Annotated in this window: 103 protein-coding genes, 4 tRNA genes, 1 pseudogene and 1 riboswitch; of the genes and pseudogenes, 64 read left to right on the top strand and 44 right to left on the bottom strand. The window is 70.7% G+C overall.

Annotated elements, in window-relative coordinates; translation table 11 throughout:
• The 4 genes and pseudogenes from ACXJKD_RS20230 to ACXJKD_RS20215 form a co-directional block, all read left to right on the top strand.
• The coding region (locus tag ACXJKD_RS20230) for a protoporphyrinogen/coproporphyrinogen oxidase (RefSeq protein ID WP_457256821.1) at positions 1 to 889 on the top strand (889 nt) is incomplete at its 5' end.
• A 4-nt stretch (positions 890 to 893) separates the two neighbouring features.
• On the top strand, positions 894 to 1,607 hold the full coding sequence (hemQ, locus tag ACXJKD_RS20225; protein WP_457256819.1) for a hydrogen peroxide-dependent heme synthase: 714 nt from the start codon (positions 894 to 896) through the stop codon (positions 1,605 to 1,607).
• Positions 1,608 to 1,810: 203 nt separating this feature from the next.
• Positions 1,811 to 1,948: pseudogene (locus ACXJKD_RS20220) on the top strand (type IV toxin-antitoxin system AbiEi family antitoxin domain-containing protein); the annotation flags it as partial.
• Between the two features lie 48 nt (positions 1,949 to 1,996).
• On the top strand, positions 1,997 to 2,896 hold the full coding sequence (locus ACXJKD_RS20215) for a hypothetical protein (protein ID WP_457256833.1): 900 nt from the start codon (positions 1,997 to 1,999) through the stop codon (positions 2,894 to 2,896).
• A 36-nt stretch (positions 2,897 to 2,932) separates the two neighbouring features.
• Here ACXJKD_RS20215 and msrB read toward each other — a convergent pair whose 3' ends face one another.
• Positions 2,933 to 3,352, bottom strand: a complete 420-nt coding sequence (gene msrB, locus ACXJKD_RS20210; RefSeq protein WP_457256831.1) for a peptide-methionine (R)-S-oxide reductase MsrB — start codon at positions 3,350 to 3,352, stop codon at positions 2,933 to 2,935.
• 155 nt (positions 3,353 to 3,507) lie between these two features.
• On the opposite strand from msrB, the gene ACXJKD_RS20205 reads away from it, so the two are divergent.
• Positions 3,508 to 5,688, top strand: coding sequence for an ATP-dependent DNA ligase (locus ACXJKD_RS20205; RefSeq protein WP_457256817.1), 2,181 nt, complete (start codon positions 3,508 to 3,510; stop codon positions 5,686 to 5,688).
• Entirely contained in the window at positions 5,688 to 6,857 is a 1,170-nt protein-coding gene (locus tag ACXJKD_RS20200; RefSeq protein WP_457256816.1) for an alpha/beta hydrolase family protein, read from the top strand. The genes ACXJKD_RS20205 and ACXJKD_RS20200 overlap by 1 nt, the downstream gene beginning before the upstream one ends.
• 13 nt (positions 6,858 to 6,870) lie before the next feature.
• Here ACXJKD_RS20200 and ACXJKD_RS20195 read toward each other — a convergent pair whose 3' ends face one another.
• Positions 6,871 to 7,587, bottom strand: coding sequence for a dihydrofolate reductase family protein (locus ACXJKD_RS20195; protein WP_457256815.1), 717 nt, complete (start codon positions 7,585 to 7,587; stop codon positions 6,871 to 6,873).
• Between the two features lie 50 nt (positions 7,588 to 7,637).
• Between ACXJKD_RS20195 and zapE the strand changes: the two genes are divergently transcribed.
• The 3 genes from zapE to ACXJKD_RS20180 all read left to right on the top strand — a co-directional run bounded on the left by zapE (position 7,638) and on the right by ACXJKD_RS20180 (position 10,129).
• Entirely contained in the window at positions 7,638 to 8,642 is a 1,005-nt protein-coding gene (zapE, locus tag ACXJKD_RS20190; RefSeq protein WP_457256814.1) for a cell division protein ZapE, read from the top strand.
• Positions 8,643 to 8,692: 50 nt separating this feature from the next.
• The gene (locus tag ACXJKD_RS20185; RefSeq protein WP_457256812.1) at positions 8,693 to 9,655 is read left to right on the top strand and encodes a polyphosphate kinase 2 family protein; all 963 of its coding nucleotides are present in this window, start codon (positions 8,693 to 8,695) and stop codon (positions 9,653 to 9,655) included.
• A 93-nt stretch (positions 9,656 to 9,748) separates the two neighbouring features.
• Positions 9,749 to 10,129: a VOC family protein gene (locus ACXJKD_RS20180; protein WP_457256810.1), complete on the top strand. Its 381-nt coding sequence runs from the start codon at positions 9,749 to 9,751 to the stop codon at positions 10,127 to 10,129.
• Between the two features lie 63 nt (positions 10,130 to 10,192).
• Here ACXJKD_RS20180 and ACXJKD_RS20175 read toward each other — a convergent pair whose 3' ends face one another.
• Complete coding sequence (locus ACXJKD_RS20175; protein WP_457256808.1) at positions 10,193 to 11,839, bottom strand: acyl-CoA dehydrogenase family protein; 1,647 nt, start codon at positions 11,837 to 11,839, stop codon at positions 10,193 to 10,195.
• Between the two features lie 32 nt (positions 11,840 to 11,871).
• On the opposite strand from ACXJKD_RS20175, the gene ACXJKD_RS20170 reads away from it, so the two are divergent.
• The 7 genes from ACXJKD_RS20170 (at position 11,872) to ACXJKD_RS20140 (ending at position 16,639) form a co-directional block, all read left to right on the top strand.
• Positions 11,872 to 13,041 (top strand): YihY/virulence factor BrkB family protein, encoded by a 1,170-nt coding sequence (locus ACXJKD_RS20170; RefSeq protein WP_457256807.1) that lies wholly within the window; start codon positions 11,872 to 11,874, stop codon positions 13,039 to 13,041.
• A 32-nt stretch (positions 13,042 to 13,073) separates the two neighbouring features.
• A tRNA-Gly gene (locus tag ACXJKD_RS20165) sits at positions 13,074 to 13,146 on the top strand.
• Between the two features lie 22 nt (positions 13,147 to 13,168).
• Positions 13,169 to 13,239, top strand: a tRNA-Cys gene (locus ACXJKD_RS20160).
• Positions 13,240 to 13,270: 31 nt separating this feature from the next.
• Positions 13,271 to 13,345 (top strand) — tRNA-Val (locus ACXJKD_RS20155).
• A 300-nt stretch (positions 13,346 to 13,645) separates the two neighbouring features.
• A complete protein-coding gene (locus tag ACXJKD_RS20150; RefSeq protein ID WP_457256805.1) occupies positions 13,646 to 13,786 on the top strand; it encodes a hypothetical protein in 141 nt (46 codons plus the stop codon).
• Between the two features lie 503 nt (positions 13,787 to 14,289).
• Complete coding sequence (locus ACXJKD_RS20145; protein WP_457256803.1) at positions 14,290 to 16,095, top strand: sensor histidine kinase; 1,806 nt, start codon at positions 14,290 to 14,292, stop codon at positions 16,093 to 16,095.
• Positions 16,096 to 16,195: 100 nt separating this feature from the next.
• Entirely contained in the window at positions 16,196 to 16,639 is a 444-nt protein-coding gene (locus tag ACXJKD_RS20140) for a hemerythrin domain-containing protein (RefSeq protein ID WP_457256801.1), read from the top strand.
• 67 nt (positions 16,640 to 16,706) lie between these two features.
• Here the strand turns inward: ACXJKD_RS20140 and narI are convergent, their stop codons facing one another.
• The 8 genes from narI to ACXJKD_RS20100 all read right to left on the bottom strand — a co-directional run bounded on the left by narI (position 16,707) and on the right by ACXJKD_RS20100 (position 28,608).
• On the bottom strand, positions 16,707 to 17,435 hold the full coding sequence (narI, locus tag ACXJKD_RS20135; RefSeq protein ID WP_457256799.1) for a respiratory nitrate reductase subunit gamma: 729 nt from the start codon (positions 17,433 to 17,435) through the stop codon (positions 16,707 to 16,709).
• Complete coding sequence (narJ, locus tag ACXJKD_RS20130; protein WP_457256797.1) at positions 17,432 to 18,151, bottom strand: nitrate reductase molybdenum cofactor assembly chaperone; 720 nt, start codon at positions 18,149 to 18,151, stop codon at positions 17,432 to 17,434. Before narJ ends, narI begins: the two co-directional genes overlap by 4 nt.
• Positions 18,148 to 19,797: a nitrate reductase subunit beta gene (gene narH / locus ACXJKD_RS20125; protein WP_457256795.1), complete on the bottom strand. Its 1,650-nt coding sequence runs from the start codon at positions 19,795 to 19,797 to the stop codon at positions 18,148 to 18,150. The genes narJ and narH overlap by 4 nt, the downstream gene beginning before the upstream one ends.
• Positions 19,797 to 23,513, bottom strand: coding sequence for a nitrate reductase subunit alpha (locus ACXJKD_RS20120; RefSeq protein WP_457256829.1), 3,717 nt, complete (start codon positions 23,511 to 23,513; stop codon positions 19,797 to 19,799). Before ACXJKD_RS20120 ends, narH begins: the two co-directional genes overlap by 1 nt.
• Positions 23,514 to 23,548: 35 nt before the next feature.
• Positions 23,549 to 24,772, bottom strand: a complete 1,224-nt coding sequence (locus ACXJKD_RS20115) for an MFS transporter (protein WP_457256793.1) — start codon at positions 24,770 to 24,772, stop codon at positions 23,549 to 23,551.
• A 242-nt stretch (positions 24,773 to 25,014) separates the two neighbouring features.
• Entirely contained in the window at positions 25,015 to 26,325 is a 1,311-nt protein-coding gene (locus ACXJKD_RS20110; protein ID WP_457256791.1) for a glycoside hydrolase family 130 protein, read from the bottom strand.
• 59 nt (positions 26,326 to 26,384) lie between these two features.
• Complete coding sequence (locus tag ACXJKD_RS20105) at positions 26,385 to 27,446, bottom strand: glycosyltransferase (protein WP_457256789.1); 1,062 nt, start codon at positions 27,444 to 27,446, stop codon at positions 26,385 to 26,387.
• Between the two features lie 4 nt (positions 27,447 to 27,450).
• A complete protein-coding gene (locus tag ACXJKD_RS20100; protein WP_457256787.1) occupies positions 27,451 to 28,608 on the bottom strand; it encodes a glycosyltransferase in 1,158 nt (385 codons plus the stop codon).
• 353 nt (positions 28,609 to 28,961) lie between these two features.
• Here ACXJKD_RS20100 and ACXJKD_RS20095 point away from each other — a divergent pair, with 353 nt between their 5' ends.
• The gene (locus ACXJKD_RS20095; protein ID WP_457256785.1) at positions 28,962 to 29,993 is read left to right on the top strand and encodes a glycosyltransferase family 4 protein; all 1,032 of its coding nucleotides are present in this window, start codon (positions 28,962 to 28,964) and stop codon (positions 29,991 to 29,993) included.
• Positions 29,994 to 30,068: 75 nt separating this feature from the next.
• Here ACXJKD_RS20095 and ACXJKD_RS20090 read toward each other — a convergent pair whose 3' ends face one another.
• From ACXJKD_RS20090 to ACXJKD_RS20080, 3 genes are read right to left on the bottom strand one after another with little or no spacing between them, the layout of a single operon-like run.
• A complete protein-coding gene (locus ACXJKD_RS20090) occupies positions 30,069 to 30,719 on the bottom strand; it encodes a response regulator transcription factor (RefSeq protein WP_457256783.1) in 651 nt (216 codons plus the stop codon).
• The gene (locus tag ACXJKD_RS20085; protein WP_457256781.1) at positions 30,716 to 32,530 is read right to left on the bottom strand and encodes a sensor histidine kinase; all 1,815 of its coding nucleotides are present in this window, start codon (positions 32,528 to 32,530) and stop codon (positions 30,716 to 30,718) included. The genes ACXJKD_RS20090 and ACXJKD_RS20085 overlap by 4 nt, the downstream gene beginning before the upstream one ends.
• Positions 32,527 to 32,880 (bottom strand): response regulator, encoded by a 354-nt coding sequence (locus tag ACXJKD_RS20080; RefSeq protein WP_457256779.1) that lies wholly within the window; start codon positions 32,878 to 32,880, stop codon positions 32,527 to 32,529. The genes ACXJKD_RS20085 and ACXJKD_RS20080 overlap by 4 nt, the downstream gene beginning before the upstream one ends.
• Before the next feature lie 145 nt (positions 32,881 to 33,025).
• Here ACXJKD_RS20080 and ACXJKD_RS20075 point away from each other — a divergent pair, with 145 nt between their 5' ends.
• Positions 33,026 to 34,102 carry a parallel beta-helix domain-containing protein gene (locus ACXJKD_RS20075; RefSeq protein ID WP_457256777.1) on the top strand — a complete coding sequence of 359 codons (1,077 nt, stop codon included), beginning with the start codon at positions 33,026 to 33,028 and terminating at the stop codon, positions 34,100 to 34,102.
• Positions 34,103 to 34,171: 69 nt separating this feature from the next.
• On the opposite strand, the gene ACXJKD_RS20070 is transcribed toward ACXJKD_RS20075, so the two are convergent.
• Positions 34,172 to 34,897, bottom strand: a complete 726-nt coding sequence (locus ACXJKD_RS20070; RefSeq protein ID WP_457256776.1) for a CHAD domain-containing protein — start codon at positions 34,895 to 34,897, stop codon at positions 34,172 to 34,174.
• A gap of 270 nt (positions 34,898 to 35,167) precedes the next feature.
• Here ACXJKD_RS20070 and ACXJKD_RS20065 point away from each other — a divergent pair, with 270 nt between their 5' ends.
• Positions 35,168 to 35,368, top strand: a complete 201-nt coding sequence (locus ACXJKD_RS20065; RefSeq protein ID WP_457256774.1) for a three-helix bundle dimerization domain-containing protein — start codon at positions 35,168 to 35,170, stop codon at positions 35,366 to 35,368.
• 33 nt (positions 35,369 to 35,401) lie between these two features.
• On the opposite strand, the gene ACXJKD_RS20060 is transcribed toward ACXJKD_RS20065, so the two are convergent.
• Positions 35,402 to 36,100, bottom strand: coding sequence for a spermidine synthase (locus ACXJKD_RS20060; protein ID WP_457256772.1), 699 nt, complete (start codon positions 36,098 to 36,100; stop codon positions 35,402 to 35,404).
• 127 nt (positions 36,101 to 36,227) lie between these two features.
• Between ACXJKD_RS20060 and ACXJKD_RS20055 the strand changes: the two genes are divergently transcribed.
• Positions 36,228 to 36,833 (top strand): GNAT family N-acetyltransferase, encoded by a 606-nt coding sequence (locus ACXJKD_RS20055; protein WP_457256771.1) that lies wholly within the window; start codon positions 36,228 to 36,230, stop codon positions 36,831 to 36,833.
• 14 nt (positions 36,834 to 36,847) lie between these two features.
• Here the strand turns inward: ACXJKD_RS20055 and ACXJKD_RS20050 are convergent, their stop codons facing one another.
• The gene (locus tag ACXJKD_RS20050; RefSeq protein WP_457256769.1) at positions 36,848 to 37,336 is read right to left on the bottom strand and encodes a MarR family winged helix-turn-helix transcriptional regulator; all 489 of its coding nucleotides are present in this window, start codon (positions 37,334 to 37,336) and stop codon (positions 36,848 to 36,850) included.
• A 110-nt stretch (positions 37,337 to 37,446) separates the two neighbouring features.
• Between ACXJKD_RS20050 and ACXJKD_RS20045 the strand changes: the two genes are divergently transcribed.
• Complete coding sequence (locus ACXJKD_RS20045; protein WP_457256767.1) at positions 37,447 to 38,025, top strand: NADPH-dependent F420 reductase; 579 nt, start codon at positions 37,447 to 37,449, stop codon at positions 38,023 to 38,025.
• Positions 38,026 to 38,120: 95 nt separating this feature from the next.
• Here the strand turns inward: ACXJKD_RS20045 and helR are convergent, their stop codons facing one another.
• Complete coding sequence (gene helR / locus ACXJKD_RS20040) at positions 38,121 to 40,319, bottom strand: RNA polymerase recycling motor ATPase HelR (RefSeq protein ID WP_457256827.1); 2,199 nt, start codon at positions 40,317 to 40,319, stop codon at positions 38,121 to 38,123.
• 127 nt (positions 40,320 to 40,446) lie between these two features.
• Positions 40,447 to 41,094 (bottom strand): hemerythrin domain-containing protein, encoded by a 648-nt coding sequence (locus ACXJKD_RS20035; protein WP_457256766.1) that lies wholly within the window; start codon positions 41,092 to 41,094, stop codon positions 40,447 to 40,449.
• A gap of 142 nt (positions 41,095 to 41,236) precedes the next feature.
• On the opposite strand from ACXJKD_RS20035, the gene ACXJKD_RS20030 reads away from it, so the two are divergent.
• Together ACXJKD_RS20030 and ACXJKD_RS20025 are read left to right on the top strand one after the other, a co-directional pair.
• Positions 41,237 to 41,797, top strand: a complete 561-nt coding sequence (locus tag ACXJKD_RS20030) for a 1-acyl-sn-glycerol-3-phosphate acyltransferase (protein WP_457256764.1) — start codon at positions 41,237 to 41,239, stop codon at positions 41,795 to 41,797.
• A 46-nt stretch (positions 41,798 to 41,843) separates the two neighbouring features.
• Complete coding sequence (locus ACXJKD_RS20025; protein ID WP_457256763.1) at positions 41,844 to 42,233, top strand: DUF2237 family protein; 390 nt, start codon at positions 41,844 to 41,846, stop codon at positions 42,231 to 42,233.
• A gap of 6 nt (positions 42,234 to 42,239) precedes the next feature.
• On the opposite strand, the gene ACXJKD_RS20020 is transcribed toward ACXJKD_RS20025, so the two are convergent.
• On the bottom strand, positions 42,240 to 42,635 hold the full coding sequence (locus tag ACXJKD_RS20020; protein WP_457256762.1) for a DUF1801 domain-containing protein: 396 nt from the start codon (positions 42,633 to 42,635) through the stop codon (positions 42,240 to 42,242).
• Between the two features lie 55 nt (positions 42,636 to 42,690).
• Positions 42,691 to 44,784, bottom strand: a complete 2,094-nt coding sequence (locus ACXJKD_RS20015; protein ID WP_457256760.1) for an ATP-binding protein — start codon at positions 44,782 to 44,784, stop codon at positions 42,691 to 42,693.
• A 232-nt stretch (positions 44,785 to 45,016) separates the two neighbouring features.
• On the opposite strand from ACXJKD_RS20015, the gene ACXJKD_RS20010 reads away from it, so the two are divergent.
• The 8 genes from ACXJKD_RS20010 (at position 45,017) to ACXJKD_RS19975 (ending at position 53,089) form a co-directional block, all read left to right on the top strand.
• Entirely contained in the window at positions 45,017 to 45,538 is a 522-nt protein-coding gene (locus tag ACXJKD_RS20010) for a SigE family RNA polymerase sigma factor (RefSeq protein WP_457256758.1), read from the top strand.
• Entirely contained in the window at positions 45,535 to 46,824 is a 1,290-nt protein-coding gene (locus ACXJKD_RS20005; RefSeq protein WP_457256756.1) for a hypothetical protein, read from the top strand. Before ACXJKD_RS20010 ends, ACXJKD_RS20005 begins: the two co-directional genes overlap by 4 nt.
• Positions 46,825 to 46,894: 70 nt before the next feature.
• Positions 46,895 to 47,434 carry a (2Fe-2S)-binding protein gene (locus ACXJKD_RS20000; RefSeq protein WP_457256754.1) on the top strand — a complete coding sequence of 180 codons (540 nt, stop codon included), beginning with the start codon at positions 46,895 to 46,897 and terminating at the stop codon, positions 47,432 to 47,434.
• Entirely contained in the window at positions 47,431 to 48,426 is a 996-nt protein-coding gene (locus ACXJKD_RS19995) for an FAD binding domain-containing protein (protein ID WP_457256752.1), read from the top strand. Before ACXJKD_RS20000 ends, ACXJKD_RS19995 begins: the two co-directional genes overlap by 4 nt.
• Entirely contained in the window at positions 48,423 to 50,687 is a 2,265-nt protein-coding gene (locus tag ACXJKD_RS19990) for a xanthine dehydrogenase family protein molybdopterin-binding subunit (RefSeq protein WP_457256750.1), read from the top strand. The genes ACXJKD_RS19995 and ACXJKD_RS19990 overlap by 4 nt, the downstream gene beginning before the upstream one ends.
• Positions 50,688 to 50,756: 69 nt before the next feature.
• Entirely contained in the window at positions 50,757 to 51,548 is a 792-nt protein-coding gene (locus tag ACXJKD_RS19985) for an ABC transporter ATP-binding protein (RefSeq protein WP_457256748.1), read from the top strand.
• The gene (locus ACXJKD_RS19980) at positions 51,545 to 52,306 is read left to right on the top strand and encodes an ABC transporter permease (protein WP_457256746.1); all 762 of its coding nucleotides are present in this window, start codon (positions 51,545 to 51,547) and stop codon (positions 52,304 to 52,306) included. The genes ACXJKD_RS19985 and ACXJKD_RS19980 overlap by 4 nt, the downstream gene beginning before the upstream one ends.
• Before the next feature lie 18 nt (positions 52,307 to 52,324).
• A complete protein-coding gene (locus ACXJKD_RS19975; protein WP_457256745.1) occupies positions 52,325 to 53,089 on the top strand; it encodes a MerR family transcriptional regulator in 765 nt (254 codons plus the stop codon).
• 46 nt (positions 53,090 to 53,135) lie between these two features.
• Here the strand turns inward: ACXJKD_RS19975 and ACXJKD_RS19970 are convergent, their stop codons facing one another.
• The 3 genes from ACXJKD_RS19970 to ACXJKD_RS19960 are packed head-to-tail and all read right to left on the bottom strand — an operon-like array spanning position 53,136 to position 54,725.
• Entirely contained in the window at positions 53,136 to 53,774 is a 639-nt protein-coding gene (locus tag ACXJKD_RS19970) for a dihydrofolate reductase family protein (protein ID WP_457256743.1), read from the bottom strand.
• Between the two features lie 11 nt (positions 53,775 to 53,785).
• A complete protein-coding gene (locus ACXJKD_RS19965; RefSeq protein ID WP_457256742.1) occupies positions 53,786 to 54,154 on the bottom strand; it encodes a TraR/DksA family transcriptional regulator in 369 nt (122 codons plus the stop codon).
• On the bottom strand, positions 54,147 to 54,725 hold the full coding sequence (locus ACXJKD_RS19960; RefSeq protein ID WP_457256825.1) for a dihydrofolate reductase family protein: 579 nt from the start codon (positions 54,723 to 54,725) through the stop codon (positions 54,147 to 54,149). Before ACXJKD_RS19960 ends, ACXJKD_RS19965 begins: the two co-directional genes overlap by 8 nt.
• A 158-nt stretch (positions 54,726 to 54,883) precedes the next feature.
• Here ACXJKD_RS19960 and ACXJKD_RS19955 point away from each other — a divergent pair, with 158 nt between their 5' ends.
• A complete protein-coding gene (locus ACXJKD_RS19955) occupies positions 54,884 to 55,999 on the top strand; it encodes a DNA glycosylase AlkZ-like family protein (RefSeq protein WP_457256740.1) in 1,116 nt (371 codons plus the stop codon).
• On the opposite strand, the gene ACXJKD_RS19950 is transcribed toward ACXJKD_RS19955, so the two are convergent.
• Genes ACXJKD_RS19950 through ACXJKD_RS19940 form a run of 3 tightly spaced genes read right to left on the bottom strand, consistent with a single transcriptional unit; the run spans position 55,989 to position 58,091 of the window.
• Positions 55,989 to 56,396 carry a nuclear transport factor 2 family protein gene (locus ACXJKD_RS19950; RefSeq protein WP_457256738.1) on the bottom strand — a complete coding sequence of 136 codons (408 nt, stop codon included), beginning with the start codon at positions 56,394 to 56,396 and terminating at the stop codon, positions 55,989 to 55,991. The genes ACXJKD_RS19955 and ACXJKD_RS19950 overlap by 11 nt on opposite strands.
• A gap of 4 nt (positions 56,397 to 56,400) precedes the next feature.
• Positions 56,401 to 56,859 (bottom strand): methyltransferase family protein, encoded by a 459-nt coding sequence (locus tag ACXJKD_RS19945; protein ID WP_457256736.1) that lies wholly within the window; start codon positions 56,857 to 56,859, stop codon positions 56,401 to 56,403.
• Between the two features lie 50 nt (positions 56,860 to 56,909).
• A complete protein-coding gene (locus ACXJKD_RS19940) occupies positions 56,910 to 58,091 on the bottom strand; it encodes a DUF4185 domain-containing protein (RefSeq protein ID WP_457256735.1) in 1,182 nt (393 codons plus the stop codon).
• Positions 58,092 to 58,158: 67 nt separating this feature from the next.
• Positions 58,159 to 58,410: riboswitch (cobalamin riboswitch) on the top strand.
• Between the two features lie 136 nt (positions 58,411 to 58,546).
• On the opposite strand from ACXJKD_RS19940, the gene ACXJKD_RS19935 reads away from it, so the two are divergent.
• Together ACXJKD_RS19935 and ACXJKD_RS19930 are read left to right on the top strand one after the other, a co-directional pair.
• Positions 58,547 to 61,006 (top strand): ribonucleoside-diphosphate reductase subunit alpha, encoded by a 2,460-nt coding sequence (locus ACXJKD_RS19935; RefSeq protein ID WP_457256733.1) that lies wholly within the window; start codon positions 58,547 to 58,549, stop codon positions 61,004 to 61,006.
• Positions 61,003 to 61,950, top strand: a complete 948-nt coding sequence (locus ACXJKD_RS19930; RefSeq protein ID WP_457256732.1) for a ribonucleotide-diphosphate reductase subunit beta — start codon at positions 61,003 to 61,005, stop codon at positions 61,948 to 61,950. The genes ACXJKD_RS19935 and ACXJKD_RS19930 overlap by 4 nt, the downstream gene beginning before the upstream one ends.
• A 34-nt stretch (positions 61,951 to 61,984) precedes the next feature.
• Here ACXJKD_RS19930 and ACXJKD_RS19925 read toward each other — a convergent pair whose 3' ends face one another.
• Both ACXJKD_RS19925 and ACXJKD_RS19920 read right to left on the bottom strand, forming a co-directional pair.
• Positions 61,985 to 62,968: a magnesium transporter CorA family protein gene (locus tag ACXJKD_RS19925; protein ID WP_457256823.1), complete on the bottom strand. Its 984-nt coding sequence runs from the start codon at positions 62,966 to 62,968 to the stop codon at positions 61,985 to 61,987.
• 38 nt (positions 62,969 to 63,006) lie between these two features.
• The gene (locus ACXJKD_RS19920) at positions 63,007 to 63,432 is read right to left on the bottom strand and encodes an OsmC family protein (protein WP_457256731.1); all 426 of its coding nucleotides are present in this window, start codon (positions 63,430 to 63,432) and stop codon (positions 63,007 to 63,009) included.
• 168 nt (positions 63,433 to 63,600) lie between these two features.
• Between ACXJKD_RS19920 and ACXJKD_RS19915 the strand changes: the two genes are divergently transcribed.
• The 4 genes from ACXJKD_RS19915 to ACXJKD_RS19900 all read left to right on the top strand — a co-directional run bounded on the left by ACXJKD_RS19915 (position 63,601) and on the right by ACXJKD_RS19900 (position 67,697).
• Positions 63,601 to 64,215, top strand: coding sequence for a CBS domain-containing protein (locus tag ACXJKD_RS19915; protein ID WP_457256730.1), 615 nt, complete (start codon positions 63,601 to 63,603; stop codon positions 64,213 to 64,215).
• A 53-nt stretch (positions 64,216 to 64,268) separates the two neighbouring features.
• Positions 64,269 to 65,927, top strand: coding sequence for a GAF domain-containing protein (locus tag ACXJKD_RS19910; RefSeq protein ID WP_457256728.1), 1,659 nt, complete (start codon positions 64,269 to 64,271; stop codon positions 65,925 to 65,927).
• Between the two features lie 64 nt (positions 65,928 to 65,991).
• Positions 65,992 to 66,942: a universal stress protein gene (locus tag ACXJKD_RS19905; protein WP_457256726.1), complete on the top strand. Its 951-nt coding sequence runs from the start codon at positions 65,992 to 65,994 to the stop codon at positions 66,940 to 66,942.
• Positions 66,943 to 67,046: 104 nt separating this feature from the next.
• The gene (locus ACXJKD_RS19900) at positions 67,047 to 67,697 is read left to right on the top strand and encodes a response regulator (protein ID WP_457256724.1); all 651 of its coding nucleotides are present in this window, start codon (positions 67,047 to 67,049) and stop codon (positions 67,695 to 67,697) included.
• On the opposite strand, the gene ACXJKD_RS19895 is transcribed toward ACXJKD_RS19900, so the two are convergent.
• Positions 67,675 to 68,100 carry a pyridoxamine 5'-phosphate oxidase family protein gene (locus tag ACXJKD_RS19895; protein WP_457256722.1) on the bottom strand — a complete coding sequence of 142 codons (426 nt, stop codon included), beginning with the start codon at positions 68,098 to 68,100 and terminating at the stop codon, positions 67,675 to 67,677. The two genes, ACXJKD_RS19900 and ACXJKD_RS19895, sit on opposite strands and share 23 nt — an antisense overlap.
• Positions 68,100 to 68,969: a universal stress protein gene (locus ACXJKD_RS19890; protein ID WP_457256721.1), complete on the bottom strand. Its 870-nt coding sequence runs from the start codon at positions 68,967 to 68,969 to the stop codon at positions 68,100 to 68,102. The genes ACXJKD_RS19895 and ACXJKD_RS19890 overlap by 1 nt, the downstream gene beginning before the upstream one ends.
• 125 nt (positions 68,970 to 69,094) lie before the next feature.
• Between ACXJKD_RS19890 and ACXJKD_RS19885 the strand changes: the two genes are divergently transcribed.
• Positions 69,095 to 69,586 (top strand): pyridoxamine 5'-phosphate oxidase family protein, encoded by a 492-nt coding sequence (locus ACXJKD_RS19885; protein ID WP_457256720.1) that lies wholly within the window; start codon positions 69,095 to 69,097, stop codon positions 69,584 to 69,586.
• An 85-nt stretch (positions 69,587 to 69,671) separates the two neighbouring features.
• Complete coding sequence (locus ACXJKD_RS19880) at positions 69,672 to 70,262, top strand: hypothetical protein (RefSeq protein ID WP_457256719.1); 591 nt, start codon at positions 69,672 to 69,674, stop codon at positions 70,260 to 70,262.
• Between the two features lie 64 nt (positions 70,263 to 70,326).
• On the opposite strand, the gene ACXJKD_RS19875 is transcribed toward ACXJKD_RS19880, so the two are convergent.
• From ACXJKD_RS19875 to ACXJKD_RS19865, 3 genes are all read right to left on the bottom strand, one after another.
• On the bottom strand, positions 70,327 to 71,094 hold the full coding sequence (locus tag ACXJKD_RS19875; RefSeq protein ID WP_457256717.1) for an SDR family NAD(P)-dependent oxidoreductase: 768 nt from the start codon (positions 71,092 to 71,094) through the stop codon (positions 70,327 to 70,329).
• A gap of 79 nt (positions 71,095 to 71,173) precedes the next feature.
• A complete protein-coding gene (locus tag ACXJKD_RS19870) occupies positions 71,174 to 71,791 on the bottom strand; it encodes an FMN reductase (RefSeq protein ID WP_457256715.1) in 618 nt (205 codons plus the stop codon).
• Positions 71,788 to 72,894 carry a CE1758 family FMN-dependent luciferase-like monooxygenase gene (locus ACXJKD_RS19865; protein WP_457256714.1) on the bottom strand — a complete coding sequence of 369 codons (1,107 nt, stop codon included), beginning with the start codon at positions 72,892 to 72,894 and terminating at the stop codon, positions 71,788 to 71,790. Before ACXJKD_RS19865 ends, ACXJKD_RS19870 begins: the two co-directional genes overlap by 4 nt.
• Positions 72,895 to 72,984: 90 nt before the next feature.
• Here ACXJKD_RS19865 and ACXJKD_RS19860 point away from each other — a divergent pair, with 90 nt between their 5' ends.
• Positions 72,985 to 73,716, top strand: coding sequence for an SAM-dependent methyltransferase (locus ACXJKD_RS19860; RefSeq protein WP_457256713.1), 732 nt, complete (start codon positions 72,985 to 72,987; stop codon positions 73,714 to 73,716).
• Positions 73,717 to 73,732: 16 nt separating this feature from the next.
• Here the strand turns inward: ACXJKD_RS19860 and ACXJKD_RS19855 are convergent, their stop codons facing one another.
• Complete coding sequence (locus ACXJKD_RS19855) at positions 73,733 to 74,923, bottom strand: CapA family protein (protein WP_457256711.1); 1,191 nt, start codon at positions 74,921 to 74,923, stop codon at positions 73,733 to 73,735.
• A gap of 35 nt (positions 74,924 to 74,958) precedes the next feature.
• Between ACXJKD_RS19855 and ACXJKD_RS19850 the strand changes: the two genes are divergently transcribed.
• The 4 genes from ACXJKD_RS19850 to ACXJKD_RS19835 all read left to right on the top strand — a co-directional run bounded on the left by ACXJKD_RS19850 (position 74,959) and on the right by ACXJKD_RS19835 (position 77,453).
• Positions 74,959 to 75,984, top strand: a complete 1,026-nt coding sequence (locus tag ACXJKD_RS19850; protein WP_457256709.1) for a chorismate-binding protein — start codon at positions 74,959 to 74,961, stop codon at positions 75,982 to 75,984.
• The gene (locus ACXJKD_RS19845; protein ID WP_457256707.1) at positions 75,981 to 76,826 is read left to right on the top strand and encodes an aminotransferase class IV; all 846 of its coding nucleotides are present in this window, start codon (positions 75,981 to 75,983) and stop codon (positions 76,824 to 76,826) included. The genes ACXJKD_RS19850 and ACXJKD_RS19845 overlap by 4 nt, the downstream gene beginning before the upstream one ends.
• Positions 76,823 to 77,278 (top strand): TIGR02611 family protein, encoded by a 456-nt coding sequence (locus ACXJKD_RS19840; protein ID WP_457256706.1) that lies wholly within the window; start codon positions 76,823 to 76,825, stop codon positions 77,276 to 77,278. Before ACXJKD_RS19845 ends, ACXJKD_RS19840 begins: the two co-directional genes overlap by 4 nt.
• Before the next feature lie 98 nt (positions 77,279 to 77,376).
• Positions 77,377 to 77,453 (top strand) — tRNA-Val (locus ACXJKD_RS19835).
• 82 nt (positions 77,454 to 77,535) lie between these two features.
• Here the strand turns inward: ACXJKD_RS19835 and ACXJKD_RS19830 are convergent.
• Together ACXJKD_RS19830 and ACXJKD_RS19825 are read right to left on the bottom strand one after the other, a co-directional pair.
• Positions 77,536 to 77,844 carry a hypothetical protein gene (locus ACXJKD_RS19830; protein WP_457256705.1) on the bottom strand — a complete coding sequence of 103 codons (309 nt, stop codon included), beginning with the start codon at positions 77,842 to 77,844 and terminating at the stop codon, positions 77,536 to 77,538.
• Positions 77,845 to 77,859: 15 nt separating this feature from the next.
• Positions 77,860 to 78,024, bottom strand: a complete 165-nt coding sequence (locus ACXJKD_RS19825; protein ID WP_457256703.1) for a hypothetical protein — start codon at positions 78,022 to 78,024, stop codon at positions 77,860 to 77,862.
• A gap of 420 nt (positions 78,025 to 78,444) precedes the next feature.
• Between ACXJKD_RS19825 and ACXJKD_RS19820 the strand changes: the two genes are divergently transcribed.
• The 6 genes from ACXJKD_RS19820 (at position 78,445) to ACXJKD_RS19795 (ending at position 82,829) form a co-directional block, all read left to right on the top strand.
• Entirely contained in the window at positions 78,445 to 78,612 is a 168-nt protein-coding gene (locus tag ACXJKD_RS19820; protein WP_457256701.1) for a Flp family type IVb pilin, read from the top strand.
• A gap of 33 nt (positions 78,613 to 78,645) precedes the next feature.
• Entirely contained in the window at positions 78,646 to 79,398 is a 753-nt protein-coding gene (locus tag ACXJKD_RS19815; protein ID WP_457256700.1) for a dienelactone hydrolase family protein, read from the top strand.
• 1 nt (position 79,399) lies between these two features.
• A complete protein-coding gene (locus ACXJKD_RS19810) occupies positions 79,400 to 79,660 on the top strand; it encodes a DUF6295 family protein (protein ID WP_457256699.1) in 261 nt (86 codons plus the stop codon).
• Between the two features lie 2 nt (positions 79,661 to 79,662).
• Complete coding sequence (locus tag ACXJKD_RS19805) at positions 79,663 to 80,025, top strand: hypothetical protein (protein ID WP_457256698.1); 363 nt, start codon at positions 79,663 to 79,665, stop codon at positions 80,023 to 80,025.
• 105 nt (positions 80,026 to 80,130) lie between these two features.
• Positions 80,131 to 81,513 carry an FAD-binding oxidoreductase gene (locus ACXJKD_RS19800; protein WP_457256697.1) on the top strand — a complete coding sequence of 461 codons (1,383 nt, stop codon included), beginning with the start codon at positions 80,131 to 80,133 and terminating at the stop codon, positions 81,511 to 81,513.
• The gene (locus ACXJKD_RS19795) at positions 81,510 to 82,829 is read left to right on the top strand and encodes a class I SAM-dependent methyltransferase (protein ID WP_457256695.1); all 1,320 of its coding nucleotides are present in this window, start codon (positions 81,510 to 81,512) and stop codon (positions 82,827 to 82,829) included. The genes ACXJKD_RS19800 and ACXJKD_RS19795 overlap by 4 nt, the downstream gene beginning before the upstream one ends.
• Positions 82,830 to 82,984: 155 nt before the next feature.
• Here the strand turns inward: ACXJKD_RS19795 and ACXJKD_RS19790 are convergent, their stop codons facing one another.
• Together ACXJKD_RS19790 and ACXJKD_RS19785 are read right to left on the bottom strand one after the other, a co-directional pair.
• Positions 82,985 to 84,901 carry an acyl-CoA dehydrogenase family protein gene (locus ACXJKD_RS19790; protein ID WP_457256694.1) on the bottom strand — a complete coding sequence of 639 codons (1,917 nt, stop codon included), beginning with the start codon at positions 84,899 to 84,901 and terminating at the stop codon, positions 82,985 to 82,987.
• A 54-nt stretch (positions 84,902 to 84,955) separates the two neighbouring features.
• A complete protein-coding gene (locus tag ACXJKD_RS19785; RefSeq protein ID WP_457256692.1) occupies positions 84,956 to 85,630 on the bottom strand; it encodes a TetR family transcriptional regulator in 675 nt (224 codons plus the stop codon).
• Positions 85,631 to 85,719: 89 nt separating this feature from the next.
• Between ACXJKD_RS19785 and ACXJKD_RS19780 the strand changes: the two genes are divergently transcribed.
• The 4 genes from ACXJKD_RS19780 to ACXJKD_RS19765 are packed head-to-tail and all read left to right on the top strand — an operon-like array spanning position 85,720 to position 90,517.
• On the top strand, positions 85,720 to 87,063 hold the full coding sequence (locus ACXJKD_RS19780) for an acetyl-CoA C-acetyltransferase (protein WP_457256690.1): 1,344 nt from the start codon (positions 85,720 to 85,722) through the stop codon (positions 87,061 to 87,063).
• Complete coding sequence (locus tag ACXJKD_RS19775; RefSeq protein WP_457256688.1) at positions 87,063 to 88,406, top strand: 3-oxoacyl-ACP reductase; 1,344 nt, start codon at positions 87,063 to 87,065, stop codon at positions 88,404 to 88,406. Before ACXJKD_RS19780 ends, ACXJKD_RS19775 begins: the two co-directional genes overlap by 1 nt.
• A 1-nt stretch (position 88,407) precedes the next feature.
• Positions 88,408 to 89,265 carry a MaoC family dehydratase gene (locus tag ACXJKD_RS19770; protein WP_457256687.1) on the top strand — a complete coding sequence of 286 codons (858 nt, stop codon included), beginning with the start codon at positions 88,408 to 88,410 and terminating at the stop codon, positions 89,263 to 89,265.
• A 31-nt stretch (positions 89,266 to 89,296) separates the two neighbouring features.
• Complete coding sequence (locus ACXJKD_RS19765) at positions 89,297 to 90,517, top strand: FUSC family protein (RefSeq protein WP_457256685.1); 1,221 nt, start codon at positions 89,297 to 89,299, stop codon at positions 90,515 to 90,517.
• 19 nt (positions 90,518 to 90,536) lie between these two features.
• On the opposite strand, the gene ACXJKD_RS19760 is transcribed toward ACXJKD_RS19765, so the two are convergent.
• Together ACXJKD_RS19760 and ACXJKD_RS19755 are read right to left on the bottom strand one after the other, a co-directional pair.
• On the bottom strand, positions 90,537 to 91,043 hold the full coding sequence (locus tag ACXJKD_RS19760) for a GNAT family N-acetyltransferase (protein ID WP_457256683.1): 507 nt from the start codon (positions 91,041 to 91,043) through the stop codon (positions 90,537 to 90,539).
• Positions 91,044 to 91,045: 2 nt separating this feature from the next.
• Positions 91,046 to 91,702: an NAD(P)H-binding protein gene (locus ACXJKD_RS19755; protein ID WP_457256682.1), complete on the bottom strand. Its 657-nt coding sequence runs from the start codon at positions 91,700 to 91,702 to the stop codon at positions 91,046 to 91,048.
• 72 nt (positions 91,703 to 91,774) lie between these two features.
• Here ACXJKD_RS19755 and ACXJKD_RS19750 point away from each other — a divergent pair, with 72 nt between their 5' ends.
• Entirely contained in the window at positions 91,775 to 92,476 is a 702-nt protein-coding gene (locus tag ACXJKD_RS19750) for a GOLPH3/VPS74 family protein (RefSeq protein ID WP_457256681.1), read from the top strand.
• Between the two features lie 125 nt (positions 92,477 to 92,601).
• Complete coding sequence (gene thrS, locus ACXJKD_RS19745; protein ID WP_457256680.1) at positions 92,602 to 94,587, top strand: threonine--tRNA ligase; 1,986 nt, start codon at positions 92,602 to 92,604, stop codon at positions 94,585 to 94,587.
• Here thrS and ACXJKD_RS19740 read toward each other — a convergent pair.
• Entirely contained in the window at positions 94,578 to 95,066 is a 489-nt protein-coding gene (locus tag ACXJKD_RS19740) for an N-acetyltransferase family protein (RefSeq protein WP_457256679.1), read from the bottom strand. The two genes, thrS and ACXJKD_RS19740, sit on opposite strands and share 10 nt — an antisense overlap.
• An 18-nt stretch (positions 95,067 to 95,084) precedes the next feature.
• Between ACXJKD_RS19740 and ACXJKD_RS19735 the strand changes: the two genes are divergently transcribed.
• The gene (locus ACXJKD_RS19735; protein WP_457256677.1) at positions 95,085 to 95,654 is read left to right on the top strand and encodes an HIT family protein; all 570 of its coding nucleotides are present in this window, start codon (positions 95,085 to 95,087) and stop codon (positions 95,652 to 95,654) included.
• On the opposite strand, the gene ACXJKD_RS19730 is transcribed toward ACXJKD_RS19735, so the two are convergent.
• Together ACXJKD_RS19730 and ACXJKD_RS19725 are read right to left on the bottom strand one after the other, a co-directional pair.
• Positions 95,551 to 96,435: a hypothetical protein gene (locus ACXJKD_RS19730; RefSeq protein ID WP_457256675.1), complete on the bottom strand. Its 885-nt coding sequence runs from the start codon at positions 96,433 to 96,435 to the stop codon at positions 95,551 to 95,553. The two genes, ACXJKD_RS19735 and ACXJKD_RS19730, sit on opposite strands and share 104 nt — an antisense overlap.
• Entirely contained in the window at positions 96,432 to 96,920 is a 489-nt protein-coding gene (locus ACXJKD_RS19725; protein ID WP_457256673.1) for a hypothetical protein, read from the bottom strand. The genes ACXJKD_RS19730 and ACXJKD_RS19725 overlap by 4 nt, the downstream gene beginning before the upstream one ends.
• Positions 96,921 to 96,956: 36 nt before the next feature.
• On the opposite strand from ACXJKD_RS19725, the gene ACXJKD_RS19720 reads away from it, so the two are divergent.
• From ACXJKD_RS19720 to ACXJKD_RS19695, 6 genes are all read left to right on the top strand, one after another.
• Complete coding sequence (locus ACXJKD_RS19720; RefSeq protein ID WP_457256672.1) at positions 96,957 to 97,385, top strand: thiol-disulfide oxidoreductase DCC family protein; 429 nt, start codon at positions 96,957 to 96,959, stop codon at positions 97,383 to 97,385.
• A gap of 7 nt (positions 97,386 to 97,392) precedes the next feature.
• A complete protein-coding gene (gene pgsA, locus ACXJKD_RS19715) occupies positions 97,393 to 98,007 on the top strand; it encodes a phosphatidylinositol phosphate synthase (protein WP_457256671.1) in 615 nt (204 codons plus the stop codon).
• A gap of 13 nt (positions 98,008 to 98,020) precedes the next feature.
• Entirely contained in the window at positions 98,021 to 98,983 is a 963-nt protein-coding gene (locus ACXJKD_RS19710) for a phosphatidylinositol mannoside acyltransferase (protein ID WP_457256670.1), read from the top strand.
• Positions 98,980 to 100,167, top strand: a complete 1,188-nt coding sequence (locus ACXJKD_RS19705) for a glycosyltransferase family 4 protein (protein ID WP_457256668.1) — start codon at positions 98,980 to 98,982, stop codon at positions 100,165 to 100,167. Before ACXJKD_RS19710 ends, ACXJKD_RS19705 begins: the two co-directional genes overlap by 4 nt.
• Complete coding sequence (locus tag ACXJKD_RS19700; protein WP_457256666.1) at positions 100,167 to 100,754, top strand: hypothetical protein; 588 nt, start codon at positions 100,167 to 100,169, stop codon at positions 100,752 to 100,754. Before ACXJKD_RS19705 ends, ACXJKD_RS19700 begins: the two co-directional genes overlap by 1 nt.
• A gap of 288 nt (positions 100,755 to 101,042) precedes the next feature.
• Positions 101,043 to 101,680: pyridoxal 5'-phosphate synthase lyase subunit PdxS (locus tag ACXJKD_RS19695; protein WP_457256664.1), on the top strand; the 638-nt coding region annotated here is incomplete at its 3' end.

Here is a 101,680-nt window from a genome sequence, read left to right as displayed (position 1 = left end):
TGCCGCGGGGGCGGGTGCCGCGGGGGCGGGTGCCGCGGGGGCGGGTGCCGCGGCCGGGGCGACGGTTGACGCGGCTGAGCCGACGCCCGTCTTCGCCGGCCTGGCCGGCGGGGTGGGGCGGTTGGCCGAGGTGCTGACCGAGTCCCTGCGGGGACGAGGAGTGACGATCCGCAGTGAGACCATCGTGCGCGAGCTGCACCGTGAGCCGGTCGCGGCGGGGGGCGGGTGGACCGTCGTCGTCGGTCCGCAGCCCCGACCCGAGCGGCTGCACGCCGACGCCGTGGTCCTGGCGACTCCGGCCGCCCCGACGAGCAGGCTGCTCGCCCCCCACCTGCCGCAGGCGTCCAGGGCGTTGCGGGAGATCGACTACGCGTCGATGGCGATCATCACGTTGGCCGTGGGCGCCGACGGTCCGCACACCGTGCCCCTTCCGGGCTCGGGGTTCCTCGTCCCTGCAGTGGAGGGGCGCACGATCAAGGCGAGCACGTTCTCGTCGACCAAGTGGGCGTGGACCGCCGACGCTGCGGGTGACCTGTCTTTCCTGCGCGCGTCGGTGGGCCGCTATGGCGAGACCACGGACCTCCAGCGACCCGATGACGAGCTGGTCGCGATCGCGGTGGCGGAGGTCAGTGAAGCCCTCGGGCACCAGCTGCCCCGCATCGTCGACACGCACGTCCAGCGATGGGGCGGGGCCCTGCCGCAGTACGCGGTCGGTCATCTCGACCGGGTCGCCAGGATCCGCGCCGACACCGCGACCGCACCGGGGCTGGAGCTGGCCGGCGCGGCATACGGTGGCGTCGGGATCCCGGCGTGCATCGCCAGCGGTCGCGCGGCGGCGCAGGCGGTGGCCACCCACCTGCGGGCGCGGTCGGCGGGCACGGGAGGATAGGGGCATGAGCGAGCCGCACCCCTCCAACCCCAACGCCGCCCGGATCCGCGAGATCAACGAGTCGATCCGCTATGCGATGTGGTCGGTGTTCGCGGTCAACGGTCCCTTGGGTGACGACCGTGAGGTGATGGCCAAGGAGGTCGAGGACCTCTTCGCGTCGCTGGCGGACGAGGGTGTCGTGACCCGTGGCGTCTACGACATCGGGGGTCTGCGCGCCGACGCCGACTTCATGGTGTGGTGGCACGCCGAGCGGATCGAGGACGTGCAGCGGGCCTACCGCGCCCTGCTGCGCACCGACTTCGGCCACCTGCTCGAGCCGACCTGGTCAGCGGCCGCGCTGCACCGGCCGGCGGAGTTCAACAAGAGCCACATCCCCGCGTTCCTCGCCGACGAGGCGCCGAAGGACTTCATCTGCGTCTACCCGTTCGTGCGGTCCTACGAGTGGTACCTACTGCCGGACGCCGAGCGCCGCGACATGCTCCGCGAGCACGGCCAGCAGGCGCGCGACTTCCCCGACGTGCGCGCCAACACCATCGCGTCGTTCGCGCTCAACGACTACGAGTGGATCCTGGCCTTCGAGGCGGACGAGCTGCACCGCATCGTCGACCTGATGCGCGAGCTGCGGGCGTCGCGGGCTCGGATGCACGTCCGCGAGGAGCTGCCCTTCCACACCGGCCGACGCGTCGAGGTCGGCGAGCTCATGGCGTCGCTGCGCTGAGCGAGGGTCCCCCTTTATCGGGTCTAGGGCCTTGGTTGCGCTTCACCCGAGGAGGGTTCTCGGGTGAACAGCAACGTTCTCGGTCAAGGTCGGCGCCGCTGAGGGATCCGCCTGTCCACTGGTGCTCACGGTCGCGGCGTCCTGTCCACAGGTCGTTGGACTGACGATTGCCCGTGTGACGGCTGCGTCCGACGGTGGCGCCCATGGACACCCACCTCCTCGACCTCGCCATAGCTCAGTCAGGGCTGCTCAGCACCGCACAGGCTCACGCCGCCGGGTTGGACCGATGGGGGTTGCGTCGTCTCGTCCACCACCGTGAGCTGCTGAGCGTGACCCGCGGGGTGTATGCCGTGCGGACCGAGTCCGAGGGCGAGCTCAGCAGGGAGGCGATGCACCTGCGCTTGGGACGCGCCATGGCGTTGCTCTATCGCGACTGCAGGCTCGCCGGTCACACCGCGCTTGTCGCGCTGGGCCTCCCCGCGTGGGGCGCCGACCTCTCGCGGGCGCAGCTGGAGCGGCCAGTACAAGCGGAGGTGCTGACCCAGGATGCGGTGATCCGACCGGTGTTCGAGCTGCGGCGCCAGACGGCCGACGACGAGTCCATCGAAGAGGTGCCGAGGGACGAGGTGGTGATGGCCGAGGTGGTGATGGCCGAGGGAAAGGGTGCAGGGTTGCGGCCCACGCGCGGTGAGGGCCCCGAGCCGGAGGACCTCACGACCGCGATGGACGTCGAGCATCCTGCGACCGTGTCGCCGGCGATTGCGCTCATCCAGCACACTCTGCAGAACGGCGCGGCCGCAGGTGTCGTTGCCGTCGACGCCGCGCTCCGCCAAGCGATGGTCGGCACCGAGGAGCTGGAGCTGCTGGCTGATCGCGTCCGAGGGTGGCCACGATCCAGCCGCGTGCGCACCGTGCTTACCCATGCCGACGGGAGGTCAGAGTCCGTGGGTGAGTCCAGACTGCGGTTCGGTCTGGCGATGCTGGGCATCGAGCTGATCCCGCAGGTCCGCATCACGAATGAGCACGGGGCGATCGTCGCCCGAGTCGACTTCCTGGTCGCCGGGACGAACGTCGTGGTCGAGTTCGACGGCTTGGTGAAGTATCGCGACGGCGGTTCACAGGCCCTGGTGGCGGAGAAGCGGCGGGAGGATGAGCTGCGTCGCCTGGGCCATGGGGTCGTGCGCGTCATCTGGTCGGAGCTCGACCGCCCGGGATTGATCGCGGCGCGGATTCGGGCGGCCGCCTCCCCAGGGAAGGTTGCGCTTCACCCGAGAACGGACGTCGGGTGAAGCGCAACAAAGCCCCTAAACCCGATAAAGGGGAGGTCAGGCCTTTGGGCGCATCGTCAGGCTGATGCTGTTGATGCAGTAGCGCTGGTCGGTCGGGGTGCCGTAGCCCTCGCCCTCGAAGACGTGCCCGAGGTGGCTGCCGCAGTTGGCGCACCGGACCTCGACGCGCTTCATGCCCATCGTGACGTCCTCGATGTACTCCACCGACTCACCGGCGAGCGGCGAGTAGAAGGACGGCCAACCGCAGTGGCTGTCGAACTTGGTGTCCGAGGTGAACAGCTCCGCGCCACAGGCGCGACAGGCGTAGACGCCCTCGGTCTTGGTGTCGGTGTACTCGCCGACGTAGGGGCGCTCGGTGCCGGCTTGGCGGAGCACCTGGTACTCGGCCGGGCTGAGCTCGGCGCGCCACTCCTCGTCGGTCTTGGACACGGCGTACGTGCGGTCGGTCTGCTCCATGCTCACGCTGCGACTCCTTCGCGGGACGGTGACGGTGTTTCGTCGGCGGTATTTCGTCAAGAGGTGCTTCACGACCATCTCAACGCAATCGGCGTCCATTCTGGTCCCGACCATCCTGACGGCCCGGTGACGGGCGCCCCGGCTAGGCTCGCGCCATGGCGGCCAAAGCAACCGAGCTGGAAGTCCCGGGGGGTCCTGAGGGGTCGCGGCTGGTCCGCGTCTCCAGCCCTGACCGGCTGATCTGGCCCGACGACGGGATCACCAAGCTCGACCTCGCGCAGTACGCGGTCGAGGTGTCGGACCCCTTCATGGGCGCGCTGGGCAACCGCCCGGTGACGCTCCAGCGGTTCCCCGAGGGCATCACCGGCGAGGAGTTCTGGACCAAGAACCCGCCCAAGGGGATGCCCGACTTCATCAACCCGGTCATGTGCACCTACCCCTCCGGTCGCAAGCACCTCCAGGTGGTGGTCGACGAGCCGGCCGCCGTCGTGTGGGCGATGCAGATGAACACCGTGACCTTCCACCCCTGGCCGGTGCGGACCAGCAACGTCGACAACCCCGACGAGCTGCGGATCGACCTCGACCCCCAACCCGGGCGCGACTTCAAGGACTCGGTCGAGGCGGCCCTGGTCCTGCGCGAGCTGTTGACCGAGCTCGGGCTCACGGGGTGGGCGAAGACCTCCGGCAACCGCGGGGTGCACGTCTTCGTCCGCGTCGCGCCCACGCACGAGTTCCTCGACGTGCGGCACGGGGTCATCGGCATCGCGCGCGAGCTCGAGCGTCGGCTGCCCGACCTCGTCACGACCTCCTGGTGGAAGGAGGAGCGGGGCGAGCGCGTCTTCGTCGACTTCAACCAGGCGTGCCGTGACCGCACCATCGCGTCCGCCTACAGCCCGCGCCCGCTGCCCGGGGCCCCGGTGAGTTTGCCGGTCAGCTGGGACGCGCTGCCGGGCGTCAGCCCCGGCGACTTCACCGTGCGGACCGTCCCCGGCATCGTGGCGGCCTACGGCGATGCCTGGGCCGGGATGGACGACGCGGTGGGGGATGTGGCCGCGGCGATCGCGTTGTGGGACAAGGACATCGAGGAGCGGGGACTCGGCGAGCTGAACTTCCCCCCGGACTACCCGAAGATGCCGGGGGAGCCGCCCCGCGTGCAGCCGAGCAAGCGTCGCAAGGACAAGTCCGACGAGGACTACATGCCGCCCAAGGCCGAGCGCGACGCCGACCTGCGCACGGTGTGGGGTCCGGTGGTGCCACCGGTGGCCCCGATGCTGGCTAAGCCCGTCAAGGGGATCCCGACCGGTGACTACCTGTTCGAGCCCAAGTGGGATGGCTTCAGGTCGATCATCTTCCGGTCCGGTGACCAGGTCGAGATCGGCAGCCGCAACGAGAAGCCGATGACGCGCTACTTCCCCGAGGTGGTGGAGGCGGTGCTGGCCAACTTCCCGGAGAAGTGTGTGGTGGACGGCGAGATCGTCCTGATCGGCGACACCGGTGACCGACTCGACTTCGACGCACTGCAGCAACGGATCCACCCAGCCGCCAGCCGGGTGAAGAGGCTGGCAGCGGAGACGCCGGCGAGCTTCGTCGCGTTCGACCTGCTGGCGATCGGCGACGAGGACCTCACCGAGCGCCCGTTCGCGGAGCGGCGCGCGCGCCTGGCGGAGGCCTTCGCGGAGGTCCAGCCGCCCATCCACCTGACCCGTGCCACCGACGACCCGTCGGTCGCGCAGGAGTGGTTCGAGCAGTTCGAGGGAGCCGGGCTCGACGGCGTCATCGCCAAGCCGCTCGACATCGCCTACGTCCCGGACAAGCGGCTGATGCTCAAGATCAAGCACGAACGCACCGCCGACTGCGTCGTGGCCGGCTATCGCACCCACAAGAGCGGCGACGACGCGATCGGCTCCCTACTGCTGGGTCTGCACACCGACGACGGCTCGCTGCAGAGTGTCGGCGTCATCGGGGCCTTCCCGATGGCCCGGCGCAAGGAGCTGTTCGAGGAGCTCCAGCCCCTGGTCACCGACTTCGACCACCACCCGTGGGCGTGGGCCGCCCAGGAGATGGGCAGCCGCACCCCGACCACCGGGGCGACCTCGCGGTGGAACGCCGGCAAGGACCTGTCCTTCACCCCGCTGCGGCCGGAGCGGGTGGTCGAGGTGAAGTACGACCACATGGAGGGCATCCGGTTCCGCCACACGGCTCAGTTCGTGCGCTGGCGTGCGGACCGGACGCCGGAGTCCTGCACCTACGACCAGCTCGAGGAGCCGGTCAGCTTCGACCTCGCCGACGTGCTGGGCGAGACCGCCACCCAGAAGCACGGGTCGGGGGAGAAGTAGTGGCGGCCTCGTCCACCCCCGCCCGGAAGGCAGCCATCGCCGGAGCGGTCACGGCGGGCTCGCTGGCCGCAGCGGGCGCGCTCAGCACCCTGGGCGCGGCGTCCTACTTCGCCCGCCGGGTGCTGACGCCCGACCGCCAGCGCCCGGACGACACCCAGATCCTCGCGGTCGAGGGCGACTCGGTGACCTTGGGCGTCAGCCCCGACACGCTCTCGCCAGGGCGCTACGGACTCTGGCTCGACGGCGACCGCGGTCATGCGCGGGTGGGTGAGGTGCTGGAGGTCCATGAGGGTTCCGGCCGCGTGCGCCGTGAGCTCCTGGGGGTCGACTTCGGGCAGCTCACCAGCGGGTTCGGCCGTTGGAACCAGTACTACTTCGCGAGCCCTCCCGACCGTTCGCTCGGGTTGCGCACGGAGTACGTCGACGTGGACACCGAGCTCGGCACCATGCCGGCCTGGGTCGTGCCCGCGCCGGCCCAGTCGGACCGCTGGGCGATCCTCGTCCACGGTCGTGGCGCCCGGCGTCAGGAGGGCCTGCGCGCGGTGCGCCCCCTGCACGACGCGGGCATCAACGTCATCATCCCCAGCTACCGCAACGACCTCGGTGCCCGCAGTGGCCCCGACGGCCGCTACAACCTCGGTCTCTCCGAGTGGCGTGACATACAGGACGCGGGGCTGCTCGCGGTGCAGCGAGGGGCGCGGGAGCTGGTGCTGGTGGGCTGGTCGATGGGTGGCGCCATCGTGCTGCAGACCCTCGGACGGTCATGGCTCGCCGAGCACGTCACCCACGTGATCCTCGACGCCCCGGTCATCGACTGGGGAGACGTGATCGCGCACCACGCGCGAGCCAACGGCATACCCGCTCCCATCGGTGGGCTGAGCCGCGCGCTCATGGGGCGGCGCTCGGCGCGGCGGCTCGTGGGCGTGCACGACCCGGTGGACGTGGCGAAGACCAACTGGGTGTCGCGCGCGGGCGAGCTGCAGCACCGCGTCCTGCTGATCCACTCGGTCGATGACGAGTTCGTCCCGGTCGGACCGTCGCTCGCCCTCGCCGGGGCGCGGCCCGACCTCGTGACGATGGAACGGTGGGACCGCGCCAGGCACACCAAGGAGTGGAACGTCGACCCCGAGCGCTGGGAGGCGTCCGTGTCGGAGTTCGTCAGCTCGTGACCCAGCGCGCCTGTCAGCGGTTGACGAACCAGCGGCTGAGGATGGTGCCGTCCTCCTCGAGGAGGAGCGTCGGCGACGCAGGCAGGTTGAGGTTCGGACCGCGCGCGATGGTGGGGTGCTCGCCCCCGACGAGGATCGGCGACCACGTGAGGTCGAGCTCGTCGACCACCCCCGCGGCCAGCATGCTGTTGAGCAGGCTCGGGCCACCCTCGCAGAGGATCTGGCGGAAACCCTTGTCCTCCAACATGTTGCGCATCTTCAGGAAGTCCACCTGGTCCTGGCCGCAGGTCAGGACGAACTCCTCGCCTAGGGCCTCCCGTGAGGCTTCCAGCACGGCGGGGTCGGCGCCCTCCCGGGTGATCAGGTAGACCGAGCCGAACGGGCCGTCGACCACGCTCGGCGGCACCTTGCCCTGGTGGCTGACCACCATGAGCACGGGCGCCCTCGGGTCATCGGCCCGCAGGGACGGGTAGCCCTCGGCCCGCACGGTGCCCGCGCCGACGACCACGACGTCGGTGAGTCGGCGCAGCAGGTCGAACACGACGTGGTCGGCCGGCGTGTTGATGCTCCCCGAACGGTCGTCGGCCCCGTTGGCGGCACCGTCGAGGCTGGCCACGAAGTTGGCCCGGAGCCATCGGCGGGCCGGCGCGACGTAGAGGTCCGCGAGGGTGGCGGCGTCGACGTTCACGCCGGGGGCATGGGTGCTGGACGAGTCGAGCAGCAGGCGCATGTCCCACAGTGTTGCATTTATCCCCTGACTCCCGTCACTAGGCTGCGCTCGTGCCTGGCTCGCTCGTGGACCGATTCCCGCAGCTCGACCGTGGACGGCTGGTGCGCGAGCTCGTGCCGCCGCCCCGCTTCGACGCCGAGCGCTTCACGACCTACCGACCCGATCCGGTGGAGCCCTCCCAGGCCGCGGCGGTCACGCGGCTGGAGGGGTATGCCGCGGGGCTGGGACAGCGCTCAGGCGGCGGGTGGTTCGGGCGTCGCAAGGCTGCCGCCGACGACGGGCGCGGGATCTACCTCGACGGCGGGTTCGGGGTGGGCAAGACCCACCTGCTCGCGTCGCTGTGGCACGAGGCCCAGGGCGACAAGGCCTTCGGGACCTTCGTGGAGTACACCAACCTCGTGGGCGCCCTCGGCTTCCAGCCCACCGTCGAGGCGTTGAGCGGGCACCAGCTGGTCTGCATCGACGAGTTCGAGCTCGACGACCCCGGCGACACGGTGCTGATGGCCACGCTGCTGTCCCGACTGGCCGGCGCCGGGGTCTCGCTGGCCGCCACCTCGAACACGCTGCCCGATGCGTTGGGCCAGGGGCGGTTCGCAGCGGAGGACTTCCTACGCGAGATCCAGTCGCTCTCGGCCCGGTTCGAGGTGCTCACGGTGGACGGGCCCGACTACCGACACCGCGACACCGTGGACAGCCCGCCGCCGTCGTCCGAGGACGAGGTGCGCGAGGGCGTCGACGGCGAGGGCGGCGTGCTCGATCACTTCGTCGATGTGACGCGACACCTCGCCCACGTGCACCCGAGCCGCTACCGCGCACTGCTCGACGGGGTCACCGCTGTCGGCTGGACCCACGTGCGGCCGGTCACCGACCAGGCCGTGGCCTTGCGCCTGGTCGTCCTGGCCGACCGTCTCTACGACGCTGACCTCCCGTTGTACGCCAGCGGTCTCCCGCTCAACGAGGTCTTCTCCGCCGAGATGTTGGCGGGCGGCTACCGCAAGAAGTACTACCGAGCGATCAGTCGACTGACCGCACTGGCACGCCACCCAGAGTACTGAGTCGCCCGACATCCCTCGCGCGGCACGACCGGCACTGACAGGATGCGGGAATGAGCAAGGGCAAGAAGGACAAGGGCGCGAAGGACAGCGGCAAGAACCTCAAGAAGGCCAAGGGGGACAAGAAGTCCAAGGTCGCCGGGCTCGACGCGACGGTGGCCTCGGACAAGGGTGTTCCGGCACCCTCGAGCTTCGCCGACGCGCTGAGGGTGGGCGAGGGCTTCATCCTCGCCGACCTCGATCCGCGCTCGACCCCGGGGTTCGACGGCGACAAGGCGGCCGGCGAGGAGGCCCTGGCCGCCCGGGCCGGCGAGATCAGCCAGTTCCAGGAACGGTTGTATGCCGAGTCCAAGGGGTCGGTGCAGCGTTCCCTGCTGCTCGTGGTGCAGGGCATGGACACCTCGGGCAAGGGCGGCATCATGCGCCACGTCGTGGGACAGATGGACCCCCAGGGCGTGAAGTACACGGCCTTCAAGGCTCCCTCGCGTGAGGAGCGCGCGCACCCCTTCCTCTGGCGGATCCGCAACGCCCTGCCGGCTCCCGGACAGGTCGGGGTCTTCGACCGGTCGCAGTACGAGGACGTCCTCATCGTGCGGGTCCACGAGCTGGTGCCGCGCGCGACCTGGTCTCGCCGCTACGCGCAGATCAACGACTTCGAGGCCAAGGCGGCCGCCGCCGGCACGACCATCGTCAAGGTGATGCTCAACATCTCCTCCGACGAGCAGAAGGCGCGGCTCACCGAACGGCTCGACCGTGAGGACAAGCACTGGAAGTACAACCCGGGCGACGTGGACGAGCGGCTGCACTGGCCGGAGTACCAGGCGGCCTACCAGGCAGTCTTCGAGAAGACGTCCACCGCAGCAGCGCCCTGGTTCGTCGTGCCGGCCGACCGAAAGTGGTACGCCCGCCTCGCCGTCCAGAACCTCGTCCTCGAGCACCTGGCCCAGATGGACCCGCAGTGGCCCCCAGCGGACTTCGACGTCGAAGCCGAGAAGGAGCGACTCGCCAAGTCGTGACTGGGTCGCGATGAGTTCGGCACGCTCTGCCGGTCGGTACTCGTAGGGGACCGACGTGGGTCGGCCCTGACCACCTCCACGGAAGGAGCAACGATGCTCAGCGAGTCCAAGGCCTTCAGCGGTTTCTCGGTGCCCGACACCGAGGCCGCCCGCGCGTTCTACGCCGACAAGCTCGGGCTGGAGGTGACCGAGGACCACGGCATCCTGCAGATCCAGCTGGGCGGCGGCCACCACGCCATCGCCTACCCCAAGCCCGACCACGTGCCGGCCGGCTTCACGATCCTCAACTTCCCGGTCGCTGACATCGAGGCGACCGTCGACGACCTGACCTCGCGTGGTGTCGTGTTCGAGAAGTACGAGGGCACCCAGATGGAGACCGATGCCAAGGGCATCTTCCGCAAGGGCGGCCCGCTCATCGCCTGGTTCACCGACCCGGCGGGGAACGTGTTGTCCGTGATCGAGGGCCAGGGCTGATCGAGGACCAGGGCTGATCGAGGACCAGGGCTGATCAGCCGCTGCCCCGCCCCCGACCCGCTCCTACGCGCTGAACGCCCGGTCGACGATCACCCGAGCGTGGGTGGCCGACAGACCGGCGTCGAGGGTGCCGAACGTCACGCCGTGCTGCCCACCGAGACGGCTGGCGACGAACGCGTCCGCGACCTCGGTCGGAGCGTGCCGGGCGAGCAGCGAGGCCTGCAGCGTCACCGCAAGCTGCTCCACGACGTGCCGCGCGCCGGCTTGCGCGCCCGGCTCCGCGGCATACCGGACGACGTCGTCGACCCGCGCGATCGCGGCGTCGAGGACGGAGCTGTGCCCGTGCGCCAGCGCGAGCTCCTTGCGGAACGCCTCGACCGACACTGGTTCGCGCGTGATGGCACGCAGGACGTCGAGCGCGTTGACGTTGCCCGAGCCTTCCCAGATCGAGTTGAGGGGGGCCTCGCGGTAGAGCCGGGCCAGGCCGTTCTCCTCGACGTAACCGTTGCCGCCCAAGCACTCCAGCGCCTCGGCAACCATGGGCGAAGTGCGCTTGCAGACCCAGTACTTGCCCACGGCGACGCCCAGCCGCGAGAGCGCGGTGTCACCCTCGTCGACGGCGTGGGCGAGGCGCAGGGCCAGCGTGGTCGCGGCCTCGACCTCGAGCGCCAGGTCGGCGAGGACGTTCGCCATGAGGGGCTGGTCGACGAGCAGCGCACCGAAGGCCGACCGGTGGCGGGCGTGGTGGACCGCACGCACCAGCGCCGCGCGCATCGTGGACGCCGAGCCGAGGATGCAGTCGAGGCGGGTGGCCGCCACCATGTCGAGGATCGTGCGGATGCCTCGGCTCTCGTCGCCGACCCGCACGCCCCAGGTGCCGTCGAGCTCGACCTCCGACGAGGCGTTGGAGCGGTTGCCCAGCTTGTCCTTGAGGCGTTGCAGCGCAAAGGGATTGCGTGTGCCGTCGTCGAGCGCGCGCGGCACGAGGAAGCAGCCCATGCCGGCCTCCGTCTGGGCGAGCACGAGGAACCCGTCGCTCATCGGCGCAGAGCAGAACCACTTGTGACCCGTCAGGCGGTAGGTGTCGCCGCCCTCGACCGGACCGCCCGCTGTGGCGACCGCCCGGGTGGTGTTGGCGCGCACGTCCGAGCCGCCCTGCTTCTCGGTCATCCCCATCCCCACGAGGGCCCCACGCTTCCGGTCGAGCGGTCGCAGCCCGAAGTCGTAGCTGCGCGAGGCGATCTGGGGCAGCCAGCGCTGCTGGAGCGCGGGGTTGGCAGCGAGAGCCGGCGCGGCGGCATACGTCATGGAGATGGGGCAGAGGTGACCCTGTTCGTTCTCCGACCAGGCGATGAAGCCGGCGGCTCGGCGCACGTGCGCCCCGCTGCCCGTCGGCCGGGTCCACGGCTCGGCGGTGAGGCCGGCGCCGACAGCGACGGTCATCAGCTCGTGCCACGCGGGGTGGAAGTCCACCTCGTCGAGGCGTTCCCCGGTGGGGGAGTGGGTGCGCAGGACCGGCTCGTTCTCGTTGGCCTGCACCGCCCATTCGCGCGCCTCGGCACTCCCCGCGCGGGCGCCCAGGGCGCATACCTCGTCGTATGCCGCCTGGCTGGCCCAGCGTCGCAGGCCCTCCTCGAGGGCGGGCTGGGAGGTGACGGTGTTGGCGTCGGGGAGCGGGGGTACCTGGTTGGTCACGGCGTGGGTGGGCACGGGGGCACACTATGCCGGGATACCGTGACGGGGTGACTCCCAAGGCTCGGGTACGGCGCGCACTGCTCCGCGTGCCCGGCGCCATGCCCGCGGCGAGGCTCACGGTGGAGACGATCCGGGTCTGCTTGCGCTACCGGGTGACCGGCCTGGCGTCGGAAGCCGGGTTCTTCATGCTGCTGTCGCTGCCACCCCTCGTGCTGGGGTTGTTCGGTGGCGTGGGGTATGTCGGCGGGTGGCTCGGCAACGACATCGTCAAGGACCTGATCAAGGGGATCCAGGACTTCTCGTCGGAGTTCCTGGTGGCAAACGTCGTCGACCAGATCATCCTGCCGACCGCGAACGACGTGCTGCAGAACGGCCGTGGCGACCTCATCTCGCTGGGCTTCCTGCTGTCGATCTGGTCGGGGTCGCGCGCCCTCAACGTCTTCGTCGACACCATCTCGATCATGTACGGGCAGTCGGGGGAGCGGGGGATCGTGCGCACCCGCGCGCTGTCCCTGACGTTGTACTTCCTGTCCCTGCTCGTCGGCATCATCGTGATCCCGCTGGTCGTCATCGGCCCGTCGTGGCTCGGTGACCTGCTGCCCGAGGAGGTGCACTTCCTCACCTACCTCTACTGGCCGGTCGTGAGCGTCCTGGCCGTGGCGAGCATCGCGACGCTGTTCCACATCTCCACGCCCAGGCGGTCGCCGTGGCTGCGCGACGTGCCGGGGGCGGTGCTGACGCTCGTGATCTGGGTGCTGGCGTCGTTCATCCTCCGGGGGACGCTGACGGCGTCCGTGAGTGGGGGCACGTCGATCTACGGTCCGCTGTCGACCCCGATCGTCCTGCTGATCTTCCTCTACGCCCTGGCCATCGCGGTCCTCATCGGGGCGGCCCTCAACGCGGCCATCCGCGCCATGTGGCCGGTCGAGGACCGGCTCTCCCTGCGGGCCAAGGGCGTCGAGTGGGTCAAGGGCTGGGCGAAGCGGCGCAAGGCTTCCACCCGACCGGTCAACGGCCCTGAGGCGTCGGCCGAGGCTGCCGCTGCGGGCGCAGCGCAGGCCGACGAGGAGCTGTCGACGTCGGTGAAGGCGCTGCGCGACGAGGCGCGAAAGCCGCTGACCCCCATGCCGCGGACGCCTGGAACCGACACCGACGACACCCAATTTGGAGACGACGCCGATGATCGGATAATGTCTGCACGCACGCGCAGCGGGTGAAACACCCCGTTCAACACCAATAGCGCGTGAATGCGGATGTAGCTCAGTTGGTAGAGCGCAACCTTGCCAAGGTTGAGGTCGCCGGTTCGAGCCCGGTCATCCGCTCGGAGGGTTTGACCGCCTTCACGGTGGAGTGGCCGAGAGGCGAGGCAGCGGCCTGCAAAGCCGCGTACACGGGTTCAAATCCCGTCTCCACCTCGACACGTACGAACCCGAAAAGCACCACCCGGGGCGATTGGCGCAGTGGTAGCGCGCTTCCTTGACACGGAAGAGGTCACTGGTTCAAACCCAGTATCGCCCACCAGCACGAAACGGCCCCTGACCTGCGGATGCGCAGACCAGGGGCCTTCGCCTTTGTAGGCACGTGGCCTTCAGCGAGTTCCTCCACGCCCGGATCACGAGGCAGGAGATCCGCTGCCGGACTCTGCTCGAGACCGCGGAGTTGTCGCCCGCGGCGTGTGGGGCCGCCCTCGGCGTGGGTGTCAGTCATGGGTCGTCCGTTCGGTTGTTCTATCCGCGGTTGAGCGAATGGATGCCGTGTGACGGGGTAGGACACAGTTCGAGTCCAGCCAGGACGAGCCTTTCCGACCGAGGAGTTGCCCGGATGGCCCAGCGAGCCCGTCACGCACAGGAACCCACCAAGCGCACCTACCGGACTACCCCCATCTGGCAAGACCTCGCGCTGCTCACCCTCGTCGTGGTTGTGGGGGTCGGCCTGTTCCTCACCTGGACCAAGTTCAGGTGAGCCGCAGGGCGTGACCCCCGCCCTCCCTTCGTCGTTATCCGTAGCATCGGTGTACTCAGTCCTTGGTGGGAAGGGCGTGTGGCATGTGGCGGCGATTCCTCGAACGATTCGTGCCCCTCATGGAAGATGGCCCGTCGGTGCTCGACCGACTGGATGGTGCCGGCGGTCCTCTCGTCAGGGCGCTCCTGGAGGGCGCGGCCGACAGCCAACCTCAGCCACCGAGTCGCGTGGTTGCCGGCGCGGAGGAGTCCTCCCCCCATCAACCCCGCGGGCGGTAGGGCGATTCGTCGGTTCGCCCAGCGGCCAGGAACCCGGCCCCGCAGTCGCTGATGGCGTCGCCCAGCTCCCGGTACCCACGGTTGTAGGCGTGCCGTTGCCCGGATCAAGGCCGTGGCCAAACGAGAGCATGACCTGGAGCAGGGCATGTCGAAGCAGGTGGTGGGCCCGGCTGCAGGTAACCTGTTGCCGAGTTCGGGGGCCATAGCAATGAGTGAGGGTGAGCGATGGTTTTGACCTCCGCAGGCGTGCAGGCGCTGCGGGGACTGTCAGAGCTGATGAACCGCGCGAGCGGGCAGGAGCGTCTGCAGGACCTGCTCGACCTGATCGTCGAGGGCGCAGCGGACGTCGTCGGCTTCCGCGTCGCTGCGATCAGTCTGCTGCGACCGGACGACGAGCTCGAGGTCGTCGCGGTGGCCGGTGACCCCGGCGCCCATGAGGAGCTGATGGGGCGACGGACCCCGCGCGCCCTGGTCGAGGCCGAGTTCGAGATCGCCGAGCGGTGGGGCACGCTGCGGTTCGTCCCAGCGGACCGACTGCCGCAGACGGCGCAACGCGGATGGGTGGCGGAGGGATGGGCGGACGGCGCGACCGGTGACCCGGATGCCTGGCACCCGCTGGACACGCTGTTGGCTCCTTTCTACGACGTCACCGGCACCTGGCTCGGCATCATCTCGGTGGACCTTCCGATCAGCGGCAAGCGGCCCGACGAGGTGCAGCAGGGTCTGCTGGAGGTGTTTGCGAACCAGGCTGGCATCGCGATCAACGGGGCGCAACAACGGCTCGCGCTCACCGAACGGGCCCGCCTCGCGGCCGCGGTGCACACGGTCGCCCGCATCTCCCAGGAGTTTCTCGACCCTGCTCGCGCCGTCGAAGCGGTCGTCGGACCGGTGTTGGATGGCCTGGACGGCTCCGCGATCTGGGTCAGGGTCTTCTCCGACCGGAGCTCAACGAGTGCCGAGGACTTCGTCGTGCACGCGGGCCTGGGGGCGCCGAATGCCCCCGCTGAGGTCATCAACCTGGTGCGGCGCGTCGCGCAGCACTGTTGGCGAGAGCGGACGGCCGGGATGATCCGCGCCGGGGCCAGCGAGCCGCAGGGACTGTTGAGCGAGGCGGAAATCGGCACCATGCTCACGTTCACCGCCCCCTTCGGTGGCGGCTCGTTGATGCTCGCGCCGATCGGCTCAGGCACCCAGTGCCTCGGCCACCTCGTCATCGCCCGCTCGGCCGACGAGGCACTCTGGAGCGATGCGGAGGCAGCGGCGGCCCTGGAGATGGGCCGTGACATCGGGAGGGCCGTCGTCAACGGGCGCCTGCTCGACCTCGAACGACGGCTGGTCGAGCAGCTGCGCCGCAGCGACCGCGCCAAGACCTCCTTGTTCGCGACGGTGGCCCACGAGCTCAAGAACCCGCTCGCGTCCATCGTCGGACACGTGGAGCTGCTTCAGGACGACCCACAAGAAGACGCCGGCTGGTCCCTGGGCGTCATCGAGCGCAACACCCACCGGCTCCAGGCGCTGGTTGACGACCTGCTCACCTTGTCGAAGGTCAGCGACCCGGACCGGCCACTGGTCAGCAGCCGGCTGGACCTCGCGCACCTGACGCAGGACGCGATGGACATGTTCCGGCCAACCGCCGAACAACGGGGGATCAGCCTGACCAGTGACCTGGTCGAGGGGGAAGCGGTGGTGCTCGGCAACGCCGAGGAGCTCGGCCGGGTCCTGGACAACCTGGTGAGCAACGCCGTGAAGTTCAGTCCAGACCACGGGGCGGTGCGGCTCAGCGCACGGCGCGACCATGAATCCCTCGTCCTGCTCTGCGCCGACGAGGGAATGGGCATCTCCGACGAAGACCAGCAGTCGCTGTTCACCGAGTTCTTCCGCGGCACCAACCCCGCGGCCCTGCAAGTCCCCGGCACCGGCCTGGGGCTGAGCATCGTCACCCGGATCGTGGCGCGCCACGGCGGCTCGATCACCGTGGAGTCGGAGCTCGGCAGGGGCACGACCTTCCGCGTTGGCCTTCCGGCCGCCTGAAGGTCCACGCGCGGCCCACGACACGACGTGGCCTAGGGTCGGGGAACGGGTCGAGCCGGAGAGAGACGGAGCCATGTGCCACTACTGCGGGTGTCGAGAGATGCCCCTGCTCAGGGACTACATCGCCGAGCACGAGCGCGCGACCAACCTCGGGGGTGACGCGGTGCGGGCCATCGACCGTGGTGAGCTGGCCGGGGCCAGCGTGCTGTTGGGTGCCATGGCGGCTGAGCTGCGCTCCCACTGGCAAGGCGAGGAGAACGGCCTGTTCGCCGTCATGGGGCGCGACCCCCTGGCGGCGGAGCACATCGGGCCGCTGGTGCAGGAACACAGGGAGCTGGCGGGCTTGCTCGCCACCGCGGACCTGGGCGACCCTGCCGACCAGGAGCGGATCCGGGCCGCCGTGTCGGAGCTGCACGAGCACATCGCGAAGGAGGAGGACGGCCTGTTCCCGGCCTCGCTCATCGCTCTGGGCGGCGACGAGTGGGACGCGTCGATGGTGGCCTGGCAGGAGGCCCACCCCGGCGAGACGATGATCAGCGGCTGAGGGGCTGGAGCACCTCGACCGCGGTCTCACCTGGCGCCGACTGCCGCCGTTCACGACCTCAGGGCGGTCAGCTGATGCGGTCCCAGCCACGCCGTGGCCGGTGGCTGCCGAGCTGGGCGTCGTCGCGGCTGCGGTAGACGATGTAGGGGCGGGTCAGGTACCCGACGGGCGCGCTGAACACGTGGACCAGCCTGGTGAAGGGCCACAGCGCAAACAGCCCGAAGGCCACGAGTGCGTGCAGCTGGAATCCCAGTGGTGCGGCGGCCATCAAGGCGGCATCGGGGTGGAACGCGAGGAAGGAGCGGTACCAGACGGATACGCCTTCGCGGTAGTTGTACTCGCCGCCGATCGTCAGGATCGACCCGGCGATGGTGTTCCACATGCCCAACACGATCACCACGGCGAGGAAGGCGTACATCACCTTGTCCATCCGGGTGGTCGCGGAGAAGACCGGACCTACAGTCCGTCGCCGGTAGATGAGGATCGCCATGCCGACCACCGCCATGACCCCCGCCAGGAGGCCGCCGGTGACCGCCACCACGTGGTACGCGTGCTCACTGACGCCGGCCCAGTCCGTCCACGACTGCGGCACCAGCAGGCCGATGATGTGGCCGCCGACGACCCCGAGCATCCCGAAGTGGAAGAGGGGACTGCCGATCCTCAGCAGGCGGTTCTCGTAGAGCTGGGACGAGCGGGTGGTCCACCCGAACTTGTCGTACCGGTACCGCCACAGGTGGCCGACCACGAAGATGGTCAGGCAAAGGTAGGGAAAGATGACGAAGAGGAACTCGTTCATGCGCGGCCTCCCGGGAACGACGGCATGGGCAGCGAGATGGCGTGTGCCGCGCCGTTCGGCGCGCGGTTGGCAGCGCCGGGGCTGAACTGCGGGTTGGCGAACGGCGCGAGGCCGACCTCCTCCTCGGGTGGGCCCTCGGCAGCCAGGCGCCGGACGGCGTCGCGCTCGTCACCCCGCAGTGGCGGCAGGGTGGCGGTCACCGCGTCGACCAGGTTCCCCCACGGTGAGGCCAGGTCGCGCAGCGAGAGTCGCAGCAGCTCGAGTCCCGCGCGATGGTCGAGCATGAGGTCGCGCCCGAGGGCCTGGTCGGCGGTGGCGGCGAACTCGAGGACGACACAGAGGTGGTCGGGCAGCTCCGCGTCATCGAGCTCGAACCCGGCGCGGAGGTAGGTCTGCTTGAAGCGCAGGAGGGCCATGCCACGCTTGCGGGTGTCGCCGTGGGCGAAGTAGGTCAGGAACAGGTTGCAGCGGCGACGGGTGTCGAAGGTCTCGACGTAGTCGGCCTGGAGCTCGGGCATGGGGGTGCCCTCGAGATGGTCGAGGAAGGCCCGGATGGAGCTCCCGATCCCGTCGGGCAGCCCTTGGGACGCCGATCTGAGGAAGTCGGCCCGGGCGAGGAGGTCCTCGTCGGGGTAGTCGAGGAGCAGCGAGACGGACTGCCACACGATGGTGAGCTGCTCGCTGGGCAGGCTCGACCCGGGTCGGCGACTGCTCATGAGTCGGGGCCTGCCGGAGGGAACATCCCTGGGGGCGAGCCCTTGCCGTCCCAGTTGAGCAGGTTGACCCGGCCCTTCTTGTTGCTGGGACCGCTCAGCGAGTCCGAGGTCTGACGGTCCTGCAGCATCTGGAAGTTCTCGACCGCGATCGGTGCCGGGGTGCCGGAGCCCTCGCCGAAGAGGTCCTGTTGCCCACCGCCGTACTCCGAGACCGAGCACTCCGTGGAGAGCTCCTCCAAGGAGTGGGCCTGCTCGGCGTGTGCGGGGGGAATCACGTATCTCTCGTCGTACTTCGCGATCGCGAGGAGGCGGTACATGTCGTACATCTCCTCCTCGCGCATCCCGACCGCGGCCGGTATCGAGGAGTCCGGGTCACGGCCCATGTTGATGTCGCGCATGTAGCAGCGCATCGCGGCGAGCTTCTTGAGCACGGCGTCGACGGGGGCGACGTCGCCGGCCGTGAACAGCTCGGCGAGGTACTCGATCGGTATCCGCAGGGCGTCGATTGCCGCGAAGAGGTTGCCCTTGTCCTCGGCGTCCTCACCGGTCTCGGCGACGACGTCGACCACGGGAGACAGCGGCGGGATGTACCAGACCATGGGCATGGTGCGGTACTCCGGGTGGAGCGGAAGCGCGACCTTGAACGTGTTGATCAAGGCGTAGATCGGCGAGCGCTGGGCGGCGTCGACCCAGTCACGGGCGATGCCGGCCTGCTCCGCCTGGCGGATCACCTCTGGGTCGAACGGGTCGAGGAAGACATCCCGCTGCGCCTCGTAGAGGCCTTGGTCGTCGGTGGTCGAGGCCGCTGCGAGGACCTTGTCGGCGTCATAGAGCATCAGCCCGATGTAGCGCAGTCGACCCACGCAGGTCTCAGCGCACACGGTCGGGAGGCCGACCTCGATGCGCGGGAAGCAGAACGTGCACTTCTCGGCCTTGCCGGTGCGGTGGTTGAAGTAGATCTTCTTGTAGGGGCAGCCCGAGACGCACTTGCGCCAGCCGCGGCACTTGTCCTGGTCGACCAGGACGATGCCGTCCTCCTCGCGCTTGTAGATCGCGCCGCTGGGGCACGATGCTGCGCAGGAGGGGTTGAGGCAGTGCTCGCAGATTCGGGGCAGGTAGAACATGAAGGTCTGCTCGAACTCGAACTTCACCTTGTCGGCGATCTTCTTGAGCATCGGATCGCGGTGCGCCGTGGCGGTGGAGCCGCCGAGGTCGTCGTCCCAGTTGGCCGACCACTCGATCTTCATGTTCTTGCCGCTGATCAGGGACTTGGGCCGCGCCACCGGCGTGTGCTCCTGGGCCGGCGCGTCGGTGAGGGTGGAGTAGTCGTAGGTCCACGGCTCGTAGTACTCGCCGATCGAGGGCAGCTTGGGGTTGGAGAAGATCGTCATCAGGTTCTTCAGGCGTCCACCCGCCTTGAGCTTCATGCGGCCGCGCTTGGTGAGCTCCCAGCCGCCCTTCCACTGCTCCTGGTCCTCGTAGGTGCGCGGGTAGCCGAGCCCCGGCCGGGTCTCGACGTTGTTGAACCAGATGTACTCGGTGCCCGAGCGGTTGGTCCAGGCCTGCTTGCAGGTCACCGAACAGGTGTGGCACCCGATGCACTTGTCGAGGTTCATGACCATCGCCATCTGAGCCATGACCTTCATCAGTACGTCACGTCCTGGCTGCGCTTGCGGATGATGGTGACCTCGTCACGTTGGTTGCCGGTGGGGCCGAGATAGTTGAACGCGAAGGTCAGCTGGGCGTACCCACCGATCAGGTGGGAAGGCTTCACGAGCAGTCGCGTCAGTGAGTTGTGTATGCCGCCCCGCTTGCCCGAGGTCTCGGCGAGCGGTACGTCGATCAACCGGTCCTGGGCGTGGTACATGTACACGGTCCCCTCCGGCATGCGGTGCGACACGATGGCCCTGGCCACCACGACGCCATTGCGGTTGACGGCCTCGATCCAGTCGTTGTCCGAGATGCCGACCTTGGCCGCGTCCCGGTCACTCATCCAGATGTTCTGGCCGCCGCGCGACAGCGAGAGCATGAAGAGGTTGTCCTGGTACTCGGAGTGGATCGACCACTTGTTGTGCGGAGTCAGGTAGCGCACGGTCAACCCTTCGACCTGACCTGACGAACCGTCGGACACGGTGCCGAGGGCCGGCTCAGCGAAGAGCGCGGCCATGTTGAGCGGCGGCCGGTAGACGGGCAGGCCTTCGCCCAGCTCGGTCATCCAGTCGTGGTCGAGGTAGAAGTGCATCCGCCCGGTCAGGGTGTGCCACGGCTTCTTGCGCTCCACGTTGATGGTGAAGGGGGAGTAGCGCCGTCCGCCGGTCTCTGAGCCCGACCACTCGGGTGAGGTGATCACCGGCACCGGCGGCCCCTGGGTGTCGGCGAAGGTGATCTGCTTGCCCTCGTGCTCCTCGGCCAGGTCGGCCAGCTTGACTCCGGTCCGCTTCTCGAGGGTCTTGAAACCCTGGGTGGCGAGGTGGCCGTTGGTGGTCCCGGACATCGCGAGGATCGCTTCGCAGACGTTGACGTCCTTCTTCAGCGAGGGCCGACCGTCGGCCACACCGCCGCGCACGGCGCCGTTCTTGGCCCGGAGGTAGTCGACCTGCGCGCCCAGCTCGAAGGTGACGCCCTTGGTGGTCGCACCGAGGGTGTCGACCAGCGGCCCAAGTGCGTTCATCTTCGCGGCCACGGCTCCGTAGTCGCGCTCGACCTCGACGAGCTTGGGCATGGTGACCCCCGGCACCGGCTCGCACTCGCCCTTCTTCCAGTCGCGGACCACGCCGTGCGGGTTGGCCAGCGCGTCAGGCGTGTCATGAGTCAGGGGCACCGCGACGACGTCCTTGCGCACCCCGAGGTGGGCGGCGGCCAGCTCGCTGAACCGCTCAGCGATCGTCTGCCAGGCGTCCCAGTCCGTGCGGGTCTGCCACGGTGGCGCGATGGCGGGGTTGAAGGAGTGCACGAAGGGGTGCATGTCGGTGGTGTTGAGGTCGTGCTTCTCGTACCAGGTCGCGGCGGGAAGGACGACGTCCGAGAAGATGGTGGTGCTGGTCTGACGGAAGTCGATCGTCATCAACAGGTCGAGCTTTCCCTCCGGAGCCTTCTCGCGCCACCGGACGTCGACGGGGCGTTGACCCTCGGGTGTCTCGGTGGCCCGCACCGAGGAGTCGGTGCCGAGAAGATGCTTCAGGAAGTACTCGTTGCCCTTGCCGGACGAGCCGAGCAGGTTGGCCCGCCAGATCGACAGGATCCTCGGGTAGTTGCCCGGTGCGTCCGGATCCTCGCCGGCGAAGTCCAGCTCGCCGGACTTGAGCTGCTCGACGACGTACTCGGCCACGGACTTTCCCGCCGCCGCAGCATCGTCGCTGAGGTCGAGGGGGTTGCGGTCGAAGGTCGGGTACGACGGCATCCAGCCCATCCGGGCGCTCTGGGCGATCACGTCGGCAGTGGACTTGCCCGCCAGCTGGCCCTTGCCCGTGGTCGCCGAGAGGGTGTCGGCGCCGAACTGGTCATAGCGGAACTGGTTGGTGTGCAGGTACCAGTACGCCGTCTGGATCATGTTGCGCGGCGGGCGGTTCCAGTCGAGGGCGTTGGCGATCTGGGTGTAGCCGGTGATCGGGCGGACCTTCTCCTGGCCGACGTAGTGTGCCCAGCCGCCGCCGTTGACACCCTGGCAGCCCGTGAGGTTGGTGAGCGTGAGGAAGGCACGGTAGATGGTGTCGGAGTGGAACCAGTGGTTGGTGCCGGCGCCCATGACGATCATCGACCGACCCTTGGACTCCTCGGCGTTCTGGGCGAACTCGCGACCGATGCGAGCGGCAGTCGCGGCAGGCACTCCGGTGATCGCCTCCTGCCACGCGGGGGTGTAGGGGGAGTTCGCGTCCTCATAGCCCTTGCTGCCCCCGCCCGGCCAGTCCCCGGGGAGGGGCTCGCCGTGGAACGACCGGCCGACGCCGTACTGCGCGAGCAGGAGGTCGAAGACCGTCGTGACCAGGTGGCCACCCACGCGACGTACGGGTACGCCTCGGGGCAGGTCGGCGGCGGCGCCGTCGGGGGTGTCGAAGCGCGGCATACGGACGACGACGGACTCCGTCGCGGTGTCCAGGAGAGACAGGACCGGGTCGGTGTCGGCGAGGTCGAGGTTCCACTTGCCCACCCCTGCCTCGCCGTAGCGGTGACCCAGGGATCCGTTGGGGACCACAGCCTCCCCGGAGCCGGCGTCGATGAGGACGGTCTTGAAGGCGGCGTTCTCGACGTCGGCGTGGTCCGGCAGGTCGGCGGCGGTGAGGAACTTTCCGGCGGTGAACTCACCGTCCGCCGCCTCCTCGAGACGGACCAGGTGGGGGAGGTCGGTGTACGTCTTCACGTACTCGGTGAAGTAGGGCGTCTGTCGGTCGACGAAGAACTCCTTCAGCACGACATGGCCCATCGCCATCGCGAGTGCAGCGTCCGTACCCGGCTTGGCGGCCAGCCACTCGTCGGCGAACTTCACGTTGTCGGCGTAGTCCGGCGCGACCGCGATGACCTTCTGGCCGCGATAGCGGGCCTCGGTCATCCAGTGGGCATCCGGCGTGCGGGTGACGGGGAGGTTGGAGCCCCACATGATGAGGTACCCCGCGTTCCACCAGTCACCCGACTCGGGGACGTCGGTCTGGTCGCCGAAGACCTGCGGGGAAGCCACGGGGAGGTCGGCGTACCAGTCGTAGAAGCTCAGCATCGAGCCGCCGATGAGGTTCACGAACCTGGCCCCGGAGGCGTGGGAGACCATGGACATCGCGGGGATGGGGGAGAACCCCGCGACGCGGTCGGGTCCGTACTTCTTGATCGTGTGGACGTGCGCCGCGGCGACGATCTCGCTGGCCTCGTCCCAGGTGGCCCGGACCAGCCCGCCCTTGCCGCGGGCCGACTTGTAGGCCTTGGCCCGTAAGGGATTCTCGACGATGTGCTCCCAGGCCCTGACCGGATCTCCATCGTGCTGGGCCTTCGCCTCACGGAACATCTGGAGCAGGACACCCCGCACGTAGGGGTAGCGCACGCGCGTGGGGGAGTAGGTGTACCAGGAGAAGGCTGCACCGCGGGGGCAGCCGCGGGGCTCGTACTCAGGGGAGTCCGGGCCGACGGAGGGGTAGTCGGTCTGCTGGGTCTCCCACGTGATGATCCCGTCCTTGACGTACACCTTCCACGAGCAGGAGCCGGTGCAGTTCACGCCGTGGGTCGAGCGCACGACCTTGTCGTGGCTCCAGCGGTCGCGGTAGAAGTCGTCGGCCTCGCGCCCGCCGACCTTCGAGATGGTGCGCAGGTCGTCGGACACGGTCCCTCTGGTGAAGAACCTCCGGGTGCGGACGAGGGCCTCGGTGAGGGTGCCGTCCATCCCGATGTCGGCCGTGGGCTTGTCGGGCGACGGAGTCAATGGGCTTCCTGTCCTTGGGCGGCGGTGTGTCGCACGACGGTGACGGTGAGGAACAGGGCCAGCGCCGCGGTCACGCAGAGCATCCACAGCCCGATGGCGTAGGAGTCGGTACGGCCGTAGACGTAACCCATGATCAGGGGTGGGACGAACCCGCCCAGCCCTCCGGCGGCGCCAACGAGGCCGGTCACGCCGCCAACTCGTGAGGGCTCGGTGACCTTGGCGATGAGGGCGAAGGTTGCGCCGCTTCCTGAGCCGAGCGCTGCGGCCATGGCGAGGAAGGCGATGGTGCCGATGCCGTGCAGCGGCGGTGTGCCTGCAGAGATTCCAGCACACACGACGACGATGCCGAAGCCGGTGGCAAGCACCGGGATGGCGCCCAGCTTGTCGGCGAGCCAGCCCCCGACCGGTCGCATGACGACGGCGACGAGGACGAAGCCGGCCATGCGGTTGGCCGCGCTCTCCGGGCTGAGGTGGTGAGCGGTCTTGAGGTAGGCCGGGAGGTAGACCGAGAACGCGACGTAACCACCGAAGGCGACCGCGTAGAGGAGGCAGGCCTGCCACGTGATCGCGAGCCGCGCGTTGGCGGAGATTCGCGACGTCAAGGAGGTGGAGGGGACGACCCGGCCGGGTGCGTCCCGCAGCATCACCCACGCCGCCGCGGCATACGCAGCGAGGACCACGGCGGTGATGAGGAAGGGCGACTTGGCACCCAGGTTGGTGCTGAGCTTGACGGTGGTCAGGGCGCTGATGGCGGTGCCGCCCATGCCGGCCCCGAAGATCCCGATCGCCAGGCCGCGCTTCTCCGGCGGGAACCAGGCGTTCACGAAGGGCACCCCGACGGCGAAGGCGGTGCCGGCGACGCCGAGGAAGAACCCACCGACGAGGAGCAGGGCGTAGGAGTCGAGGGCGACGAACGCGATGAAGAGGATCGGGACGATCGTCACGATGGAGACGATCGGAAACATCACCCGGCCGCCGTACCTGTCGGTCAGCCCACCCACGACGATGCGGCCCAGGGAACCGACGACGACGGGTACGGCCACGAGGAGTGCGACGTCGGACTCACTCAGGGCGCCGAGGGTCCCCGTGGTCCGGAAGAGCGGTCCGAGCGGGCTGATCAGCGCCCAGGCCCAGAAGTTCACGGCAAACCCGATGGTCGCCAGGGTCAGCATCAACCACGGGGATCGAGTGGCCTCGCGCGTCGAGGGCTCCGAGGTCACGGCAATCGTCTCTGCCCGTCGGTGGGGGGCGTCCAATGGTGCACTCACGTCTGGGCCATCCTGGGTCTTCGGGCAGCCACCGGTGGTGGTGGCGCGGGCTGGTCAGAGTCCATCGGGGTCCTCGGCGGATGGGCAGGGTCAAAGGTCCCTGGCCCTGTCAAGGCTGCAGATGCCAGGGCCAGGACCAGCCAGAGCCAGTCAGAACCCGAGCCAGCCAGAACCAGAGCCAGCCAGAACCAGAGCTAGCTCGCGGCCCAGCTCAGACGGTCGAGGAGGACCTGGAGGTCCACGAACGCGAAGCGCACCGTGGAGTCGCTACAGCCATACGGCACCACGAGCTGGTCCTGGTGGACGAGGGCTCCACACGAGTACACGACATTCGGCACGTAGCCGTCGCGCTCGTCGGCATCGGGGGTGAGGAAGGGCCGCTCCAGCGCCCCGAGCACGACCGTCGGGTGGTCGAGGTCCAGCAGCAGGGCGCCGATGCCGTAGGTACGCATCGGGCCGACGCCGTGCGTGAGCACGAGCCAGCCGGAGGCCGTCTCGATCGGGGAGCCGCACTGCCCGAGCTGCACGATCTCCCACGGGCGTTCCGGACTGACCAGGGTGGTGGGTGCGCCCCACGTGATCGCGTCGTCCGAGCTGGTGACACCCAGGGACTCACGATCCCAGCGGGTCAGGGCCAGGTAGCGTCCTCCCACCATCCGTGGGAACAGCGCCATGCCCTTGTCGCGGGCCGCAGGCCCCCGCTGCGGACGGCTGCGGAACGTCAGCCAGTCCTGCGTCGTGAGCAGCCGCGGCGCCACGTTCGCCCCGTCGTACGCGGTGTACGTCGCGTGGTAGGTCACCGTGCCGCCGTCGACGAAGGCGACGAACCTGGCGTCCTCCACGCCGTGGCTTTCCGCCGCCACGGTGGGGAAGACCACCCGGGCGGACAGCGGGCGGGTGGGGTCGAAGGACAACGTGTATGCCGCGGACTCACCTTCGGGAGACGGTTCGCCTTCCAGGTCGGGCCCGGAGCCTGCGCGATCGGTGTCCGCACGCCGGTCGCTGGACATCGTGGTGGGCGTGATGCACCCGGTCGTGGGATGCGGGTCCGGCTCGTCCAGTCGCACCTCGAGGGGTGCTGCCCCGAGGACACCGGAGCGGAGCTCGATGCTCGAAATGTGCCCCTCGCCCACGGCCCGCAGGCTCATGACGAAGCGCAGCTCCCCGGGCGGGAGACCTTCCTGGTCGGGGTGGGGAACGAGCGAAGGGTTGAACAGCGCGGCTGCCTCCAGCGCATACTCCTGGGTGAAGTAGGCCCCCACGAGCTGCTGACGCTCGTCCGACAGGTCGTCTGCGCTGGGGATGCGATGAGCCACCAGGGCGAAGTGCTCGCGAAACGTCGCTGACAGGTCGTGGTGGCGCGAGTCGAACGCCAACCGGGTCTCCACGAGGACCTCGTGCGTCCGGGCATCGTCCAGCGCGAGAATCCTCGCGATCACGGCGTCAGCCCTCGACACGCCGTTGCCGAGGAGCTCTTGGCCGGGCAGGAAGAGTCGGGCCAGCACCCGGCGTGGGTCGGGCCGCAGGGTCAGGGGGGCTCGATGGACCCAGGGGGCGTCGGTGGTCACAACCCGGCGACGCCGACGCGCTGTGCCTGTTGCATCGTCGAGATCAGCGCGATGGTCGACTCAGCGCCTTGGTTCTCGTTGCGCCCGAACTCGTGGAGACCGTCACACCCCCCGCCGCTCAGCGGGTCGCGCAGGCTGGTGCCGGCGTCATTGGCCCCGTCGAACCAGTCCGCACACAGCTGCACCGCAGCCTGCCACCGGGGATCGGCGGTGACGTCGAACGCCCTGGAGCAGGCATCCGCGAGCGCGGCCACCTCGATGGGCTGCTGGTCGAAGGCGGGGCGCGGCTCGCCCAGGGCCCACCCGTGGGCCGGTGTCGGGGAGAGGTGACCCGCCGACGTCTCCGTCTCGAGCAGCCAGGCCAGCATGCCCAGTCCGTCGGTGAGCCACTTCCAGACCCCGAGCAACGACCCAGCTGCGATGAGCGTCTCCGCCAGGACCGCGTTGGCATAGCGCAGACGCGGTTCGGGCCAGCGCCACCCGGGCACGATCGTCGGGGCGATCCCCATTCCGGGCGTCGGTCCCGCAATGAGCCGGGCGGCATCCCCCAGCAGGGTGCGGGCCGGGACGTGCAGCGGGCTGATGGTGAGCACTTCGGCGGCGCCGAGTGCCGCGAACGCCATGGAGCGATGCCACGGCGAACGCAGCTGTGCGCCAGCGGTGAAGGCGCCCAAGGCCTGCCAGTCGGCGAGCCCGGGAGCCCGGGCCACTGCGGTGCCCAGGGCCCAGAGGGCGCGGCCCCAGCAGTCCTCGACGCTGGGTTCGTCAGTCCAGTCACCCAGGACGGTGCGACGGTTGCGGAATCCTCCGTCGGGCCCTTGGGCGTCAAGCACGAAGTGCAGGTATGTCGTGGCGAGCCGCGTGAGCTCAGGGGACGGGTGCGCCTCGCGGGCAACCACCACCAGCCCGCGAGCCACGTCGTCCACGCAGTAGCCGTGGTCGCGCCGGGGACGGGTGTGGTCGGCGTGCTCGAACAGGCCGATGCGGTCCGTGAGGTGGAAGAGGTGACGGAAGGAGACCGGTGCGACGACGGAGGGGTGCGCGGCTGCGAGGGTCACGACGTCACACCGCTGCCAGGGCGGAGTTCGCGAGGGCGTGGCTCGCGAGGGTGCGGTACTGCTGGGCGACAGCGGGCCAGAGCATCTCCGGAGCGATGCGGATCGCCTCGGCCGACATGGAGGCAGCCAGCTCGGGGTCGGTCAGCACTCTCCGCACCCCGTCGGCGATGGCCCTGGGGTCCTGCCGGGCGACGAGGAGTCCCGCTCCGCTGCCCAGGGCCTCGACCGCGTGCGGGAACCCGGTGGACACCACGGGTTTGCCGGCCGTGACGGCCTCGGCGAGGACGCCAGAGGTGACCTGCTCCGTGGAGTCGTAGGGCAGCAGCACGACGTCCGCCTCGGCCACGAGCCTCTGGAGCGAGACCGGGTCCAGGTAGCGGGCGTCGAACTCCACCAGGTCCGTCACGCCGAAGCGCCGGGCCCTGTCAGTGAGCCGGTCCCGGTATCTCTCACCATCGTGTTCGAGCACCTTGGGGTGGGTCTGTCCGACGATGCGGTAGACGGGGTGCAGGTCGCGCAGCTGGGCCATCGCCTCGATGCCCCACTCGATGCCCTTGCCATCGCCCAGCAACCCCCACGTGAGGACGACCGGACGACGGGACGGAGAGGCATCAGTGGTCGGCGCCGCGCCCGGGGCTTCGGCCACCGAGCGCGCAGCCAGGTAGCCCGGGTGGGCTCCGTGGGGGACGACGCAGATCGTGTCCGCGTCGATCTCGTAGTGCTTCACGAGCCGCTCCCGGGCGGCTTTGGTCATGGTGACCACGACGGCGCTCCGGGACGCCAGCTCCCGCACGATGAGGCGCTGGCGGTGCGAAGGCTCGGTGAGGACGGTGTGGACGACCAGGACCACGGGCACGCGCAGCCCGGCCACCGCGTCGAGCACGTCGAGCCCGTCCCGCCCTCCGTAGATGCCGTACTCGTGCTGGACGATCGCGACGTCGAACTGGTTGAGCGCGGCGGTAGCCGCCACCTCACCCCCGGCACTCCCGCGCACCCACTGGTGCACCACGTCGTGGGGGAAGGCCTCCCCGACCGCGTCGACCAGCTGAACCACCCCGATGGTGTCCGGTGAGCGCAGGGAGTCCGCCAGGGACCGGCTGAAGGAGGCCAGGCCGCACTGGGTCGGCGGGTAGGTGCTGAGAATGCCGTAAGAGACGGACATGGCGCGGTGCCTTCCTGTAGACCCCGCGTCGGCTGTCGTCGCGGAGCACAGCCACCCGAAGGGCTGGATCTGCACGCACGATGCGTTGGGGGCCGTCGCGGAGTGGACACGCGCAGGCCGGTCACGGCCGGAGATCTCCGTGATGCGCCTCGTCTCCAGGGCGAGGCGTCGAGGTCCCTACGGTAACACCGCACCCCTGGGTCGAGGGCCGCCTGCTCGCTGGCCGGAACGCGACCCGGACCAGCGGGGCTAGGGTGAGCCACCTGACGCCCCGTCACGCCAGCCGCGATGCAGACCCGACCGCGAAGCCCGACACCTGCCGCGCCAGCCGCCGCCAGCCTGTTGGAGGACCGATGAGGATCGGCGTCATCGCCTCGATCGCCCACCGGCTGCCGCCGCTCGGGTACGGGCCGTGGGAGCAGATCGCCTCGACCCTCACGGAAGGTTTCGTCGAGCACGGTCACGAGGTGACGCTCTTCGCGACCGCCGACTCGGCGACCAGCGCCCACCTGCACGCGACCGCCCCGCACGGCTACGAGGAGGCTCCGGGCCTGGACGCCAAGGTCTGGGAAGGGCTGCACAACGCGGCAGCCTTCGAACGCGCGGGCGAGTTCGACGTGCTGGCGAACCACTTCGACTTCATGCCGCTGACCTACAGCCGGCTGGTCCGGACCCCCGTCGTCACCACGATCCACGGATTCTCGTCGCCGCGGATCGTTCCGGCGTACCGCGCGTATGACGACATCGCGCACTACGTGGCGATCAGCGACTCGGACCGGGACCCGACCCTTGACTACGCAGCCACCATCCACCACGGCATCGGCACGGACGCCTTCACCTTCGTCTCGGCGCCGGGCACGTACCTGCTGTTCCTGGGGCGGATCCACCCCGACAAGGGGACCCACAGAGCCATCGAGGTCGCCCGGCGCACGGGCCTCGACCTCGTGATCGCGGGCATCGTCCAGGACGAGGACTACTTCGCCAGGGAGGTGCTGCCGCACGTCGACGGACGTCACGTCCACTATGTCGGCCCAGTCGGACCCGCCGAGCGAGACCGTCTCCTCGGCGGTGCCCTGGCGCTGCTGCACCTGATCAGCTTCGCCGAGCCCTTCGGCCTCTCCGTGGTCGAGTCCCTCGCCACTGGAACCCCTGTCATCGCCACGTCCATCGGCTCGATGCCGGAGCTGCTGGAGCACGCGAGCACCGGCTTCCTCGTCACGGACGTGGACGAGGCGGTAGCCGCGGTGGCGCGGGTGGGCGAGCTCGATCGAGGGGCCTGTCGGAACGCCGCCGTGGAGCGCTTTGACTCCCGGCGGATGGTCCAGGACTACCTGCACCTGTTCCACGAGGTCGTCGCGAAGGGTCCGCGCACCCCACCCCGGTGATGCCGCGTCGGGCCCGTCGCAGGGTTCACCGGGGCGCCGCGGCCGGTCGGGGAGCGGGTCAGCAGGGGGAGGGCGTCAGCCCGCCGCACGGTGGGCCGTCAGGTAGGTGACCACGGCCTGGACGCGGCGGTTGTCGGCCGCGCCCCCGGGGAGGTCGAGCTTGGTGAAGAGGTGCCGGACGTGCGTGCCCACGGTGTGGATGCTGAGGGTCAGCCGATCGGCGATCCCCTTGTCGGACAACCCTTCTGCCATGAGTCGCAGCACCTCGAGCTCGCGGTCCGTGAGTCCGAGCCTGTCTGCGGAGCTGCGGACGAGGGACTCGGCCACGGCAGGGTCGACGACCGTGCCACCGGCTGCCACCCGGACCATCGCGTCCTCGAGCACGTCGGCGCGCAGGATCGTCTCCTTGAGCAGGTAGCCGACTCGGTGGGGCGCACGCTCGAGCAGCCACGCGGCATACCCTCCGACGACGTACTGGGACAGGACGAGGACGGCGACGGTCGGGTGGCTGTGCCGCAGCTCGGCTGCGAGCCGCAGCCCTTCGTCGGTGAACGTCGGTGGCATCTTGATGTCGACGACGACGACGTCCGGCCCATGGGCTCGCACCAGGGAGGGCACTCGCGCCGGCCCCTCGACGGCCTCGACGACGTCGTGCCCCCGAGCCCGCAGCAACGCGGAGATGCCCTCCCGCACGAGGAGGCTGTCGTCGGCGACGATGACCTTCACCGAGCCTCCCCACTGCCAGGTGTGGTCGTATGCCGCGTGGCGCAGGGGATCCCGAACGTCAGGGTGGTGCCGCCCCCGCGTGGGCTGTCGATGGTGAGCGTGCCGTCCACGGAGGCGAGCCGGTCGCGGATGCCCGTCAGTCCCTGCCCTCGTGGGTCGGCTCCGCCGACCCCGTCGTCCACGACCGTGACGACGAGGACGGCGTCGCGCTGCTCCACCGTGACCGCGACCCGCGTCGCGCTGGCGTGCTTCACCGCGTTGGTCACGGCCTCCGCCGTCGAGAAGTACGCGGCGGCTTCGACCGCAGGGGGCTGGCGCCGCGGGGTGCCGTGCGGTGCGCCGACGGTGACCAGCGCTCCGATGCGCCCAGCCAGGGCGTCGAGGGCAGGCATCAGCCCGAGGTCCGTGAGGACCGCCGGGTGGATCCCCGCCGCGAGTGCCCGCAGCTCCGCGAGCGCGCCGGTCACCTCGTCCTTGGCGTTCTCGAGCACCTCACGATCACCTGGCTGGGTCTCGAGGAGGGTCAGCGCGAGTCCGATCGCCAGCAGCCTCTGCTGGGCGCCGTCATGGAGGTCCCGCTCGAGGCGGGCCCTGGCGTCGTCGGCGGCCTCGACGATGCGGGAGCGGGACTCGCGCACCTCGAGCAGCTGGGACCGGACCTCGGCCTGGAGGCGGGCGTTCTCGAGGAGCAACCGCGTCGCGGACCCGGCCGCGGTGAGGAGTGCCGGCTCGTCCGCCAGGGATCGGTCGTGGGTGATGAGGGCCAGGGGCGCGTCGGCAGCACCGACCACGGTGACCTCTGTCGTGGGCCCCCGTGCCGGCGTCGCCACCACGCCTCCGCGGGGGTCGACATACCCATCGCCCACGGGGAAGGCGATCCGCAGCCCGGGGTCCCGGACGGCCGTGCCGAGAGCTCGCTCGAGGTCCGTGTCCGGGGACGATGCCGAGGACACGACGAAGTCGCCGATCCGCTTGTAGGACAGGCGTTCCCGAAGGAGCCCGACGAGGAAGCTCAGCGGCACACCCAGCAGGGCCACGACCTGCATGGCGGTCAGGGTGGTGGGTGACAGCCCCCAGGGGGACCGGCCCTGCAGACCCGCCACGACGACGAGGACGGCGTAGAACACGGCGGCCACGAGGATCGCCGCGTAGGGCAGCCGCAGGAGCCGGCGCTGCCGCTCACCCGCGCGGCGGTACTGCCGGACCACCTGCCAGAGGAAGACCAGCAGGAGGATCAGCCACAGCGCGCTGATCACGGCCGCCAAGGGTCTGGCCACCGATCGCGACAGACCGAGGTGGAGCAGTGGTTCGGCGCACCCCTGGCACAGCGGCCGGGTGTGACCGATCACGGTGAGCACGGACTCGGTCGCGCCAAGTGCGTAGGCGGCACGGACGAGCTGTCGGGCGATCCGGTCGTCGAGCCTGCCCGTCGGATAGGTCAGGAGGAGATGACCGGCCACCGGGGCCTGGAGCGGCACCAGGAAGACGGTGACCGTGTCGATGAGTCGGGTGTGGGGCGCCTGGCTGAGCAGCCCGAAGCTGCCGGCGAAGTTGGCCGACAGGACGAGGGCGAGGGTGAGGATCCGGACCGCTATCCGGGAGCGACCCAGCCAGATGGCCACGGCCCCCACCACGATCCAGCTCAGCGCGAACACCGTCTCCCGCGCCACCGCGCTGGGGGCCGCTCGATGGGCAGTCGCCACGGTGGCCCACAGGCTCAGCGCCAGGCAGGTGACGGCAGCCGCGAGGAGCCAGAGCTGTCGCACCCGCGAGGGCCCGGTCAGCCCGGCTGCGGGTGCGGCCGCGCTCATCCGGCCAGGTCTCTCAGGTGCGGCACCGTCAGCTCGTCCTTCTGGAGGAACCCGAGGACGCGGGCACCGGAGAGCAGCGGTGCGAGGTCCGCGCGCAGCCGGCTCGAGATGAGGATCACCCGCGGTGGCGGGGCCAGGTCGGCGAGCTGGCCAGCGACGACCACACCGTTGGTGTCCGGCAGCAACACGTCGAGGAGCACGAGGTCGGGGCTGAGCAGTCTGGCCGCCGCGAGGGCCTCTGCGCCGGTGCCGGCCTCGCCCACGACGTCGTAGCCACCACTCTCGAGCAGTCGCCTGGCCATCCGGCGAAACCCCGGATGGTCGTCGACGAGCAAGACCCGTTGAGCCATAGCTGATCGTGACACCGCCTGGGCCCCGTTGCCGAGCGATCGCCCGGAAGATCAGCAGTTTCCGTGACGCCCCGAGATGTGGAGCGACCTGACCGTGGAGTGTCAGCTCGTCCCGGCCCCCGGGCCCACCCAGAGAGGTCACGTCATGAACAACACGCCACGGAGGGCGGTCCCCGCCCTCGCCATCGTCCTGGCCGCGCTCGGAGGCTGGTCCGGAGTCGCGCCGTCAGCCTCGGCCAGCACCCCCGGGCGCGACATCGTCGTCACGTCGACCATCCAGGCCGCGGTCGACTCGGCCCTCCCAGGGGACCGGGTCCTCGTGCCGCGCGGGACCTATCGCGAGACCGTCAACGTCACAACACCCGGCCTCACCATCGCCGGTCCCACCGACGCGATCCTCGACGGCAGCGGACTCGGCGCGCGGATCGGCATCCGAGTGCGCTCGACGGACGGCTCCCGCATCGACGGGTTCACCCTCAACGGCCTGACGGTCCGTGGCTACGACTTCACCGGCGTTCAGCTCAGCGGGGTCGACGACTTCCGGCTCACCGGCACGACCTATGTCGACAACCCCCTCTACGGTCCCTTCCCGGTGCGGTGCTCACGCGGTCGCGTCGACCACAACCAGGTCACCGGGTCGGTCGACTCGGGGATCTACGTCGGCCAGTGCACCGATGTGGTGATCGACCACAACGTCGCGCACACCAACACGGTGGGCATCGAGGTGGAGCTGTCGACTCGGGTCGTCGTCGAGGACAACGTCGCCACCGGCAACTCCGTCGGCTTCTTCGTGCAGATCTCCCCGGGGCGGCCGGTCAAGGTCACTCGTGACGTCGTCCTGCGTCGCAACGTCGCCTCGTCCAACGACCTGCCCAACCTCGCCGACGGGTTCATCGGCCTGCTCCCCAGCGGGATCGGGATCCTCAACGCTGCCGGCGACGACGTCCGGGTCGAGGGCAACGTCGTGTCGGGCAACCACAGCGCGGGGATCGGCGTCATCTCCCTGCCCGCCGCGATCGCCGCGCTAGATCCCGCACTCGACCCGACCCCGACGGGCGGCGTCGTGAAGGGCAACATCACCCAGGGCAACGGTCGTTCGCCCGAGCCTGAGCTGGCGCCGCTCCCGGGTGCCGACATCGTCTGGGACGGGACGGGGACGACGTGCTTCGACGTCGCACGGGCTGCTCGCACGTTCCCGCTCGCGCTGCCCGGTTGCGCATGAAGATCCGCGGTGCGCGAGGGACCAGTCCGACTCGATCCAGCTGAGCCGTTCGAGTCGGCACGGCGTCCGTCAGGTGAACAGGCGCCTGGCGAGACGCTTTGCCTCCCCCGCGGTCTCGCGGGCGCGTCGTTGCTCGCGCTCGTGGAGCAGGCCGAAGGTGAAGCTGCTCTCGCCCGGTGCCTTGTCTGCCGTGTCGGCCAGACGTCGCAGGAGCTGGGCGCTCACGGTGCTGTCCTGAAGCTCGCCGAGGAGGTCCTGGAGCCGTCGGTAGCGGTCCACGGTCCTCAGCGCCGCCTTTCCCCTGACGGGTGACACCACCTCGGCGGCATACCGGGCCCGCTTGGCTGCCTTGCGGGCGCGGTGCATGTCCTCCACCTCGCCCGAGCGTCGAGCGCGCGCCAGTCGCGTGGCGACGGTGCGGTCAGCGTCCAGGACCATGCCGTCGAGGGTCGAGTCGGCCCGAGTGGCCTTCGCGGTCCAGGGCGGCGCGACCTGCCATCGCCCGAGGTGGCCGACCATTGCGCGATGGCGCTCACCGGCCAGCGCCTCCACCACGGCCGACCAGTGCTGTAGCCGGTCGCGGCCGAGCTCGACGTCGATCCGGGTGCGCACCGGACCGATCACCAGCTCCTCGTCGAGGTCGGCCACCAACGCGTCGAGTCGGTCCTGCAGGACCTGTAGATCGCGCACCGGGCCCATGATGCTGGCCCACCAGCGCAGCTCGTGGTCCAGGTGTTCGCTTGCAGGAGTGTCGAACAACGCTGCGTGAGCGACGAGTCGCGACCCTCCCGCCATGGACGACCGACTCGTCGCCCTCCCGGAGTCTGCCGTCCGCCTCCAGCAGGACGGTGAACTGTGCTGCCAGATAGGGCCCGACCAGTGACGCGGCGGTGCCCGGATCGGTCGGCTGGGGACTCATCGGGTGGGCTGCCTTTCGCAGGCTGACGTTGCTGAGAGGATCCCACGCGCGGTCTGCCTACAGGCGGCTGGTGCCGTCGCAGGCGGCCGCTGCCCAGCATCCGATGACCTCTTGCCGCGCGTTTGGGTGAGGTTCACACTGTCCGGATGGACACCCACGATGAGGTCGCCGCGCTCGGTGAGGTGCAGGAACGGCTGTCCGACCGGTTCCCCGACCTCGACCCGCAGGTCGTCGAGGCCGCCGTGCGCGTCGCGCACTCTCAGCTCACCGGGCCGATCCGGGACTTCGTCCCAGTCCTCGTCGAGCACATCGCCCGCGACCGGCTCGGCTCGATGGTGAGCCACTAGCCGCTAGCCACTAGCCACTAGCCGCCGGCGTCGTCAGCGCCGCGGTCGGACTGCCAGGTAGACCGTGTTGGTGGACTCGCCACCGGTCAGCGGGTTGGGGAACGGGACCACGTGGGCGTCGGCGTGGTCAAAGGCCGCACCCATCCGCCGCACGACCTCGGGTTCGGGCGGTTCGTCCGACCAGAGGGCGAAGGCGCCGTGGTCGGTGAGCAGGGCGGCGACCCGCGCGAAGCCCTCGACCGTGTAGAGGTCGCCGTGGTCGTCGCGCAGCAGCCAGTCGGGTGCATGGTCGATGTCCAGCAGGACGGCGTCATAGGTGCGGTCGGCGCGGCCGGTGCGCACGAGGTCGAAGAAGTCATCCAGCACCAGCCGTACGCGCGGGTCGGCGGCCATCCCCGCCGTGTCGGGCAGGAGGTCGCGCTGGTGCCACGAGATGACCTGCTCGAGCGCTTCGACGACGGTCAGCTCGGTCACCCGGTCGTCCTCGAGCGCGGCCAGCGCGGTGTAGCCGAGGCCGAGGCCACCGACCAGCACCGTGAGCGACGCACCGGTCACCGCGGCGAGGCCGATGCGCGACAGCTCCTGCTCACCGGTGGTGAACTGGCTCGACATGAGGAAGTCGTCACCCAGCTTGACCTCGTGCACGTCCCGCTCGGTGATGCGGTCCCACCGCCGGCGGAGGCTGATGGCTCCCCAAGGGGTGTCGGCCCAGTCGAGCTCCTCGATCCTCACCTCCCGAGACTAGTCCCGCTCGAGTCGGCCGGGTCGCCGTCCCAGACGCGGGTGCCCGGCCGGCCCCCCGTTGACGGTGGTGCGCTGACAGCAGGGCGTTGTCGGCGGCTGGTGGGATGCTGCCGGCATGGCTGGACAGGAGACCACCGCCACGGCTGGTTCGTTCACGACGCGGCTGCTCACCGAGGAGACCTGGCCGGACTTCGCCGCGCTCGTCGAGGCGAACAACGGGGTCTGGGGCGGCTGCTGGTGCATGGGCTTCCACCCCGAGGGGGTGGGGGCGGGGAAGACGGTCGCGGGCAACCGGGCCGCCAAGCAGGCCCACGTCCGTGCGGGCACCGTCCACCAGGTGCTCGCCTACGACGGCGATGCCTGCGTGGGGTGGTGCCAGTTCGGTCCGCCCGTCGAGCTCCCGAACATCAAGAATCCCAAGGCCTACGAGAAGGAGCTCACCCGCGGGCCCGACTGGCGGATCGGCTGCATCTTCACCGGGAGCCGACACCGGGGTCAAGGCGTGGCCCGGGCAGCGGTGACCGGGGTCATCGACGCCATCCGCGACGCCGGTGGGGGGATCGGCGAGGCCTATCCCGAGCAGGTCGAGGCCAGGCCGGCCCAGCGCGGGGCCTACTTCCACACAGGTCCCGAGACCCTGTTCGAGGAATTCGGGTTCGAGCGCGACCGCCAGATCGCCAAGTGGCGCTGGGTGATGCGGCTCGAGGTCGACAGCCGCTGACCCGTCGCGCGGGCTCAGGTGGTCGTGTCGTAGAGCGGGGCCAGCGCCCGGTCGGCGTCGAGCGTCGGCAGGAGGGCGTCGCAGATCTCGCGGAGCTGGGTCACCTGCGCCGAGGTCAGGGGGTCCAGCACGTGGCGTCGGACGGCCTCCACGTGCCCGGGTGCAGCCGCCACGACGGCGTCCCAGCCGGCCGAGGTGAGGCGGGCGTTGGTGGCGCGGCCGTCCTGGGGGCACGGGAACCGCTCGACCAGCCCGCGGTCCTCGAGCCTGCGCACGACGTGGGAGAGCCGGGGGAGGGTGGCATTGGTGCGCGCTGCGAGGGCAGTCATCCGCAGCGTGTGCTCAGGCGACTCGGAGAGCATCGCGAGCACGTAGTAGTCGAAGTGCGTGAGCTGCGAGTCTCGGCGCAGCTGTGCGTCGAGCGCACTGGGCAGGAGCTCCACCACGGCGATCAGGCGCAGCCACGCCGCGCGCTCGTCCGCGTCCAGCCATCTCGGTTCCATGAGACAAGTCTAGCGAATACTTGAAGGAACAACTAAATCGTGTATGGTGTTACTTGAACCAACAACTAAACCGGATGCGACACCCGTCGCCCAGAACCCAGGAGCACCTCATGGCACACCTCTCCATCATCGGCACCGGCAGCATGGGCCAGGCCATCGCGGCCGTCGCAGGCCGCGGCGGACACACCGTCCAGCTGCTCGGCCAGGGCGACGCGGCGACGCAGGTCACGGGCGAGATCGTGGTCCTCGCCGTCCCGTACCCGGCCATCAACACCGTCCTCGCCGAGCGCGGCGAGAGCCTGGCCGGCAAGGTCGTCGTGGACATCACCAACCCGCTGAACTTCGAGACCTTCGACTCGCTCACCGTCGCGTCCGACGGCTCTGCGACGGCTGAGATCGCCGAGGCCCTCCCGCAGTCCCGCGTGCTGAAGGCGTTCAACACCAACTTCGCCGGCACGCTCGCCGCGGGCAACGTCGGCCCGCTCGGCACCACGGTCCTCATCGCCGGCGACGACGCCGACGCCAAGAGCGACCTGGCCGGTGTCATCACCTCCGGTGGCCTCGAGGCCATCGACGCGGGCTCCCTCTCGCGGGCGCGCGAGCTCGAGGCGATCGGCTTCCTGCAGATCACCCTCGCCGCCGGCGAGAAGGTCACCTGGACGGGTGGCTTCGGCGTCGTCGCCGCCTGACCGGAGGCGCTGACCCGACCGACCGCGTATGCCGCGTCCGCCCCGGAGAGGGGCGGGCGCGGCGTACGTGTTCCGGGACGCTGCTGCGTCGGTGGTCAGCCGGTGAGGAGCACCAGCTGCTGGGTGGCGCGGGTCATCGCGACGTAGCGGTCGACCGCGCCCTCGATCCCGTCGCCGAAGGCCTCGGGGCGGACGAGCACCACGAGGTCGAACTCCAGGCCCTTGGCGAGCTCGGGGGTGAGCGACCGGACCCGGCCGCTCGCCTCGAAGCTCGGGTCGCCGATGACGCAGGCGACCCCTTCGGGGTGGGCCGCGAGCCACGTGTCGAGCACCGACCGGAGGTCTGCGGTCGAGCCGTGGACGACGGGAACCCCGTTGCTGCGGATGGACGTCGGCACGTTGGCGTCGGGGAGCGCGGCACGGATCACGGGTTCGGCCTCGGCCATGACCTCCTCCGGGGTGCGGTAGTTGATGCTGAGCGAGGACAGGCTGCTGCGGTCCAGCCCCACCCGCTCGAGCCGCTCCTGCCACGACTCGGTGAACCCATGCCGCGCCTGCGCCCGGTCACCCACGATCGTGAAGCTGCGCGACGGGCACCGGGCCAACAGCATCTGCCACTCGGCATCGGTCAGCTCCTGTGCCTCGTCGACGACGATGTGCGCGAACGGCCCGGCGAGCAGGTCCTGGTCGTCGACCTGGAGTGCACCCTCGTCGACCCAGCGGTCCTTGAGGTCCTGCCCCTTGAGCATCGACATGACCTTCATCTCGGAGTCGTCGGTCGCGATGAGGTGCTCCACCACCTGGGCCATCTGCTCGCGCTCGGCCGCGACCGCTGCCTCGTGCCGGCGCCGACGGCGAGACGCCTCAGGATCGCCGAGCCGCGCCCGCGCGGCGTCGAGCAGGGGCAGGTCCGACACCGTCCAGGCCGTGGCGTCGTTGCGCTGCAACGACTTCACCTCCTCCGGGCTCAGCCAGGGGCCGCACATCCGCAGGTAGGCCGGCACCGACCAGAGGTCCCCGACGAGGTCGGTCGCCTCGACGAAGGGCCACGCGCGGTTGAGCGCATCCTGCAGCTCGCGGTCCTGCTGGAGCGACCGGCGCAGGAGCTGGCTGGGGACGTCCTTGTCGTGCTGGTCGACGATGATCGCCACCAGCTCCTCCCAGACCTGCTCGCGCGCCTCGTTGTGCGGGGTCCCGGGGTCTGGGGCAGCGAACGCCGTCGCCCAGTCATCGGGGGTGAGCCGCACGTCGTCCCAGGGCGTCGTGACCGTCATCGCCACGCTCGGTGGTTCCTCGTAGAACCGCACGGCCTGGTCGACGGCGCGCACGAGGTCGGCGGAGGACTTGAGGCGGGCCACCTCGGGGTCCGTCTCAGCCTTCGCGGTGGCGCCCTCCGGCAGGAGGTCGCGCACGGTGCAGGTCTGGACGCCCTCCTCGCCCAGGCTGGGCAGCACGTCCGAGACATAGGCCAGGTAGGGCTGGTGCGGGCCGACGAAGAGCACCCCACCGCGGCGGTGACCCAGCCTCGGGTCCGCATAGAGCAGGTATGCCGCGCGGTGCAGTGCCACCACCGTCTTGCCCGTACCGGGCCCACCGTCCACCACGAGGGCACCGCGGGAGCTCGCCCGGATGATGGAGTCCTGGTCGGCCTGGATCGTGCCGAGGACATCGCGCATCCGCGCCGAGCGGTTGCTGCCCAGGCTGGCGATGAACGCCGACTGGTCGTCGAGGGCCGCGGCGTGACCCGTGAAGCCGTCTGCGGTGAAGACCTCGTCCCAGTAGTCGTTCACGCGGCCGCGGGACCAGCGGTAGCGGCGCCGGAAGGTCAAGCCCATCGGGTTCGCGTGGGTCGCTGCGAAGAAGGGCTCGGCCGCGGGGGAACGCCAGTCGACCAACAGCTGGCGGCCGGTGCGGTCGGTGAGCCCGAGCCGGCCGACGTAGACCGGCTCGCCTCCGTCGGTGGCAGCCGGGTCCTCGGGCACCATGTGCCCGAGGCACAGGTCGAGGCCGAAGCGGTGCAGGGCGCGCAGCCGCGCGGTCAGCCGGTGCACCTCGAGGTCGCGTTCCAGCACCTCCTGCCCGGCCCTCGCCGGTGCCGTGCGCTCGGCGTCCAGGCGCTCGGTCAGCTCGGCGATGGTCTCGTCGAGGCTCTGCTGGATGGCCCGGAAGTGCTCGTCGTCGCGGGCGATGAGACCTCGGTCTGCCTTCGCCGACAGGCGGTCCGGCAGGTCGAACGCACCTGACCCGTTCGCCTCGGAACCCCGAACCCCCACGTCGCTGTCGACCTCGTGCATGCGGTGGCTGCCCCCTTCATTCGTCCTGGTCACGAGGGACGATTCTGAGGCAGGAGTGGGGCCTTGCCGCAAGGCTCCCTGTGCGCTATACGTTGGAGAGGGAGGAAGGGTGGACTTCCCGCAGCACCTATCGGCGCGGAGGGGTCGCCGACCAGATGGGTGCGATCTCCTTGCGGTAGCCACGCCCGAAGATCCCGCCGATGACCGACAGGACCGGTGCCGGCACGCTTGCAGTGACGCCTGCCCGCTCCTGGGGTGACGCGCCGTCGAGGACCCACGAGAAGAACCGTCCGCCGCGGGCCAGGCCGGTCTTCCCGAACGCCCTCCCCATGGCCTTGATCTCGGGGGTGTCCTTCTTGGCCTGGTAGACCGGCTCCAGCTCGGCCTCCTCGTGGTCGAGGTGCCTCACGGTCACCATGCGCAGGGTCTCGAAGCAGGCCTTCGCCGCCGCGGCCTGCGCGGCGCCCGGGTCACGCAGCAGGCCGGCCATGGCGACGCGGGTCTCGGCGAGCGCGGCAGCCATGGTCTCGTGCTCGGCGTCCATGGCGTCGAGCAGCTCGGTGCTCACTCCCACCGCGTGCAGAGCGGGCCAGGCGATCTCGTGCTCACCCTCGTGGTGATAGGTGAGCTGGTCGTCGAAGTTCGCCCAGGCCGTGGCCAGCTGTGCTGCCCTGGCGCGGTCGCCGGGCTGGAACGTCTCGAGCGCGGCGATGAAGCGGTCGAGGTCGCGCCGGAAGGCGCCGTGGATGGCCTTGTTCATGCTCATCTCTCCCATGGCAGGACTGTAGGGCCGCGGACCCGATCCGGGAACCGCCATCAGGGGCCGGGTAGCCTTCACCCACCGATCCGTACGTCCTGCGCGGCCGGCACTGTGCGCCACCGCCCCGGGAGGGCAGTGGCCCCACCGAGAGGCACTGATGAGGAGTCGACTCGCCAGCCTCGTGCTGCGGGCCAGCCGCTGGACTGCCGTCGGGGAGGTGCCCCGGACCGGCGTCCTCGTTGGCGCGCCGCACACCTCGAACTGGGACTTCGTGATGATGCTGCTCATCATGTGGCGCGGTGGCGTGACGCCCCGGGTGCTGATCAAGAAGGAGCTGTTCAAGGGTCCGCTGCGTTGGCTGCTGCCACGGCTCGGTGGCCTCCCACTCGACCGGGACAACCCCGGTGCCGTGGTGCGCGAGCTCGTGCGGGAGGCGCGCAGCGGTGAGCCCTTCCTGCTGATCCTCGCGGCGGAGGGCACCCGCAAGAAGGGCGAGTACTGGAAGTCCGGCTTCTGGCGCATCGCGCGGACCGCCAAGCTCCCGATCGCCCTGGCCTTCATCGACGGGCCTACTCGCACAGCCGGATTCGGTCCGACCATCACCGCCACGGCTGACGTCGTGGCCGACATGGACAAGGTCCGCGAGTTCTACCGCGACAAGCGCGGGATCCACCCCGAGCTGCGCACGGAGCCGCGTCTGCGCGAAGAGTCGCGCTAGGGCAGACTGCCCTGAGGCAGCCCTCGACGAGGCCGGAGGAGACATCGTGGCGGAGCGCAACGTCCTGGGTGGCGAGCTGGAGGAGTGCGGCACGAGCCCGCTGACCGGCTTCTACCGCGACGGCTGCTGCACCTCCGGCCCGGAGGACCTGGGCAGCCACACGATCTGTGCCGTGGTCACGAGCGAGTTCCTCGAGCACCAGCGCGGCATCGGCAACGACCTCTCGACCCCGATGCCGGAGTACGGCTTCCCCGGCCTCGTGCCGGGCGACCGCTGGTGCGTCACCGCGCTGAACTGGGCCCGCGCCCACCGCGACGGGGCCGCAGCGCACGTCGTGCTCGCGGCCACCAACGAGGCGGTCCTGCGGGTCGTTCCTCTCCAGGCGCTCCAACAGCACGCCGTGGACGTGCCGCCGGACCTCAGCTCACTGACCTGAGCAGGCTCAGCCGTCCTTGATCCGGCGCCAGCCGCCGGCCCGGTTGTTGGCCACGATCTGGCGCAGGAACTCCAGGAGTGCCGGCTCGTCGACGGGGTCGCCCTCCCAGAACGCGATCGTCCGGGCTGTCGTGTTGTCGTGCCCGCCGGTCACGAGACCGTGTGGGTCGGGCACGATCGCGCCGTCGTAGACAAACAGGTTGACGTGGTCCTTCGTGGCCAGCAGCGCACACACGTTGCCGTCCAACACGAAGTAGGGCTGCACCCGGCGCTTGACGACCTCGCGCACCCCGGGATCCGCGGCGTGGACGAGGTCGCGCAAGCGCTGGCACAGCTCGCGCTGCCAGTGCGGCAGCGGGTCGAGGTAGGCGTCGACGCCCGGGTCCCGCTGGTAGGTGTCCATGGGAGGTAGACCGGCGCGCGGGCGGCGACTCATCGGCATACCCGGCTGCCTGTGGTCAGCGCAGCGGTGCGCTCGGGGCGAAGGCCGGGGCGAGCGGGAAGAGCACGGTGAAGGTGGAGCCCTGCCCCAGCAGGGACTCCACCTCGATCGAGCCCTCGTGCCCCTCGACGATCGCCTGCACGATGGACAGCCCGAGACCGGTGCCCTGCACCGCGCGCTCGGTCGCGTCGGTCGACCTGAAGAAGCGGCGGAAGACCTGTCGCTGGTCCTCCTCGGAGATCCCGTAGCCGCTGTCGCTCACCACCAGTCGAGCCTTGCCGACGCCCCTGGCGTCCCGCACCGTGTCGAGGGTCAGCGTCACGATGCCGCCGTCGGGCGTGAACTTCACCGCGTTGGACAACAGGTTCAGGACGACCCGCTCGATGGCGGTGTCGTCGCCGTCCACGGTGACCGGTCGGGTCACGATCTCGTGGCGGAGGTGGAGTGAGCGCCGCTGGGTGAGGGGGCCGGTGGCCTCCCAGGCATGGTCGACGATGGCTGCGAGGTCGCAGGGTCGACGGGCCAGGTTGAGCTGGCCGGACTCGATCCGTGAGTTGAGCAGCAGGTCCTCGATCAGGCCCAACAGCCGTCGCCCGTTGCGGTCGATCCGGGACACCAGGTCGAGCTGCTTGGTCGTCATCTCGCCGACCGCCCCGTCCTCGAGCATCTCCGTGTAGCCGAGCACACTGGCCAGCGGGGTTCGGAACTCGTGGCTGACCGAGGAGAGGAAGTCGGTCTTGGTCTGGTCGAGGGCGGTGAGCTCCTCGACAGCGTTTCGCTCGCGTTGCAGCGCCAGCTGGACCGCTTCCGAGGCGACCCGGCGCTCGGTGACGTCCTCGGCGACGCCGATGTAGCCGATCACCGAGCCATCCTGGTCGACGATGGGGCTGATCGTGAGGTCGACCACGATCCGTTTCTGGTCACGGGTCACCCAGGTCCAGTCGCGCGTCTCGGTGCGGCCGGCCTGGTCGAGCCCGTGGACCAGCACCTGCGGGCCCGGTGCCAGGCCGAGCTCCGCCGCCCGGGCCGCCACCTCCGCCGGCTCGTGCAGCTCCACCCAGTTGAGCGAGCCGACGACGTCCTCGGACTGGTAGCCCAGCAGGTTGCTGGCACCGCGGTTGAAGAGGGTGATGGTGCCTGAGCCGTCGGTGCCGATGATCGCGGTGGCCGCTGCCGAGTTGAGGACCGTCTGCGTGAAGGTCGCCTCGCTGAACAGGTCGGCCAAGGCGTCGCGGCGCTGGGTCGAGGCCACGGCCAGCGCCAGACCCGTCACCGCCGCGGTCACGAGGAAGGCCTGGGTCAGCGCCCCGACCGTCTCAGGGGCCACCGCACCGGACTTCCCGGCAACGGCGAACGGCCCATAGCCCGAACTGGTGAGCAGGACGACGATCACCCCGAGCACGGCCAGCTGGGTCGCGAGGGCTCGTAGGTCCAACCGCGTCGCGCCCCAGACGAGGACGGGCAGGGGGAGGAATGCCAGGGGGAGTCCGTTGGTCGAGGCGAAGACCCACAGGGTGACCGCGAGCAGGACGATGCCTTGGAGGGCGTCCTCCAGGCGCCACGGGATCGTGGCCTTCGTGGAGACGGCGACCCCCAACGGCGCGAGGGTGAGCACAGCGGCCGCGTGGGAGGCGGTCACGGCGTAGGCGGTCGGGAAGAACGTGCGGTCGAGGGTGTAGGTGACGGTGAGGCCGGCCAGCACCCCGAAGACGACGGCTCCCGCGAGCGTGGCGAGCAGGAGCCGGCCGAGGTCCTCCAGGGAGGCCAGTCGCGGGCGGTGGCTGCCGCGCGTCATGGCCCACCAGACCACCGCGGCCTCCGCGGTGTTGGCGAACCCGAAACAGGTCGCCGCGAGCGGGGGCCTCCCGCCGTAGAGGTTCGCCAGGCCACTGGTCACCACCATCCCGACGAGCACGATGGCGGCTCGTCGGCGATTGGGTCCGGTGGCGAGCAGGAATGCGACCGCCAGCCCCGCAGCCGGCCACCAGACGGCCACCGACGACCCGGGTGGGGCGAACCTGACGGCCGTTGCGCCGAGGACGAAGACGCCGAGCAGCACGATGGCCGCGGCGACGTCCCACCGGCGCAGGACCGTCAGGAGGCGGGTCACCGCACTCCACCCGACCCGCGCCCGACCGCCTGCCCCGCCGCTGGCGGCAGGGGAGGGCGATCATCCGGGCAGGTGGGCATGGGTCATTCTTGCGCAGCAGGCACGGCGAGGTGGGGGACATCCGGTGTGACGCCCCGCGGGGAAACTCGCCCGGGGGTTCCACCCGGACCTCCCACATCGTCCGTCCTAGAGGGTGTGGAGTGGAGTGTGGGCGACAGGGAGGGGGGCGGGCGTGGAGCCGCGTGAGGACTTCGAGGCGTTCGCCCGAGCCCGCTGGGTGCCACTGCTGCGCACCGCGACCCTGCTGACCGGCGACGCGCACGCAGCCGAGGACCTCGTCCAGGAGACGCTGGCGCGCGCGGCCCAACGGTGGTCAGTCGTCTCGTCAGCGGGCTCACCGGAGGCCTACGTCCGCCGCATCCTCTACACCCGCTCGGTCGACGCCTGGAGGTGGCGCCGGCACCAGCCCGACCCGGTCGAGGTGACCGAACGGCTCGGCTCCCGGAGCCGAGACCACGAGGTCGACGCCGACGCGCGACTCACCCTGGCCGACGCGCTCGCCCGGCTCACCCCCAAGCAGCGGGCCGTCCTCGTGCTCCGGTTCTACGAGGACCGCACCGAGGTGGAGGCCGCCGAGGCGCTCGGCTGCTCGGTCAACACGGTCAAGTCCCAGACGAGGCACGCCCTCGCGCGCCTCCGGGCCCTCGCCCCGGAGCTCGCACCCACCTTTGGCAGGACGGAGGTCCGTCGATGACCAGCTCACCACTCGGGTCGGCGCTGGACGGCCTGGTCAAGGACGTCCGGCCGTCCGCGGGACCACCCGTCGAGGCGCTGTGGGCACAGGGTGCGCGGCGTCGGGCCCGCACGCGGCTCGGAGGTGGCGCGGCCGCGCTGCTGGCGCTCGCCCTCGTGGCCTTCGTCAGCTGGCCGAGCCTCTCCCAGCCCGCGCCGCCGACCACCCCGCAGCCGGCCCAGACCGTCGCACCCGACACCTACCCGTCGGTGCTCGCGCACCCCTACTTCGCCGCCGACGCCCTCACCGCCCACCGGGCCATGACCGTGGCGGTCCTCGACGGCAGCACGGTGTACACGATCGACTCCAAGGGGACGGCGTGGAAGCTGCCGGGGTCGTGGAACCAGCGCTCGTATGCCGCGTTGTCACCGAACGGGCGCTGGCTCGTCGACGGTCGGCGCGTCTACGACCTCGTGAAGGGCACCAGTGCGAGCGTGGTCCAGCCGGGCGCACCTGACGACACCCAGCTCTGGGCGGCCTGGGCGCCGGACTCGGCCCACTACGCGCGGGCCTACGAGCCGTCCAGCGACGTCGTCGTCTCGACCCCGGACGGCACCCAGCTCACGATCCCGGGCGCGTCGGCCCTGGAGCAGGTGACCCGGGGCAGCATGGTGATGGGTGGCTGGCTCGACGACCGCACCCTCATGGTGGCCTACGGCTCGCAGTCGGAGGCGGCGATGGAGATCCAGACGTGGTCTATCGGGGACGACTCCTGGCGCGCCCGGGGACAGCTCACCTATCCCGAGACCCTCAACCTGACCTCCACTGTCGCTGCGGTGTCTCCGGACGGCCGCACGGTCGCGATGTCAGCCTCGGACACCTCCCGCATCGACGACTCCGCCCTGGTGACGTGGGATCTCGCGGGTCTGTTGAGCTCCGGGCAGCCCACCCCGGCGCGCATCGTGCTGTTGCACTCGCGCTACTCCGTCGACGGCATCACGTGGCGTGGGGGCACCCCGTTGGTGACCGTCAGCGGCCACACCGGCCCGGTGGCCGGGCCGCCCCTGGTCGGGAGCACGGCTGGTTTCGCAGGCCAGATGTCGTGGCGGCAGGACGCCTTCGCGGGCTCGCCCTACTGGAACTCGGCCGCGGTCTGGAGGGCGCGGTTGGTGGTCTGGACGACGATCCCCCTGGCCCTCTTCGGGGTGTGGCTCCTCTGGCGGGCAGGACTGTGGGTCGCTCGTCGCCTCGGCATCATCGACGGGCCGCTCCCGCTGCGGTTCGACCTCGCCTGGTGGCGGCGCTGAGGACGCCGTCGCAGACCTCGCGACACTTTCCGGCGCTGGACTAGTCTCCGGACTGAGGAAGGGAGACGCCGTGACCGTGCGGTCCAGCACCACCCCCGAAGTCCGTTTCACGCTCAACGGCGCGCCGACCGAGGTGGCCGTGGAGGCCGGGGTGAGCCTCCTCGACCTGCTGCGCGAGCGACTCGACCTGACCGGCACCAAGAAGGGCTGCAACCAGGGGGCGTGCGGCGTCTGCACGGTCCTCGTCGACGGGCGGCGCGTGCTGGGGTGCCTCACGCTGGTGGCGCAGCTGGAGGGTCGCGAGGTGACCACGATCGAGGGCGTCGGCACCCCGGAGCAGCCGCACGACCTCCAGCGGGCCTTCATCGGGGCCGACGGGTTCCAGTGCGGCTACTGCACCTCGGGCCAGATCTGCTCGGCCCTGGGGATGCTGCGCGAGCTCGATGACGGAGTGCCCAGCGCAGTCGCCGAACACGTTGCAGCGCAACCCGACTCGAGTGAGCTCGAGGTGCGCGAACGGATGAGCGGCAACCTGTGCCGGTGTGGGGCCTACAACGGCATCGTGGACGCCATCACCGCCTACGCCGACGCCGTGGGTGGTCACCGATGAGGCCGGTCTCGTATGCCGTGCCCGCCAGTGTCGACGAGGCCCTGGCGGCCATCGTCGACCTGCCCGGCGCGAAGTTCCTCGGCGGGGGGACCAACCTGGTCGACCTGATGCGCGAGGGCATCGAGGCGCCGGACGTCCTCGTCGACGTGACCCGGTTGCCGCTGGGGGAGATCACCGAGACCGCCGACGGTGGACTGCGCATCGGAGCCGGCGTGCGCAACACCGACCTGGCCGCGCACCCCTTGGTGCGCGAGCGCTACCCGGTCGTGGCCCAGGCAGTCGTCATGGGCGCCTCGGGCCAGATCCGCAACATGGCGACGGTGGGGGGCAACCTGCTGCAGCGCACGCGGTGCCTCTACTTCTACGACCAGGCTGCCGCGTGCAACAAGCGGGAGAGGGGCGCTGGCTGCGACGCCGCCTCGGGCCACAACCGGATGGGTGCCATCCTCGGGGCCAGCGAGCACTGCGTGGCGGTGCATCCTTCGGACCTGGCGGTGGCGCTGGTCCTGGTCGACGCCGAGGTCGAGGTGGTGAGTCGCACCGGCACCCGGACGATCGCCGTCGGTGACTTCCACCGACTGCCGGGCGAGACCCCCGACATCGAGACGACGCTGGCCACGGACGAGCTCGTCACTGCCGTGATCCTGCCCGCGGAGCCGCTGGCCGTCCGGTCGCGCTACCGCAAGGTGCGGGACCGTGCCTCCTACGCCTTCGCCCTCGTGTCGGTCGCTGCCGCCCTGGACGTCCGCGACGGCTCGGTCGCCCAGGTGCGGGTCGCGATGGGTGGCGTCGCCCATCGACCCTGGCGAGCCACCACGCTCGAACAGGAGCTGACCGGTCGGCCCGCCACCGATGCGGAGTTCGAGCGCGCAGCCCGGGCCGAGCTGGCGCACGCGGTGGGAGGGCCCGACACGGAGTTCAAGATCGGGCTGGCCGTCCGCACCATCACGGCGACGCTGCGCCGGCTGCGTGACGAAGGTGGTGCGGCATGACCATCGCGCCGGAGCGCACCACCACGACGACCGCACCCCCTGCTGCGGCACCTCCCGGTGCGCCCGGCCCCGCCATCGGTCGAGCGGTCGACCGCGTCGACGGGCTGGCGAAAGCAACTGGCACGGCACGCTTCTCGGCCGAGTACCCGATCCCCGGGATCACCCATGCCGTCCTGGTCCACGCGCCGATCGCCCGGGGCCGCATCACCTCGATGGACACGACGGTCGCCGAGGCGCACCCGGGGGTGGTGCTCGTCCTGACCCACCACAATGCCCCGCGGCTCACGCCACCACCCGCCCGGATGAACCCGATGGACCTGTCGACGATGGCTGCCGGCAGCACGATCCCGTTCCTCAACACCGACGAGGTGCACGTCGACGGACAGCCCGTCGCGGCCGTCGTGGCCGAGACCCTCGAGGCGGCCCAGTACGCCGCCTCGCTGGTCCGGGTCGAGTACCTCGAGGTCACGCCGACCGGCGACTTCGACGCCGAGCTCGGCAGCTCCACGCCGGTCCGCTCGATGCCCGTCATGCCGCCGACGGGAGGCAAGCGCGGTGACGCGCGGGCGGCATACGGGAGGACGCCGGTGAAGGTGGACCTGGCCTTCACCACCCCGCAGCACAACCACAACGCCCTCGAGCCCCACGCGACGACGGCCGAGTGGGACGGTGACCGCCTCACCGTCTACGAAGGCTGCCAGAACATCGACTGGACCCAGAAGTACCTGGCCAAGCGGTTCGGGATCCCGTCCGGTGACGTGCACGTCGTGGCGAAGTTCGTCGGCGGTGGCTTCGGCGGCAAGTCGAAGGTGTGGGCGGCGACGCTCATCGCGTGCATGGCGGCCAAGGTCGCCCAGCGGCCGGTGCGGCTGGCCCTCACCCGCGAAGGCGTCTACCGCACGGTCGGGGGCCGCACCCCGACCCGACAGCGGGTGGCGATCGGCGCCTCGGCCGCGGGCCACATGGAGGCCCTGATCCACGAGGTCACGTCCCGCAAGGGCCGGGTGGGTGGCGAGGCCGACCAGATCGTGGCCTGCAGCCTCGACCTCTACGACGCGGCCACGATCCTGGCCGAGCAGCGGATCGTCGAGCTCGACCTCATGCCCAACACCGCGATGCGCGCGCCGGGGGAGGCCCAGGGCAGCTTCGCCGTGGAGTCCGCCGTGGACGAGCTGGCCGTCGAGCTCGGCGTGGACCCGGTGGACCTGCGGCTGCGCAACCAGCCGGGGGAGCGCAGCCCGGTGCACGGCACGCGCTACTCGCACCGCCGGCTCGCGCAGACGCTCGAACGCGGACGCGACCTGTTCGGCTGGGCCGACCGCCCCGCCCCCGGCACGCGGGACGGCAAGGACCTCGTCGGGTGGGGTGTCGCCGCAGCCATCCACCCATCCTGGGAGTTCGTCGCGAACGTCCAGCTGACCGTCGACGCGACCGGTGGCGTCACCCTGTCCTGCGCGTTCCACGAGATGGGGATGGGCACGGCGACGGTGGTCGGCCAGATGGTCGCCGACTGCCTCGACGTGCCCCTCGAGCGCGTGACGGCCGTCTACGGAGACTCCGACCTGCCGATGGGTCCCGGCGCAGGTGGCTCCGGACAGACCGCGAGCCTGGCCTCTTCGATCGAGCGCGCCTGCCGCGCGATGCGCAAGCGCCTCGACGCGCTGGCCGACCGTGCGGGTATGCCGGATGGTTCAGACCCCGGGGAGGTCCTGACCCGCGCGGGCGAGGGGTCGCTGACGGTCGAGGTCGGGGCCGACAGCGGACCGCGGGCCGCGTGGGGACAGGTGCGGTTCCTGTCCAAGCTGGTGGTCGACAGCAGGCGGTGGATGAAGGCGGCCACCGGCGCGCACTTCTGCGAGGTCAGGGTCGACGCCGACACCGGTGAGCTCCGGGTCACCCGGTGGACCAGCGTCTTTGACGTCGGCCGGGTGGTGAACCCCAAGACGACCCACAGCCAGCTGCGCGGCGGCATCGTCATGGGTCTGGGTCTCGCGATGGGGGAGGAGACCCTGATCGACACCCGCAGCGCGCGGATCATGAACCCCAGCCTGGCCGAGTACCACGTGCCGGTGCAGGCCGACGTGCCCCACCTCGACGTCCACACCCTCGACGACCCCGACCCGCAGATGCCGCTGGGCATCCTCGGAGCCGGTGAGGTGGGCATCGTCGGGGTCGGCGCCGCGGTGGCCAACGCCGTGCGGCACGCCACCGGTCGACGGGTCACCGACCTGCCGCTCACGCTCGACCGCATCGTCGGCTGAGCGGCCTCCTCGCACGCTCCCGACCCCGGGCTTGACCTTGACGCAGGGTCAGGGTTGCACCCTTGCGTCATGACCACACCATCACCCATCATCGAGATCGTCGGGCTCACCAAGTCCTACGCCGACCACGAGGTGCTCAAGGGCGTCGACCTGACCGTCCCCGAGGGTGCCGTCCACGCCCTGCTCGGCTCGAACGGAGCCGGCAAGACCACCGTCGTGCGGATCCTGTCCACGCTGGTGAAGGCCGACGACGGCACGGCTGTCGTCAACGGACACGACGTCGCCACCTCCCCGCAGCTGGTGCGCCAGTCGATCAGCCTCACGGGGCAGTTCGCGGCCGTCGACGAGGTCCTCACCGGACGCGAGAACCTCGTGCTCGTCGCCCAGCTGCGCCGCCTGCGTGAAGCCGGCGCGATCGCCGACGACCTGCTCGCACGGTTCGACCTGACTGAGGCGGGTGGACGCCGAGCGGGCACCTACTCCGGTGGCATGCGCCGCCGCCTGGACATCGCGATGAGCCTGATCGGCAACCCGGCGGTGCTCTTCCTCGACGAGCCGACCACCGGGCTGGACCCGCAGTCGCGGCTCGAGGTCTGGGCCACAATCCGGGAGCTCGCCCGACAGGGCACCACGGTGCTCCTCACGACGCAGTACCTCGACGAGGCCGAGCAGCTGGCCGACCGGATCGCGATCCTGCACGAGGGCCGGATCATCGTCGACGGCACCCTGGGTGAGCTCAAGCAGCTCTTCCCGCCGGCCCAGGTCGAGTACGTCGAGAAGCAGCCCTCGCTCGAGGACATCTTCCTCGCCATCGTCGGCCACGACGCCGCCACCGCCCACCTTGCAAAGGACGCCCGATGACCACCGACCTCATCCACGACACCACCGTCCTGCTGAAGCGCTCGCTCCGGCACATCCTGCGCAGCCCCGACACCATCATCACCACGGCGGTCACCCCGATCGCCATGCTGCTGCTGTTCGTCTACGTCTTCGGCAGCGCGATCGACGTCGGCGGCGCCAGCTACGTCAACTACCTGCTCCCGGGCATCCTGCTCATCACGGTCGCGTCGGGCATCGCCTACACGGCGTTCCGGCTGTTCACCGACGTCTCGGGCGGCATCTTCGAGCGCTTCCAGTCCATGCCGATCACCCGGTCGGCGCTGCTGTGGAGCCACGTGCTGACCTCGGTCGTCGCCAACCTGACGTCGCTCGTGCTCGTCGTCCTGGTCGCCCTGGTGATGGGATTCCGTTCCGGTGCAGGGGTGCTCGCCTGGCTGGCCGTCCTCGGGATCCTGGTCCTGTTCACGCTCGCCCTGACCTGGCTCGCCGTGATCCCCGGCCTCACGGCGAAGTCGGTGGACGGCGTGAGCGGCTTCTCCTACCCGCTGATCTTCCTGCCGTTCATCAGCTCGGCCTTCGTGCCCACGGCCGGGATGCCCGGACCCGTGCGCTGGTTCGCGGAGCACCAGCCGGTCACCTCGATCGTCAACACCATCCGCGCGCTCTACGCCGAGCAGCCCCTCGGTGACGACGGGTGGCTGGCCCTGGCCTGGTGCCTCGGGTTGCTCCTCGTGGCCTACGCGCTGGCCATGCGCACCTACCGCACCAAGGTCGCGTGACGCGCGAGGATGGGTGCCATGCTCACGATCAGCCAGCTCGCGTCGTACGCCGGCGTGACCGTGCGCGCCGTCCGGCACTACCACGCCAAGGGGTTGCTGCCCGAGCCCGCGCGCGACGCGTCGGGGTATCGGCGCTATGACGCGGCCGCCGTCGTCGAGCTCGTGCGGATCCGTACGCTCGCCGACGCCGGGGTGCCGCTGGCCAGGGTGCAGGAGCTGCTGGTCGCCGGTGACGACGAGTTCGCGGCGGCGGTCGACGAGATCGACCGCCGGCTGCGCTCGGAGATCCGCCAACGCCAGCGCCATCGCGAGCGGATCGCCCAGCTCGCGGCCGGCGAGAGCCTCGCCCTGCCGCCCGAGGCGGTGGCCTACCTCGAGCGCCTCCGGGGCGTCGGCGTCCCCGAGGAGATGGTCGAGGCCGAGCGCGACGCGTGGATCCTCGTGGCCGCGCAGATCCCCGAGCGGATGGCGTTCTACATGGAGACGAAGGAGCGGCAGCTCGACGACCCCGCCGTGCGCGACCTCTACCGCGACCTGGCCGAGATCTCCCAGTGGTCAGCCGACGACCCGCGTCTCGACCAGGCGGCCGAGCGGCTGGCCGAGCAGTTCGAGCAGGTGCCCGACGACGCGTGGGACGAGGAGAAGCTGCCCGAGGACCTCGCGGACCTGCTCGACGGGGTCTTCCTCTCGTCCGTCCCCGGCGCGCGTCGCATGTTGGCCCGGCTCGAGCAGCTCGGGTGGACCGGGTGGACGAACATCCAGCGCATCGAACCGGCCCGCTGACGGTGCGGTATGCCGCGTGGCTGGACCACGCGGCATACCCCGCTCGTCAGGTGGTGGCCTTGCGGGTGAAGGTCAGGTGGGTCACGCCGCCGGGGGTGGAGACCGCCTCGACGTCGTAGGAGTCCTCGATGCCCTCCAGATCGTCCCAGATGCGCACACCGCGGCCGAGCAGGATCGGCACCTGCACGAGGTGCAGGTGGTCGACCAGCCCGGCGAGGACGAAGTCGCGGACCACGGTCGCGCCGCCGCCGATCCGGATGTCCTGGTCTCCGGCCGCCGCGCGAGCCTTGTCCAGCGCCTCGGCCGGGCTCGCGTCGAGGAAGTGGAACGTCGTGCCACCCTCCATCTCCATCGGGGGTTTCGCGTGGTGGGTCAGCACGAACGTGGGCGTGTGGAACGGCGGGTTGGGTCCCCACCAGCCCTTCCACTCCGGGTCGTCGTGCCAGCCGGGCGGCCCGAACTTGTTGGCGCCCATGATCTCCGCACCGATGCCGGGAGTGTGCCGCTCGGCGAAGGCGTTGTCGGCCCCGAGCGAACCCCCCTCCGCGTCCCCGAACCGGGTCGCGAACATCCACTCGTGCAGCCGTTGACCGGCGTGGCCGAAGGGCGCCTCGAGGGACTGTGGTTCGCCGGTGGCGAAACCGTCGAGCGAGATCGACAGGTTGTGGACGCGGGTGATGGACATCCGTGCTCTCCTCAGCTGATGGACTGGACGTGGGCGATGCAGGTGCGTGCGGTTGGCCTGGCCTCGAGCCGCGCGGCGGGTATGGGCTCTCCGCACACCTCGCAGAGACCGTAGCTCCCGTCGTGGAGGCGCACCATGGCCGCCTCGATGCCGGACAGGTGCTCGCGGGCCGCCTGGATGAGGGACGAGAGCTGGGATCGTTCGTAGGCGATGGTCTGGCCCTCGGGGTCGTGCTCGTCGTCGGCGTTGGAGTCGGCCGATGCGGCAAAGAGGGCTTCGAGATCGGTCGTCATGCTGGCCAGGCGGCTCTGCACCTCGTCGCGCTCCCGGCGCAGGCGGTCGGCCGCCGCGCGGGGGTCTGCGGACTCGTGGTCAGCCATGCAGCGTCGGACGGTAGACGAGCTCCTGGATGTCGTGGTCGAGGGTCCGGTGCTCGACGAGCTCCAGGTCGAAGTCGGCCGCACCCCCGAAGATCGGGCCCAGACCGGTCTGGCCGGTGATGACCGGAAACAGTGTCACCTGCACGAGGTCGACGAGGCCCGCCGCCAGGAGGGCCCGGTTCATCGCGAGGCTTCCGTGCGAGCGCAGGGGCACCGTCGACTCCTCCTTGAGGCGGGCGACCACGTCGAGCGCATCGCCCCTCGCGATCGTGGCGTCCGGCCAGTCCAGTGGCCCCTCGAGGGTGGACGACACCACCGTCGCGGGGAGGTTCACCATGCGGGTGACCCACGGGTCACGCACGTCGGAGTCCTCGGTGCTGGCCGACAGCATCTCCGTGAACGCGCGAAAGGTGGTGGCGCCGAACACCATGTGCTGGTCCTCGGTGTAGAGGTCGAGCCGGTGGCCGAGCAGCTCCGGACCCTGCTTGCCCCAGTAGCCGGTCCAGTCGCCGCTGGCGGCACCGAAGCCGTCCAGGCTGCTGAAGACGTCGAACGTGTAGGTGGCTGTCATGTCCTTCTCCCGGTCGAGGTGGTGGTCGGATGCGGTCAGGCACGGATACAGACCGACGACGGCTGCCGAACTCATCGTGGCCCATCTGCTCGCGACCCGCCCCGGGGCATCAGGGCATCAGGGAGCCTTCCGTCCGGAACTCGTGCGAGGCTCCGGTCATGAGCACGTCGACCGAGGTCTCGGTGTCCTGGGCGCAGGCGCTGGCCTGGCGGCTGGAGCGACACCTGCTCGACCCCGTGGGATCGGAGTCCGTCGCCGGGGTCGTCCGTCGGCTCGGCGCCGTGCCGTCGATGGACGAGTCGCTCGCCGAGCTCGCGGTGCGGACCCGCCGGACGACCTCCCGGCCCGGTGAGCTGGCGCAGGCCCTGGCAGCGGGGACGGTCATCAAGGTCTTCGCCTTCCGCGGTGCCGTCCACTACCTGTCGCCCGACGACGGCGGCGCGTACCTGGCGCTGCGAACGGCGGGCCGGCAGTGGGAGCTGCCCAGCTGGGTGGACTACTACCGCCTCGCGCCCGAGGCGTGGCCCGACTTCAGGGCGGCCGTGCGTGAGGCGCTGGGTGACGGGCCGCTGACCCTCGCCGAGCTGGGCGACACCGTGACCAGCCAGGCGGCATACCGGCATCTCAAACCGGTCTTCGACGAGGGTGCCGGCACCCTCATCAAGCCGCTCACCTGGCAGGGCGACATGGGCTTCGGCCCACCGCGCGACGGACGAGCCACCTTCCAGCGCCTGGACACGAACGCACGGTGGGCAGGCATCCCGGACCTCGAGGTCGCGGGCCCGGCGGCCATCACGGCCTACCTGCGCACCTATGGTCCGGCGACGGTCGAGCACGTGCAGTACTGGCTCGGCAGCGGCCTGAGTGCCGGACGCAGACGGCTGACCGGCTGGCTGGACGGCCTCGGCGACCGGCTCGTGCCGGTCGACGTCGACGGCACGGTGGCGCACGTCCTGCGCGAGGACGTCGACGCGCTGGAGGCGGCCCGGCCCACCGACGCCGTGCGGTTCCTGCCCGGCCACGACCAGTGGGTCCTCGGCCCGGGGACCAAGGACGAGCACGTGACACCGCCAGCGCGCCGCGACCTGATGACCCGCAAGGCCAACCCCGTCACCCGCGGAGGGGTCGTGTGTGGGACCTGGGCGCGACGGGGCGACGAGCTCACGGTCAGCTGGCTCGACGGGACGACGCGACCCGATGCGGCCCTCGAGGAGGAGGGCACCCGCCTCGCGGCCCTCCTGGGCCGTGAGCTGCCGGTGCGGGTCACGTCCTAGGCGGTCGGTAGAGCTCCTCGACCGCGGCCTCGATGTCGTCGCCGTCGACGTCCACCGGCTCGACGTAGAGGTGGCCCTCGGCGATCAGGCCGTCGCGGACGGCCACGACGACGACTCCCCGCATGGCGAAGCCGGAGCCGTCGAGGTGGTGCCCGCGCCAGTCGACCTCCGCCCACTCGGTCTCGCCATCGCCGCTGGAGGCCAGCAGCTCGGCGTGGAAGTCGGGGACCCCCTCGAAGACGGAGGTCCAGTTGGCCAGCACCTGGGCCCGCCCCCGGAACGCGCGGCCGGGGTGCGCCGGCGTGATGCTGACGTAGTCCTCGGCGAAGAGCGACGCGAAGCGGTCGGCGTCGTGGGCGTTCTGGGCCTCCGTGAGGCGCTCCATCATGCTCGTCATGGGCTCAGACCCATCGCCGCACGTGGGACCGGTAGGCGTCGTACTCCGCGCCGAACTTGCCCGCCAGGTAACGCTCCTCCGGGCGGATCGCCCCCCACCAGAGTGCGGCGACGCCGAACGGCACGAACACCAACGCCCAGAACGAGTGCGCGAGGAGCGCCCACCCGACGTCGAACGCGATGAGCCCCAGGTAGAGCGGGTTCCGGCTCAGCCGGAACGGCCCCGACTGGAGCACCAGGACGGTGGCGCCGCCGGGCAGGACCGCAGTGCGGTGCGTCGCCATGTGGGCCAGTGTCCACCCGTTCCAGAGCACGAACGCGACGACCAGCGCCCAACCGACCCACCGGACGGCCGAGCCGGTGATCGAGACGGGGTCGTCCGTGGCCGCGCTGAGGAAGAGCCCCGCAGCGAGCGGCAGCCCCAGGGCCACCGGTGGCCAGATCCGGAACGCGGGCGCATCCACGACCGCCATCGTCGTCCGCGGCCGTCGCGACGGCAAGGGCCGGCCGCAGGTCAGGGCCGGTCGATCTCCGCGAAGACCGGACGCCCCAGCGACGGGTCGGTGAGCAACCGGCTGAAGTCGGTGGTGTTGCGCGAGATCGAGATCAGGAGCTTGCCATCGGCCAAGGCGATGCCGGGGTGGGCCAGCGGCGCGTACTTGAGCTGCCCGGAGGGGTCCTGGAAGTCCGCCCGCGCGCCCCGCTGGGCGGCCCACGGGCCGACGGGGGAGTCGGACGACCAGGCGTAGACGGCGTTGCCCAGGTCGCCGTCTCGCTTGGAGACGATGACGAACCGGCCGTCGAGCACGTCCACCGACAAGGTCTGTGAGACACCTCCGCGGGCGGGCAGGACGACCGCCGCCCGTGCCTGTTCGCCCACCCAGGTCGTCCCGTCCCAGAACTGCCACGTCGCGCGGTCGCGCGCGTCGGCCAGAGGTGCGCGGGCGGCATACAGGGCACGTCCGAAGGAGTCCTTGCTGGGCAGGCGGGTGCCGTAGACGTAGAGCCAGCCACCCCGGACCGTCATGGCCGACCCCCAGTTGACCTGGTCGGCGGCGGTGCTGTCAGGGGTGATGTCGAGCTGCTGCCGCAGGGTGGGCGCACCCCCGGGGGTGACGTCGAAGAGGGTGGCGCTGCTCCCGAGGTAGGTGAAGTCGAGGCCGCCCGCCGCGCCCCGACGGATGCGGGCGGAGACGACGACGAGGACGTCGCCGTCGGGCCGCGACAGGGACACGACGGACATCGGCCAGTGCACGACCCCGTCGGAGCGGTCCGGGATCACCGGTCCCTGTCCGGTCGCCTCGACCTGTGACGTGCACAGGCCGCTGGTGACGAGCATGGAGTTGGCGACGATGCGGGGGCTGATGCCGTCGCCGCGCACGGTGTCGCCGAACACCCAGACGATCCGGTCGTCGGGCAGGCGTGCGCTGGCTCCGATGTCACCGGCCTGCCAGAGCGGGAGGTCCAGGCCCGCGACGATCCGGTTGAGCTGCGCGACCGTCACCACGGGCGGTTTCCCGGTCGAGGTCGCCCGCGCGCAGGTCGGCGTCAACCGGGGGTATGCCGCGCCGCCCGCGGTCGTGGCGCCGTCGCCGCCGGGCGTGGTGGAGCAGCCTGCGAGCACCGCCGTGAGCACCAGCCCGAGCACCAGCCCGAGCGCTGCGCCCCCGAGGAGGGGAGGGGTGGCGCGGGGCATGGCGGCAATCCTAGGGACGCGACACGCGGACCCAACATGTGGTGCCAAGGATTCGCACCACCACCCGCATATGGTGTCTCTTGCTGGTCCGGAGGCCGCGCAATCGGTCTCCGGGGCAAGAGGGAACTCGGTGCGAATCCGGGACTGCCCCGCAGCGGTAAGCGGAAACGACCGCCGTCATCAAGCACTGCTCGCACCACGCGGGTGGGAAGCGACGGCCAGTAGGAACCGCGTCGACGACCGAGCTCGCCAGGGCTCACCACGGTCGCCGAGGCGAAGGTCCGCGAGTCCGAAGACCTGCCAGCGACCGCACACGCCGTGTGCGGTGAGTCGTGGCCTCGAGGGCGGGTCACACGACATGCACAGTCGACTTGCACCCCGGTTCCCGGAGGCGGTGGCTGTGTCGTCGTCCCCTCCTCGACCCGCGGCACCGAATCGCTCGCGAGGAGAGAGCAGTGACCGACACGACCACCGAGGTCATCGAGGACCCGGCGACGGGACGACAGGCCGGACCCCTGGCCACCGAGTCCCAGGCGCCCCGCCGCGCCAGCATGGCCGTGCGCAAGCGCAACGGCGACAGCGAACCCGTCGACGTCATGAAGATCGTCCGGGCGGTGGAGCGCTGGTGCGACGACCTCACCGAGGTCGACCCGATGGCCATCGCCACCCGCACCATCAGCGGCCTCTACGACGGGGCCACGACCGCCGAGCTCGACCGGCTGTCGATCCAGACCGCTGCGGAGATGACGGCCGCAGAGCCCGAGTATTCGCGGCTGGCCGCCCGCCTCCTGTCGAACTACATCGACAAGGAGGTGCGCGGTCAGCAGATCGCGTCGTTCAGCCAGGCCGTGCGGCTCGGCCACCTCGAGGGGCTCATCGGTGACGAGACCGCTGCCTTCGTCGAGGCGAACGCCCGCAAGCTCGACCACGCGGTGGACGTGACCAACGACCGCCGGTTCGAGTACTTCGGGCTGCGCACCGTCTACGACCGCTACCTGCTGCGCCACCCCGACACCCGGATGGTCCTGGAGACGCCGCAGTACTTCATGCTGCGCGTCGCCTGCGGGCTGTCGCACACGCCCCAGGAGGCCATCGGGTTCTACCGGCTGATGGCGTCGCTGGCCTACCTGCCCAGCTCGCCGACCCTCTTCAACTCCGGCACCCGCCACACCCAGATGTCGTCGTGCTACCTCGTCGACTCCCCGCAGGACGAGCTCGAGTCGATCTACGACCGCTACGCGCAGGTCGCGAAGCTCTCGAAGTTCGCTGGTGGCATTGGCATCTCGTGGTCGCGGGTGCGGTCACGCGGGGCGCTCATCCGCGGCACGAACGGCCACTCCAACGGCATCGTCCCCTGGTTGCGCACCCTCGACTCGTCGGTGTCGGCGGTCAACCAGGGCGGTCGTCGCAAGGGTGCCGCGTGCGTCTACCTCGAGCCGTGGCACCCCGACATCGAGGAGTTCCTCGAGCTGCGCGACAACACCGGCGAGGACGCCCGGCGCACCCACAACCTCAACCTCGCCAACTGGGTGCCCGACGAGTTCATGCGTCGTGTCGAGGCCGACGAGCAGTGGAGCCTGATCGACCCGAACGAGGTGCCCGAGCTGCCAGACCTCTGGGGGCCGGCCTTCGAGGAGGCGTATGCCGCGGCGGAGCGCGACGGGCGCTTCGTGCGCCAGGTCAGCGCGCGGGAGCTCTACGGCAAGATGATGCGGACCCTGGCCCAGACGGGCAACGGCTGGATGACCTTCAAGGACGCCAGCAACCGCACCTGCAACCAGACCAGCGACGACCAGCGACCGGGAGCCCCGGTCGTGCACCTGTCGAACCTGTGTACCGAGATCATCGAGGTCTCCAGCAACGACGAGACTGCCGTCTGCAACCTCGGCTCGGTGAACCTCGCCCAGCACCTCACCCCAGGTCGCGACGCCGTCGACTGGGAGAAGCTGCGCGCGACGGTCCGTACCGCGGTCACCTACCTCGACCGCGTGATCGACATCAACTACTACCCGAGCGAGGAGTCCGCGGCGTCGAACCCGCGCTGGCGCCCGGTGGGGCTGGGCGTGATGGGGCTGCAGGACGTGATGTTCGCGCTGCGGCTGCCGTTCGACTCGCCCGAGGCGAAGGAGCTGTCCACGCGAATCGCCGAGGAGGTCTACCTCTCGGCCCTGGAGCGCTCCAGCCAGCTGGCCGCCGACCATGGCGCCCACCCGGCATACGAGCAGACGCGCGCGGCGCGCGGTGACCTGCAGCCCGACCTCTGGGACGTCACCCCGACCCAGACGGAGCGCTGGGAGCTGGTGCGGAAGGCCATCAAGGAGAACGGACTTCGCAACTCACTGCTCATCGCCATCGCGCCGACGGCCACCATCGCGTCGATCGCGGGCGCCTACGAGTGCATCGAGCCGCAGGTGTCCAACCTGTTCAAGCGCGAGACGCTGTCGGGAGAGTTCCTCCAGGTCAACACGGCGCTGGTCCGCGAGCTGAAGGCGCGGGCGCTGTGGACCCCCGAGGTGCGCGAGGCGATCAAGCGCAGCGACGGCTCGGTGCAGGGCATCGCCGAGATCCCCGAGGACGTGCGGGTGCTCTTCCGCACCGCGTGGGAGCTGCCCCAGAAGTCGCTCATCGAGCTCGCCGCGGCCCGCCAGCCCTACATCGACCAGAGCCAGTCGCTCAACCTGTTCCTCGCGTCGCCGACGATCGGGAAGCTCAGCTCGATGTACCTCTACGCGTGGAAGGCCGGGCTCAAGACGACCTACTACCTGAGGTCGCGCCCGGCGACCCGCATCCAGCAGGCCACCACCACCAGTGTGAGGGCCACCCCAGCGACCGCGCTGGTTCCCACCATCCTGACCGACGAGGCAGCGATCGCCTGCTCCCTCGAGAACCCCGAGACCTGTGAGGCTTGCGAATGACTGTCACCAGCACGACCGAGAAGATGCTGCTCGACCCGGGGATGAACCTCACCCTGCGGCCGATGCGCTACCCGCAGTTCTACGAGCGCTATCGCGACGCCATCAAGAACACCTGGACCGTCGAGGAGGTCGACCTGCACTCCGACCTCAAGGACCTGCAGCGACTCACGGCGGCCGAGCGACACCTGGTGGGGCGGCTCGTGGCGTTCTTCGCCACCGGCGACACCATCGTCGCCAACAACCTGGTGCTCAACCTCTACCAGCACATCAACTCTCCGGAGGGCCGGCTCTACCTGAGCCGTCAGCTGTTCGAGGAGGCCGTGCACGTGCAGTTCTACCTGACCCTGCTCGACACCTACGTGCCCGACGAGAAGGAGCGGCACGAGGCCTTCGCGGCGGTCGACAACATCCCGTCGATCAAGGACAAGGCCGACTTCTGCTTCCGGTGGATCGACTCGGTGTTCGACCTCGACTCGCTGGAGACCAAGGAGCACCGCCGGGCGTTCCTGCTCAACGTGATCTGCTTTGCGGCCTGCATCGAGGGGCTGTTCTTCTACGGCGCGTTCGCCTACGTCTACTTCCTCCGCTCGCGCGGCCTGCTCAACGGTCTCGCGAGCGGCACCAACTGGGTGTTCCGCGACGAGTCGATGCACATGGCCTTCGCGTTCGACGTGGTCGAGACCGTGCGCCGTGAGGAGCCGGACCTCTTCGACGACGAGCTCGCCGACCAGGTGCGGGCGATGATGCGTGACGCCGTCGACGCCGAGGCCCAGTTCGCGCAGGACCTGTTGGGCGGGGGAGTGGCGGGGCTCTCGACGACCGACATGCGCACCTACCTCGAGTCGGTGGCCGACCGCCGGCTGGAGCAGCTGGGGCTCGAGCCGGAGTACGGCTCCAAGAACCCGTTGGCGTTCATGGAGCTGCAGGACGTGGACTGGCGCTAACTCGCCTTTTGCATGAGTGGGCGCCGGGGCTGGCTCACCACCAGCCCTGGCGCCGCGCCCAGCGCAGCAGCCACAGGCTGATCGAGGCCATCACGACGAGCACGATGATGAGCTGCACCCAGTGGGTGCTGCCGTTGACGATGACGTTCATGCCGTAGATCGACGCGATCGCGGTGACCGGCAGGGTGATCGCCGCGATGACGGCCAGCCGCTCCATCGCCACGGTCATCTTCGTGGTGACCCTGGTCTGGTAGAGCTCGATGACGCCGAAGAGGAACTGGCTCTCGCCGTCGGCGAGGCTGCGCACCCGGTCGAACTGTTCCGACAGGTCGCGTGCGTGGCGCTGCGACTCCTCGCTGGCGAACCGCTCGAGCGAGGCCAGTCGCCCGTAGATCTCGTGCGCCTGGCCGGCCTGGGTGCGTGAGATGAGCAGCTCGTGCCGGAGGAGGAAGAGCTCCTCGAGCAGCTCCTCGGGCTGGTGGAAGTCCGAGCCCATGACCCGCATCTCGAGGGCCGGAAGCCGGCTCGCGACGTCCTTGACCGCCGCGCTCTGCCGCCGCGCCACCGCCGACCCGATCGCGTAGGAGAGCTCGCTCGGGGTCTTGGGCCGGAACCGCCCCGCCCGCATCCGTTCCTGGACGGTGCGGGTCTCCTCCGTCGCATCGGAGAGCGCGACCGCCGGGTTGCGCGGCCCGTGCACGGTCACGAGGTAACGGCGGCCCACGAGCTGGTCGAGCTCGAGCATGTGGACGTGGCCGCCCTCGCCGGCCAGCGGGGTGTGCACGATGACGAAGGTGTGGTGCTCGTAGCCGTGCACGGACGGCACGAAGTTCCTTTCGCGACAAGCCTTCACGACCATCGGATGGGCGTGGAAGTGGTCGCGCAGGAGGGCCTCGGCCGCGTCGTCGAAGTCGGGCACGTCCACCCAGACGAAGCCGTCGTCGCGGCGGAGGAGGTCGTCGACCTGCCTGACGTCGTGCTCCTCGAGCCCGGCGTCGGACACCCACCAGGCGTCCATCACGGCTCTGCGCTCCTGACTCGACCGAGCCCCCGGCCTCAGCCGGTGAAGCTCGTCTCCAGCGTGATCGGGATCTTGAGCGCCTGGCTGACCGGGCAGTTGGCCTTGGCGTCCTGGGCCGCCTCCTCGAACTGCTCGGCGGTGATACCGGGGACGTTGCCGACGACGGAGAGGGCGCTTCCGGTGATGCCGGTGCCCGGCTGGAAGGTCACCCTGGCGGTGGTGTCCAGCGAGGTCGGGGGGTTGCCGGCCTTGTCGAGGACCAGGGACAGGGCCATGTTGAAGCAGCTCGAGTGCGCTGCAGCGATCAGCTCCTCTGGGCTCGTCTTCCCGTTCGGCTCCTCGCTTCGCGCGGGCCATGACACGTCAAACGTCCCGACCCCGGATGACTCGAGGTTGACCTTGCCGGCGCCCTCGAAGAGGGAGCCCTCCCAGTGGGCGACGGCGGTGCGGGTGGTGGCCATGAGTTCTCCTTCGAGCGGCGGGACGGTCATCCCCAATCTAGGCGCTGCACCGACATCCGCAACGGGCAGGGACGAAGGACCCTGTCGTGGCGGGCGTCGTGGACCCAGGCTCGAGGGACGAAGGGGTGCCGATCACGATGCACCTCTCGTCGGTGAGAGGAGCGAACGATGCTGGTCCGTGAGCTGGTGACCCGTGAGGTCGTCTCGGTCAGGGACGTCTCGGCCCTCGACGCGGCGGTGCGTGTCCTGGCGGAGCACCACATCTCCGCGCTGCCGGTGATCGACGCGAACGGGAGGGTCGTCGGCATACTCAGTGAGGCGGACGTCCTGCGGCTCCATGTCGCGGCGGACCCCCGAGCCCACCTCCGGCCGGTCGACGACGGCCCGGTCCAACCGTGGCCCGCCACGGTCCGCGAGGTCATGACTGCCGACCCCGTGGTCGCCCATGAGTCGAGCGACGTGGCGGATGTGGCGCGCACCCTCGCGGACACCGGGTGGAAGAGCCTGCCCGTCGTCGGCGGCAACGGAGAGCTCGCCGGGATGGTGAGCCGCAGCGACGTCATCAGGGCACTGGCCAGTCGCGACGCCGACATCTGGCTGCGAGTGGTCCGGGACTTCGCGGAGGTGGACCGGTCCTCCTGGCATGCCTCCGTATCCCGTGGGGTGGTCACGGTCACCGGGGTGCGGCCCGGTGGGGATGCGCGGATCGCGGCCGCCATGGTGGCGACCGGGCCGGGGGTGCGGGACGTGGTGGTCGAGGTCGAGGCGGACCCGGTGGGCTGACGAACCCGGTTCGGTCCGCATCCCGCGACCCCTCACGACCTACGATGGGCCCCGTGGCAGACCAGGTGGGACCGGCGGACCCAGGGCCAGGCAGCATCGCCCGACTCTCCGGGCTCGACCTCGACGACCTTCTCGAGGAGCTCAGGTCCCGCGCCGGCAGTGCACGGACGGCGCAGGCGCGGCTCGAGGCCCTCCTCGACGCCGTGGTGGTCGTGACGTCGGACCTGGAGCTGGCGGCCGTGTTGCGGCGCATCGTCGAGTCGGCCTGTCAGCTGGTCGACGCGACCTATGGCGCCCTGGGCGTGCTGGGCCCCAACGGCGAGGAGCTCATCGAGTTCGTCACGCACGGGATCTCGGAGGAGGACCGAGCGGCCATCGGTCCGCTGCCGCACGGGCGGGGTCTGCTCGGCATGATCATCACCAGTCCCCACCCCCAGCGCGTCGACCGGATCAGCGACCACCCCGACTCCTACGGCTTCCCTCCCAACCACCCGGAGATGACGAGCTTCCTCGGGGCACCGGTGCGGATCCGCCAGCAGGTCTTCGGCAACCTCTACCTCACCGACAAGCGCAACGCCGAACGCTTCAGCGCGGACGACGAGACGATCCTCACCGCGCTGGCGGCAGCGGCCGGGGTGGCGATCGACAACGCCCGGCTCTACCACCGCAGTGTCACCCAGCAGCACTGGGGCGAGGCGACCCGAGACCTCGTGTCGGCGCTGCTCGCCGGGGAATCGGAGGCCGAGGTGCTCTCCGATGCTGTCCGGCGCGTGCTCGCCCTCACGGGTGCTGAGGGTGCCTTCATCGCCCAGCCCTCGGGTCGCGACCTGGTCGTCGTGGCCTCGGCGGGGCCGGAGGCGGCCGACGTCGGCGACGTGCTCGAGGACGCGGAGACGCGGGCCGTGCTGGCAGCGGCGCCGGCTGAGCCCGATCCGGCGGCGGACCACGTCGTGGTCCCGCTCTCGGTGGGGACCCACCAGGCTCTGGGCGTCCTGGTGGTACGCGGACTGCCGGCTGAGCTGGGTGGCACCTCCGCGCCCCTGCTCGACTTCGCCCAGCGACTGGCCGTGGGTCTCACCGCCGCCAGTGCGCAGCGCGAAAAGGCGCGCATCGACCTCCTCGAGGACCGCGACCGGATCGCCAGGGACATGCACGACCACGTCATCCAGCGCTTGTTCGCCACCGGCATGTCGTTGCAGTCCGCGAGCCGCCTCACCAGCGAGCCGACTGCGCGCGAACGCATCGAGACCGCGGTGGACGAGGTGGACGCGGTCATCAAGGACATCCGACACACGATCTTCGCGCTCAACCGTGCGCCGGACGCCCGCAGCCTGGCCTCCGAGGTCACCACCATCTGCGAGGGCGCTGTCGTGGGTCTGGGGTTCGCGCCGTCCCTGACGATGCGTGGCAACGTCGCGGACGTTCCCGAGCAGATCGCGGCAGACCTGTTGGCGGTGGTGCGGGAGGGGCTCAGCAACGTGGCGCGGCACGCCCGGGCCAGTCAGGTCGAGGTCCTCATCCAGGTGTCCGACACGGTCCTGGTCCGGGTCCTCGACGACGGCGTCGGCGCGGCGGCCGACGCCACCCGGTCCGGACTCGACAACCTCGCGCGGCGCGCGAGCAGTCGAGGTGGTCGCTTCGAGCTCGCGGCGGCGACTGCCGGCGGCACGGTGCTCGACTGGCAGGTGCCGTTGGCACCGCCCACCGACTAGCCCCCCACGCGTCGCAGGACTTTCGGCCCTGTCCGCCCCGGGTCGCGGTTGGCATGGTCAGGACATGACGTCGCGACCCCACACCGAGTCGCCTGCCGGTCACCGGCTGCCCTCGTCCGACCTGGTGGGGGCACCGGTCGTCGTCGGGTTCGACGACGGTGCCGCCTCGGTCGCAGCGGTCCAGTGGGCGGCCGTGGAGGCCGCCCGGCTGGGATCTGGGCTCACCGTCCTGAGTGCCACGGACCCTCCTGTCCAGACCCCCATCGGCATCGGCGCCATCGCGCCCGCTCCGGACCTCGGGAGCGTCAGCCGGGCCATGGCCGCGCGGGGTGTGCACCTCGCCAGGTCCTGCGACCGCGAGCTCGCAGTCGGCGCGGTGGCCGTCGTCGGTGGGCCGGCCGGGGAGCTCGTCGCGCGGTCGAGCGAGACCGGGCTCGTGGTCGTCGGCCGCAGCCGACGCAGTGCGTTGCAGACGGCCGTCCTGGGATCGGTCTCCTTCGCCGTGGCCGCGCACGCGAGATGTCCCGTCGTCGTCGTGCGTGAGGGGGCGAACCGCCACCCCGGTCCCTCCTTGCCGGTGGTGGTGGGAGTCGACGGGTCACGAGGAGCGCTCGCCGCCGTCTCGCTTGCCCTGGCCTTCGCCCGCGTCTGGCAGGCGCCACTGCGGATCGTGGGTGCCTACCCGTCGCCGTCGCTCTCCCCGTACCCCGACACGTTCCAGGAAGCCCTGCTCACGACTGCGTCGGAGCAGCCGTGGGCGTTGGCCGCCAGAGCCGCCGTCGACGAGGCGGTCCGCCAGGCCAGGGAGCGCGAACCCGCTGTCCACGTCACGGGGGTCGCCGAGCCGGGACGGGCCGAGGACGTCCTGGTCGACGCCGCTCGGGACGCCGGCCTCGTCGTGGTCGGCAGCCGGGGCCATGGCGGCTTCGCCGGGCTGATGCTCGGCTCGGTCAGCCACGGCGTGATGCGTCGTTCGGCCAGCCCCGTCGTGGTCGTGCGTCGCGGTTCGGTGTGAACCTCGGTGGCGCACGCGCGTCGTCACTGCGCGTCGTTGCCCGCGTTGCCGGGTATGCCGTGGCGCGGCTGGGTAGGCTCGCACCGGAGAGGGAGTGATCGCCCATGAGCATCACGGTGTTCCTGCTGGACGACCACGAGGTGGTTCGTCGCGGCTTGCGTGAGCTGCTCGAGGTGGAGGACGACCTCGAGGTGGTGGGCGAGTCCGGCTCGGCCCAGGAGGCTGCTCGTCGGATCCCGGCCCTGCGACCCGACGTCATGGTCCTCGACGCACGGCTCCCGGACGGGTCCGGGATCGACGTGTGCCGCGACGTCAGGTCCGTGGACCCGGACATCCGCGCGATCATCCTGACGTCCTACGACGACGAACAGGCGCTGACTGCCGCGGTGGCCGCCGGCGCCGCCGGCTACGTGCTCAAGGATGTCCGTGGGGCCGACCTGGTGACGTCCATCCGTCGGGTTGCCGCGGGGGAGTCGCTCCTCGCCCCTGACGTGGTGGAGCGGCTGAGGAAGGCCTGGGGCCATGAGCAGCCGACCGACCCGAGGCTTGCCAGCCTGACGCCGCAGGAGCGTCGCATCCTGGACTGCATCGCCCAGGGCCTGACCAACCGGCAGATCGGTGAGTCCCTCTCGCTGGCGGAGAAGACCGTCAAGAACTACGTCACGTCGGTACTGGCCAAGCTCGGGATGGAGCGGCGCACCCAGGCGGCGGTCTACGTCGCCGGGCAGGGAGTCAGACCAACGCCCGACCGGTGATGCTCTGGGTGCGGACCCGCACCCAGGTGCTCGGTCCCTCGTGGGGTGGGACCCACGATGCCCGCGCCGCGTGGTCGAGCCTGCGGATGTCAGCCTCGTCGTCGACGACCATGGCCGTGCCCTGGACGAGCACGCTCCAGCCGGTCCGCGCGGACCCGTCGAACTGGTCCACCTCGAACGCGACGGGGTCGCGGTCGACCGCAGCCTGGATCTTCGAGTCACCCGTGGTCCGGAAGCAGACGTCGATGCCGTCGAGCGTGTGGACGACGGGCAGGATCGACAGCTCGCCGTCGAGCTGGAAGGCAAGCCGGCCCACCGGCACCTCGAGCAGCTTCGCGAGGCAGTCGTCGAGGTCGAGCACCACCAGGCCGGTGTGGTCGGTCGGGCGCACGATGTCAGCCATCACGCACCCCCGTCCGACCGGACCACCATCACCGGGCAGTGGGCGTGGTGGAGCACACCCTGGCTGACCGATCCGAGGAGCAGGCCGGCGAAGCCGCCGCGTCCCCGGCTCCCGACGACGACCAGCTCGGCTCCGCGCGAGAGGTCCACCAGCGCCTGCACCGGGTGGGCCCGCAGGGTGCGCTGCCGCACGGTCACGTCGGGGTACTTCTCGGACCAGCCCGCCACCGCCTCCGAGGCGACCGCCGACTCCTCCTCGGCGACCTCCTGGCGCAGGTCGGCGGTCTCGAGCGCCGCCAGGCCCGCGCCCGCCGAGTCGAGGTACCACGCGTGGACCACGGTCAGCGGCAGGCCGAGCCGGTCGGCCTGTTCGAACCCCGCGGCGATCGCGGCCTCGGACACCTCCGACCCGTCCGACCCGACGACCACGCCGGGACGGTCGGGGAGCTCGCGCACGACCACGACGGGGCAGGGGGCGTGGGCGGCGACGTCGAGCGAGGTCGACCCCAGGAAGACACTCCCCAGTGCGCTCCTGCCCTGTGCGCCGACGACCAGGCAGGTGGCGCCGCGCGACTCCTCGAGGAGCAGGGCGGCGGCGTTGCGGTAGGCGGCTGCGGTGGTCACGGTCAGGCTGGGCGCGAGCGCGCGGACCCGCTCGGTCGCGGCTCCCAGGATCTCGTCGGACTCGGTCGTGTGGACCGCGAAGCCCGACTCGACGCTCGGGCCACGCAGGGGCATCGTGCGCGCGTTGACGAGGTGGAGGGGCGCCTTGACCCGCTGCGCCTCGGCGATCGCCCAGTCGAGCGCGCGGTCGGACGGTGGCTGCCCGTCGACCCCGACGACAACGGGACCGGTCATGGTGGACGACATGTCTTCCTCCTCTGCTGTGGGCCCGCACGGTGATGGGGCTCCCTCACAGCGTCCGACCGGAGGCCGCACGAGGACAGGGACCTTGGACCCTGAACACTGAGCAGCACCAGGGGGATCGTCGTCCCATGGACACGCAGAAGAACCCCCAGGCCCAGGACTCCCACGACCGGGCCGGCCGCGCCGGTCCCGACCGGGCGCCGATGCAGGAGCTCACGGTCGCGCAGTGCTGGGGAGCCCTGCGGGAAGGGGTCGTCGGACGCCTTGCCGTCGTGCACGACCGGCGTCCCGACATCTTCCCGGTCAACTACGCGGTCGACCACGGGACGGTGGTGTTCCGGACCGGCTCGGGCACCCTGTTCACGTCCGCGGACGGCACCTTCGTCGCCTTCGAGGTCGACGGCTACGACGTCGAGCGGGCCGAGGCGTGGAGCGTCGTGATCCGTGGGGTCGCCCACGAGGTCTACCAGCTCGACGACGCGCTCGAGGCGATGCGGCTGCCGGTGCACCCGTGGCACGACGCCCCCAAGCCCCGCATCATGCGCATCCACCCCGACTCGCTGTCCGGTCGTCGGTTCGTCGTCAAGGGCGGATATCGAACACAGGACCTTCGGCCCTGATCGCCCGCCTCTGGCACCGCCAGAGTTGAAGTGTCAGAACGGAATACAACCCGGGTGCTAGGCGCCCGAAGGAGGAACCACCACCATGCGACGACGCACCCTGGATGCCCTGCTCACGACCGGCGGCCTGATCGTCGCAGCGGTCCTGCTCGTGGTCGGGGGACTGATGACCTGGGCCAGCACGTTCGTGGACAACGAGGTCCAGTCCCAGCTCTCGGCCCAGCACATCACCTTCCCTGCCAAGGGCAGCGAGCAGCTGAACGACCCGTTGGTCAAGCCCTACCTCGAGCAGTACGCCGGGCAGCAGCTCACCACGGGTGCGCAGGCCAAGGCGTGGGCCGACCACTACATCAAGGTCCACCTCGACGAGTCGACCGGTGGGAAGACCTACTCGGAGCTGAGCGCCGCCGCCCGGGCGAACCCCGACGACCCCAAGGCCAAGGCCATGGTCGACCTCGCCTTCAAGGGTGAGACCCTGCGTGGACTGCTTCTCAACGCCTACGCCTTCGGCACCATGGGCAAGATCGCGATGTATGCCGCGTGGGCCAGCTTCCTCGGCGCAGCAGCGATGCTCGTCCTCGCACTGCTCGGCTTCATGCACCTTCGCCGGGTGCCGGTCGAGGAAGAGGTCGGCATCGCCGCACGGCACACCGTCCCGAAGCCGGCCATCGCCTAGCGCACACGGACCCCCGGACCAGAGCCCTCGCCCCCCTGCGGCGGGGGTTCTGCCGTGTCCAGCCTCAGAACGCGGTGTAGCCACCGTCGGCGACCAGCACCGACCCGGTGACGAACGAGGAGGCATCGCTGGCGAGGAAGATGACTGCCGGGGCCAGCTCCTCGACCGTGCCGTAGCGCTGCATGGGGGCGTCGTCGATCCAGTGCTGGCGGAACTTCGGGTCGTCGACGGGCGACATGTCGGTCTTGATGTAGCCAGGGGCGAGGGCGTTGACGCGCACGCCGTGCGGGGCCCACTCCGCGGCCAGGCTTCGAGTCAGGTGGTGCACCGCAGCCTTCGACGCGTTGTAGGCAGGCTGCCACTGGGGGCGGTTGACGATGAAGCCGGACATCGACCCGATGTTGACGATGGACCCTCCGCCCTGGTCGACGAAGTGCCGACCGAAGGTCTGCGAGCAGGTCCACACCGCGTCCAGGTTGACGGCCATGACAGCCCGCCAGTCCTCGGGGGTCACGTCGAGGGCCGGGGCGTGGACGCACGCGCCCGCGTTGTTGACCAGCACGTCGACCCGGCCGTGGAGGGACAGCGCTGTGTCGAGCACCCGGTGGACGTCCTCGGCGACTGTGACGTCAGCAGCGACGAAGTCGGCCCGGATGCCGTTGTCGCGCAACGATCCCAGCACGTCTTCGGCCGCCTCGGCGTCGCGCCCCACGAGGACGATGGCCGCCCCTGCGTCACCGAGGGCGCGCGCGAAGCCGGCTCCCAGCCCTCGGGTGCCGCCGGTGACGACAGCGACGCGGCCGGCCAGGGAGAAGCGGTCCAGTGCGTTCATCCGACCAATCTAGGGCGCGCCAAACCCACGCGAAACCCACGCGAAACCCGGGCGACGCCGGGGTCCTCGGCCGCGGGGTTCAGTGGCCGAGCAGCTGCTCGAACGGCACGGGGTCGGCGAACTCGTCGACCCGGTCGGTCCGGGGCGGGCGCCCGGTGAGGAGGTCGGCGAGCTCCCCGGCCGCCACGTCGATGCGACCCGAGAGGCCGGTGTCGACGGTGCCGCCGGTGCCCCAGTCCTCCGACGCCGCGAACACGGCGGTGGGGACGGTGATCGCCTTGAGGTAGGCGAACATCGGGCGCATCGCGTGCTCCAGCACCAGTGAGTGGCGGGCCGTCCCGGCGGTGGCCGCCATGAGGACCGGCGTGCCACGCAGGGCACCGTCGTCGAGGACGTCGACGAAGGTCTTGAACAGCCCGCTGTAGGACGCCTGGAAGACCGGCGTGACGGCGATGACGGCGTCCGCGTCGCGCACGGCGTCGAGCGCGGACCTGAGCTCACCCGTGGCGAAGCCGGTGAGGAGGGCATCCGCCATCGCGTGTGCGTGCTCGCGCAGGTCGACCGTGACGACCTCGGCCTCGTCGCCGCGCTCCAGGAGCGCGTCGCGGGTGGCGGTCGCCAGGCGGTCTGCGAGCAGCCGACTGCTGCTCGGCTGTCCGAGACCGGCCTGCACCACCACGACTCGACGGGAGCTCATCGGGTGACCTCCAGGTCCTCGTGCTTCGTGGTGGCGGTGGCGAGCCGGCTGGCGTGGGTGGGCGCGTCCGGCACGTGGGCCGGCTTGCGGGCCGCGGCGATCTTGCGCAGCTCCGGCACGACCTGGGTGCCCAGGAGCTCGACCTGCTCCATCGCGGTCCGGTGGGGGAGTCCGGCGTGGTCGACGAGGAACAGCTGGCGCTGGTAGTCGCCCACGGCGTCGGCCATGCCGGCGTACCGCTCCACGACCTGCTGGGGCGAACCCACGGTCAGGGGAGTCTCGCGGGTGAAGTCCTCGAGCGAGGGCCCGTGTCCGTAGACCGGTGCGTTGTCGAAGTAGGGGCGGAACTCGCGCACCGCGTCCTGGCTGTTGGCCCGCATGAACACCTGACCGCCGAGGCCGACGATCGCCTGGTCGGCGCTCCCGTGGCCGTAGTGGGCGAACCGGCGCCGGTAGAGCGCGACCATCTGCTTGGTGTGGCTCATCGGCCAGAAGATGTTGTTGTGGAAGAAGCCGTCGCCGTAGTAGGCCGCCTGCTCGGCGATCTCGGGGCTGCGGATCGACCCGTGCCAGACGAACGGCGCGATGCCGTCGAGGGGGCGCGGCGTGGACGTGAAGGACTGGAGCGGGCCGCGGTACTTGCCCTCCCACGTGACGTTCTCCTCGGTCCAGAGCCGACGCAGCAAGGCGTAGTTCTCGACCGCGAGCGGGATGCCGTCGCGGATGTCCTTGCCGAACCACGGGTAGACCGGGCCGGTGTTGCCGCGTCCCATCATGAGGTCGATCCGACCGTCCGCGAGGTGCTGCAGGTAGGCGTAGTCCTCCGCCAGCCGCACCGGGTCGTTGGTGGTGATCAGCGTCGTGGAGGTCGAGAGCACGAGGCGCTCGGTGACGGCGGCGAGGTGCGCGAGGAGCACGGTCGGGTTGGCCGGGGCGGCGAACGGCGGGTTGTGGTGCTCGCCGGTGGCGAACACGTCGAGCCCGACCTGCTCGGCGAGGCGGGCCAGCTCCACGGTGTGCTTGATGCGCTCGTTCTCGCTGACCGTCGTCCCGGTGGTGGGGTCGGTGGTGACGTCGCCGACCGTGAAGATTCCGAACTGCATCTCGCTCGCGCTCCTGGCTAGGTAGTTTGAATTTCAACTATCGTAACGGTGCGACCACCGTGCGCATTCCCGTGCGGCAGAGTGTGGCCCATGGCAGCCCCGACCCCGGTCCCCGACCCCGCCCGCACCCGCTACGACCGGATGCGCTGGAACACGCCGCTCGCGGCGGACCACGCGGCCCTGTTGCTGGAGCGCCTGGCGGTGGGGGAGGACGACCGGGTGACCGACCTGGGCTGCGGGTGGGGCGAGCTGCTGCTGCGGGCGGTGGAGCCGGCCGGCGCCACCGGCGTCGGGGTCGACACCGACGCCGACGGCTTGGAGCGGGGCCGTGGGCTGGCCGCAGCCCGCGGGCTCGAGTCGCGGGTCAGGTTCGTCGAGGCCGAGGCTGCCTCGTGGGACGAGCCCGCCGACCGGCTGCTGTGCATCGGGTCGAGCCACGTGCTCGGCGGCACCGGTCCTGCGCTCGCCCGTCTGGCCGAGCTCACCCCGCCCGGTGGACGACTCCTCTACGGCGACGCCTGCTGGACCGCCCCGCCCACCTCCGCCGCGGCCGAGATGTTCGAGGAGGTCGTGTCCCTGACCGATCTCCTCGAGCACGTCCACGCCAGTGGGTGGAGGGTGCTCCACCTGTCGACCGCCGACCAGCGCGAGTGGGACGACTTCGAGTCGACGTGGCGAGCGGCCAGGCAGGAGTGGCTGATCCGCCACGGCGACGACGCCCGCGCTCCGGAGGTGCGGAGCCGGCTCGACGCCCAGCTCGACGCCTACGTCCGCACCTACCGAGGTGTGCTGCAGTTCTGCTACCTGGTCCTCGGGCGCTGAGCGCGGCGGTCGAGGGTCACTCTGGAGCGGTGGCCAGGTTCGCGCACTGACCGGCTTGCTTCCAGAGCGCCAGGAGCCGTGCGCTGTCGGCAGCTGCCGGCGGCCGGGGTATGCCGTCGACCCCGATGAGCATGGGCGTCCAGACCGCCTCACGGACGGCACTGGTCTTCGTGCGCTTGGTGCCGCGCGCCGCGTTCACGTCGATCGACAGGGTCAGCACGCCGGACCGTGAGTCGGGCTCGTGGCTGCGCCACCAGACGAAGTTGCCGAAGCCGTAGTCGACGTAGGACCGTCCGAGCCACCCGGCTCCGTTGACGCGGTGCGAGTGGCCGCCGACGATGATGTCCGCGCCCGCCTGCTCGAGGGCCTCGGCGGTCTGCACCGAGAGCCGGTCCGGGCACTTCTGGTAGTCCAGCCCCCAGTGCAGGAAGACGACCACGACGTCGTACCGGGCGGCGGCCCGGCTGACCGCACCGCGGAGCCGGGTGACCGGCGTAGCGCTGGCGATGCCGCCCTTGCCCGGACCTGCCGAGTAGCGGGCCAGGGTCATCTCGAAGACTTCCGATGCCCCGAACACCGCCACCTTCAGGCCCTTGGCCGACAGGATCGCCGGCGCGAACGCCTCGTCCTCGTCCTTGCCGATGCCGACGATCGGCACGGGGCTGGCCTGCTTCGCCGCCAAGGTGTCCTTCAGCCCCACCGGCCCGTAGTCGACCCCGTGGTTGTTGGCCATGCTGACCGCATCGATCCCGGCGCCCTTGATCGTCTCGAGGGCCGAGGCCGGCGCCCGGAAGTGGAACTCCTTGCCGATCTTGGTGCCGCGCTCGGTGAGGGCGGTCTCGAGGTTCACCATCGCCAGGTCGGCTGCGCCCAGTGACGACCGCAGCTCGTCCAGCCCGTGCGGGTCACGGGCCAGCGGCGCCAGGTAGTCCTCGAAGTGCACGTCGCCGGCGAACGCCATCGTCAGGGTGTCGGGGTCGGAGGGGGGAGTCGTGGTGGTCGACGCGCTCGGGGCTGCGCCGGTCGTCCTGGAGGGCGACGAGGCTGTCGTGCCCGTGGCAGCGGTGGTGCCGGCGGCCGGGGCCGGGGTGGCCCCCTGGCAGCCCGAGAGGGCCACCACGATCGCCAGCACCAGCGCCGAGGCCAGCGTCGGGGTCGGTCTCGGGGCCGAGCGGGCGGCGACCGCGGTGGCGGCGAGAGGGCGCATGATCGGGAAGTCTAGGTCGGCCTAGGATCGCCCTCGTGGAGGCGGCGACGGGGCACGCGAGGTTCGGCTCGGTCCTGGCCACCCGACCCGTCGAGGTCCGCCACGACCTCGACTCCCTCGAGAGTGGCTTCTGGGCCGTCGTCGCCGAGTTCGAGGGGGAGGTCACGGCCGTCCGCTTCGCGGAGGTGGACCGGCTGGCGCCCACCGGACCGCCGACGCCCTGGACGCCGCTGGAGGGCGAGTGGCGCACGAGCCTGGACCACGCGGCATACCTCGCGGGAGTGGGCGAGATCCGCGATCGGATCGCGGCGGGCACCGTCTACCAGGTGAACCTCTGTCGCGTGCTCTCGCACGAGCTGCCCGAGGAGGCCGACCTCGACGGGCTGGCCAGCCTGCTCGAGCGGGGCAACCCGGCACCGCACGCTGGACGGGTGGTGGTGCCGTCCGCGGGACTCGACGTCGTGTGCGCCAGCCCTGAGGCGTTCCTCCTGCGGGACGGCGACCGCCTCGAGTCGCGCCCCATCAAGGGGACAGCCACGAGCCTCGACGCGATGCTGCCCAAGGACTACGCGGAGAACGTCATGATCGTCGACCTCGTGCGCAACGACCTGTCACACGTCTGCCGCGAGGGGACCGTGCAAGTGGACCACCTGTGTCGCCCCGAGGAGCACCCCGGGCTGGTGCACCTCGTGTCCGCCGTCTCGGGCCGGCTCCGCCCCGGCGTCGGCTGGGGCGAGGTGCTGCCGGCGACCTTCCCCCCGGGCTCGGTCTCCGGCGCGCCCAAGCACACCGCCCTGCAGGCCATCGTCGACCTCGAGCCGACCGCCCGCGGTCCGTACTGCGGCGCGATCGGCTGGGTCGACGCCGACCGCGGGACGGCGGAGCTCGCCGTCGGCATCCGCTCGTTCTGGGCGCAGAGGGACGGCGACGGGCAGCGGTGGCTGCGGTTCGGCACCGGCGCGGGGATCACGTGGGGGTCCGACCCCGAGCAGGAATGGGTGGAGACTCAGGTGAAATCCCGACGTCTCGTGGGGCTGGCGTCTGGGAAGGTGGAGGCATGAGCAACGAGCCACGGGTGTGGGTCAACGGTCGGCTGACCGCGGTCGACGAACCATCGATCACGGCACTCGACCACGGGGTGACGGTGGGCGACGGCGCGTTCGAGACGGCCAAGATCGACCGCGGCCAGGTGTTCGCCGCGACCCGGCACGCGCGTCGGCTCGACCGCACCCTGGCCGGGCTCGGACTCCCGGCCGCCGACCACGACTACATCGCCGAGGGCGCCAAGGCCGTCCTCGGCGCGGGCGAGCAGATCGAGTTCGGCCGGCTGCGCTACTCGGTGACCGGCGGGGCCGGCCCCCTCGGGTCCGACCGCGACGACAGCCCGCTCACCTACATCGTCACCGCGGGCGCCCAGCCCCGCCCGCCGCAGAGCGCCTCGGTCGCCGTCGTCCCCTGGACGCGCAACGAGCGGTCCGCCGTGGCGGGCCTGAAGACCACCTCGTATGCCGAGAACGTCGTCGCGCTCGCGTACGCCAAGGAGCGCGGGGCCATCGAGGCAGTGTTCGCCAACACGCGTGGCGAGCTGTGCGAGTGCACCGGGTCCAACATCTTCGTGGTCGTGGGTGGGGCGATCCTCACCCCGCCGCTCGACTCGGGCTGCCTGGCCGGGATCACGCGTGAGGTGACCATCGAGTGGTGCCGCGAGGACGGGCTCGAGGTGCGCGAGGAGGCCCTGCCCCTGGACGTCCTGCGCGAGGCCGACGAGGTCTTCATCACCAGCAGCACCAAGGACGTGCTGGCCATCCACGGCGTCGACGACCGCGCCCTGGAGCCGGGACCGGTCACGGCGCGCGCTGCATCGGTGTTCGCGCGGCTGTGCGTCGAGCGGATGGACCCGTGAGCGAGCGTCCGGGCGTCGCCGTGCCTGACGTGGACGACGACCCACAGGAACACGTCGAGGAGGACTGGGCCTGGCGCCGGCGGCTGCGCGCGAACCCGCACAGCCGCCGCGTCTACCGCGTGGTTGTGGCGCTCGTCGGACTGGCCATCGTGGGCGGCGGGCTGGCGCTCATCCCGCTTCCGGGGCCTGGCTGGGTGATCGTCTTCGTCGGTCTGCGGATCTGGGCCTCGGAGTTCGCGTGGGCCCGGCGGCTCTTCGACTTCGCCGAGGACAAGGTGCGGGCGTGGGGCGAATGGCTGGCCCCGAAGCCACTGTGGTTCAAGGGTGTGGTCGGCCTCGTGACGCTGGCGCTGGTGCTGGCGATCTTCTACGGGCTGTTCCTGCTGTCAGGCGTTCCCGGCTTCTTCCCCGACGCCATCGAGGACCGGATCAAGGACCTGCCGGGGCTCTGAGCCGGGTCAGCCACCGGGCGCGGGCCGATTTCACCTCGTGCGCCACATCCGGCTATTCTTCGGCAGGCCCGAACGTCACCTGGTGTGACGAGGGCGCTGGACGTGTAGCTCAGTTGGTTAGAGCGTTCGCTTCACACGCGAGAGGCCATGGGTTCGAGTCCCTTCACGTCCACCAGCCAGACAGCCCCTCACCTGCGAACCATGCAGGCGAGGGGCTGTTTCGCTTCCCGGCTCTCTAACGGCGGGTTGGAGAGGGCTCAGGAGATCTGGCAGGTCTGGACCCAGAACGTCTTGTACTTGGTGTCGGCGCCGATCGAGCCGGGTGCCTTCACCGTGAGCTTGACGTGGAAGCCCTGCTGCGGGTGGGCCATGTAGGACAGGAGGTAAGGGGAGAGGTTGTAGGTCTCCTGGGCGTCGACGTCGGTGCCGCCGCCGGCGTCGTCCTCGCCGATGAAGATCTTGTCCTTCTCGAGCAGGACGTCGCGCCCGGTGGGGGGCTGGGCCTCGAAGGTGACCGTGGCGTTGAGGTTTCCCTTGTCGAAGCCGTAGAAGTCGACCTGGAACACGCAGCCGACGTGTGGCTAGTTGTCCGGGGCCTCGTCGAACGGCATGCCGTCGATCTTGATCGTTCCGTTGTCGCCGGCGGGGCTGCCACCGGCGGAGGCCATGCTGATCGGGACCAGCAGGGCAGTGGCGCTCGCGAGCCCCACCAAGAGGGTGCGACCGCGTCCAGCTCGAATGACCATGTCCGCGCTCCTTGGCCAAGGACCCTCGGCTGCCGGCTGCATCCGCGTGGTCCAAGGCCCGCCAAGGTAGGCCCACGGCCGGAGCCGCCACATCGCCCAAGCGACCTACGCCGTTTGCGTTCGGCCTCGACCTTTTGTATCCGCTCGGGTGGTGGACGACCCCCGTGGGATGGCGGTCTATCCTGACCGTCCGGCCGGTCGCCCGGCCCTCCAGGGCCACGGGCGCTGGCCGGACCAGCGCAGCGGCATCCACCGCAGGGCTCTACCGGCCAACAGAGGGCTCCACCTGCCAACAGGGGCAACGGGCCGCGAGTGCGCGAAAGCGCCCGGACGACCTCCCTCACCGGGACGAGGGTTCCCGTCGTGGGTTCTGTCACTCTCCATCCATCAGCCACCACCACGTCAGGATGGAAGAGCCTCATGTCCAAGCACATCACCAAGCTCCGGGCCCTCATGACCGACCGCGGCGCCACCGCCGTCGAGTACGGCCTGATGGTCGCCCTCATCGCACTCGTCATCATCGTTGCTGTCGCCTTGCTGGGTACCAACCTCTCGACCATCTTCAACAACGGCGCCACCAGCATCTGAGGCGGGTAGCGCCGCGGGCATAGCATCCGAGGCGTGAGCGACTCCCTCAGCGCGACCACTGTCTTCCTCACCGCCTCCGACGGCGCGGAGGTCGAGGCGTACCTCGCCCGTCCCGACGGCGAGCACACCCGCGGCGGCGTCGTGGTCATCCACCACATGCCGGGCTACGACCGCGCCACCAAGGAGATGGTGCGCCGGTTCGCCGAGCTCGGCTACGACGCGATCTGCCCCAACCTCTACAGCCGTGAGGCACCGGGAGCCGAGCCGTCCGACGCCGCGGCCACCGCTCGAGCCCAGGGCGGCGTGCCCGACGACCGGCTCGTCGACGACGTTGGTGCTGCCGCGGCATACCTGCGCGCGCTGCCGACCAGCAACGGCTCGGTCGGCGTGATCGGCCACTGCTCCGGCGGCCGGCAGGCCGTCCTCGCCGCGTGCCACCTCGACCTCGACGCGGTCGCGGACTGCTACGGGGCGTTCGTCACGGGGGAGCCGCCGCAGGGCTACCCGCTCAAGGTCACCAACCTCGTCGACCAGCTCCCGTCCCTGGGCGCACCCCTGCTCGGCCTGTTCGGGATCGAGGACAAGACACCCAGCCCCGACCACGTGGCCGACCTCGACCGACGGCTGGGTGCGCTCGAGAAGCCCCACGAGTTCCACTCCTACGACGCGGCCGGACACGGCTTCTTCGCCACCGACCGCCCGAGCTACCGGGTGACGGCGGCGAACGATGGCTGGGAGCGAGTCGCCGCGTTCTTCGCGACCCACCTCGACGGACGGGAGAGCTGACATGTGCACCTACGCCACGGTCGCCGAACAGGTCGACGGCAGCGCCAAGGGCCCCGGCGGCCAGTGGTTCCACGTCACCGACGCGACGGTCTACTACGACCACCCGGTCCACGCGATGGCCGAGCACACCCTCAACATCGACCTCGCCGACCCCACCCGCGGACCCGGTGCCCGCGTGGCCGTCGAGCTGACCCGCGACTCGGCCGCCCGACTCGTCCGCGTGATCGAGGAAGCCCTCGCCTCCGCCCCGGAAGGCGTCTGACCGTGGCCGAGGTGACCGAGCTGCACGTCTACCCGGTGAGCGGCGAGCCCGGCCGTGACCTGGCGGAGGCCGCCGTCGACGCCGCGGGCCTGGCCGGCGACCGGCGCAAGAAGGCGGCGGTCCACGTCGTGGCTGCCGCCGACGTCGCGCCCGACACCCGGGCCAACCTCGTGGTGTCCCTGACGTCCACCGAGCTGGCCGCCGCCATCGGCGGGGTGCTCGTCACCGGGGGTGTCGAGCTCGACGTCACCGGCACCGCCCGCGACTGCCCAGGGGTGTATGCGGCGGTGCGTCACCCGGGCATCGTGCGCGTGGGGGACGAGGTGACCGCAGTCGTTCCCGACGGCGTTGTCGATGAAGGCTGAAGGTCCCCCGGCGACCGGTTGTCGGCAACCCACGTGACGACTGTCGGCACGGCGGCATAAGGTCGGAGTGTGCCGGACTTCGTCTCCGCTGGGACTGGGCGGATCGTGAAGGCTCCCACGGACGCTCGTGCGCGCCACGACGTCGCCGTGGGTCGTCTTGCTGCGAGCTACGCGGCGATCCCGCTCGATGCGCCGGTGCGGCTCGCCAAGAAGACCTCCAACCTCTTCCGGGCTCGCGCGCGCACCGACGCGCCCGGTCTCGACGTCGCCCTGCTCGACCAGGTGATCGCGGTCGACACCGAGGCCCGCACTGCCGACGTGCAGGGCATGTGCACCTACGAGCACCTCGTCGAGGCGACCCTGCCGCACGGCCTCGCGCCGCTCGTGGTGCCCCAGCTCAAGACCATCACGCTGGGAGGTGCCGTCACCGGACTCGGCATCGAGTCGACGTCGTTCCGCAGCGGTCTGCCCCACGAGTCGGTGCTGGAGATGGACATCCTCACCGGAGCCGGCGAGATCGTCACGGCCCGGCCGGAGGGGGAGCACGCCGACCTCTTCCACGGGTTCCCCAACTCCTACGGCACGCTCGGCTACGCCACCCGGCTCCGGATCGCGCTCGAGCCCGTCGACCCCTTCGTCGCCCTGCGCCACGTCCGGTTCCACGACGTCGAGTCCCTCGTCGCCGTCATGGCTCGGATCTGCGACACGGGGGAGCACGAGGGGGAGCGGGTGGACTACCTCGACGGGGTGGTCTTCTCCGCGACCGAGTCCTACCTCACCCTCGGCAGGCAGACCGCCCAGCCCGGACCGGTGAGCGACTACACCGGCCAGCAGGTCTACTACCGCTCGATCCAGCACGACTCGCCGCTGCCCAAGGTCGACCGGCTCACGATCCACGACTACCTCTGGCGCTGGGACACCGACTGGTTCTGGTGCAGTCGGGCGTTCGGCGCCCAGAGCCCTCGCGTGCGACGGCTCTGGCCGCGTCGCTACCGCCGGAGCTCGTTCTACTGGAAGCTCATCGCGCTCGACCACCGGTTCGACGTCGCCGACCGGCTGGAGGCGCGCAAGGGCCGCCCGCCGCGGGAGCGCGTGGTGCAGGACATCGAGGTGCCGCTGGGGCGGACCGCCGAGTTCGTCCACTGGTTCCTGCGTGAGATCCCCATCGAGCCGATCTGGCTCTGCCCCGTGCGCAGCAAGGACCGGTGGCCGCTCTACCCCCTGAAGCCGGGCGAGACCTACGTCAACGTCGGCTTCTGGTCCAGCGTGCCCCGCGACCCGGCCGAGCCCGAGGGTGCGGCCAACCGGCTCATCGAGGAGCAGGTCACCGCCCTCGCCGGGCACAAGTCGCTCTACTCCGACGCCTACTACGACGAAGCCCAGTTCTGGCGCCTCTACGGCGGCGACACCTACGCCGACCTCAAGCGCCGATACGACCCGAAGTCCCGACTGCTTGACCTCTACTCCAAGGCGGTGCAACGCAAGTGACGATTCTCAGGACCAACCGGACCGACCCCCAGCACAGCACTCCGGGCCCCGAAAAGCTGTCGATGGCCGAGATCCTCGACGCCGTCACGGCCGACGGCCTGCCCTTGCGGTTCACCGCGTTCGACGGTTCGGCGACCGGCCCTGAGGACGCCACCTACGGTCTCGACCTCAAGTCACCGCGGGGGGCGAGCTACCTCGCCACCGCACCGGGCGACCTGGGCATGGCGCGCGCCTACATCGCCGGAGACCTCGACCTCACCGGGGTCCACCCCGGCGACCCCTACGAGCTCCTCGACGCGATGGGCGACCTGCACTTCCGGATGCCGCCACCCAAGACCGCCGCTGCCATTGCCCGCTCGCTCGGTGTCGAGCTGCTCAAGCCCCCGCCGCCGCCTCCTCAGGAGGCCCTGCCGCGGTGGCGCCGGGTCGCGGAGGGCCTGCGGCACAGCAGGACCCGCGACGCCGAGGCGATCCACCACCACTACGACGTGTCCAACACGTTCTACGAGTACGTCCTCGGTCCGTCGATGACCTACACCTGCGCGTGCTACCCCCACGCCGACGCCACCCTCGAGGAGGCGCAGGAGAACAAGTACCGGCTCGTCTTCGACAAGCTCCGGCTCAAGGAGGGCGACCGGCTGCTCGACATCGGGTGCGGCTGGGGCGGGATGGTCCGGTATGCCGCCCGGCGGGGCGTCCACGTGATCGGGGCCACCCTGTCGGCCGAGCAGGCGAGCTGGGCGCAGGAGGCGATCCGCCGCGAGGGCCTGCAGGACCTGGCCGAGGTGCGCCACAGCGACTACCGCGACATCCGCGAGACGGGCTTCGACGCCATCTCCTCGATCGGGCTGACCGAGCACATCGGGGTGCGCAACTACGCGGCCTACTTCGGGTTCGTCAAGGACCACCTGCGCACCGGCGGGATGCTGCTCAACCACTGCATCACCCGTCCTGACAACAAGCGCACCTCCACCGGGGCGTTCATCGACCGCTACGTGTTCCCCGACGGCGAGCTGACCGGCTCGGGCACGATCATCGCGGCCGCCCAGGACGCCGGTCTCGAGGTCCGTCACGAGGAGAACCTGCGCGAGCACTACGCCCGCACCCTGGCCGGCTGGTGCGCCAACCTGCGCGACAACTGGGACGCCTGCGTCGACGAGGTGGGCGAGGCGACGGCCCGCGTCTGGGGCCTCTACATGGCCGGCTCGCGGGTGGGCTTCGAGCGCAACATCGTGCAGCTCCACCAGGTGCTGGCCGTCAAGCTCGACGACCGGGGCCAGGCCGACCTGCCCCTGCGACCGTGGTGGAACGGCTAGTGGAGCAACGACTCTCGCTCGTCACCCTCGGTGTGTCTGACCTCGCCCGGGCCGAGCGCTTCTACGCCGGCCTGGGCTGGGAGCGCGGCAACGACGACGACGAGGTCGCCTTCTTCTGCACCCTGCTGCGCGGCTGACGACGCGGCATACCTGCCTCAGTCGAGTGGGGCGAGCAGCTCGGTGCCGAGCCACGCCTTCGGGATCCCGAACGCGTCGACCAGCTCCTGGGCGTGTGGCCGCAACGCCGCGCACAGGTCGTTGACCGCGGCCGTGACCTGCTTGCTGCGCGCCGGGGTGATCCGGTCGTGCTCGAGGAACCAGCCCTTGTCGGCCTCGATGCTGCTCAGCGCATAGAGGTCGCACACCCGCGCGAGCGTCTGCGCGGCTGAGGGGTCGTCACACCGGTCGATGGCCGCGACGAACGACTCGAGGATGGTGCGGTCGACGTGCGCTCGCGCCGCCTCGATGACGTGGTCCTGGGCGTCGTTGAAGACGTCGAAGGGGTCGGCGCCGGGCTTGCCGGCCTTGCGCAGTCGCAGGGCCAGGGTCTCGAGCAGGTGCTTCTCGCGGTCCTCGAAGAGGTCGAGCTGCCAGCCGCGGTCGGTCGGGCCCTTCTCGCTGTCCCGACCGGGTGCGGAGTCGATGAGGCGCTGGATGAGTCCCCGCGCGGAGGTGCGCTCGATGACGGCACCCGCGAACTGCCTGGCTCCGAACCGCACGATGCCCAACGTGTCGAGGTCGCCGAAGGCGTCGCGGTAGTCGGTGAGCAGGCCCTTGGCGACCAGCTGCAGCAGCACGGTGTTGTCGCCCTCGAAGGTGGTGAAGACATCGGTGTCGGCCTTGAGGGCGGGCAGCCGGTTGACCGCGAGGTAGCCGGCCCCACCGCACGCCTCGCGACACATCTGGATCGTCGCGGTCGCGTGGGCCGTCGCGACGGCCTTGGTGCCGGCCGCCCGTGCCTCGAGCTCGCGCTGGTCGTGCTCCGGGGCCGCCTCGCCGGCCGACTGCACGTCGTGCATGAGCCCGACCAGCTCGTTCTGGGCGAACTGCAGCGCGTAGGACTTGGCGAGGGCGGGCAGCAGCTTGCGCTGGTGGGCCCGATAGTCGAGCAGGATCACCTCGTCGGTGCCGCCGGGGGGCGCGAACTGACGGCGGTGACCGGCGTACGTCACGGCGAGGGTGAGGGCGGTGCGGGTGGCCGCGCCGGCCCCACCGGCCACGCTGATCCGACCGCGCACCAGGGTGCCCAGCATGGTGAAGAACCGGCGGGTCTGGTTCTCGATGGGCGACGTGTAGGTGCCGTGCTCGTCGATGTCGCCGTAGCGGTTGAGCAGGTTGGTCCGCGGCACGCGCACGTGGTCGAACGACAGGCGGCCGTTGTCCACGCCGGGCAGCCCGGCCTTGGCGCCGCAGTCGCCGATCGTCACGCCAGGCATCGTGGCGCCGGACTCGTCGCGGATCGGCACGAGGACGCAGTGGACGCCGTGGCTCTCGCCCCCGGTGACCAGCTGGGCGAAGACTGCCGCCATCCGCCCGTCGCGCGCGGCGCCGCCGATGTAGTCCTTGCGGGCGCGCAGGTCGGGGGTGTGGACGACGAGCTCGTCGGTGGCCGGGTCGTAGGTGGCGGTGGTGCCGAGCGACTGGACGTCGGAGCCGTGCCCGGTCTCCGTCATCGCGAAGCAGCCCGGCAGCGTCGCGTCGATGATCGACGGGAGGTATGCCGTGTGGTGGCGTTCGGTGCCGAGGTTCGCCACGGCCCCTCCGAACAGCCCCCAGTGCACCCCGGCCTTGACCATGAGCGACAGGTCGGCGTGGCCGAGCAGCTCGAAGGCGGTCACCGAACCGCCGAGGTCACCGTTGCCGCCCATGGCCTTGGGGAAGCCGCGCTTGGCGTGGCCGGTGGCCGCCAGCGCCTGCACCTGGTCGGCGATCCGGGCCCGGTAGGACTCCAGGTCGAGCGGCTCGGTCGGAGGGGCGAACCGCTCGGGGTCGAGGTCAGTCCTGGCCTCGTCGCGGATCGCGGCCCAGCGACCGTCGAGGGTCTTCTGGAGGGCGGTGGCGAGGGTGGTCATGGAGGTCTCCTGGGTCTGTGCTTCTCAGGTCAGTGCTGCTCTGGGCTTCTCAGGTCAGGGGGTCTCGTCGGGCCAGGCTGCCGAGAGCCCGCCCCAGGCGAGGTCGGTGAGGTGCTCGGTCAGCTCGGCTCGGCTGATCGCGTCGGTGTCGCCGAGCCACTGGTCGGCGGCCGCCCGCACCATCCCCACGAGCCCGGCTCCCCACACCGTCGCTGGTGCGGTGTCACGACCCGCGCGAGCCAGCGCCTCGGTGAGGACCAGCGACATCTGCGCCGCAATGTGTCCCGTCACCGGCGCCGCAGGATCCCCGGACGGCTGGTCCAGCAGGGGGGCGGTCACGACGAACCGGTAGACCTCCGGGTCCTTCTCCACGAGCGTGAGGTAGGCGTCGATGGCCCCGGCGATCAGCCCCCTCGGGGTCGAGTCCCCGCTCGTGAGGTCGTCACCCGCCGCGCCGGTCGCCTGCCCGAGGTTGTGCAGGATCAGGGCGTCCACGCTCGCCGACACAGCGGCATACAGGCCCTGCCGGTCGGTGAAGTGACGGTAGATGACGGTCTTCGAGGTGCCGGCCACGGCGGCGATGTCGTCCATCCCCACGCCCGCTCCGTGCTGGCGGATCGCCCGCAGGGTCGCGTCGACCAGCTCGCGGCGGCGAGCCGCCCGGTGCTGGTCCCACCGGGTGCTGCGGCCGTCGGGAGCCGGGATCACCGGCTGCGTGGTCGTGGTCACAAGGTTGGACAGTAGCAGGTACTAGGTGTACCTGCTACTGTCCGTATCAGTTACCTGTCCCACAGTCCGACCCACCCCAGGAGCACCTCGTGGCCACCTCAGCGCCAGCCCGCACAGCGTCGTCCCGGACCTTCGGCCAACCCCGCCGGGCCGCCGTCATCGGCGGCAACCGGATCCCCTTCGCGCGGCAGAACGCCGCCTACACGAAGGCCTCCAACCAGGACATGCTGACGGCGGCCATCGAAGGCCTCGTGGCTCGGCACGGTCTGGCGGGGGAGCAGGTGGGGGAGGTCGCCGCCGGTGCTGTGCTCAAGCACGCGCGCGACTTCAACCTGACCCGCGAGTCGGTGCTGGGCTCGAGCCTGTCAGCCCGCACCCCTGCCTACGACGTGCAGCAGGCCTGCGGCACCGGTCTGGAGGCGGCCATCCTCGTGGGCAACAAGATCGCGCTCGGGCAGATCGAGTCCGGCATCGCCGGGGGCGCCGACAGCGCCTCCGACGCCCCGATCGCCGTCAACGAGGGCCTGCGCGAGACGCTCCTCACGCTCAACCGCGCGAAGACGCCGGGGCAGCGCGCGAAGGCGCTCACGGGACTGCGCCCCAGCCAGCTGGTGCCAGAGATCCCGCGCAACGTCGAGCCTCGGACGGGCCTGTCCATGGGCGAGCACATGGCCCAGACCGCCAAGCAGTGGGGCATCAGCCGGGAAGCCCAGGACGAGATCGCGGCCAGCTCCCACCAGCACCTCGCTGCCGCCTACCAGCGCGGCTTCTTCGACGACCTCATGACGCCGTTCCTCGGGCAGACGCGCGACCAGAACCTGCGCGCCGACTCCACGGTCGAGAATCTCGCGACCCTGAAGCCGGTGTTCGGGCTGAACCTGACTGACGGCATGAGCGAGGGGGCGACCATGACGGCGGGCAACTCGACGCCGCTCACCGACGGGGCCTCCGCGGTGCTGCTCGGGTCGGACGAGTGGGCGAAGGAGCGCGGGCTGCCCGTGCTCGCGCACCTCGTCGACGCCCAGACCGCCGCTGTCGACTACGTGACCGGCCACGAGGGCCTGCTCATGGCTCCGGCCTATGCCCTGCCTCACCTGCTGGCCCGCCAGGGGATGAAGCTGCAGGACTTCGACCTCGTCGAGATTCACGAGGCCTTCGCCGCCACCGTGCTCACCACGCTGGCCGCGTGGGAGAGCGAGGAGTTCTGCCGCGACCGGCTGGGCCTCGACGCGCCGATCGGAGCGCTTGACCGCGACCGGCTCAACGTCAACGGGTCGTCGCTCGCGGCCGGCCACCCGTTCGCCGCGACGGGGGGCCGCATCGTCGCCTCCCTCGCGAAGATGTTGCACGAGAAGGGATCTGGCGCGCGTGGCCTGATCTCGATCTGCGCCGCCGGTGGCCAGGGTGTCATGGCGATCCTCGAGGCCGCCTGATGGCGGGCACCTACGCGGGCATCGTCAACAGCCCGGTCGGCATGAAGCTGGCGACCCAGCTGGGGCTGCCCCGTCCCGCCAGGTTGCGCCGGTATGCCGTGGGCGAGCCGCTCGTCGACGGCGCAGTCCTCGTCGGCGGGCTCGGCACGGCACCGGTGGCAGCCCGCGTGCGCACTCTGCTGGAGCGTGAGGGCGTCGACGCGGTCGACGGGCTGTCCGACGGTGACCGGGTCGCGGGCGTCGTCGCCGACCTCACCGAGGCGGCTGAGCCCAGCGACCTCGACGCACTCCGAGCCCTCGTGGCGCCGGCCCTCAAGGGTCTGCGTCCGAGCGGTCGGGTCATCGTGGTGGGCCGAGAGCCCAGCAGTGCCAATGGTTTCGCGCAGGCGGCGACGAGACGCGCCCTCGAGGGCATCACCCGGTCCATCGGCAAGGAGCTGCGGGCCGGAGCCACCGCAAACCTCGTCCTCGTCGGTGACGGCGCGGAGGCCAACGCCGACGCGGCGGTGCGTTTCCTGCTGTCGGGCCGCGCGGCATACGTCGACGGGCAGGTCGTGCGCGTGGGACCGGGCACGCCCACGGAGCCCGCGAACTGGGCCACGCCGTTGGCCGGCAAGGTGGCGGTCGTCACCGGCGCCGCCCGGGGGATCGGTGCCTCGATCGCCGACGTGCTCGCCCGCGACGGTGCCACCGTCGTCTGTGTCGACATCCCTGCGGCCGGCGACTCCTTGGCCCGCACCGCCAATCGCGTCGGAGGCACGGCGCTCCAGCTCGACGTCACCGCCGCAGACGCGGGGCCACGGATCCTCGAGCACGCCATCGCGCGGCACGGCGGGCTCGACATCGTCGTGCACAACGCCGGCATCACCCGGGACAAGCTGCTCGCCAACATGGACGAGGCCCGCTGGTCGTCGGTGCTCGACGTCAACCTCGGTTCGATCCTGCGGATGAACGAGGTGCTCCTCGCCGAGGGAGGGGTCCGCGACGGTGGGCACGTGGTCCTCGTGTCGTCGATCGCCGGGATCGCGGGCAACCGCGGGCAGACCAACTACGGAGCGTCCAAGGCCGGGGTGATCGGGCTGGTCGACGCGTTGTCGGCAGACGAGGGCCTGCGGGCTCGGGGCATCACGGTCAACGCGGTGGCGCCGGGGTTCATCGAGACCGAGATGACCGCCAAGGTCCCGTTCGCGACCCGCGAGGTCGGTCGCCTGCTCAACTCCCTCAACCAGGGCGGCCTGCCGGTGGACGTCGCCGAGACGATCGCCTGGTTCAGCCAGGACGCCAACGCCGGCGTGAGCGGCAACGTCGTGCGGGTCTGTGGCCAGAGCCTGCTGGGGGCATGAGATGGCAGTCCGCACGCTGAGCGAGTTACCTTCGCTGGCACCGCTGTTCGCGAGGGCGGCGCTGACCCAGCGGGGCCGCAGCGGCGACCTCCCGGACACGGCGCTACGCCGCGAGGGCGTCGTCGTCGACCGTGACCACCTGCTCCGCTACGAACGGGTCTGCGGGTTCGGCGGCAGCGACGTGCTGCCACACACCTACCCCCATGTGCTGGGGTTCCCCCTGCAGGTGGCGTTGATGGCCGACCGGTCGTTCCCGCTGCCCTTGCCGGGGCTGGTCCACCTGGAGAACCAGATCACCGTGCACCGCCGGCTCAGCGCCGACGACAGGCTCGACCTGACGGTCCACGCGGAGGACCTGCGCGCGCATCCGAAGGGGCAGCTGGTCGACCTGGTCACCGAGGTGGACGTCGACGGCGAACGCGTCTGGGATGGTCGCAGCACCTACCTCCGGCGCGGCCCCGGGCACCACGACGCCGAGCGCGGCAGGCAGGCGCCCCCGCTGCCCGACGGCCCGCCCGCGGGCATCGTCCGCGTCCCCGAGGGACAGGGCCGGGCGTATGCCGCCGTGGCCGGCGACGTGAACCCGATCCACCTGTATGCCCTCACCGCCAAGGCGATGGGCTTCCCGCGTGCGATCGCCCACGGGATGTGGACGGCCGCCCGCACGCTGGCCGCCCTCGGCCGGAGCACCGCGGAGCCGAGTGGGTCGCACGTGTGGTTCGCCAAGCCCGTCCTGCTGCCCAGCACCGTCGAGCTGGTCGTGGACGACACCGGACCGGGCACGGTGGCGGGCCTACGGTCTGCCAAGGAGCCGACGACCACGCACCTGACGCTCGTGTTCGACCGGGCGGCGCACTGAGTCCGGGCCGGGTGCCTTTAGGGTCTCCACCATGGAGCGCTCACCCGACGGGCCGCAGCCGCCGTCACGGCTCGGTGCGCTGCGCGACTCGGCGCGCAGGGCGGTCCGCGCCGTCGGTGAGGTGGTGCGCCATGCCGGGCCGGAGCGCGACGCCGCCCTCCTGATGGGCAAGGCGGCCCTGGCCACCGTCCTGGCCTGGCAGTTCGCCGTGCGGGTCCTGCACAGCCCGGCCCCCTTCTACGCACCGATGGCAGCCCTGCTCGTGGTGGATCGCACGATGGTGCGCTCCCTCTTCGCCAGCGCCCAGCGACTGGTGGCGGTCATGGTCGGCATGAGCGCGGCCTGGCTGGTCGGGTCCACCCTCGGCGTGCACTGGTGGAGCATGCTGCCCGTCATGGCGCTCGCCCTGCTCGTCGGTCGGTGGCGCCGGCTGGGCGACCACGGCATCCAGGTGCCCACCATGGTGCTGCTGTCCCTCATCACGGTCGGTGGCACCGACATGGAGTTCACCTACCTCACCATCGTGGAGACGCTGGCGGGCGGTGTGATCGGTGTGCTCACCAACGCGGTCGTGGTGGCGCCCCTCCACATCCAGCAGCCGCGCGACCAGATCCGCGCGTTGACCCGACAGGTGTGCCTGCTGCTCAACGACATCGCCGCGGGGATGCGCGAGGGCTGGGACGGTGACATGGCGCGCGCCTGGTACGACACCAGCACCGACCTCCTGCGGTCGGCCCCCACCATCCACACGGCGATCGAGACCGGCAAGGAGAGCACCCGGTTCAACCCCCGCGACGACGTGCGTCGGATGGAGGTCGACTGGGCCGGCTACGCGGAGACGGTCGAGGCGATCAGACGGGGACAGTGGCAGGTGAGCGGGATCGCCCGGACCCTGGTCGACGCCACCGACGACGACGCGGGCCAGCCGACACCCACCCAGCGCTTCCTCGAGAGCTATGCCGACGCGCTGGACCAGATCGCCGGCGCCCTGAGCCACTTCGGTCTGGAGGGCCAGGATGAGGAGGCGGTGGTTCGCGACTACCTGCGCTCCGCCGAGGAGGTCATCACCGAGCTCGAGACGGTGGTCCGCACCACCGAGCTCGAGGACGCGCGGGCCTGGCCCGCCTACGGCGCCATGCTGCTCGACGCGCGGCGCCTGATCCGAGAGCTGGCTATGCACACGCGGACCGCGGTCATGCCCACGGACAGTGGACCGATCCGCAAACCCCCGAGGCGCATCGTCGGTCGCTGACCCGGGATGCGGCGTGGCGTCAGCGGCCGTCGAGGCGCTTGGCGAAGTAGCGGGACAGGTCGGAGTCGGCGTAGTGCCCGAACCGGATCGTGGGCTGGTAGCCCTGCGCCTCGTAGAGCGCGATCGCCTCGGGCTGCATGGTGCCGGTCTCGAGCGCCAGCACCTCCACACCAGCCTGCCGGGCAGAGTCCTCGAGGGCGGCCAGGAGCCGTCGCGCCAGCCCCTGACGACGCAGCATGGGGGAGACGAACATCCGCTTCACCTCGGCACACCGGCCGCCGATCGCGGCATCGAGCTCGGGCCGCAACCGCCAGCCACCCATCGCCACCGGCGAGGAGCCGACGAGTCCCAGCACGAACCGCCCCCGCGGCTCGTCGAACTCGGTCGGGTCGACGGGGGAGTCGTCGGGTCCGCCGTAGATCTGGACGTAGTAGTCCTGCACCTCGGTGACGAGGGCCTGCACGCGTGGGTCGGTGAAGCCCACCTGCTGCACGGACCACGCCGGGGCAGGGTCGGGTGTCCGCACGGTCACGAGCCCAGGGCCGCCACAGCCTGGGCGACCGGCACCTTGCCCGACACGAGGTCGACGGTGCGGCCTGCGCCCACCCCGGTGACGAGCAGCTCGGCCAGCACCGCCGCGACGTCGCGACGGGTGACCGATCCTCGGTCGAGGCGCTCGCCGAGGGCAACCCGACCCGTGCGCTCGTCGTCCGTGAGCCGTCCGGGGCGCAGCACCGTCCACTCGAGCCCAGCGCGGCCGCGGAGGTCGTCGTCAGCTGCGCCCTTGGCCCGCAGGTACACCTGGAACACGTCGTCGCTGTCGGGGTCGGCGCCCTCCGTGCCCATCGCCGACACCATGAGGTAGCGGGTCACCCCGGCCTGCTCGGCGGCGTCGGCCAGCAGGGCGGCGGCCGCCCGGTCCACGGTCTCCTTGCGGCCCGCGCCGCTGCCCGGGCCGGCCCCGGCGGCGAAGACCACCGCGTCCGCACCTGCGACGGCAGCGGCCAGCTGGTCGACAGTGGCCTCCTCGAGGTCGACCACGACACCGCGAGCGCCCTGCTTGGCGAGGTCGGCGAGGTGGTCGGGGTTGCGCACCAGCCCCACGGGTTCGTGACCGGCATCGGCCAGGAACCGTTCGAGGTGCAGGGCGATCTGGCCGTGGCCTCCGGCGATGACGACGATCATGGGGCCTGTCTACCACCACGTTGTGTGCCCCAGGGCACTGTCGAGCGCGCGTGCGCTGCCTACAGTGACGACATGACGCGACGCCCACTCACCGCGGAGTTCCTGCTCCTCGCCCTGGGTGACGAGGACGGGAGGCCCCGGATCGACAGCACCAGGCTCAAGGCCGCAGTCGCTGGTTCGGCGATCGTCGACCTGGCGCTCGACGGCGCCTTGCGCCTGACCGAAGCCGGCGACCCCGAGCACAAGGCCGGCCGGCTGGTCCGTACGAACCGCCACGTCTCCGACCCGCTGCTGGCCGAGGTGGCGCGCCTGTCCCACGACCGCAAGCCGAAGGACGCAGTCGGCCGGATCGGCGGCGTGAACGCGTGGAAGGACCGGGCCGGGACCCTCAAGGACGCGGTGCTGTCCGACCTCGTGGCCCAAGGGGTGCTGAGACGCGAGCGGGGCAGGGTGCTGGGGCTGTTCCCGACGACGTCGTGGCCGTTGGCCGACCCGACTGTCGAGCGCGAGGTGCTGGCCCGGGTGCGGGCCACGGTGGTGGGTGGGGTCGAGCCCGACGAGCGGACCGGTGCCCTGGTGGCGCTGCTGCACTCGGTCGACCTGCTGCCCAAGCTGTTCCCCGACCAGCCCAAGCGCGAGGTGCGGGCCCGCGGCAAGGCGGTCGCCGACGGCGACTGGGGTGCAGAAGCCGTGCGCAAAGCCGTCCAGGACGTGCAGACCGCCATCACGGCGTCCATCGTCGCCTCGACCGTGGTGGTCAGCGGCGGCAGCTGACCGCCGCGCGTAACTCGCGCGCGAGGGTTGCGAGGCGGCCGATAGCATCGGTATGCCGCCTGCGGGCCTCCGCGCGCGGCATACCGACAGCCCCATCACCACGACCAGCAGGAGAAGCCACCACCATGTCTGCCCAGATCACCGTCAACGTCGCTGGAGACGAGCGATCGGTGCCGGAGCAGACGACTGCCGCCGACCTGTTCGAGGGTGACCGCGCCGTCCTCGTGGCGCGCGTCAACGGTGAGCTCCGCGACCTGGCCCACGTGCTCTCCGACGGCGACGCCGTCGAGCCGGTCACCGCCCAGGAGCAGGACGGCCTCGACGTGCTGCGGCACAGCGCTGCCCACGTGCTGGCCCAGGCCGTGCAGGAGGTCAACCCGAAGGCGAGGCTCGGCATCGGGCCGCCGGTGCGCGACGGCTTCTACTACGACTTCGACGTCGCCGAGCCCTTCACCCCCGAGGACCTCAAGGCGCTCGAGAAGGTCATGCAGCGCATCGTCAACGAGGGCCAGACCTTCGCCCGTCGCGAGGTCAGCGACCAGGACGCGGCCGTCGAGCTCGCCGACGAGCCCTACAAGATCGAGCTGATCGGCCTCAAGGGCGGCGCGGCCGGCGATGCCGCCGAGGGCGCCGACGTCGAGGTCGGTGGCGCCCAGCTCACCATCTACGACAACCTCAAGCGCGACGGGTCACGGGCCTGGGGTGACCTGTGCCGCGGCCCGCACGTGCCGTCCACCAAGGTGCTCGGCAACGCGTTCAAGCTGATGCGCAGCGGTGGCGCCTACTGGCGCGGCAGCGAGAAGAACCCGCAGCTCCAGCGCGTCTACGGCACCGCGTGGCCGACCAAGGACGAGCTCAAGGCCTACCTCGACCGGCTCGCCGAGGCCGAGAAGCGCGACCACCGCAAGCTCGGCGCCGAGCTCGACCTCTTCAGCTTCCCCGACGAGCTCGGGTCGGGCCTGGCGGTGTTCCACCCCAAGGGCGGGATCATCAAGCGCGAGATGGAGGACTACGTCCGCCGCCGCCACATCGAGGAGGGCTTCGAGTACGTCGGGACCCCCCACATCAGCAAGGACGGGCTGTTCCACACCTCGGGCCACCTGCCGTACTACGCCGACACCATGTTCCCGCCGATGGAGTTCGAGGGCACCGAGTACCGCCTCAAGGCGATGAACTGCCCGATGCACAACCTGATCTTCCGCTCGCGCGGTCGGTCCTACCGCGAGCTGCCGCTGCGGTTGTTCGAGTTCGGCTCGGTCTACCGGTTCGAGAAGTCCGGCGTGGTCCACGGCCTGACCCGCGTGCGCGGCATGACCCAGGACGACTCGCACTCCTACGTCACCGCCGAGCAGGCACCGGGTGAGGTCAAGCACCTGCTCGACTTCTGCCTCGGCCTGTTCCGTGACTTCGGGCTCGACGACTTCTACCTCGAGCTGTCGACCCGCGACACCGAGGGCGACAAGAAGGACAAGTTCATCGGGTCCGACGAGCAGTGGGAGGTCGCGACCTCGGTGCTCGAGCAGGTGGCCGCCGAGTCCGGGCTCGAGCTCGTGCCCGACCCGGGTGGCGCGGCCTATTACGGCCCCAAGATCTCGGTGCAGGCGCGGGACGCCATCGGCCGCACCTGGCAGATGTCGACCATCCAGTACGACTTCAACCAGCCCGAGCGGTTCGGTCTCGAGTACCAGGCGTCGGACGGCACCCGCCAGCAGCCGGTGATGATCCACTCGGCCAAGTTCGGCTCGATCGAGCGCTTCATCGGAGTGCTCGTCGAGCACTACGCGGGGGCGTTCCCGGTGTGGCTGTCCCCTGTGCAGGTGCTGGGGATCCCGGTCGCCGACGAGTTCAACGACTACCTGTGGGACGTGCTCGCGCAGATGAAGGCCAAGGGGATCCGGGTCGAGCTCGACGAGAGCGACGACCGCTTCCCGAAGAAGATCCGCAACGCCTCGAAGGCGAAGGTGCCGTTCGTCCTCATCGCCGGCGAGGAGGACCGGGCGAAGAACGCCGTGTCCTTCCGCTACCGCAACGGCGAACAGAAGAACGGCGTGCCGATCGAGGACGCGATCGCCGAGGTCCTCGAGGCCGTCACCTCACGCCGTCAGGTGTAGTCGGGGGCGGTCGCCGTGGGTGACCAGGTCATGAGCACGTCGGGCGCGCCCTCCTCGTTGTCGCCGTCGGTCCACTCGACCGCGCGGAAGCCGTGCCGCCGGTAGAAGCGCAGCGCGTCGCGGTTGTCCTGGAAGGCCCACAGCCGCAGGCCGTCGGGGAAGCGGTCCTTGGCGAGGTCGACGAATCGGCTCCCCAGGCCGTGTCCCGTGTGGGGCTGGTCGAGGTAGAGATGGCTGAGCTGGTCGGGGGCCATGAGGGCGAGGAAGCCGACCATCCGACCGTCGAGGACGGCGACGTGGACCTCGAAGGCGGCCAGCAGGACGTCGCGCACGAACGGCAGCACGGTCTCGCGCGGGTGGGCGATCATGGGGATCGCCGGCACCGACTGCTCCCGCACCCGCCAGAACAGCTCGGCCAGCTCGACGGCGTCGTCGGTCACGGCGCGACGGATGGTGGGCTCGGATGCGGTCGCGGGCACGCCTCATAGGATCACGCCATGACGGATGCCATGCAGCCCGACACGGAGTTCGCCGGGGCCAAGGACGGCTTCGAGCGGCTGTGGACCCCGCACCGGATGGCCTACGTGACGGGGGAGCGCCCCAGCGAGGACGCGGGCGACGGCTGCCCGTTCTGCGCTGCGCCGGGCAAGGACGACCAGACTGGTCTCATCGTGCACCGCGGCACCACCTGCTACGTCGTGATGAACCTCTTCCCCTACAACCCCGGCCACGTGCTGGTCTGCCCCTACCGTCACGCCTCGCTCTACGTCGACCTGACCGACGAGGAGACCAGCGAGTTCACCCGGCTGACCAAGCAGGCCATCGCCGCGATCGACGCGGCCTCCGGGCCGCACGGCTACAACATCGGGATGAACCAGGGTGCCGTTGCCGGCGCCGGGGTGCAGGCCCACCTGCACCAGCACATCGTCCCCCGCTGGGGCGGTGACGCGAACTTCCTCCCGGTCATCGGCCAGACGAAGGCGTTGCCGATGCTCCTCGAAGACGTCCGGTCGCGGCTCGTCGCAGCGTGGCCGGGTGGGGAAGCCGCTCCAGCGGCAGGAAGCTGAGCAGGCACACGACGAGCGGCAGGAAGTGGATCTTCAGCATCACGTAGGTGCTGAGGTGAAACCCCGCCCAGAAGAGCAACGCGGCATACAGCGCTCTTCCCTTGAGCCACAACAGGATCGGCGAGGTGAACTCGGCCACCAACACGACCCACTGCAGCGCATGGGTCAGTGCGGGGTGCGACCCGACCCAGGGCCCGATGCCGTTGGGACGCCTCGTGAGCGCCCAGATGAGCGTCGCGCCGTTCGCCCAGCCCCAGCCGCCGAACCGCATCTTGGCGCTGGCCGACAGGAAGTAGATCGAGACCGCGCCGATCTGCACCATGCGGATCGCCCAGCCGGCGGCCTGCGACCGCACCTCGACGTCGGCGAGGCGAGCCCGGCCGACGGTCGGCAGGACGAAAAGGGCCACCACGAGGGCGAAGTGGTCGTGGTCGACCTTGGAGTACGCGAAGGCGTTGCTCACCCAGTCGAGCATGCCGACGGCGCAGACCCACCCCGCCAACCGTGGCAGGCGTCCCGTGACCGCGACGGCAGAGCTGACCAGCACCACGGCCAGCAGCACGCGCACGTAGTCGTGGGAGGGGGCCGGCAGGTGGAGCAGCGACCGCACCTCGAGCCCGCGGTAGAGGCTCGGGGGCACGTCACCGTGCGGGATGGGGTCGGTGACGATCCACAGCACGTCGAGCCACACGAAGGCGTGGACGAAGACCCGCAACCAGGCCACCCGCGCGAGGGAGATCTCCGGGGCGAAGAAGCGTTCGACGCGGTTCACGGCGGTCACCGGGCACCCCCTGGCAGCCCGGAGGGCTTGGGGTGCAACGGGTCCCGGACCTGCCACGTCGCGAGCGTGTAGATGGTCGTGGCGCCGGTCCCGATCTGGGTGGAGGTGTTGCGCAGGTAGACCACGGCGTAGGCGGGCTGGTCCGGGAGGCGGCGCGAGTGCAGCACCGCGAGGTCCTGGAGCAGCTCGGGGTGGGCGATGATCCGCGGGGCCTGGCCCTCGATCTCGGCGCGCTCGATGCCGATCATCTCCTTCGACAGCGGCACCCGCACGACCTCGCCGTCCACCGTCAGGGCGTCCATCGTCAGCGAGTTGATGACTCCGTCGTTGCGCACCGAGAAGGCGTACTGCGACATGGGCGCGAACGGCCACCAGTCGTCGTTGCCCACCCACGTGCCGAGGCAGACGGTCGTCACGACGGCCGCGGTCACGGCGAGCCGCCACAGCACGGCATACGGACCCAACGCCCTGGACGTCCCCCTCACGCGGTCATGCTCCCATGCGGGTGACAGACTGGAACCATGGACATGGAGCGGGGACTGCTCATCTTCGACGGTGACTGCGGGTTCTGCACGACCAGCGCGCGGTTCGCCACGCGGTGGGTCGACCGCCGCGACCGCTACGACATCAAGCCCTGGCAGCAGGTCGACCTCGCGCGCTTCGGCCTGACCGAGGCCGACTGCATCGAGGCCGCCCAGTTCGTGCGCCCCGACGGGTCCGTCGCCGCGGCCCACCTCGCCATCGCGGAGGGGCTCCAGCACGGCGCCCCGCTCTGGCGGCCGCTCGGTCACCTGGTCACCCTGCCGGGGGTGAGCTGGCTGGCCGGCCGGGTCTACACGTGGGTCGCCGACCACCGCTATGCCCTTCCGGGCGGCACGCCGGCGTGTGCGCCTGCACAGCGCCCGGACGCGCCGGTGGCCGGGAAGACGGGCTCAGCCTCAGTAGGCTGACCCCACCATGCTCAACAAGTACGCACGCGCCCTCTTCACGAAGATCTTCACCCCAGTCGCCCGACTGCTCCTCAAGCTGGGCATCAGCCCCGACGTGGTGACCATCGTCGGCACCCTCGGGGTGTGCGTCGGCGCGCTGGCGTTCTACCCGCGCCACGAGTTCTTCTGGGGCACCATCGTCATCACCCTCTTCGTCTTCTCCGACACCGTGGACGGGGTCATGGCACGGATGTCCGGCCGGTCCGGCAAGTGGGGCGCCTACCTCGACTCGACGCTCGACCGCGTGGGCGACTCGGCCATCTTCGGCGGGCTCGTGCTCTGGTACGCCGGTAGGGGTGACGACTTCCTCATGGCGGGGCTCGCGCTGGCCTGCCTCATCCTCGGCAGCGTCGTCTCCTACGCGAAGGCCCGCGCGGAGGGGCTCGGCTTCACCGCCAACGTCGGGATCGCCGAGCGCGCCGACCGCCTCGTCGCCGTCCTGGTGATCACCGGGCTGGTCGGACTGGGGCTGCCCGAGGTCGTCCTCACCATCGTGCTCGCCCTGCTCGCCGTCGCCAGCCTCGTCACCGTCTTCCAGCGAATGCTGCTCGTGCGCCAGCAGGCGCTGGGCCCGATCGCCTGAACGGCCTGGTGCCATGACCGGCCTCGGCGACTTCTTCGCCGTCAACGGCTACCGCCTCGGGTGGGGCACCGTCCGACGCCTCCCCGAGCGCACGGCACACACGGTGTTCGAGCAGATCGCCGACCTCACCACCGCGCGTGGCGGCAAGGGCGTGCAACGGCTGCGGAGCAACTACGCGAGAGTGCGTCCCGAGCTGTCCTCCCAGGACCTGGACGCACTGGTGCGCGAGGGCATGCGGTCCTACCTGCGCTACTACTGCGAGGCCTTCCGCCTGCCCGACCGCAGCGCGGCCGACGTGGCTGCCTCGGTGCGGGTCGAGGGCGACGGGCCGGTGCGCGCCGAGCTCGCGGCCGGGCGTCCCGTCGTCTGCTTCCTCGGTCACCTCGGCAACTGGGACCTTGCGGGCGCGTGGGGCACGACCGACATCGCACCCGTCGTGACCGTCGCAGAGCGCCTCGAGCCCGAGGAGGTGTATGCCGAGTTCCTCGCCTTCCGGGAGTCACTCGGCATGACGATCCTGCCGCTGACCGGCGGTGGCGACGTCTTCGCCCAGCTCCGGGGTCACCTCACCAAGCCGGTGCTGATGCCCCTGCTCGCCGACCGCGACCTCACCGACCGCGGGGTCGAGGTGGACCTCTGCGGTCACCGCTCGAAGATGGCCGCTGGTCCCGCAGCCCTGTCGTTGGCGACCGGGGCGGCCCTGCACCCCGTGTCGATCCACTACGAGCGCCTCGACCGCCCCAGCTGGAAGCACCGCACGGTGATCACCTTCCACGACCGGGTCGAGGTGCCGACCACGGGCGCGACCCGCGCCAAGGCGGTCGCCATGACCCAGCAGTGCGCCGATGCGCTCGGCGCCGCCATCGTCGAGCACACGGCTGACTGGCACATGCTGCAGCGGGTGTTCCTCGACGACCTCGCCCCACGCACCGACGCGTCCCCGCGGCCCGACCGCGCGACCGGGACGTGGCCATGAGGATCGGCATCGTCTGCCCCTACTCCTTCGACGTGCCGGGTGGGGTCCAGTTCCACGTCCGTGACCTCGCCGAGCACCTCCTCGGGCAAGGTCATCACGCCTCGGTGCTCGCTCCCGCCGACGAGGACACCCCGCTGCCCGACTACGTCGAGTCGGTCGGGCGGGCCGTCCCGGTGCGCTACAACGGCTCGGTGGCCAGGCTGAACTTCGGCCCCCTGACTGCGGCCCGGGTCGGACGCTGGCTGGAGGCCGGCGACTTCGACGTCCTCCACATCCACGAGCCGGTCACGCCCAGCATCTCCCTGTTGGCGCTCTGGTCCGCCGAGGGCCCTGTCGTGGCGACCTTCCACACCTCCAACCTGCGGTCGAGGGCCATGCAGGCCGCCTACCCGCTGCTGCGCCCCAGCCTGGAGAAGATCAACGGACGGATCGCTGTCTCCGAGGACGCCCGGCGCACCGTCACGACCCACCTGGGTGGCGACGCCGTCGTGATCCCCAACGGGGTCAACGTCGCCCGCTTCGCCGACGCGGTGCCGGCCGAACGCTGGACCGGCACGGAGGCTGCTCCGACGATCGCCTTCCTGGGCCGGATCGACGAGCCCCGCAAGGGGCTTCCGGTGCTGGCCGCCGCCATGCCCGCGGTGCTGGCGAAGCACCCCGGCGCCAGGGTCCTGGTCGCCGGCCCGGGCGACGTCGACGCCGCCCGCGAGCGCCTCGACCCGGCCGTCGCGGCCGCCACCGACTTCCTGGGCATGGTCAGCGACGAGGACAAGGCGGCGCTGCTGTCGTCGGTCGACCTCTACGTCGCGCCCCACACTGGCGGCGAGAGCTTCGGCATCGTGCTGGTCGAGGCGATGAGCGCCGGTGCGCCCGTGGTGGCGAGCAACCTGCCTGCCTTCGTCCGCGTCCTCGACGGTGGGCAGGCCGGCTGCACCTTCGCCAACGAGGACAGCGCCGACCTCGCGCGCCACCTCGTGCGGCTCCTCGGTGACCGCGCCGAACGCGAGCGCCTGGGGGAGACCGGGCACCGGCGGGCCTGGGTCTTCGACTGGTCGGTCGTGGCCGAGGACGTCATGGCGGTGTACGACACGGTCACCCACGGGACCGAGGATCAGCGGTCGGACGCTGCGGTCGACACACGGTGGACCCGGCTGCTCCGCGGGCGACGAGGAGGCGAGGACTGATGGACTCACTGACCTGGGGTGTCGTCGTGGTGGCGGTGCTGCTCGGCGTCGCCTGGTACCTCTCCTACAGCGCGGCCAGGCTGGACCGGCTCCACACCAGGGCCGAGGGTGCGCTGTCGGCGCTGGACGCCCAGCTGGTGCGCCGGGCCGAGGCCACCCTCGAGCTGGCCAACTCGGGCGCCGTCGACCCGGCCAGCGCCCTGATGCTGGCGGGGGCGGCGTCGGAGTCCTTGGAGGCGCACAACGAGCGGGCGCTCGAGGACGACCTGCTCGACGGCCAGAGCTTCGGCGCGCGGGAGGTGCTCGAGAGCGACCTCACCGAGACGCTCCAGGCAGCCCTGACCGCCGACGTGGTGGCCGACCTGCGGGCGGAAGGCACCGACGCCCTCGGAGCCAGCGCCCTCCAGCGGGTCGAGGCAGCAGGGGTGCGGGTCCAGCTCGCGCGACGGTTCCTCAACGATGCGGTGACCGACGTGCGTCGGGTCCGCCGCAAGCCGGTGGTCCGGCTGTTCCGCCTCGCCGGGCACGCCGACCTGCCCCGCACCGTCGAGTTCGACGACGAGCTCCCGCCGGCCGTCCGCGACTGACGCCCCGCCCGCCGCCCTGCCACGCGGCATACCCTGCACTTCTGGCCACGGGTGCGGCTCCGCGGCTGCGTTTCGGGGGTGTGGTGCGGGATGGGTGGCCAGAAGTCGGGGGTCCCGGGCACTTCTGGCCACGGGTGCGGCTCCGCGGCTGCGTTTCGGGGGTGTGGTGCGGGATGGGTGGCCAGAAGTCAGGGGCCGAGCCGGGGTCGGGGGTCTCCGCCGGACCCACTAAACTCGGGGCTGAAGCGCGTCCCCTGCGCTGCGCCCTGCACATTCTTGGAGTGACCCATGTCCGCGGACACGACCCCCAGCCAGCCCACCACCGGCACCTCGCGCGTGAAGCGCGGCATGGCCGAGATGCTCAAGGGCGGCGTCATCATGGACGTCGTCAACGTCGAGCAGGCCAAGATCGCCGAGGACGCCGGAGCCGTCGCCGTGATGGCCCTCGAGCGGGTCCCGGCCGACATCCGCGCCCAGGGTGGCGTCTCGCGGATGTCCGACCCCGACATGATCGACGGCATCATCGAGGCCGTCTCGATCCCCGTCATGGCCAAGGCCCGCATCGGTCACTTCGTCGAGGCCCAGGTGCTCCAGTCCCTCGGCGTCGACTACATCGACGAGTCCGAGGTGCTGACCCCGGCCGACTACGCCAACCACATTGACAAGTGGAACTTCACGGTGCCCTTCGTCTGTGGCGCGACCAACCTGGGTGAGGCCCTGCGCCGCATCACCGAGGGCGCGGCGATGATCCGCTCCAAGGGTGAGGCCGGCACCGGCGACGTCTCCAACGCCACCACGCACATGCGCCAGATCCGCCAGCAGATCCGCAAGCTCCAGAACCTTCCCGAGGACGAGCTGTTCGTCGCGGCCAAGGAGCTCCAGGCGCCCTACGACCTGGTCAAGGAGGTCGCCGAGCTCGGCAAGCT

This window comes from Pedococcus sp. P5_B7 (genome assembly GCF_054049895.1).
Note: the sequence above shows the minus strand (reverse complement) of the source record. Positions and strands in the feature narration are given on the sequence as shown.

Coding starts and splice junctions, on each gene's coding strand:
- ACXJKD_RS19995 (WP_457256752.1), top strand. CDS start 47,431: ATGAGGCCGGTCTCGTATGCCGTGCCCGCCAGTGTCGACGAGGCCCTG.
- ACXJKD_RS20205 (WP_457256817.1), top strand. CDS start 3,508: ATGGCGGCCAAAGCAACCGAGCTGGAAGTCCCGGGGGGTCCTGAGGGG.
- ACXJKD_RS20065 (WP_457256774.1), top strand. CDS start 35,168: ATGGACACCCACGATGAGGTCGCCGCGCTCGGTGAGGTGCAGGAACGG.
- ACXJKD_RS19710 (WP_457256670.1), top strand. CDS start 98,021: ATGACCGGCCTCGGCGACTTCTTCGCCGTCAACGGCTACCGCCTCGGG.
- ACXJKD_RS19765 (WP_457256685.1), top strand. CDS start 89,297: ATGGAGCGCTCACCCGACGGGCCGCAGCCGCCGTCACGGCTCGGTGCG.
- ACXJKD_RS20100 (WP_457256787.1), bottom strand. CDS start 28,608: ATGTCCGTCTCTTACGGCATTCTCAGCACCTACCCGCCGACCCAGTGC.
- ACXJKD_RS19755 (WP_457256682.1), bottom strand. CDS start 91,702: ATGATCGTCGTCATCGCCGGAGGCCACGGCCAGATCGCCCTGCACCTC.
- ACXJKD_RS19705 (WP_457256668.1), top strand. CDS start 98,980: ATGAGGATCGGCATCGTCTGCCCCTACTCCTTCGACGTGCCGGGTGGG.
- ACXJKD_RS20185 (WP_457256812.1), top strand. CDS start 8,693: ATGAGCAAGGGCAAGAAGGACAAGGGCGCGAAGGACAGCGGCAAGAAC.
- ACXJKD_RS19960 (WP_457256825.1), bottom strand. CDS start 54,725: ATGACAGCCACCTACACGTTCGACGTCTTCAGCAGCCTGGACGGCTTC.
- ACXJKD_RS20045 (WP_457256767.1), top strand. CDS start 37,447: ATGGCACACCTCTCCATCATCGGCACCGGCAGCATGGGCCAGGCCATC.
- helR (WP_457256827.1), bottom strand. CDS start 40,319: ATGCACGAGGTCGACAGCGACGTGGGGGTTCGGGGTTCCGAGGCGAAC.
- ACXJKD_RS19955 (WP_457256740.1), top strand. CDS start 54,884: ATGAGCACGTCGACCGAGGTCTCGGTGTCCTGGGCGCAGGCGCTGGCC.
- ACXJKD_RS19930 (WP_457256732.1), top strand. CDS start 61,003: ATGACTGTCACCAGCACGACCGAGAAGATGCTGCTCGACCCGGGGATG.
- ACXJKD_RS20080 (WP_457256779.1), bottom strand. CDS start 32,880: ATGGCTCAACGGGTCTTGCTCGTCGACGACCATCCGGGGTTTCGCCGG.
- ACXJKD_RS20120 (WP_457256829.1), bottom strand. CDS start 23,513: ATGGACGGCACCCTCACCGAGGCCCTCGTCCGCACCCGGAGGTTCTTC.
- ACXJKD_RS20050 (WP_457256769.1), bottom strand. CDS start 37,336: ATGGAACCGAGATGGCTGGACGCGGACGAGCGCGCGGCGTGGCTGCGC.
- ACXJKD_RS20005 (WP_457256756.1), top strand. CDS start 45,535: ATGACCAGCTCACCACTCGGGTCGGCGCTGGACGGCCTGGTCAAGGAC.
- ACXJKD_RS19870 (WP_457256715.1), bottom strand. CDS start 71,791: ATGAGCTCCCGTCGAGTCGTGGTGGTGCAGGCCGGTCTCGGACAGCCG.
- ACXJKD_RS19980 (WP_457256746.1), top strand. CDS start 51,545: ATGACCACCGACCTCATCCACGACACCACCGTCCTGCTGAAGCGCTCG.
- ACXJKD_RS20145 (WP_457256803.1), top strand. CDS start 14,290: ATGGTTTTGACCTCCGCAGGCGTGCAGGCGCTGCGGGGACTGTCAGAG.
- ACXJKD_RS19940 (WP_457256735.1), bottom strand. CDS start 58,091: ATGCCCCGCGCCACCCCTCCCCTCCTCGGGGGCGCAGCGCTCGGGCTG.
- ACXJKD_RS20020 (WP_457256762.1), bottom strand. CDS start 42,635: ATGGACACCTACCAGCGGGACCCGGGCGTCGACGCCTACCTCGACCCG.
- ACXJKD_RS19985 (WP_457256748.1), top strand. CDS start 50,757: ATGACCACACCATCACCCATCATCGAGATCGTCGGGCTCACCAAGTCC.
- ACXJKD_RS19750 (WP_457256681.1), top strand. CDS start 91,775: ATGACGCGACGCCCACTCACCGCGGAGTTCCTGCTCCTCGCCCTGGGT.
- ACXJKD_RS20030 (WP_457256764.1), top strand. CDS start 41,237: ATGAGGAGTCGACTCGCCAGCCTCGTGCTGCGGGCCAGCCGCTGGACT.
- ACXJKD_RS19770 (WP_457256687.1), top strand. CDS start 88,408: ATGGCAGTCCGCACGCTGAGCGAGTTACCTTCGCTGGCACCGCTGTTC.
- ACXJKD_RS19990 (WP_457256750.1), top strand. CDS start 48,423: ATGACCATCGCGCCGGAGCGCACCACCACGACGACCGCACCCCCTGCT.
- ACXJKD_RS19810 (WP_457256699.1), top strand. CDS start 79,400: ATGTGCACCTACGCCACGGTCGCCGAACAGGTCGACGGCAGCGCCAAG.
- ACXJKD_RS20075 (WP_457256777.1), top strand. CDS start 33,026: ATGAACAACACGCCACGGAGGGCGGTCCCCGCCCTCGCCATCGTCCTG.
- ACXJKD_RS19825 (WP_457256703.1), bottom strand. CDS start 78,024: ATGGTCATTCGAGCTGGACGCGGTCGCACCCTCTTGGTGGGGCTCGCG.
- ACXJKD_RS20085 (WP_457256781.1), bottom strand. CDS start 32,530: ATGAGCGCGGCCGCACCCGCAGCCGGGCTGACCGGGCCCTCGCGGGTG.
- ACXJKD_RS19790 (WP_457256694.1), bottom strand. CDS start 84,901: ATGACCACCCTCGCCACCGCCCTCCAGAAGACCCTCGACGGTCGCTGG.
- ACXJKD_RS20180 (WP_457256810.1), top strand. CDS start 9,749: ATGCTCAGCGAGTCCAAGGCCTTCAGCGGTTTCTCGGTGCCCGACACC.
- ACXJKD_RS19970 (WP_457256743.1), bottom strand. CDS start 53,774: ATGTCCATCACCCGCGTCCACAACCTGTCGATCTCGCTCGACGGTTTC.
- ACXJKD_RS19895 (WP_457256722.1), bottom strand. CDS start 68,100: ATGGCTGACATCGTGCGCCCGACCGACCACACCGGCCTGGTGGTGCTC.
- ACXJKD_RS20215 (WP_457256833.1), top strand. CDS start 1,997: ATGCACCTGCGCTTGGGACGCGCCATGGCGTTGCTCTATCGCGACTGC.
- ACXJKD_RS20055 (WP_457256771.1), top strand. CDS start 36,228: ATGGCTGGACAGGAGACCACCGCCACGGCTGGTTCGTTCACGACGCGG.
- ACXJKD_RS19720 (WP_457256672.1), top strand. CDS start 96,957: ATGGACATGGAGCGGGGACTGCTCATCTTCGACGGTGACTGCGGGTTC.
- ACXJKD_RS19775 (WP_457256688.1), top strand. CDS start 87,063: ATGGCGGGCACCTACGCGGGCATCGTCAACAGCCCGGTCGGCATGAAG.
- narJ (WP_457256797.1), bottom strand. CDS start 18,151: ATGAGCAGTCGCCGACCCGGGTCGAGCCTGCCCAGCGAGCAGCTCACC.
- ACXJKD_RS19965 (WP_457256742.1), bottom strand. CDS start 54,154: ATGGCTGACCACGAGTCCGCAGACCCCCGCGCGGCGGCCGACCGCCTG.
- ACXJKD_RS19885 (WP_457256720.1), top strand. CDS start 69,095: ATGGACACGCAGAAGAACCCCCAGGCCCAGGACTCCCACGACCGGGCC.
- ACXJKD_RS19820 (WP_457256701.1), top strand. CDS start 78,445: ATGTCCAAGCACATCACCAAGCTCCGGGCCCTCATGACCGACCGCGGC.
- hemQ (WP_457256819.1), top strand. CDS start 894: ATGAGCGAGCCGCACCCCTCCAACCCCAACGCCGCCCGGATCCGCGAG.
- ACXJKD_RS20150 (WP_457256805.1), top strand. CDS start 13,646: ATGGCCCAGCGAGCCCGTCACGCACAGGAACCCACCAAGCGCACCTAC.
- ACXJKD_RS19855 (WP_457256711.1), bottom strand. CDS start 74,923: ATGCGCCCTCTCGCCGCCACCGCGGTCGCCGCCCGCTCGGCCCCGAGA.
- ACXJKD_RS20140 (WP_457256801.1), top strand. CDS start 16,196: ATGCCCCTGCTCAGGGACTACATCGCCGAGCACGAGCGCGCGACCAAC.
- ACXJKD_RS19700 (WP_457256666.1), top strand. CDS start 100,167: ATGGACTCACTGACCTGGGGTGTCGTCGTGGTGGCGGTGCTGCTCGGC.
- ACXJKD_RS19865 (WP_457256714.1), bottom strand. CDS start 72,894: ATGCAGTTCGGAATCTTCACGGTCGGCGACGTCACCACCGACCCCACC.
- ACXJKD_RS19735 (WP_457256677.1), top strand. CDS start 95,085: ATGACGGATGCCATGCAGCCCGACACGGAGTTCGCCGGGGCCAAGGAC.
- ACXJKD_RS19920 (WP_457256731.1), bottom strand. CDS start 63,432: ATGGCCACCACCCGCACCGCCGTCGCCCACTGGGAGGGCTCCCTCTTC.
- ACXJKD_RS19875 (WP_457256717.1), bottom strand. CDS start 71,094: ATGAACGCACTGGACCGCTTCTCCCTGGCCGGCCGCGTCGCTGTCGTC.
- ACXJKD_RS19915 (WP_457256730.1), top strand. CDS start 63,601: ATGCTGGTCCGTGAGCTGGTGACCCGTGAGGTCGTCTCGGTCAGGGAC.
- ACXJKD_RS19905 (WP_457256726.1), top strand. CDS start 65,992: ATGACGTCGCGACCCCACACCGAGTCGCCTGCCGGTCACCGGCTGCCC.
- narI (WP_457256799.1), bottom strand. CDS start 17,435: ATGAACGAGTTCCTCTTCGTCATCTTTCCCTACCTTTGCCTGACCATC.
- ACXJKD_RS19925 (WP_457256823.1), bottom strand. CDS start 62,968: ATGGACGCCTGGTGGGTGTCCGACGCCGGGCTCGAGGAGCACGACGTC.
- ACXJKD_RS20070 (WP_457256776.1), bottom strand. CDS start 34,897: ATGGCGGGAGGGTCGCGACTCGTCGCTCACGCAGCGTTGTTCGACACT.
- ACXJKD_RS20195 (WP_457256815.1), bottom strand. CDS start 7,587: ATGCGCCTGCTGCTCGACTCGTCCAGCACCCATGCCCCCGGCGTGAAC.
- ACXJKD_RS19890 (WP_457256721.1), bottom strand. CDS start 68,969: ATGTCGTCCACCATGACCGGTCCCGTTGTCGTCGGGGTCGACGGGCAG.
- ACXJKD_RS19845 (WP_457256707.1), top strand. CDS start 75,981: ATGAGCAACGAGCCACGGGTGTGGGTCAACGGTCGGCTGACCGCGGTC.
- ACXJKD_RS19860 (WP_457256713.1), top strand. CDS start 72,985: ATGGCAGCCCCGACCCCGGTCCCCGACCCCGCCCGCACCCGCTACGAC.
- msrB (WP_457256831.1), bottom strand. CDS start 3,352: ATGGAGCAGACCGACCGCACGTACGCCGTGTCCAAGACCGACGAGGAG.
- ACXJKD_RS20095 (WP_457256785.1), top strand. CDS start 28,962: ATGAGGATCGGCGTCATCGCCTCGATCGCCCACCGGCTGCCGCCGCTC.
- ACXJKD_RS20035 (WP_457256766.1), bottom strand. CDS start 41,094: ATGGGAGAGATGAGCATGAACAAGGCCATCCACGGCGCCTTCCGGCGC.
- ACXJKD_RS19900 (WP_457256724.1), top strand. CDS start 67,047: ATGAGCATCACGGTGTTCCTGCTGGACGACCACGAGGTGGTTCGTCGC.
- ACXJKD_RS19950 (WP_457256738.1), bottom strand. CDS start 56,396: ATGACGAGCATGATGGAGCGCCTCACGGAGGCCCAGAACGCCCACGAC.
- narH (WP_457256795.1), bottom strand. CDS start 19,797: ATGAAGGTCATGGCTCAGATGGCGATGGTCATGAACCTCGACAAGTGC.
- ACXJKD_RS19975 (WP_457256745.1), top strand. CDS start 52,325: ATGCTCACGATCAGCCAGCTCGCGTCGTACGCCGGCGTGACCGTGCGC.
- thrS (WP_457256680.1), top strand. CDS start 92,602: ATGTCTGCCCAGATCACCGTCAACGTCGCTGGAGACGAGCGATCGGTG.
- pgsA (WP_457256671.1), top strand. CDS start 97,393: ATGCTCAACAAGTACGCACGCGCCCTCTTCACGAAGATCTTCACCCCA.
- ACXJKD_RS19880 (WP_457256719.1), top strand. CDS start 69,672: ATGCGACGACGCACCCTGGATGCCCTGCTCACGACCGGCGGCCTGATC.